Genomic DNA, 115343 nt, shown 5'->3' on the forward strand with positions numbered 1-115343 from the left:
TGGCGCTTCAAGATAGCTAATCGGCTGTTCTAACAGCGCAAGATCCTCCGTAGCGGTGATGTAGTGGCAGAGTGCAAAGGGCAGCCAGAGATAATCATCTGAGCAGCGGGTGCGCACGCCGCGTCCGGTGGGCGGATGCCACCAATGCTGCACATCGCCTTCAGGGAACTGGCGGGAAGCGCACAGCACCAGCTGATCGCGCAGTAAGTTGGGCGCGGCGTGGGTGAGCGACAACGTATCCTGCAGTTGATCGCGGAAGCCAAACGCGCCACCGGACTGATAATAACCGCTGCGCGCCAGCAAACGACTGGCCAGCGTTTGGTACAGCAGCCAGTTATTCGCCAGCAGATTCACCGCTGTATCGGGCGTCTGCACCTCGACTTTGTTTAACAGATTGCGCCATTGCTGCTGCACTTTCGCCAGTTCGGCTTCCGCCTGTTCGCTGGGAAGAAATTGCTGCATCAGCGTCAACGCCGCTGCGGTATCTTCCGCCGCGCCTAACACGAACACCAGCGTGCGCGTATCGCCGTCAATCAAGGTGGTCAGCGTTTGCAGAGTGGCGCAGGGATCGAGTCCCGCGCCGGTGTTACCCGACAAGCCTCGCGCTTGCATTATCGCTGGCTTGCGCGTCGAACCATTGCGGCCCAGACACTCAAGGCGATTACCGCTGAAAGCAATCTGATTGCCGGATGCGGCGAAGAAGGCGGTGCGCATCGATCCGCTGCTGGTATAGGGATTTACCGCCAGAATGGCGCTGCCATCTGCCACTATCGCCGCAGAAGTTTGTACATGGCGGGCAGATTGGCTCATCAGCTCACCCAGAACCCATTCGACGTAGCCGGTGATCGACAAATGACGGGTTTTGCCAGACAGATTACTGAGCTGAATCAGGGTGATTTTCGCCGCCTGCTCGCCAGCTACGAAGGTGGTGAGCGTGCTGCTAATGCCTTGCTCCTGATGCATAAAGCGGCTGTAACCCATGCCGTGCTGCGTCAAATAATCTCCGGCGCCGCGCATCGGCAGCGGCATAGGTGACCAGACATCGCCGCTCTCCTCATCGCGCAAATAAAAGGCTTCGCCCGACGTATCGCTGACCGGATCGTTGTGCCACGGCGTCAGGCGGTATTCATGCGCATTTTCATACCATGTGTAGGCCTGACCACTTTCTGAAATCACGCTACCAAACTGTTTATTTGCCAGCACATTGCACCAGGGCGCGGGCGTCTGCTGATGTGGGGACAACAAAATGTGATATTCACTGCCATCGGCGCTGTAGCCGCCGGTGCCATTAAACAACTGCACGCTTTCCGGCGCAGCGAGGCGGGCGGGCGCGGGAAAGGCCTGTTTATGCGCCAGGAAGCGGCAAGGCGGCGCCACCGGCTGCGGTTTTAACAGCACCGTCAGCTGGTCGGCCAAACTGCCGTTGCGGCCTTCCAGCACCACGGCAGCTACGCTGAGTAGCAGCGTGACATCTTCGGGCGCAAAGTGCTCGCTTTGGCGCAGGAAGATGCCGCCAGGCTTGTCGGTCAGCATCTGCATCTCGCCTGATGAAATCATTTTGATCAGCTGATTTTGCAACAGCTGCTGATAGCCGATTTGCTCGCCGTTGAGGATCACCAAATCTACCGTCAATCCTTTCTGGCGCCAGTATTGATGCGCTTTAATCAGATTGCTCACCAGGCTGAGCTGGGTACCGTTTTCGATGCGCACCAGCACGATCGGTAAGTCGCCAGACAGCGAGTGTCGCCACAGCGACGATTGTCCCAGGCGATTCTGCTGCAGACGCTGGCTTTCGCCGCGCATTTCAGGGCTGGCAAAAATCACCGCGCTGGCGAGCTGGTTATACAAACTGGCATCTTCAGCGAGGATATTCAGCTGACGCAGCGCCACCTGGCTGTGAGAAGCCGCCATTTCAAATACCCGATTGGCGTAGACATTGTTGCGATACTTCTCAATCAAGCCAAGGCAGACATCACGCTGCGTGGTGACGCCATACACCAGATCGAGGGTGACGGATTTACCCGCTTTGATGGCGATTTTCTGGCGAATCGACAGCAATGGATCGAGCACCGCACCTGCGCTGCCGCTGAGTACGCCATCGGCTGCCATCGCCTGCGGATCGGCGGCAGTTCTGCCGCGACCAATAAACTGCGCGCGGTCGGTTTCATAATGCGTATCGCGCTCGCTGGTGCCGTGAATCAGCAGGGCGTGGAACATCCACAGCGGCTCGGTTTTCTCATCGCGCGGGCGGCGATGCGCCAAAATCGCTTCCAGTTCAGTGACGATTTCGGTTTGCACAAACAGGTTGCTGAACGCCGGATGCGCCATATCGCTGGCGGCAGAAGCCAGCACCACTTCCGCATAGCTGGTGATGTCTATTTCACGCAGCTGGCGTGAATGGTTGGTCAGGACGATGCGGCGGATTTCCACATCATCTTCTGGCGACACCACCACCTGAGTGCGGGTGCTGAGCGTTTCCATGCGCGATTCAAACTCCGCGCCGGCGTCGGTAAAGCGCGCAATGTGCTGCGGGCGCGCATCACCGCTGGGCTGGAACGTCGGGCTAATCAGCTCGCCGGATTGGCGATCGCGGATGTAGCAGAAGATACCGTGCTGATTGCTGGTGCCATCGGCGCGCCAGCGGGTTAACGCCAATCCTTTCCACTGGCTATACCCGGTGCCGGATTGCGTCACCATCACATGATAATTGGCATTCGACAGCAGCTGGATTTGCGGCAGATGCGCCGCCGAGCCGCTGAACTCGCGCAGTTCGGGCGTATCTGAACGCGGTTTGATCTCGCTGGTGTCAACGAACTGCCGACGCGGGGTATACAGCTCAATGTCATCCGGCACGCGCTCCTGCAGCAGCAAGTAGGAAGACTGGAAGCGCGCACTCGACATAAACCGCGCCACCATCGGCGCTTCATGCAGCAGGTGCGAAATCGCCAGAAAACCCATGCCCTGGTGGTGCGCCATGTAGGTTTTCACCGCGACAAATTGCTGGCCGCGCGCCAGGCGCTGCGCGGTGAAATCGAGCGCCTCGTAGAAACCGTATTTGCCGCAGGCACCCATTTTTTTCAATCGCATCAGGTTGTCGGTGGCCTGATGCGGCAGCACCATCAGCGCCAACAGCGAGGCGTAGGGCGCAACCACATGATCATCGTTGAGGCCACGCTTCAGCCCTAACTCTGGGGTACCAAAGGCTTTGTATTGATAGTTTTGGCTGTCATCGAACGCGGCGTAAGCCGACTCGGAGACGCCCCACGGAATCTGCGCGGCATCACCGGACGCGATCTGCTGCTTCACCGCCGACAGTGCCATTTTTTCCAGCAGCGTATCCGGGTAAACCGGCATCACCAGATGCGGCATCAGGTACTCAAACATCGAGCCGCTCCACGACATCACCGCCGGTTTGTTATCCAGTTGGGTGAACAAACGGCCCAGCACGAACCAGCTTTTTACCGGCAGCTGATTAGCAGAGATGGCGTAGTAGTGCGTCAGGCGCACTTCGGACGGGAAGAGATCGTAATGGCCTTTATCGAGCGCGCCGCTGTCGAGATTGTAACCCACGCTGAGCAGCGCGGTTTTTTCGACATAGAGAAAGCGGAAATCCATTTTTGCATGATCTTCCAGCCGTCCTTCCAGCTCCAGCAAGGTCGCCATGCGTTCACGTGCGGCCCACATCACAGACGCCGCGAGCTGAGAATGGAGGCCGGGGCGATGACGCTCTAACTCACTCAGCCACAGCAGAGAAGGTAAGGCGGCAGGCAGATCATCATCCGGCGTGAGCCAGCTGAAAAACAGCGTCCACTCCTGCTGCAAATCGCTGAGCTGGTGGATAAACCGTTCGAACCATTTCACCTGCAACGGCGGCAGCTGCATCTGCGCCAGCAGAATTTCACTCTGCGCGATCAGCGACGAGAGATGGTTGGCAATCGCAGCGGGCGAGGCCTGCTGTAGCGCAGTAAACTGCTCGCTTAACTCATCCCAGCGATCGTTACGCTCTGTGCCCATTTGCGCTTTCGCCAGCAACAAGGTGTCATTCAAGCCCGCCATAATCACCGGTAAAGCCAGCACCGGTAGATGCTTCCACTGCGCCAGTCCGGCTTGCAGGGTGGCGAGGTGCGCGGCGAGATTGCCGCTATCGACGGTAGAAATGTAGCGCGGATTTAACGGTTTCAGCGTGTAAGTGTCATACCAGTTGTAGAGATGTCCACGAAAATGCTCCATGCGATCGAGGCTATCCAGCGTGGCGAGCGAACGGGCTATCACCTGTTTCTGCGTAATGTAGCCAAAATCCCATGCGGTTAAATTGGCCAGCAGCGACAGCCCGATATTGGTCGGCGAGGTGCGATGCGCTACCACCGGCTGCAACACTTCTTGAAAGTTATCCGGCGGCAAGTGGTTATGTTCGGCGGTGACGAAATCTTCAAACCAAGCCCAAGTGTGACGCGCGGTGTGGCGTAAAAACTGTTGCTGCTCGGTGGAGAGCTTTTTCTGGCGCGAATGGGCCGGTTTACTCAACTGCCACAACAGCCACGGTGTGATCAGCCACAGCAGCGAGATCGGCAGCGCCACCGCAATCAATTCAGGATTAACCAGCGCGGTTAAAAGTGACAGTGCAACGCCCGCCGCTGGGTTAAACCACATCGCCTGATAAAAATGGCGCAGTGACGGCGTGGGCGATGAACTGCCCGCCGAGGCGCTTTTCCATTCATGGAGAAACTGCCCGCTCACGTTGAGTCGCCACAGCGTGACAATAATCGCCTTCAGCGACCAGTAGCTTTCATGCGGTAGTGTCGCCAGCGTCAGTCCCGCGCGGCTCAGGCGCATTAACGCATCCGAAGACAGGATAGAGAGATGATGCTGCCAGGCGCGCGTCTTGTTTTTGCGCATGCCTTCCATGCTCAACGCTAAGGCGCTGGGCAACAGCAGGAACAGCGCAATGCAGCCGAGCCAAAACGGCGGATTCGCCACCCAACTAAATGCCAGAAACATCAGCAGCAGCAAGGCGGGCGCAATCAGACTGCGACGCAGGTTGTCGAACAATTTCCAGCGCGACAGTGCACTGAGCGGATTGGCCTGATAGCCGCCATCCTCCAGTCGCACGCGTAGTTTCAGCCAGTTCAGCAGCTGCCAGTCACCGCGTACCCAGCGGAAACGCCGCGCGACATCGCTGAGATAGTTATCCGGATAGTGTTCGTACAGCACCACATTGCTGACCACACCGGAGCGCGCATAACAGCCTTCCAGCAAATCATGGCTGAGCACCAGATTTTCCGGGCAGGTATTACGCGTCGCGCGGGTAAAGGCCGCCACATCGTAAATGCCTTTGCCGACAAACGAACCTTCGCCAAACAGATCCTGATAGATATCGGAAGACATCGATGAATACGCATCGTTGCCCGGCACGCTGCTGGAGAGACGCGCGTAGCGGCCCTGGCCAAAGGGCGGAATCTCCTCCGCCAGACGGGGCTGCAGAATGGCATAACCTTCCACCACGCGATTCAGGCTGTCATCAAACACCGGCGCATTGAGCGGATGCGCCATAATGCCAATCAGCTTGTGCGCGGTTTCTCGCGGCAGAATGGTGTCGCTATCGAGGGTAATGACGTATTTCACCGTGCGCATTTGCGCCTGGCTGGCGCCGACGATGACGTTAAACATCTCCGCTTCGCCCTGCAGCCAGCGATTGAGCGCATGCAGTTTGCCGCGCTTACGCTCATAACCCATCCACACGCCCTGCGAAGGGTTGTGCACGCGGTTGCGATGCAGCAGAGAAAACAGCACATCACTGTGCGACTTGCTGCTGTAACGGCGGTTGAGCGCCTGAATTTTCAGCACCGCGTAACCGATGATTTCGGCATCATCGTCATCGTGTTCGGCCGCGCTGTCGGTGAAATCGGCCAGCAGCATAAAGCTGATGTTGTCGAGCGCGTTACCGAGATAGCTGGTTTCAATCGACCGCAACAGCGCATCGGTGCCATGTTTGCTGCTGATTAAACAGGGGATCACCACCAGCGTGCGATCGCCATCCGGTACCGCCCGCTCGTAATCAAGTCGCGGAAGCGGTACCGGATGGCGGGTGCGGGTTGTCACTTCGCTGAGCAGCTGCAGGGCGAGCTGGCTGCTGATTAAAATTACCGCCGGCACCAGTAACAGCCACAGCACCACCGACATCGCGGATTGATGAGTGAAAAACAGCGCTTCGGCGCTGAAAGCGGTGGTCAATAACGTCAGGCTGCCCAGCCAGGAGAGCAGCGGCGTTTGGCTGAGATGATGGCGCGCCTGATTCAGCCAGGAACGGCGCGGCTTTAGCTGTTGCTCAAGCTGCGCACGCCCTTTATCCAGTAGGAAGTAACCAATATGCTGTTGGCGCGCTGGCAATGCAGCCTGACGACTCAGCGCCAAAACCTGATTAGCAACGTTTAGCTCGTCGAATTCGCTCTGGCGAGCCAGCTCTTCAACCACATGCCGATATTGATCGCGGCTGTCAAAATGCATCTGGGGATAAATCCCGGCGGGATCCTGCGCCAGCACTTGCTCGACCAGGCTCAGCGACTCCACCAAATCCTGCCAGTTGATTTCGCCAAGCTGGCGCAATCCGGCAATGCTGTTGCTGACCGAGAGCTGACTTAGTGCCAGCTGGCGGTTGAATTGTTCAATCACATCCGCAGTATTACGCCCGGTGTTCAGCAGGTGTTGCTCCACCCAGGTCAACGCCAGCGAGTGATTCTGCCCATTCAGTTTGCGCGCCAGTTCGGCGACAAACGCTCCGGAAAGCTGATCGTTTTTGTGCGCCATATCGGCGATCACCTGAATCACGCGAGTGGCGTCCCTGGCGGAGTGATGAACGATCTCATTAATCCACGCTTCGGCCTGGCTGCGCTCCTGATGAATCTCAGCAACGCCTTGCGCAATACGTGCGAGGTTATCGAGCAGCGCAAAGCGCAGCATGGCGGGAAGCGCCCAGAGTTCACCCATCAGCAGCGGCGTCACGCGTTGATAAGCATGAATAAAGGTCGCCAACACTGCTGACTCTAAGCGGCCATCACTGTGGCTGATCATCTCATCCGCGATCGCCTGAATGCGCAAAGAGTGCGCGGGGTCTTTCAGCGCAGGTAAACCCTGACCAAATTGGGTGGGCAACAGATGGCGCACCATCCGAATTTGCTCTTCAATAATATAAAAATTATCCAGCAACCATTCGCCAGCCGGTGTCAAATTACGCTTCTCACCGGTACTTAATATTTCAGCGCTTTTTATCAGCGCCTGTTCGTTTTCCGTCAGCCGCTGCAATAATTTATAGCTTTTTTTGGCGTCGGAAAGATGATGCGTTTTTGCCAGACGCTCGCCATATATTTCCATTTGCCGCTCGGAAAAAACATCTGGCCGGTTCGCCTGGTAAACACCGCTGTGATGTAAAAACTCAAAACTACTGCGTGCCGTTGCCGGAAGCGCACTACTGCTAATGAATGACCCGGTGGGAAGTTTATTTTTCATAATGGCGTCGCAAAAAATCCAATGGATTATAAAAGTCAGCACTATCAACAGGAAAGTCGACGGTATAAGAGAGGGCGAGGGAAAATATTTGTCTTATTTGAGTATAGTGCCAAATCGATCTTACGGTTGGTTTATAAAATAAAAGTTAATTTAAAACATTTAACTGAACGTAATGATGGGGTTGAGGATCTTTAACGTTGCTGTCAAGTGTGAGTGGCAATGAAAAAAATCAGGTGTGTTAGAATCAGTTAACGGAAAAAGGAAATAAATTATGAGCTGGTTAAATCAATTTTTAGAAAGCTTATCACGCCGGGAAGTCAAAACTCAGTGTCCAGTCTGTAAAAAGTTTTGCCCACAATCTTCCTTAAAGCAAGCGCGCGGACAGGCTATGTTGTGCCCGCACTGTAAATCACTGTTTATTGCCGAGGAGTAAGCGAATGCGCCATATTCTTGAATGGATTGATGTAAATGAACAAGCGCCCGGCTACAAGCAGGAGTGCATCGTGCAATTTGAAAATGGTGAGGTGCAGGGCGGATGGCTTTACGGCGGGCAATCGCGCAGCGGCGAGCATATTTTCCTTGAAGCGCATGCGGAATATGAAACCAGCATGGAGGTGAATTTCTGGATGTCATTGCCGCCAGCGCAACCGGACCAACTCGCTGCGTTTCACTCGCCGATATGAAAGAGCACAAGATAATATTATCTCTCATATTCGATAAATGACCGTTGCGCTTCAGCCTGATCGACAAACTGAAAAGCGTAAGGATGTATCAGTTGTTCATCACAATACCAGCAGTCATTAACACGTTTAAAAACGGCACCCTGATGAAAGGGTTGAGTTTTATCCAAACGCATAACGGCATATTTGCCATTGTTGAAGGTAACTTCATACAGAGAAATTAATCCGAGCGGCATTAATCTGCGTTCGTGAATAATTTCGCCGTTGAGCTCTGGCGGGTCTGGCTTTTTCATTATGTTCTCTCCGATTGACCTGGTTTAAGTCTGGCAATGATTTAAACAATTCGATGAGTTTATTTTCAGGCTTCGCTTGTGAATTATTTATTGTCCGCCAGGATTAAGTCAGGCTTATGTGCCGGCGTAATTCCTTATTCACTCTCGCCCACGTTTTTACCTACCTGATATTCTATTTTACTAAAAGGCCATATTATGACGATTAAAACACTGCAAGATCTGTTTGTGCATGATCTTTCTGATATTTACAGCGCAGAAAAACAGATCACCAAAGCGTTACCAAAAATGATTCGCGCCGCCTCTGATCCTAATCTGGTTGCGGCTTTTAAACAGCACCTCGAAGAAACACGCGGACAAATTGAACGTATTGATCAACTGGTTGAGCTCACGGAAGGCGTGCAGATCAAACGAATGAAATGCCATGCGCTGGAAGGTCTGGCCGAAGAGGCGCAGGAAATTATCGATGAAGTAGAAAAAGGGCCGGTTTGCGATGCTGGACTGATCGGTGCCGCACAGAAAGTTGAGCACTATGAGATCGCCACCTACGGCACCTTGCGCGCCTTAGCTCTGAAGCTGGATTATCAGGATGCCGCCAGGTTACTGGGTGAAACGCTGGAAGAAGAAAAAGCCACTGATGAAAAACTGACGCTGATTGCTGAAGAGCAGGATTAATTCCTCGTAGAGGAGGTTGATGCATCGGCTAAAAATGCCCAACCTCTTCGATCCTGAAAAATCCGCTTGCGAATTCCTGGGTTAAAAATCACTTCATTCTCAGTATGCTAATCCCTATTTTTTCAAACTAACGTTTGAACACTGTTCTGAATACAGAGGGATTTGCATGTCTGCTCATCATCACTCCGCAGAGCCCAAAACGATTTTACGTGCTGGGCGCTTCTTATTGATGCAGAAACTGTTACGCCGCGACAAAACGCCGATCGCACTATTACTGCTGGCTGCGCTGGTCGGTGTGCTAACCGGTTTGGTTGGCGTAGCCTTTGATAAAGCGGTGAATTTTGCGGTGCAGACGCGATTGAGCTGGCTCGCGGATGCCGGTGACAATCTGCTGGTGAAAATAATCGGTGCGTTTTTCCTTTCGGCATTATTAGGCGCTATTGGCTATTTCCTGGTGCGACGTTACGCGCCAGAAGCGGGCGGATCGGGTATTCCTGAAATCGAAGGCGCGCTAGAGGAGCTCCGACCGGTGCGCTGGTGGCGCGTACTACCGGTGAAATTCATTGGTGGTATGGGCGCATTAGGTTCAGGCATGGTGTTGGGTCGCGAAGGGCCAACCGTGCAGTTGGGTGGCAATATCGGCGGCATGTGTGTCGATCTGTTCCGCGTTAAATCTTCTGAATCTCGCCACACGTTGCTGGCAACCGGCGCTGCCGCGGGTTTATCGGCCGCCTTCAATGCGCCGCTGGCGGGCATCCTGTTTATTATTGAAGAGATGCGTCCGCAATTTCGCTACAGCCTGATTTCCATCAAAGCGGTGTTTGTCGGCGTTATCGTCTCCAGCATTGTTTTCCGCGTGTGTAATGGTAATGAGGCGATCATCAATATTGGTCAGTTGCAGGATGCGCCAACTAATACGCTGTGGCTTTATCTGGTATTAGGTGTGTTATTCGGTGGCTGCGGCGTGGCATTTAATCGCTTCATTTTCCTCGCGCAGGATCAGTTTCAGCGCTTGCACCAAGGTCGCGTGGCACCTTGGGTGATGTGGGGAAGCTTACTGGCTGGCGCGTGCGGCGTGATTGGCCTGGTGCTGCCACAAGCCATCAACGGCGGGATTGCCCTGATCCCCGATTTCTCCAGCGGTAGCTATAGCGCGCTGGCCTTGTTTCTGCTCTTCGCACTGCGCACGCTCATCACTGTCTGCTGTTTCTCCTCCGGCGCGCCAGGCGGTATTTTCGCCCCGATGCTGACGCTAGGCACGCTGCTCGGCACCTGCTTCGGCCAGCTCTGCATGCAGTGGCTGCCGGGTTTACATTTGGAGCCGGCAACCTTTGCCGTGGCCGGAATGGGCGCGCTGTTTGCGGCGTCGGTGCGCGCGCCGCTGACCGGCATTGTGCTGGTGCTGGAGATGACCAACAATTATCAGCTGATTTTGCCGATGATCATTACCTGTCTCGGCGCAACGCTGGCCGCGCAATTCTTCGGCGGCAAACCGCTGTACTCCGCGCTTCTTGCGCGCACGCTGGCGAAGGCGAAACAAACTGCGTAATGCTTTCCCTGCGGGCGCTGACGCGTCTGGCAAAAGTGACCTCGGGCTGCGCATTGTGCTACGAAGCATACGTCCGCGTCCCGGGCAGAAATGCACTCATCAACCAACCCGAAAACGCCGTCATCGCTGCGCTTTCTGGCCGCGATTGCAAACGCGTTAACCAGTAGCCGCCGAGATCGATTTCAGCGGCGAAAGGGCGCACCAGCTTCTCACTTTGCAGCAGGTGATTGAAAATCCTCACCGGTGCCAGCGCAATCCCCGCACCTAACAACGCCGCTTCAATCATCGTCAGCGACGAGTCAAAAATCATCACCGGATGCGCAGGCGATGGCGCATGTTCGTTAATGCTTTGCAGCCATTGGCTCCACTCATCACGGCGGAATGAGCGCAGCAGGGTAAATTTGTGCACGTCTGCAGGCTGTTGCAACTGCCGGGCAATGTCCGGAATACACAGCGGTGATAACGGCGCAGGACAAATAAACTGCGCCTCGGTGCCGTGCCAGGCGCCGCTACCAAAGCGAATGGTGTAATCGTGGCCTTCAGCAGCCGGATCGACGCGATTGTTGTGGGTGGAGAGCTGCAGCTCAATGTGCGGATAACGGCGGTTAAAATCCTCTAATCGCGGCAACAGCAAGCCGGTGGCAAAGCTTCCCACCACGCCAACTTTCAATTTTTCACGCATTTGACCGGACGAGAAACGATCCAGCGTATCAGCAATCCGATCGAAAGAGTCATTGAGCACTGGCAACAGGCTTTCGCCTTCTGTGGTTAGCATCAATCCGCGCGACACCCGCACAAACAGCTGGCAACCGAGCTGCTGCTCCAGCGATTTTACCTGCTGGCTCACGGCTGCATGGGTTACGTGCAGCTCAATCGCCGCATTAGTAAAACTTAGATGACGTGCAGCGGCTTCAAAGGCTCTGAGCGCGTTTAGGGGAATATAGGGTCGTGTCATGCGCCAACCTGTAAGATTTTCTATTGTCTGACGCTAAAATTAACAGTTTGTTGCACCCTGTCAAATTGGTCAAACTGCCTGCGGAACAACAACCCGGAAGGTTAACTACAGTGAAATTGATTTCTCAAACATTGATAGCAACAGCGCTGACCTCGGCGTGCTCCATGGCGTTCGCCGCGAAGGCGGATGTGCAGGCAACCGTTGATCAGGCGATCAAACCGCTAATGCAGCAGCAATCGATTCCCGGCATGGCGGTGGCGGTGGTGGTTAAAGGCCAGCCTCACTATTTCACCTGGGGCATGGCGGATGTCAAACAGCAGCGCCCGGTCACCCAAGACACGCTGTTTGAGCTGGGTTCGGTGAGTAAAACCTTCACCGGCGTGCTGAGTGGCGTTGCGGTGAATAAAGGAGAGATCGCGCTGAGCGATGCTGCCAGCAAATATTGGCCGGCACTGAACACGCCGCAGTGGCGCGACATCACGCTGCTGCAGCTGGCGACTTACACCGCTGGCGGCTTGCCGCTGCAGGTGCCCGATGCCGTGACCGAAGAAAAGGCGCTGGCGAACTTCTATCAACAGTGGCAACCGCAGTGGGCGCCGGGCAACACGCGTCAATATGCCAACAGCAGCATCGGCTTATTTGGCTGGCTGGCGACGAAACCCAGCGGGCTGACTTTTGAACAGGCAATGCAGCAGCGCGTATTCACGCCATTGCAGCTCAAGCACACCTTTATAACCGTGCCTGACGCCGCGAAAAATGCTTACGCATGGGGCTACCGCGAAGGCAAACCGGTGCGCGTGTCGCCGGGCATGCTGGATGCTGAAGCCTATGGCGTGAAGTCGTCGATTAAAGATATGGCGCGCTGGATGCAGGCCAATATGGATCCGCAGCAGGTTAACGATAAGCCGCTGCAGCAGGCGCTGGATTTCGCGCAAACGCGTTTCTATCGCACCGATGCGCTCTATCAAGGTTTGGGGTGGGAGATGCTGGATTGGCCCGCTCAGGCGGAGATGGCGGTGAAGGGCGCGGATAACAAGGTGGCGCTTGGGCCGCAGCCGGTGCGGGATGCCGAATCACATCCGCGTGTCAGCGCGTCGTGGGTGCATAAGACCGGCGCAACCGGTGGGTTCGGTGCTTATGTCGCCTTCATCCCGGAGAAGCAGGTCGGCATTGTGATATTGGCGAACAAAAATTATCCCAATACCGAGCGGGTTAAAGTCGCGATGCAGATTCTGAAAGCGTTGCAGTAAGCGTATGGGGCGAACGCCTCGCCCCATCAACTACACTTAATGGGTGATCAACAAAGGAGCTTCAGATGAGCAATCACCCTAAAGATAAACGCGACGTGAATGATGAAAAGCATCCCGCCAAGGACAATCCCAGCGAACACGGTGAGATCCCCAGAACGCGCGATGACAGTGAAGACGACAAAAAAGATCCGTTTAACGACGAATAACAAACATCATTAGCAACGGCAGCGCGGCAAACAGCGTTAATGCGGTTGGCGCGCCTGCCAGCATAAAGAGTTGTCCAAACAGCAGTGATCCCATCACCTGACCCGCCGCCAACATAACGAACAAGATGCCTACGCCAACGGCGGGGGCATTGTTGGTTGCTTCTGCGCCCCACACCAGCAACACGCCCGAGAGCGTAACATACGCCGCGCCACCCAGCGCCACGGCGGGAAACAGCCAGGCTGAATAGTGATGGCTGAACGCCAGTAGCAATAAGGGCACGGCAAGGCAGCATTGCGACAGCCAATAAACCCGCTTCATCCCCATCCATTTCGCCATCGGGCCGGTGAGCGCGCCGATAATGCCTGCTGCGCCAGCGATGAGCCACAACAGGCTAACCATGCGGTCGCTGACGTGAATGTGATGCAGCAGATCCGGGCCGAAGCTCCACCAAGCCGCGCTGGCGACGCCGCTGAACAGTGCAATGAAGATAAGGCGCTGCAGCGAACGCTGCCGCAGGTGGCTTAACCAGGATTCACGTTGAGCGTTTTCACTGTGATTGGGTAGCAGGCGCCAAATCGGCACCAGGCAGATCATCGCCAGCGCGGCAAAAACCGCACAGGCGATGCGCCAGCCGCCGGGCAGCCAGTACAAAATTGGCACTGACAACATAATGCCCATGCTGGTTCCGGCATTGATAACCGTGTTCATCTGCGGCTGTTGCTCAGCCTCAATACGCTGGCTGACGGCGCTCGCTAACGCAGGCGAGGCGAGACCGGCGCTCATACCGGCGATAAACAATCCCACGCCCAGCATCCACGGCGATACCGCGCTCGCGATGATCAACAAACCCAACGCGGCACACAGCGCGGCAATCGCAGCTGGAAATCGCGGCCCGGCGCGGGCGGTCATCATCGGCGCGATCAACACCGCCACACAGTAAGCGGCAAAGCTACAGGCCGAAAGCACGCCAGAAACGCGCCGGGTAAAGGGGATGTCGTGCATCACCTCGGGCATCATCAAGCCCCAGGCGAAACGCGCCATACCGTAGGTCACCGCGATAAGTGCAAATCCGGTGATGCCGAGCGCCGTACCCTTCATGTCTGTTCACTGAACGCGATAAGCTGCAGCGCGGCGTTTTTACCGGCTTCGCACGCCTGCGCCGCGCCGATGATCAGCGCGGAAGTCAGCACACCTTCAAACAGCAGCCAAACCGCATCCGCTAGCGCGACATGCTGCTTGCCGAGCGCCTGTTGAATGGCGCGTGCAATGTAATCGCGCATCTTGTGGCGGTAAGCCAGCGCCTGTTCAGCTAGCGCGGCATCTTCTCCGGCGTATTCGCCCCATGCCTTGAGAAACAAGCAGCCATTATTGCCATATTGCTGCATCCAGTCGGCCATCGCATCGAACATGTGGCTGACCGCTTGTGGATGGTCCGGCGATTGCAACGCGGCGAAGAAACGATCTTGTCGCGCCTCCAGCACCGCGGCCGTTAGCGCTTCACGCGAGGGGAAATAGCGATACAAGGTGCGCGTCGAGACATTCGCCTCGCTGCAAATGCGATCGGTGCTGATGGCGTGAAAGCCGTTGAGATAGAACAGCCGCTCAGCGGCATTGATGATATCGAGTTTCTTTTTCATCCTTAAAAAGTAAACCGATCGTTTTACTTTTGCAAATTTGGCTTGTCATCCATTTCGCCCATTTTGTAGGACATTTCCCCGGAATTGGGAATATCGCACCGCTTATCTGATTGTTTTATTGGTAAGTTATTTTAAACTACATGGAACAACTCCTGTCGTCGTAGAAGAGGTGAAGATGGCGAGTATTTTGATAATTGATGATCATCCAGTCGCACGTCTTGCGGTTCGTTTTTTACTGGAAAAAGATGGGCATACGGTGGTAGCCGAAGCGGAAGAGGGCCACCAGGCGTTGAAAATGATCAACGAACATCATCCCGATCTCATCGTGCTTGACCTCGATATTCCTGGACTAAGCGGCATTGAGCTGATCGTGAAATTGCGCGCAGCGGAATATCGCGGTGGCATTCTGGTGTTAACCGCTCGCGATGATGACCACTATTTGAGTCGCTGTATGAGCACCGGGGCCGATGGTTTTGTCGGTAAGCGTAATAATCTGGAAGAGCTGGGTGATGCGGTGCGCGCCGTGATGCGCGGTTACGGCTACTTCCCACTGAAGCGCCGCGATAATAAGGGCACCAATAAAATGCCCGAAGCGGAAGTGGATGCGATTAAAAATCTCTCAAGCCGCGAATTTCAGGTTCTGCAGCATCTGGCGCGCGGTATGAAAGTGATCGATATCTCTGAGATCATGCACATCAGCAATAAAACTGTCAGTACTTACAAAACCCGCATCCTGACCAAACTGGCGCTGAATTCTACACTCGAATTAATCGATTTCGCGCGTCGTCATCATCTCGATTAGTGTGCTGCGTTGCACAGAAAGAGGCTCTCTTGGCTAAATCTGCAAAATCCTTAGATTCACTACTTAGCCTGGAGCGCCTGCGCACGTTAACTGGCCACGATGAATCCCTGCTTTACGCCATGCTTGCCATGACACTAAAAAGTAATTCCACGGATTTAAACGTAGCTGCAGCGCTTTATGCCCGCGCGGATTGGGGTGAACTCGCCAAAAGCGTGCACCGTATTGCCGGAGCCGCGCAGATCACCGGCGCTCGTCGCGCTGAACATGCCTGTCGCCAGTTAGAAACAGCCTGCCTGCAATATCTCCCTGACAACATCCTCTTAGCCAATCTGTGGTCGGAAGTCTCTTCAACAGTTGAAGAGATCAATGCCAGTATTGCTGATTACCTCGAGCAGCATTCTGCTCAATAAATCCTGACGCCCGCATCAATGCTTACATTGGACTACAGCGGCCTACAAAATGGACTACAAGAATTACAGCCTATCTTGACAAATGTAGGCCTCCGCTCTGATACCTGACATCCCCTGTAAACCGTAATCTTTACGCCATCAGACGGACACCTTCCCTTAAGCAACACCAGGTCTTCTTAAGGGTACTCAGTCTGAGGACCGGAGCGATTAGCCTCCACGTAAAAACGACAAACAGGGAATCATTCTCGTGAGCAAAACTACTCAATCTATTTTCGCTGCTTCCGCTTTGGCTCTGCTGGTGATGAGCGCGTCGTCTCAGGCATCAGACGGTACCATCACCTTTAATGGTGAACTGACTGCCAGTACCTGTGACGTTATCGTTGACGGCCAGGGGGCAGATGCCACTATCCAGCTGCCAATAGTATCAACTGCCGACCTGAAAGCCGCGTCTAAGGTTGCGGGTCGTACCGGCTTCAACATGGCGCTGAATAACTGTAGCGGCACGTTGAAAACGGCATCAGCCTTCTTCGAAGCGGGTGCAACAGTGGACACCGTAACCGGTCGTCTGAAAAATACGGTCACGGCCCCCAACGGTGGTGCAACCAACGTTAGCCTGCAGTTGCTGGATGGGGACAACTCGAACGTGATTCAGGCGGGCAACCAGAATCAAATCACAAACAATTCCTTCGTCGACGTAGCCTCCGGAAGTGGAACGCTGAGCTATGCCGTGCAGTATTACGCCGAAAATGCCACCACCCCGGGTTTGGTATCAAGCAACGTCGTTTACTCAATTATGTATAAGTAGTCATCGTCAGGTGGGAGAAATCCCACCTTTCTTTCTCAGGATTTCAACATGAACATCTCCCGTAACAAAACCCTGCCTTTTTTTGCTTTGCTTTGGGCAACTTTAATGAGTGGCCAGGCATTAGCCAGCATCGTCATTACCGGTACGCGCGTTATCTATCATCAGGATGACAAAGAAGTCTCCGTGCAACTGAAAAACGTGGGAGCTTCACCCGTGTTGATCCAAAGCTGGGTTGATAACGGAGATGCCAATGCGACACCTGAGAACATTCAAACGCCTTACATCATCACGCCACCGGTGAACCGTGTTGATGCAGGGAAAGGGCAGACTTTACGTTTGTCTTTAAGCAATTCTGGTGCGTTTGCACACGATCGTGAATCAGTGTCATGGCTAAACGTGCTGGAGATTCCGGCTAAAACCAAAGACAAGGCGGAACTTAATACCTTACAGATGGCGTTCCGCACCCGTATCAAACTGTTTTATCGTCCAGCAGGACTGAAGGGCGATGCGAATGAAGCGGTGAAATCGCTGAATTGGTCTGTGAGTAATGGCCAGCTGAAAGCCAGCAATCCAACGCCTTACAACGTCTCGCTAGTGACGGTTACGGTGAATGGACGCACGATTGACGGTGAAATGGTGCCGCCACTCTCCTCGTTGACTTTCAAAATCAGCGCCAGCGCAGGTGCCAACGTAAGCGGCGACTACGTTAACGATTTCGGGGCCGTTCAGCCTTTTACCGCTGCCATTAAATAACTTCTCTCTTGAATCTCTATCTCCTATAGCCGGCATGTCAGGACGTGCCGGAAGGCACGCTTATGACTTTTACCAGAGAATCTTCAATGCCACTGCGTTACACCTTATTAGCGAGCGCGGTGTTTACCGCGTTATTAAGTGGCGCAAATCAAGCCTTTGCCGCTGAAGAGGCGGAGTTTGACGCCAGTTTTTTACAGGTCAGCAAAGGGGGAGCCATTGATCTGGCGCGCTTTAACCAGGGCGCATCGGCTACACCGGGCACCTATCGCACGTTGGTGTACGTTAATGAACACTTGATTGCCAATCAGGATATCAACTTCCGCGAGATGGCAAATAAGCAAGTTCGCGCCTGCATACCTTCATCATTGCTGAAAAAGATCCCGTTTAATGCCTCGGCGCTGCCCGCGTCGGCTGCGGATCTGCTCACGAGTGAAAAGGATTGCAGCGATTTAACGTCTGTATTGCCGGACGCCAGCGTGAGCTACGACAGCAACCAGTTGCGTCTCGACATCTCCATTCCGCAAATCTATCTGAATAAGGTGCCACAGGATTACGTTGATCCAGCGTTATGGGATGAAGGGATCCCGGCCTTCATGTTGGGATACTCGACCAATGCCTACACCAGCCGCTCGGCGGGACAGGTGTATAAATCCTTCTTTGGCGGCGTGAACGCAGGGTTGAACATCGGCGGTTGGTACCTGCGTCACAACGGCAACTACAACTGGCAGCAACAAGGCGGCAGCGGTTATCAGTCGCTTAATACCTATGTGCAGCATGATGTAGTGCCATTGCGTGGACGCCTTGTCGTCGGGCAATCAAATACCAGCGGTGTGATTTTCGATACGCTGCCGTTCAGTGGCGTTCAACTGGCCAGCGACGAGCGCATGTTGCCGGAATCTCAGCGCGGCTATGCGCCGGAAATTCGCGGTATCGCGCGCACCAACGCACGCGTAACGGTTAGTCAGCAAGGTCAGGTGATTTATGAAACCACCGTGTCGCCGGGCGAGTTCCTAATCGACGATCTTTATCCTACCGGCTACGGTGGCGATCTCGAGGTAACGGTGATTGAAGCGGATGGCAGCAAAAGCAGTTTCCGCGTGCCTTATGCAGCGGTAGCGCAATTGCTGCGCCCAGGAACATTCCGCTATGACGTGACGGCGGGTAAATTGCGTGCCAACTACATTCGTGATGACGTCGCGCTCTATCAGGGCACTTGGCAATATGGCTTAACTAACAATGTTACCGGTTACGCAGGATTGCAGGCGAGCCAGAATTATTATGCGCTGCAAGGCGGAACGGCGTTAGGTACACCTCTGGGTGCTTTTGCTTTTGATATTACGCAGGCACGCACCCATCTGCGCAATGTTGATGAGCAGCAAGATGCCAGCATGACCGGGCAAAGTTACCGTATTAGCTACAGCAAAGCGGTGCCGGAAAGCGGCAGTAATCTGTCAATCGCTGCTTACCGCTTCTCAACGTCCGGTTATATGGATTTTATGACAGCGATGCAAAGCCGTGATGTGCTACAGCGTGGCGCTAGCCTGGATTCCGTATATCGTGCCAAAAATCGTTTCTCGGTCACCGCCGGACAAACGCTGCCGGATATATGGGGAAATGTCTACCTCAGTGGCTCGATGCAGGATTACTGGAATCGTGAAGGCAACCAGAAACAGTTCCAGCTTGGCTATAACAATCGCACTGGTTCCGTGTCATGGGGCATTTCCGTCAACCGTAGCTACAGCAGCTATGGCAGCTCGCAAAACAGTTACTTGCTGAGTTTCAGTATGCCGTTGGGTAGTGATAATCAACGCCATACGCCGCTATTACGCACTGAACTTTCACATGACAATGATGGGCGTTGGGGGCAACTCGCCTCGATCGCCGGTACGGCGGGAGATGATAACCAGTTCAGCTATGGCGCAACGGCGCGTCATGCTGCGGCAGGTGATGGCAGCAGCGGCTCGCTCAATGGACAATATCGCGCCAGTGCTACTAACCTCAGCGGTTCATTGAGTACGGGTAAAGGTTACCAGAGCGGTTCTGTGGGACTTAATGGTACGATCGTGGCACACAGCGGTGGTGTAACCTTGAGCCCGTACACCGGCGATACCTATGCACTGGTGGAAGCCAAAGGTGCGCAGGGCGCGAGCGTGTCGTCCTATCCGGGCGTGTTTGTCGATAACAGCGGATATGCGCTGGTACCTTATCTCAATCCCTATCAGATGAATGAGATCGTGGTGGATCCCAAAGGCACGTCAGCGGGCGTGGAGCTTGAGAACACCTCTTCACGCGTCGCACCTTATTCAGGTGCGGTGGTGAAAGTGAAATACAAGGCGCACCGTGGTCTGCCAATACTGATTTCCGCGAACTGGCAAGGCAAACCCTTACCGTTTGGCGCCGATGTGCTGGACAGCAAAGGCAAGCAGGTGGGTTCCGTGGGTCAGGCAGGACAGGCATACGCCTTGGTAGAACAAGAGCAGGGCAAATTGACGGTGCGCTGGGGTAACGATGCCAATCAATCGTGTCAGTTACCATACAAACGTATGCCTGAAGCAAAAAACAGCAAACCTGCACTGCAATCCTTTAATGCGGTTTGTGGTCGCTAAATGTCAAGTGCCTGGTGGAGCAACTCCGCCGGGCAGTTAAACATCTCTAAAAACTTTAGTTTTACTCAATCTGGCCGATTATTAAGATGTCATTCTTGATAAGAGGCCACAACATGACTTTCCGCAACGCCATCCTGTTTGCCTTTCTCTCCAGCTTATATTCAGCCAATGTGCCAGCTTCGGGCAGCACGCTTCATTTTCAGGGTTATTTAAAAGAAGAGACGTGCGAGATAACCTTGCAGCAAAAAAACGTTAAGACCCATTGTCCCAGAACCACTCAACCGCGTATTTCAGCAATTCACTCTGATGTCCGATTCAAGGCTTTGCCTGGTCATCAAGGCAGTATGAAGTTAGTGTGGATTGATAATACAAAGCAGAAAGGAATTATTACGACGACCTATCGTTGAGTATTGCAGGTGAATGGAACGCGATTGACTGCGACCTAACCAAAACGGTTGGTTTGCGTGTTTCCTACTAACATGATGGGATTCAGATATAAAAAAGGGAATAAGGTATACAACCTTATTCCCGCTCATTTAACAATGCTTAATCAGTAATAGCTTATATTGAAAATCACTTTACCATTTGCAACACCAGGCGAAACGGTGCCGCCTGTTTTGATATAGCGCGCGGAGAAAGGCAGTAAAACCGTCCCCACCGCGTTACTGGCCATATTTTTATCGAGCGTCTGGTTGAGATTGACCGGTGCAGGTGAAACCTTTCCGTCGGCAATTTGAATACCTATACCTTGTGCGGAATCAGCACTGTTGTCCAGACTCATAATGCCCTGAGCGGCGTCAATGACCCCATTACTCGGTGTGAATCTAATCTTGATACTGTTCGTCACCCAGGTTCCTGCGGCAAATCCGCTGCCAGTATGATACGTAGGCGGTGCGCTGGGATTGGAATAATTACCCTGAAATGCTGGGCAGTTAGTCAATCGAATATCGAATGGCACCCATGAGGTGGCATTGGCTTTGCCTGTACCAAACCAGCTATTGATTTCCCATTTGCCCATGTTGACGTTGACATCGGGTGTGGTACAACTGGCGGCAATCACATTCAGACTGCCGGAGAAGTTAAGTCGATAGGGCGTATCAGGAATATTCACTACAGGCGTAACAGATCCGGTGGTTAATAAAACGGTTGGCAGCTGTGCACCATTAACTGTGCCTGCACTCATTGGGCCGGTCTTAATAAAATGAAGAGTAAATGAGTTACCATAATAAAAATGATAGGCTGTATTTCCCACCGGCGTCGTCCACTTTTTTACCGCTGAAGTGGTAATGGCTTGATTGGCGGTAGTACCGTCATTATTGACAATGGCGACACCTAGACCGGGAACACCTGTTTGAAATACTGCGCCCGCATAATTTCCAGTCCAGCCCGGAACTAATGCCGGTGCATTGGTCAGGCTAAGATACTGGTCAATACTGAACCCATTTGATGTTCCTTCAGGACGACAAACTAACCAAGGTTGTTTACCTGTACTGCCTATCACCTTAAGGGTATGCACTGTCGAGCCAACCGGAACGTCAGCGCCAACTGAAATATTCGCAACTGAAAGCGGAACAGTTAAATTTACCGGGCCAGAACCGGGATCATAATCACAGCGATCTGCCCAAGCCAATTGGCTTGTGGTATTAATCAGTAAAAATAATATAGCGACGATAATTTTCTTCATGACAAACTCGAATTCACGCGTTTAGTGGAATGTGCTAAAGGCAAAGTTAGGGATTGGACGTCATTTTAATAATTGTTTTACCGGCACTCCATCAGAGTGGAATCGCAATTATGTAAGGCATTTCGTACAAACAGCGTTAGCGAGATTTTTATCTACTTTGAAAAAATAGTGTTCTGCTCATTCACAGGTCACGCCTCTCATCCTTATGCACCGTTCTGCAACGGGCGTATCAGAAAAAAGCTATGCCACGACTCACATCCATCTTCCCGCTGGGTAAAAATTCTCTGAGTCCTACAATTTGGTAAAATGTGTTGTTAAGTTATATTGTTACAGCAGGACGAGTAGGATCGGATTGGCACAAAACTGCTGAAAAGCTCAGGGTCAGGAATAGGAAGCATAAGTAATTTCCTACAGACCATTCTGTTAAAACCGGATAGTGTAATCCGCCCTGGGAACTCATTGATAACCCGCTCAGCGTAGTCATCAGGATCTCATTTCTATGAAAAAAGTAATCATTGTTGATGACCATCCGGTTATCCGATTTGCCGTAAAAATGTTGCTGGAACGCAATGAGATGGAAGTGGTGGCCGAAACCAATAACGGTGTCGACGCTATTCAGAAAACACGGGAATGTTTGCCAGATTTAGTGCTGCTGGATATTGGGCTGCCAAAAATTGATGGTTTCCAGGTGCTGGAGCGGCTGCGCACCCTGAATTTGTCGCTAAAGATCTTAGTGCTGACATCGCAGTCCAGCAGCCATTTTGCCCAGCGCTGTAAACAAGCCGGTGCAGATGGCTTCGTCACCAAATCTGATGATATGAGCGAATTATTAGATGCCATCAAAATGGTGATGCGCGGGTACAGTTTTTTTCCGCAATCAACCTATCAATCGTATGAGCAAACTGACAGCTATCATGATGACGACGGCTTGTTAGAGCAACTTTCCGATCGTGAATTGAGCGTGTTAGTTAGCATCGGTAAGGGCATGGGTAATAAACAGATTGGCGAACAATTGCTGCTGAGTGAAAAAACGATCAGCACTTATAAACATCGTCTAAAGCAGAAGCTCAATGCGCAGTCGCTGATCGAGCTAATCGATTTTGCCCGTCGTAACAACCTGATCAAATAGCCGGTGCTATGCGTACGCTTTGCTGCATTTTCCTGATATTGCTCTGTGCCGCGCGGGTTCCTGTGCAGGCGAAAGAGTTTCATTTACTGACTCGCGCCTCATTTGAGGGGCTCAAACCGCTAGTGCTTTCGACGGAAGACCGTCATCTGCTGCAGGATAAAAAGCAGTTAGTAATGGGCATTTTTCCCAGCGAGTCACCGCCTTATGGCATGACTAACATGCGGGACGAATATGAAGGATTGAGCGCCGACTATGCTGGACTGGTAGCTAAACAGCTCGGCTTAACGCTGCACATTGAGCAATATGCGTCGCTGGAGCAAGCACTCAATGCGTTGAAAAGTGGCAAGATCGATTTGGTGCCGTCGCTCACTGCGCGGCAGGATGAGAGCCCGCTGCTTTTTTCTGATCCTTATGCCAGTGAACAACCGGTTCTCGGCATGCGCGCCAACGATAACGACCCTTTGCCCGGCGATCTCCACAATATTGATGTTGCCGTGGTGAAGACCTATCTGCCTTTAAGCCTGCTGCGTCAGGCTTATCCGCACGCTAATTTCCGCATGTATGAAAATTATCAGGATGCGCTGAGCGCCGTCTCCTTTGGAACCGCGCGTGTCTATCTGGGCAACAGTTTTTCCCTCAGCCGTAACTTTTTAAATAATTTGCGCATGGTCCGCTTTAGCCAGCTGCCGCAGAAGATGATCAGTTTTGCGTTTTCCGAGCAGGCGACAGAACTTCAAACGCTGGTGAATCGTGCAATCAGTAACGTGCCGCAGGAAGAGAAAAACGAACTGTTGCGTATTTGGCAGCCCGACATGGTGGGGATGAACCAGTCGCTGAATACCCCACCTTTCACCGCTGAGGAACGTAAATGGATGATGGCGCATCCGGTGATAAAAATGGTGATGTTCAGCCAGGACAAAGCCGCGCCCATGACCATTATCGATCAGAGTGGCGCGCTGCGTGGCATGGTGAGCGACCTCATTACGCTGGTGACATTAAAAACCGGCTTGCGCTTCAGTTTTGAAACCGTGGATACCTCCCAAGAGTTGGTAAACCGCGTCAACAGCGCCGATTTTGATATGTTCGCCTCGCTGACACCCAGCGCTCAGCGCGAACAGCAAATTCTGTTTACCCGACCTTATCTGCGCAGCACCTTTGCCCTGACCACGCGCGTGGGTAACAACGATATTCATTCGCTGCCCGATCTGCGAGGCAAGCGGCTGGCGATGGTCGCCAACACCAGCGTCGAAAATATGGTGCATGCGCGTTATCCGGAAATCGAGATTGTGCCGGTACAGAACATCACAGAAATGATGGCGAAGGTGGAAAAAGGCCAGGCCGATGCGGGCGTCGATATTCTGGTGATGGTGGATTATCAGATCAAAACTCACTTCCAGAATAAGTTAAAGATGGTCAGCGCCATTGGCAGTTCGCCCGCGTGGGTTTCGTTTGGCGTTGGACGCGCCGATCCCGAACTGCGCAGCATTCTCGATAAAGTGCTGCTGAGCATTCCGCCGGTGGAGATTGAGGAGCTGGCCAACCGCTGGCGGCCCAGCGACCTGATTGTTTACGACAGCTTCTGGCAGCGCTATCAGGCGGTGCTGATCGCCAGCATCATCTTCTTTGTATTGCTCATGTTGATGGTGATTGGCTGGGCGCTGTATCAGCGACAAATCATCCGCCGAAAAGCCGAGCTGCGGCGTGAACTGAATGTGCAGCTGGCACAGTTACAAGCGTTGGTGACCAGCATGCCGTTCCCGGTTTCACTGCGCGACAAAGATGGTCGTTTAACCTACTGTAACCAACGCTATTTAGTGGAAACCGGTGTGATTTATGAAGAGGCTTTGGGCAAAACCATGCCCGAACATCCCGGCTTACGCACGCCAGAGCAGGCGGCGTTTTATCACAATCAGCTGATTGATGTGGTAAAAACTGGCGTTCCGATCGTTGAAGATCGCCGTTATGACCTCTGGGATAACCCGGATTCTTCGATTGGCGTCACCGTTTATCAGTGGATCCAGCCGTTTAACGACAGCGATGGCAACGTGGTCGGTGTTATCGCCGGTTGGATGGACATCTCCGAGCGTGAAGCGCTGTTTGCCGAACTACGCGAGGCCAAAGAGCGGGCCGAAGATTCCAGCCGCGCTAAATCAGTTTTTCTCTCGACCATGAGCCATGAAATCCGTACGCCAATGAACGCCATTATCGGCATGCTGGATATGGCGCTGAAAAAAGGGCGCAGCGGCGAGCAGGATTTGCAGGCATTAGAAGTGGCGTACGATTCAGCGGAAAGTCTGGTGGGGCTGATTGGCGATATCCTCGACATCTCGCGCATTGAAGGCGGCCAGCTGGAATATCATCCGGAAGCGGTGCATCCCGGCAAGCTGATCGATAACCTGATGAAGGTGTTTCAGGGGCTAGCGATTGACAAAAATATCACGCTGACCAGGCACATTCCCGAAGATGGGTTGGAGCAGGTGCTCGCCGATCCGTTGCGCATCAAGCAGGTGCTGTCCAATCTGTTAAGCAACGCGATCAAATTCACCGATCAGGGCGGCGTCTCACTGACACTCACCCAACGGAAAGATGTCGCTGCCGGCCACGTGTATCTGGTGATTGAAGTGCAGGACAGCGGCATTGGTATTGATGAAAAACAGCAGGCCGCGCTGTTTAAACCCTTCAGCCAGGCCGATAACCGCCGCGCCGGAACCGGGCTTGGTCTTTATATCAGCCGTACCATTTGTGAAAAGATGGGCGGAACCTTAACGCTGAGCAGTGAAAAAGGTGTGGGAACCTGCGCCCGCGCTACGTTGATGTTGCCGATGGCGGAAAGTCAGAGCCTCGAGCTGGAAGAGAAAGCGGAAGAGGGTGAAAAACTGCCGCTCCGTTCGGTGCTGGTGGTGGATGATAACGCAGCTAACCGTATGCTGCTGGCGAAACAGTTGAGTTGGTTGGGGCAACATGCGGATTTGGCCGCTGATGGTCATGAAGCATTACAGATGTGGCAGCGTGGCAATTACGATGTGGTGATCACCGACTGCAATATGCCGGGTTTAAATGGTTATCAACTAACCGAGATTATTCGTGAATCGGAAGAAGATTTAGGGCGTGAACCGATTTGGATCATGGGCTTTACCGCGAATGCCATGCATGTGGTAATCAAACGCTGCCTGGAAGCCGGCATGAACAGCTGTCTGTTTAAACCCTGCTCGATCAGCAGCCTGGCGGCCGCACTGCGCGCGATTGGTGCAGAACAATCTCCAGCGGACGTCACCGTGCCTGCAGCGCCAGAGAGTAGCGATGTTGATCGCCAGATGGAAGCGGCCATGCGCGATTTAATGGTTGCCACGCTGGCGGAAGATTTGGCGCAGTTAGACGATTTCAACCTCGACCATCATCGTGCTGAAATTGCCGATCTGGTACATCGCATCGCGGGCAGCGTGCGTATCGCCCGCCAGCATCGGTTGGCTGATGCCTGTCTGCAACTGGAGATTGCCTGCCGCGATCCACAACAGCAAAGCGACGAATTGCAGCCACGCTTGAGTGAGCTGGTCACGCGGTTGGCAGCTTATCAGGCGCAGCTGGAGAGTGCAGCGGTTCTGAGTGATATCGCCGAAGAGGAGTAAATAGTTAAAAGCCGGCGCGCTGGGCGGAATCTGTGGTTTCCTTTGTGCGCAGACAATTCGACAGAATTTCACGTAACTCTGTTGGCGTAATCGGCTTGGTCAGGCAGCCATCAATGCCTGCGCTGCGGCAATCTTCGGCGGCATCAAAACTGCTCATCGCTGTTAAAGCGTAGATGGGTGTTGCTGCCAGCTGCTGGTTTTTCTCCTGTTGCCGAATCGCAAGGCTCATGGCAAAACCGTCCATCTGCGGCATGGTGCAGTCGGTAATGACTAATCCAATCTCATGCCGATGTTGCTGCCAAAGCGTCAGACCTTGTTGGCCATCTAACGCGCTCAGTACCTCGCAACCTGCCTTTTGCAACTGCTGGCTCAGTAACAGACGAGCGGGGGGATAATCGTCAACAATTAGCACTTTCGGGGTGGGCTGTGCCGGAGCGCGCGGTGCAGCTGGCGATGCGTTTACCGGCGCCGCAGAGAAGTGCAAGCTCACGCTGTTGCTTTCACCGGCAACGCTGTTGACTTTGAGCTGCGCACCGGCGTCCTGCGCCATACGCTGGCAGGCGGCCAGGCTAAAGCCGGTTTCCGCCCAGGCGCGCGTATCGTCAGCGCCTTGCAAGCTTTCCCAGCGCTCGGCCAGCAAGCCGTCGCTCTGATTGCTAACCGCGATCGCCAGCGGTAAATAGCCATTAGGTTCCTGCGTTTCACAGCACAGCGTCACCGTGATATCGCCTTGCTGAGTGTGTTGAATGGCATTACGTAACAGGCTGGAGGTGATCCGAATGATCAGCAGCGGATCGAACTCCACGCGCGGCGCATGGGGATCGAGTGTGACATGCAGGCGCAAACCTTTCTCCTCAGCTTGCTGCTGAAATAGCGCCACCGTACTGCTCAGTAATGAAGGCAGGTTTACCACGCGGATGCGGCTCTGTTCATCACGCGCTTCGGCGCGGAAAATATCAAACACATCGCCGGTGATGGAGAGCAGCGAGCAGGCGGATTCATACACCGTTTGCAAATTTTCATTGTGCTGATGCTGGCTGTGTAATCGCTCCAGCTCTAACTCCAGCAGGCCGGTAATGGCGTTGAGCGGGGTGCGAATTTCGTGGCCCATGCTCTTCATAAACGCGTTACGCGCCGCGAGCACCCGGTCATTTTCTGCTTTGGCTTCCTGCAGTTGACGAATCAAAGTTTGATTACTGTTGAGACGTTCACGCAGGGCCTTTAGCGACTGGCACAATCGACCAATCCACCAGCCTACCAACAGGAACAGCAGCAACCCCAGCAACAGGGTGATCGCGATTAAGGTGGGGGAAAACGCGCGTGCTGATTTCTGATCCGGCGCCAGGAGTGTGTCACGCCAGGAACTGGCCATACTCATCAGCCTATCGGGAGGCGTTTGTTGTAGCGCTTTGTTGAGAATACTGAGAGCAGGTGAGTCTGCGCGTTGGGCGGCAAAGCCCACACTGTAAGGTTTTACCGGCAGCGAAAGCGACTGGTTTAGACGGTGGAATGGGTTGCGCTTCAGCTGATACTGTACCGAGAATTGCGATCCAATCGCGCCGTGCGCCTCGCCGTTGTTGACCAGCACCAGCGCCTGCTGCAGCGTGTCGGTGACGATCAGTTGCAACGTGGGATACCAGGTTTCCAGCCACGGAATCAGCGGATTATTCTGCTGGATCGTAATTCTCTCGCCCTCCAGCTCGTGCAGTGAAGCAGGCTGAATGGTGTTGCGTTGCATCACCAGCACTGCTGGCGTCACCAGCCAGGGCTCACTTTGCGTCATCGACAGATCGGCGGCTTCCGGTTCCCCCGGTATCGTTAGGCTGCTGGCCAGCACCGCCTGCGGATATTTCACCCACAGCGCGGTCAGCTGTGCATCGTCTTCAGCTATCTGATAGTTGAACTGTAAGCCGAAGCGCTCGCTGATGTGCCGCAGCACATCGACCGCCAGTCCAGAGGGTTCACCTTGCTGGCTGATATAACTGATAGGTTCGCGACGACCATCCAGCAATACAGTGATGGCCGGATTTTGCTGGCTCCATGTCAGCTCTTCCGGCGAGAGTGATAGCGCGGGATGACCGATCACCGCTTCACGATCCATGCCCCAGCCTTGTGCAATGCGCAAACGGCTTACCAGCGGCAGATGAGTGAGCACATTATTGATGGCGCTCAGCAATTGCGGTTCGGCAGCCGGCACGCCAAAAGTGAGCCGGAACTCGCCGAGTGAAGGATGCGGCAGTAGCCACAGATTATCGAGTTGATTATTACGCTGAAGATAGCTGGCGGTAGCATGGCTAAAACCGGCGGCAGCGGATTGACCAAAGGCGATGGAATTGATCGCCTGATAGTAATCTTCAAACGCTTCCGGCGAAGGACTGATATCTGGCAGCGTTTGACTATCCAGCATAAGTAACGGCAGCTTACCGCGCGGCGCTTGCTGTCCGGCGCGCGTGACGATCACCGCTCGGTCGTTTAGCCATGGCAATGAAGCATGCACCGACATGTGCGGCGAGAGATCGGGTGTCCAGATCGCCAGCATGTCGACTTTTTTATGATTCATCGCGCGAATCGCCTCTTCACGGCTGCGATAGTGAGTCAGCTCAAAATGTACCTGTAGCGTCGATTCGAGCAGCGCCAGGTAATCTGCGTCAATGCCCGCCAACTGTCCACGCTCCATGCCCAAGCTAACCGGCGGTTGTGACGCGCCCCAGACGCCGACGCGCACCACGGGATGCGTTAGCAGCCACGCGCGAACATTCGCGGCAAAGGTCACCGGCGGCGGATTGACTTCAATGCGCGGGGCCAGCGTCAGCACGTTTCCTTGCGCATGTGGCAGCCCTGGCATAAAAACCAGCGTCAGGAGAGCAAGCAAGAGGTAAAAAAGCAGTCCGTTTTTCATCGTCAAATAATCGGTAATTTTTCTACCTTGATTTTGACGTAATACTGCCTGGAATCAGCCAGGCCAGGTCTTGGTTTTTAGTAGTAAGTGTATGAAAAATAATATAAGTATTTTCCTACGCGCGCCTAAGCATTCAGCGCTTCAGAAAAGTCCCGGTAATGCCTATGCTGGGCCAAACCGTATCAATATGAGTTTCAGGTTACCGAGGTGGCAGATGGCCGTGTTTCACGCGAACAAAATTAAGGTGGTGATGCTGGATGATCATCCCATGATGCGCTTCTCATTCGAAGTTGCTGCCACACGTGAACCCGATATCAACATGCTGGCGACATTTGGCACCAGCAAAGCGCTGTTGGCCTGGCTTGGGCAGAACAGTGCCGACGTATTGGTGCTGGATTACATTCTGGGTAACGACCAGTTAGATGGCTTATCGCTAATTAAACACATCCGGATGCATCATCCGCAGTTGAAAATTTTGCTCTCAACGTCGATGGAAAGTGTTGCGGTAATTCGTGCGGCTCTGCATCTGGGCATTAAAGGCTATATCACTAAACGTGAAGAGACCCCGGCTTACTTTGCGGCAATCCGTAATATTGCTGCTGGCAAGCGCTCGCTGCCGGATGACATCGCCAGCCTGCTAAGCCAATTGCCAGGCCGTAAGCGGGATCGTCCTATTTTGCAGGAAGATTCGAACGAGGTTTCGCGTGTTTCACAGCTGAGTAAATTGCTCACGGCGCGTGAAGCGGAAGTGATTCGCTGTTTTATTGATGGCATGCAAGTGTTCGAAATCGCTGCAAAACTCAATCGCAGCCGCAAAACCATCAGCGCTCATAAGCAGACCGGCATGAAAAAACTCGGCATCGCGTCGGATTTGGAGCTGTTTAAATATCGTGGCGATCTGTTTCAGTAACCGCTGTGCTTAAAGCGCCGCTTCCAGCCGATCCAGCGCAAACAAAATGCCGTAACGGCGCGCGTGTTGCGCTTCCGGCAGCGGCAGCCAAATATCGGCTTGATTGGCGAGATCTAATGTCTTCGCACAAAGCGCAATCACCGGCGTTTTTTGAATGTGCGCATGGTGTACTGCGCTAAGCACGTGGCTGTTAACCGTATCAGGCGCGAGAATCAGCAACAGATCGTCCGGTTGCAAACGGCTCAGCGTCATGCTCAGCAGGTTATCATCCTGAATCCACGCGCTGGCCAGTCCGGCGTTTTGCAGGCGCTGATGGACGTCCGCCACCAGCGTAGTATGCAGCCCCGATGCGCCAATCAGCAGTACGCTTCGGGCTTTACGCAACATCTCTGCGGCACGCTGCCAGGTCGCCGCTTCCGCTTGACCATATTGCTGGGTTAACGCTTGAGTAATGGCCTCAATCGGCGCAATCGCGTGAGTGGTTTGTCTCTGTGGCGCGCGCGCCAGCCGCATACGCAAATCGCGGATATCTTCGCAACCCAGCGAACGCGCAAAGCGGGTGATGGTGGCGGCGCTGACTTCTGCGCGGCCGGCAAGTTGCTCGATGGTAGCGGAAGCGGCAAAAGCAGTGTCGCTGAGAATCGCCTCGGCAACGCGTTTCTCCTGCTGACTCAGCGACGATTGCCGCTGGCGGATGACATCGATAAATTCAACATCCTGCTGCTGACCGGCTTTCCGCACCTGATGGAGAAAATCATCAAGATCCTGACAGCCCGCCGAAGTGGCAAAGCGTCGCAGCACATCCGGACTCACACCAGCCTGTGTAGCCAGACTCTCCATGGTGACGTGTACATTGGCGTTCAGGTTCGCCAGAATAAAACGCGCCAGCCTCGATTCCTGCGCATCCGCGCGCTCCGACTGCTGTCGTAATTGCCAGACAATATCCATCAGCTCATCACATCCTCAGTAGCGAAGATCCATCATGCATGAAATTATTTTTCATGTTGAGTTTTTTTTCATCTCATCGCGGGGTGTTAGCGCCGTTTGTTGGGCTTTTTACTGTTAAATTACGGTTAAGATCACACTCATGAAAAATATTTTCATGACGATTTTAATCGTATCCATCTGACTTGTATTAATAAATTATCTATCCATCAGAAAATCCTCTGCCCACAGCCACTTTACAGCGTCTCTGAGACAGGTCTTAAATGGCCGGAACAAATTACAGGAGAAGAAATTATGCGCATCGTACTTTGCTGTGCTGCAGGCATGTCAACCAGCATGCTGGTGAGCAAAATGCAGCATGCCGCTGCAGGTCGCGGTCTGGAGATTGACATTAAAGCCGTGCCGGTGGCGGAATTCGAACGCATTCTGCCAGATGCCGATGTGGTTCTGCTTGGCCCGCAGGTGCAGTTCGAAGCAGCCCGTCTTAGCGCTATTGCCGCGCCGCAAGGCAAATCTGTCGCCGTCATCGACATGATGGATTACGGCATGATGCGTGGCGAACAGGTGCTCGATAAAGCGCTGGCCTTACACGCCTCTTAAACGTCCTTTTTAACCCATCCAACTGACATTACACGGCGTTGTGCTGTGGGGGATTCTGCATGTCTGAAATCGTGGCTATCGAGTTTGAAGAGGAAATTATGCTGTTGCTGGTGCAGGCCGGCGCAGCCCGCAGCGCGGCCATCAGCGCGCTACGACTGGCGCGAGAAGGGCGCTTCAGCGAGGCGCAGCAACAGCTGGCGGCGGCAGGCGAAAGCATCAGCGCTGCGCACCAGCAGCAGACCGCGCTGATTGGTCTGGATGAAGGCAGCGGTAAGTTGCCGGTCACGCTGATTCTGGTGCACGCCCAGGATCATCTTATGAACGCCATGCTGATTCAGGATTTGGCTGGCGAAATCATTGAACTCTACCGCCGCACAGCGGCAGGAGGCATAGATGCTTAAGATCGCAATTATTGGTGGTGGCAGCAGCTATTCACCGGAGCTGGTGGAAGGGATCATCAATCGCTATGCGCAGCTGCCGGTGACGGAACTGGCGCTGGTGGATATTGAGCAAGGGCGCGAAAAGGTTAATGTCATCGCCGATCTTACTCGTCGCATGCTGCAGCAAAACGGGCTGGAGCAGGTAAAAGTGAGCGTCCATTTTGAGCTGGATGACGCGATTCGCGGTGCTCGTTTTGTTCTGACGCAGCTGCGTGTGGGATTGTTGGCCGCGCGCGCGGCGGATGAGCGCCTCGGGCTGAAATATGGTCGGCTCGGCCAGGAAACCACTGGCGTTGGCGGCTTTGCCAAAGCGTTGCGCACCATTCCGGTGATGCTCAAAGTAGCGCGCAAAGTCGAGGAGCTGGCGCCGGACGCCTTCATCATCAACTTCACTAATCCTGCAGGGATTGTGACGGAAGCGGTTTCCCGCTATAGCAAGGCGAAAATCATCGGGCTGTGCAATGTGCCGGTGAATATGCATCACATGATTGCTGACATGCTCGACGCGCCCTGGGATGACGTGCGGCTGCGCTTCGCCGGGCTCAATCATCTGGTGTGGGTGCATCAGGTGACCTGTCGCGGCGAGGATGTGACCGCGCAGGTGATCGAGCAACTGTGCGACGGCCAATCGCTCACCATGAACAACATCAAAGATATGCCGTGGTCGCCGCAGTTCCTGCGCGCGCTCAAGGCGATTCCGTGCCCGTATCACCGTTATTACTGGCAAACGCCGCAGATGCTGGCCGAAGAGCAGGAGAAAGCGCAAAACGGTCATGAAGGCACGCGCGCGGAGCAGGTGATGAAAGTGGAAGCGGAACTGTTCGCGCTGTATGCCGACCCACATCTGGCGCACAAACCTGAGCAGCTGAGTTTCCGTGGCGGCGCGTATTACTCCGAAGTGGCGGTCGAGCTGATCAGCGCAATTCACAATAACAGCGGCAAAAATCTGGTGGTGAACTGTCGCAACAACGGCGCGATTCATGGCTTGCCGGATGACGCGGTGGTGGAGGTGAACTGTCTGGTTGATGCGCAAGGCGCGCATCCGCTGGCGTTTGGTGAGTTGCCGCCGCTGATGAATGGTCTGACGCAGCAGATCAAAGCGTTTGAACGCCTGACTATCGAAGCCGCGGTGCATGGCGATCGTGAGCAAGCGCTGCTGGCGCTGCTCGGCAATCCGTTAGTCGGTGATGTCGCGACCGCCGAAGCTTTGCTTGACGAAGTACTGACCCTAAACAAGCCGTGGCTGCCGCAGTTCGCCACGCCATAATCCGTTGCGCCACTGAGCCAGAGGAATACCTATGTCTAACCGTACTTTTATAGACCGTTATGTCTTGCCCGTCGCACTGAAAATCGCCGGTCAGAAGCATGTGCTCTCCGTGCGCGATGGCATCATTCTCAACATGCCGTTTATGCTGATTGGCAGCTTCTTCCTGATCTTTGCCTATCTGCCGATTCCGGCGTGGGGCCATTTAATGGCGGATCTGTTTGGCGAGACGTGGCGCAACAAACTGCTTTATCCGGTGCGCGCTACCTACGACATCATGGCGCTGATCTCCAGCTTCGGCATCGCTTACCGCCTGGCGGAGAAGTATCGCACGCTCGATCCGCTCACCAGCGGCGCGATGGCGTTAGTGGCATTTGTGATGACCATTCCGCAGCAGACGCTGTTTGCCCCGGTGGAAGGCGCGCCGACGCAGTTGGTCACCGGCGTGTTGCCGATTTCACTGATTGGCAGCCAGGGTTTGTTCGTGGCTATCGTGGTTGCGCTGCTCTCGACCGAGATTTACCGCTTTGTGCACAACCGTAATCTGGTGATCAAGATGCCGGAGGGCGTGCCGCCTGCGGTGGCAAAATCCTTCCTCGCGCTGGTGCCCGGTTTTTGCGTGCTGGCGGTGGTGTTGGTGATTCGTCTGGCGGTGGAAGCATCGCCGTTCGGCGATATCAATAACCTGATTGCTACTGTAATTGGTTTGCCGATGCATCACGTGGGCGGCACCTTGCCTGGCATGATTTTCTCGGTGCTGCTGATTGGGATTCTCTGGACGCTTGGACTGCACGGCGATGCGATTGTGCTGGTATTCATTCAGCCGGTTTGGCTGTCGAATATGAGTGAAAACCTCGAGGCGTTTCAGCACAACCAACCGATCCCGCACATCTTTACCCAGCAGTTTTATGATTTGTGGATTGCACCGGGCGGCACCGGCGCGCTGCTGGGATTGGTGATTTTCATGCTGATTCGTTCACGCAGTCGCCAGATGAAACAGCTCGGTAAAATTGCCGCGCCGGCGGCGCTGTTTAACATCAGTGAGCCATTAGTGTTCGGCATTCCGCTGGTGATGAACCCGTATCTGTTCCTGCCCTTTATCCTGACGCCGGTGGTGCTGGTGATTGTGTCGTGGGCGGCGATGAGCACCGGTTTGGTGGCGCCTCCGGCGGGGATTGCGCTGCCGTTTACCACACCGATTTTCGTCAGCGGCTATCTGGCCACCGGCGGGCATATTTCCGGCACCGTTTTGCAGGTGGTGAATCTAACGATTTCGCTGGTGATTTACTATCCGTTCTTCCGGGTCTGGGATCGTCTGAAATTCCGCGAGGAAGAGGCCAGCCTGCAGCAAGCAAAAGTGGTGAGCGGCGAAGCGGTAACGCCTTGAACACCGGGGCAGAAGCGCATCAAAGTGCGCTTCTGCAATCTATAATCCGATAAACAACAATGCGCATTAATCACCTAACAGGACTAATTTACAATTCTCTTTGGACTCTAACTATCACTCAACTGACTGTTATCGCTGATTTTATTTCAATTGCTTAAAATAACAGCGGTTTTATTAAAAGAAAATTCTGTACTCTTATTCCGTGTTTGTATATTTTTGTGATCAAGTGGTGACATAACTTCTTTCACCCCGAAACCCACGCTACTCAATGTAAACGTCAGCAGGCTCTCTTGATAGACATTTTCTCTAAAATTAACAACATTCCCCTTTTATTAAATTCAATCAGCTTAACGGGATCATTTGCGATCTCATTTTTCAGACTATTCCATTAATTTTTTATTACTCAATAAAGTGCTGGCACTAACGTCGCCAGGGGAAACGCATGCAAAAAATGAATATCAGTACCGATTTTATCGCTTATTTCAATTGTGGTTCTGTAAAGCTGAAATCTGAGGCCGAAATATTGGGCTCAATTATCACCGCTATCATAAAAGACAAAAAAACTGTTACCAATAAGAGCATTATTGCCTATCTGCTGGCAGAGCTTGAGAGCACCAATGATTTGATTTTCCAGGATTGCCTGCGGAATACGCTGCAAATCGTGGTAGGAAAGACGCCGGATGATGACGGCTTTTTCAGTTAAGATAATCTCCCATAATTAAGAACGTGGGTTTTAAAGCGATTCAATTTTAAAAGTTCAGGATTTATCTGACAGTATCAGGCCATGAGAATGGCGTTATAATTACTGGCCCGACCAGAATAATCTGGCACACAGATAAATCCAACAATAAGTGATATTTTATGAATTACAGCAATTTTTCAGCAAAAGTGAGTTTCTGGCCCAATATGCATTTCACCGCAATTGAAATTGTACAGTGTGGCGATCTCTACGAAATATATGCGACGGACATTTCCCGTCTCGCTAAAAGTAAGCTTTTTGTCGGGCGCACCCATGATAAAAATCTGGCGGATTCCTACGCGAAACAGTTCGAAGAGTGGTTACCTAAAGTTAATCGTGAAATGAAACTGCGTGACATTGCGCCGTTAACAGGAAATATGCCGTCGCAGGCTTTTTGTGGAAAACGCGATCTTGAAATTTTGCCGAGCCAGGCTGAATTTTTGCGTAACCCTCATCAATGGTAGTCCTCAGTAAGTAGTCTTAAAATGCGAGCTTGCGATTAAGATTATTACTCTTCTAAAGGCGGTGCTGCCCATCACCGCCATCAGAAATAAACTTTTACTTATTCACCGGTTAAATCGTATACGTTTAGCCTGCTCATCGCTTTCGCATTATACAAAACTGAACCAGGCTCAACATGTCATGGTTAATTATGTATACAAGCGAGGAACGAATGGATTTTGTACAACGCACGATCGATTTAGCAATGAAAAACGTTGAAGAGGGCGGTCGCCCATTTGCAACAGTCATTGTTCGCGATGGCAAGGTAATCGCTGAGCGCGCAAACCAGGTCGCACAGACGAATGATCCCACGGCTCATGCTGAAATACTGGCCATCCGCGAAGCCTGCCGTGAATCAGGCAGCGAAAACCTCACTGACTGCGACATTTACATTCTCGCCAGCCCTTGTCCAATGTGTTTGGGTGCACTCTATTATTGCAGTCCAAAGCAGGTGATATACATCACCAAACGCGAAGAGTATTCGACGTATTACCGTGACGATCGTAAATACTTTGAACTTGACACCTTTTACGCTGAATACAGCAAGCCAATTGAACAACGTCGCTTGCCGATGAAATATCAGCCTCGACCGCAAGCGCTCGACGTTTATAAACGCTGGCAGGTTTTAAATAAATAAACGCGTGTTAGCTGCTCGCGGCTCCATCCCTCCCAGGATGATCATCACCCTTACCACGTACCCAACTGGTGCAAATCCCCTCGATTTGCACCAGCAAAATGCATAATGTCCACTTATTACTCCGCACAAAATTCATTCAATTCAGCATATTAATATTCTGGCACGCGCGTTGCTATTCGATTGGTAGAGATGTTGGACCAATTAAGGCATTGCCATGCAGATACCGGCTGAGCTTCATCCTATTTCCACGCCGCGCAGCGATACGCTGATTCTCGACGCGCTAACGCGCTATATGGCGCAGTCGGGTGCGCAGCCCGGCAGCCGCTTGCCGCCGGAACGCGTGCTGGCGGAGAAGCTTGGCGTCAGCCGCAATACGGTGCGTGAAGCACTCAAACGCTGGGAAGCGCTAGGCATTATTCTGCGTAAAAAGGGCAGCGGGACTTTTTTGCAGGCGGAAGTGGGCGTCAACGACAGCTTCTTATCGCTGCGCTTTAAAAACGACTCGGCCAACATGCTGCACGCGCTGGAAGTGCGCCGCATTATCGAGTCGGAATCTTGCGCGTTGGCGGCTCAACGTGCCTCGGCTGGCGATCTGATCGAAATCGAACAACGTCTTAATAAGATGGAAAAAGTGCATCTGGCGATCGGTTCTGCCGGTGCGGAAGACTGGGCATTTCACGCCAGTATCTATCGGGCTGCCGGAAATCCATTGCTGCTACAAATGCTCAACGGCATTTACGACTCATTTCATGCATTTTTTGAATCACCGCCGGAACAGGCGCTGTTTTCAGACTCTTTCCCGCTGCATCGTGAACTCTTTAACGCTATCCGCCAGCGCGATTGCACGGCAGCGCGCGCGATCTGCCATCAAATTCTCGATATCACCGAACGCGACATGAAGGATGTAATGAATGCCAAACGATAAGTTGATTTCGCAACAAACGCTGCTCACTCACGATCAACGCCATGAAATGGGCGCGGTCACTACGCCGATTTACCAATCTTCGCTGTTCACCTTCAGTGATTACGACAGCATGATCGCGCGCTTTCGCGGCGAGAGCGATCAGCCGCTCTATTCGCGCGTCGATAACCCGACGGTAAAAGCGCTGCAGGATAAGATGGCGGCGCTGGAGGGCGGCGAAGCCTGTCTGGCTTTTGGCAGCGGCATGGCGGCGATCAGCAATGCGATTCTCAGCGTGGTGGCGCCGGGTAAAAAAGTGGTGTGCGTTAATCACGTTTATCCCGATACCTATCGCTTTCTGCGTGGCTTCTGCCAGCGCTTTGGCATCGTCACCGAGTTTGTCGATGGCGATGACGAAGCTGCAATTGGTGCGGCCTTATCGGATGCCAGCCTGCTGTATCTGGAAAGTCCCTCAAGCTGGGTGATGAGTGAACAGAATCTGAATAAGCTCGGCGCGATGGCGCGCGAAGCGGGCGTGGTCAGCATGATCGATAACAGCTGGGCTTCACCGATTTTCCAGCAGCCGCTGCTGTGCGGCATCGATATCGTGGTGCACTCGGCGTCGAAATATATCAGCGGCCACAGCGATGTGGTGGCTGGTCTGGTGATCGCCAGCCAGCAGCACATCAACAACATTACGCGTCACATCAGTCCTTACCTCGGCGGCAAACTTTCGGCGCATGAAGCGTCACTGCTGATGCGCGGCCTGCGCACGCTGCCGCTGCGCATGAAACATCACCACCAAAGCGCGCTGACTATTGCTGAGAAACTGGCGGAGCATCCGCTGGTGACCGACGTCTGCCATCCGGGGCTGAAACCGCAGTCGTGGTCCACCTTGCGCGGCTACAGCGGTCTGTTTGCCTTTGAAGTGGCGGAGCAGGTGGATATTCCACAGCTGTGTAACTCGCTAGAGCTGTTCCACATGGGCGTGAGCTGGGGCGGATTTGAAAGTCTGGTGATGCCGGCGATTTCGGTGATCAACCAGGCCAGTGAATTTAACTCGGCGGTGGATTTCGGCGTCTCGCCACGCCTGATCCGCATCTCGGTCGGCCTTGAAGAGACCAACGATTTGTGGGCCGATTTGCAGCAAGCCCTTGCCAGCGCGAATCGCGCGTAATCACTCACTGGAGAAAAGTCATGACGCAACGTTTTGCCGTGAAAGCATTAGTGTTAGCCGTGGGTTTGAGTGCAGCGATGAGCAGCCTCGCCGCCAAGCTTACCGTAGTGGAAGTGATTACCAGCCCGCCGCGCACCGCGCTGCTGCAAAAATTGCTCGATGAGTATAAAACCCAGCATCCCGGCACGGAGATTGAACTGATTTCATTGCCGTGGGGCCAGGCGTTTGAAAAGCTCGGCACCATGCTGCAGAGCGGTCAGGTGCCGGATGTGGTGGAGATGCCGGATACCTGGCAAGGATTGTATGCCAGTAACAATATGCTGGAAGACCTCGAGCCGCGCCTGAAAAGCTGGGATGCCACGCCGCAGCTCACCGATAAAACGTTGGCCATGGCGCGCGCCGCCAACGGCAAAGCCACCATGGTGCCGTACGGCTTTTATCTGCGCGCGCTGTTCTGGAATAAAAAGCTGTTCCAGCAGGCAGGATTGAACGAACCGCCCAAAACCATGGAGGAATTCGCCAGCGATGCCCAGCGCATCAGCAAATTGGGGAATGGCATCAGCGGCTACTGCATGCGTGGTGGCGTGGGCGGCACCAACGCCTGGATGATGTTTATGGCGGCGATGAACGGTTCACCGGAGTTCTTCGATAAACAAGGTAACAGCACGCTGACCGAGCCGGGTGCGATGAAAGGCGCGCAGCTGCTGGTGGATATGTATCAAAAGGGTGGCGCCTCGAAAGACAGCGTTAACTGGGGCTTCAATGAGATCGTTTCGGGCTTCTATTCAGGTAAATGCGCAATGCTCGATCAGGATCCCGACGCGCTGATCGCGATTAAAAACAGCATGGCGGCCGATGATTTCGCTGTGGCTCCGATGCCGGTTGGCCCGTCAGGCAAAGCCTTCCCGACTATTGGCTATACCGGCTGGTCGATGTTCAAGCAGGGTAAACAGAAGGATCTCGCCTGGCCGCTGATTACCTTCCTCAGTGACAAAACCAACAACCTCGCATGGTCAAAATTCGTCGGCACGCTGCCGATTTACAAAGGCGCCGAGCAGGATCCGTTCTACCAAACGCCGCAGTTCGCCGGCTGGTTCAAAGAGCTGAACGATCCTAACTATGTGCCGCTAACCATGCCAACCCATCTCAAAGGCTGGGGCTATTTCAACTCGGTGATTGTGAAAGAGAGCAGCCAGGAAACCTTGCTGGGTGAGAACGATACCGAAAGCATGGTGAAGGATTGGGCGAACTATCTCAGCAAAGAGCAGAAAGCCTGGCTTGCCACGCAGTAACCTCTAACCACGCGGAGTGTGATTATGATGCTTGATGCTTCTCTGCCCAACAGTCCGGCGCGCCGCCGCCTCCGCTGGAGTCGGCTGGCTGAGCCGTGGTGGTATCTCTCGCCTGGCCTGTTGCTGATCGCTTTGTTCATCTTTGTGCCGATGGCGATCGGTATCTCCTATGCGTTTCAGAGCATTAACCTGCTGAATCCGCTGGAGACCGGTTGGGTCGGCTGGGATAACTTCAGCGAGATGTTTGATGACCGGCGCTTTTTCAAAGCGCTGGGCCACACTCTGAACTGGACGCTCAGCTCGCTGCTGCTGCAGTTCTTTTTCGGTTTGGCGCTGGCGCTGCTGCTCAATCGTGAATTCCGTTTTCGCCGTTGGGTGCAGGCGCTGGTGTTCTTGCCGTGGGCGGTTCCGGCGTTTCTCTCTGGCTTGACCTGGTCATGGTTGTTCAATCCGGTAGTCGGCCCGTTGCCGCAGTGGCTGAGCGATTTGGGCGTGCTGAGTGAGCCGTACAACATCCTGTCCGATCCGCAGCTGGCAATGTGGGGACCGGTGATCGCCAACGTCTGGTTTGGCATTCCATTCTTTGCCATCACGCTGCTGGCGGCGCTGCAGTCGATCCCCAAAGACCTGTACGAAGCGGCCTCGATTGATGGTGCCAGCGGCTGGCAGCAGTTTCGTCGCGTCACGCTCCCGTTTCTGGCACCGATGATCGCTATCACCGTGATGCTGCGCACCATCTGGATCGCCAATTTTGCCGATCTCATTGTGGTGATGACCGATGGCGGTCCGGCGGGATCGACCTCGATTCTCTCCAGCTACATCTTCACCACCGCCTATCGCAAGCTCGACTTTGGCTATGCCTCAGCGATGGCGGTGTTTCTGTTACTGCTGATGACCTGTTATGCGCTGGTGTTGCTGCGCATCCGTCATCAGCTGCTGAAATAGGAGGCGACGATGCGACTCTTACCGCTGATTGGCCATCGCCTGAGTATTGCGGCGTATCTGCTGTTCGCGCTGTTTCCGCTGTATTGGATCATCAAAATCTCGCTGACGCCGGACCAACTGCTGTTTAGTCAGGGCGTAAGGTTATTGCCGAGCGGCGTGACCTTTGGTCATTTCAAAAAAGTGCTGACCGACAGTGATTTCCCGACCTTTTTTACCAACAGCCTGATTGTCTCGTTTAGCACCGCGTTTCTTACCACGCTGATTGCCGCTGCGGCCGGCTATGCCTTTTCGCGCTTTCAGTTTCGCGGCAAAGTGCTAATCGCCGGACTGCTGCTGTTCACGCAGATGTTTCCGCTGGTGATGATCATCGCGCCGATTTACAAGGTGATGGCGCCGCTGGGCCTGACCAACAGCTTGCTGGGGCTGATTCTGATCTACACCGCGTTTAACGTGCCGTTTGCCACCTTCCTGATGCAATCCTTCTTTGATGCGATTCCCAAAGATTTGGAGGAGTCGGCGATGCTGGAAGGCTGCACGCGTTTTCAGGCGCTGTATCGCGTGCTGGTGCCGCTGACCTTGCCGGGCATGGCGGCCACATTGGGCTTTGTGTTTACCGCAGCGTGGAGCGAGCTGCTGTTCTCGCTGATGCTGATCAACAAAAACGAAGTGATGACGTTCCCGGTTGGACTGCTCAGCTTTGTGTCGAAATTTGCCGTTTCCTGGGGCGAGATGATGGCAGCGGTGGTGCTAGCGCTGATCCCGGCCTGTCTGTTCTTCGCCTTCATTCAACGCTATTTGGTTCAGGGACTCACCGCCGGTGCGGTTAAGGGGTAAATCATGGCTGAAATCACGCTCAAACAGATCGACAAGCGCTATGGCAACGTTGAGGTGCTGCGCGATATTAACCTCACCATCAAAGACGGCGAATTCGTGGTACTGGTGGGACCTTCCGGCTGTGGCAAATCGACGCTGCTGCGCACCATCGCCGGACTGGAGCTGGCGACCGGCGGCGATATTCGTATCGGCAACCAGCTGATGAACGATGTGGCGCCCAAAGATCGCGATATCTCGATGGTGTTTCAAAGTTACGCGCTCTATCCGCATCTAACGGTGGCGCGCAATATGGGCTTCAGCCTGGAAATTCAGAAGCGTCCGCGCGCGGAAATTGAAGAGAAGGTGAGGCGTGCGGCGGAAATTCTCAGCCTGACGCATCTGCTTGATCGCCGACCCAAAGAGTTATCCGGCGGTCAGCGGCAGCGTGTGGCCATGGGACGCGCCATCGTGCGTCAACCGCAGGTGTTTCTGTTTGATGAACCGCTGTCGAACCTGGATGCGCAGCTGCGCGGTCAGATGCGCGTCGAAATCAAGAAGCTGCATCAGCAGATGAACAACACCATTGTGTACGTGACGCACGATCAGGTTGAAGCCATGACGCTGGCGGATCGTATTGTGGTGCTGAACAACGGTGTGATTCAGCAGGTCGGTACGCCGCTCGAGCTGTATGACACACCGGCGAACAAGTTTGTCGCCAGCTTTATTGGCTCGCCATCAATGAACTTCATCAATGGCATGATGACCGCGCAGGGCGTGCGTATTGGCGATAGCGCACAGCTGCCGTTGAATCAGCATTGGTCGCAGCATCAGGCTGGGCGAGCGGTAATTTACGGTATCCGACCAGAGAATGTGGCGATTGCCGAAGCGGGCGCGATGAATGCGCTGCCGTTAGAAGTGTCGCTGGTGGAGCCGACGGGATTATCCGAGCTGATTCATGGATCGCTGTTAGGGCATGACATCATGCTATTCACCACGCAACGTTCTGGCGCACAGGCGGGGGATATTCTGCCTGTGACCATTGATGCGGATCGCGCGATGCTGTTTGATGCGGATTCGCAAAAACGTTTATAACGCGTGTTACAGCTGCCTGTTTGCACAGGCAGCTCAGGGAATTACTTAGACTGCTGCTGTTTGCTGTCCGCTTCTTTCTGCTTTTTGTTCGCCATATGGTGACCAACCGCACAACCCGCTGCTGCACCCGCAACGCCGTGATGCGCCACGTGGCCCGCCACGCCGCCGACAACCGCTCCTTTGATGCAGCCCTTCGCTTCGACCTGAGAAGTGACCGACAGCAGCACGCCCGCAGTTAATACAATCAGAGAAAATTTACGCACTGGATTTATTCCTTATAAAGTTAATAGCGTGTAAATACACGCTTCCAGTGTAGTAAGTGGAATAAATCCTACCGTTATAAACTGTAAACAAAGATATTTTAGCGAAATACCCTAAAGCGGTTTAGTGAACGCTTTTTAATCGGCTTATTTAACGTTATTAATCATTGATAAAAGTCACAGACGAATGGAATGTGCTGGCGAGTGTTCATCACGCCTGTAGAAGAAAGTGCAGCCTCCTTGCTGCCCGCATTATCGTTAACGTTTCAGTCTGGCCCAATCGACAAACTGGCCATCCTTCATCACCGCAGCTTTTTCCGGAAAATAGTGATAGAAAATAACGGTTAATCCATCGCCTTGCATAACACGCGCAGAGTCGGTGGTGGCTATCTCCGCCATCATCTTGCCGTCGCAGGTGACTTCATGATTCTTCACATTAAAAGTGAATTTTCTGAACTGATAGATTTTCAATTTCGCTGCATCCTAACCGATAACAGCAAGGCAAAGTGAGGTGAGAAAAGCAGGGGTTGCGGCTTTCATACTATTTATTTCCTGTGGTGATTATTCGCCATGAAAACGTACGCGAGGCCACTAAGACTTTTCTTATCTTTAATCAAGTTGGATGAGCTTGTTTTTATCGGGGAATGTCATCGCGCCGCGGCGATCATTTTTTATGCGGCAGGACTTGCTGATAGCGCTGCTGAATTAGATTGGATTTTACAAAACAATTGTTTTCTCTTAACCTGACTGACGCACGTTGATTTTCTCAAGATAACAACGCAATTGGTTAATAACTCTTAAGCTTGAGTAAATATGACTACACAGAGAATTAAATGACCAGCAGTTACGATGAACAGATGAAGGACCGAATGATCGGTGAGGCGCTGCTTGCTCTTTTAGAAGACCAGGTTGCGGTATCCTCTGCGGCGCTGATAGCCAAACTTGAAGAGATGGCGGAAACAGAAGAGGAAAGCTACAGGCGAGTTGCCTGCCAACGCGCACTGGCGGATGTCAGAAATCATAGCGTCAGGACCAACACGCAACGCGACGGACAAGATTTCAGTAGTGAGAAGCATGCTTATATCCCGAATCAGAAAAAGCACTGATTACGACGCTAAACACTTTTCCGCAATCTTACTCATCGCGTTGACATAATCCTGCTTGAGCTGAACGGGCGCGGCTTCTTCATGCTGCTTCAATAGCGCAGTAATGTGGTCAAGTTGCAAAGGTTGATCGGATTTAAGCAGGCATGACACGGCGTGACCAATGACAGCATGAATGTCATCCATATTTTCCGCTTTCTCGTCTGACATCACCTTCTCCTTAATTCCTTTGCTAATTAACATTTTTCAGCTTGCTCCAAAGCATTCATAGGAATGTATTATTTCGCGCCCTCAGGGCAGGGCGTTGATCAGTTTCTGGCGCAGCGTGGTAACACGTGCAGTGAGATCGGCCAGTTCTTCATAAGGCGTATCCATCACTGACACCATGTCAGCCGGAACGCCGGCCGCCGCGATCTTTAATTCTTGTCCCTGCTCAGTGACGGAGATCAACACTCTGCGCTCATCGCCACCAACATCGCGTTTTCTACTGATAATGCCAGCCTGCTCCAGTCGCTTTAAAAGCTGGCTGAGCGTGCCTGAATCCAGCTGCACGCGCGCGCCCAATTCTGAAACGGTGACATGGTCTTTTTCCCACAGCGCCAGCAGCACCAGATACTGCGGATAGGTCAAACCCAGTGGTTTCAGTCGCGACTGATAAAGTTTGGTCATCGCAAGGGACGCGGAATAGAGCGCGAAGCAGAGAAACTGGTCGACAGTCACCGGCGCTTCACTCTCAGGACCTACACAGCAAACTTCATCGTTTAACTCTTTCATATCACCACTATTTTTAAGGCAGAGTTGCAGTCATTGAGACTGAAAAACGTGAATATATTGACATAAATTAGATTGAAGTCAATCTAATTTGGATTGGCTATTTTTTGTTAATATCTATTATAAATCATATGATTAGCTATAATTTCATTAACAATCGATGGTAACGCAAGGTTTAAAACTTCTATGGATTCAGCAACGCCCGGCATTCTCATCCTCGCGGCAGGTAAAGGTTCGCGTTATATCGCCAGCGGCGGCAGCGGCAATAAGTTGCTGGCCAGCATAAACGACGATGCGCCGAAGGTAATTGAAACGGTGATTGAACAGGCAAAGCTGAGTGGCTTGCCGGTGGCGCTGGTGACGCGTCCCGACTATCTGGCGGTGCGTCAGCATGCAGTAAAGGCAGGCGTGCAGCTTGTGCTGTGTGAAAGTGGCGGCAGCGGCGAATCCATTGCGGCGGGTGTGGCGATGACCGCTCACTGGAACGGATGGATCATTACGCTGGGAGATATGCCGTGGCTAACGGTGGATCATTATCGGCACGTAAAAGAGGCGTTAGAAAAGGGCGCGGCGCAGGTGCGTCTTACTTATAAAGGCAAACCCGGCCATCCGGTCGGGTTTGCTGGATGCTACGCTGAGGCGTTACGCAATTTGCAGGGCGATGAAGGTGCCAGAGCGCTGCTGGACCCGCGCTTACTGGTCACTCTTGAAGCGGACGCTGCTGTACAGCGCGATCTCGATGTGGTGGCTAAACCACGTTGAGCCGAGCCGCCGCGACATCCGCGACAATTGATAGCGCTAGCGTGCGCGCATCGCGCGCCTGGGCAAAGATGCCTATCGGCGCTTTGATACGCGCAATCTCTTCCTCACTAAACCCTAGCGACAGCAATTTCTTAATACGCGTTGCATGCGTGCGCCGACTTCCCAATGCTCCGATATAGAAGGGCGCAGAACGCAGCGCTGCCAGAAGCACCGGGAGTTCGCGATCGAGATCGTGATACAGCAAAATCACCGCCGTAAAGGGATCAACGGCCTGCGCCTGCACATCCTCGCCAGAAAGCACCTCGTAACCAGCGGCCTGCGCAATCGACGCCGTCGCCAACGCTTCGACTGAACGTCCATATACCGCCACGCGTGTTTTTGGCAGATAGCCGGTGATAAAGGCATCCTCCTGCCAGCCGGTTATCTCAGTGCAAGCAGCGCTCGCCAGCCGCTGAAACGTCGGCAGATAGCGCAGCGCTGCGGGTTGACGCTTTGCCAGCAAATCCAGCACGTTTCTCAGCGGTTGCGCGTCACGTAGCTGATGGAAAGCCAGCGTGATGCCGCCGCCACAGGGCAGCACAATATCCAGATAAGGCGATCCTTCGCCATATCTCACAAAGCGATCTTTGCCAGTGGCGATGACTTGCAACGCTTCATAAGCCGCCGCCGCTTCCACACAGCCGCCGGAAACATAGCCGCAATAGCGGCCATCTTCCCGCACCACCATCTGCGCACCCAATGCCCGCGCCGCGCCACCGCGAATCTCAACCAGCGTGACCAGCACGGCAGCGGAATCTGCTTTCATTGCTTCAAGCGCGAAGCGCAGGATGCTTTCACTGTCATCGGTCTGCAAAGCCTGCTGCGGCTTGATCTGCGGTTGCAGATCGTCATCAATCAGTAGCTGCTGCAATGCGCTTCTCCTCAACTTTAGACAAGGGCAGGCAAGCCTTTAAGTAACTTATCCAGCGTCACCGGATAGTCGCGTACGCGTACGCCGGTGGCGTTGTAAATGGCATTGACGATTGCCGCGCTGACGCCGCACAAACCCAGTTCACCTACGCCCTTTGCTTTCATCGGTGAGGAGATGGGATCGGTGTCATCAAGGAAAATCACCTCCTGCTGCGGGATATCGGCGTGAACCGGCACTTCGTAGCCCGCCATATCGTGGTTAACGAAATAACCGAGGCGTTCATCGACGAACAGCTCCTCCATCAACGCGCCGCCAAGGCCCATCGTCATGGCACCAATCACCTGACTGCGCGCCGTTTTGGGATTGAGAATGCGCCCGGCGGCACAAACCGCCAGCATGCGCCGCACGCGCACTTCACCGGTTGCGACGTCCACGCCGACTTCAATGAAGTGTCCGGCGAAAGTGGATTGCTGATATTGCTCGTCAAGATCGCCAAACTCGATGGTGTCTTCCACGGTGATGGTGGCTTCAGCGGCGGCCTGGGCGAGCGGCGCGCTCTGGTTTCCGTCATGCACCTGACCGTCGCTGAAGGTAGCGCGTTGCGCATCAAAGCCCAGTTTGCTGGCGACCGCTTCACGCAATTTCACGCAGGCAGCGTAAACGCCGGATGTTGAGGTGTTCGCGCCCCATTGGCCGCCGGAACCGGCAGAAACCGGGAAGTCTGAATCGCCTAAACGAACCGCCACACGCTCAATCGGCACGCCCATCATCTCCGCCGCCGTTTGCGCGAGGATGGTGTAGCTGCCGGTGCCGATGTCGGTCATGTCGGTTTCAACGGTGATGATGCCTTTATTGTCGAGATGCACACGCGCACCGGAAGGCGCCACCATGTTGTTACGGAAACCGGCCGCAACCCCCATGCCGACCAGCCAGCGTCCCTCTTTGACCATTGCCGGTTTGGCGTTGCGTCGTGACCAGCCAAAGCGCTCGGCGCCGGTATTCAGGCACTCAACCAGCTGGCGGCGTGAGAAAGGGCGCTCGGGTTTGGCCGGATCGACCTGCGTATCATTGAGGATGCGGAAGGCGATCGGATCAATGCCCACTTTTTCCGCTATTTCATCGATGGCAATTTCAAGCGCCATGAGTCCAGGCGCTTCACCCGGTGCGCGCATGGCGTTACCTTCGGGCAGATCCAGCGTCGCCAGTCGTAATCCGGTAAAGCGGTTAGCACCGGCGTACAGCAGTTCCGTTTGCTGCACGGCGGTTTCAGGTGTGCCTCCCGGCAGGTTCCCCGACCAGCTTTCATGCGCGATGGCCTGAATCTTGCTGGCTTTATCGGTGCCGATGCGGATGTGCTGAATGGTGGCCGGTCGATGTGTGGTGTTATTGGCGATTAATGGCCGAGGCAGCATCACTTTGACCGGACGCTTTACCGCGCGCGCACCCAACGCCGCTAATACCGCATCGCTGCGCAGGAACAGCTTGCCGCCAAAGCCGCCGCCAATATAAGGCGACACGATGCGGATCTTCTCCATCGGCATGTTGAGCGTGGCGGCCAGATCGGTGCGGCACCAGTCGATCATCTGATTCGAGGTCCAGACGGTGAGTTTATCGCCTTGCCATGTCGCCATCGAGGCGTGCGGTTCCATCGCGGTGTGGCTTTGGTCAGGCGTGGTGTAATGCGCATCCAGCTTGACGTCAGCGGCAGCAAACGCACCGGCGAAATCACCCACGGACTTATCTGGCGTATCTTCGGGCGCGGAGGTAACGCCCGGCTTTTGCTGCGCGAGATCATAAGCGCCGCGCTCACGCTGATAATCCACCTTCACTAAACTGGCCGCAGCACGCGCCTGCTCAAACGTCTCCGCCACGACCAGTGCGACGGCCTGGTGATAGTGTTCGATGGTGTCGCCCGCCAACAGGCGAGCGGTATTTTTATCGCCTTTGCCCAGTTTTCCCGCGTTGATAGCCGTCACCACCGCTAACACGCCCGGCGCATTTTGCGCTGCCTGCACATCAATGGCGGTGATTTTTCCTTTGGCGATTGGCGCGCCGACCACATAGCCGTACGCCGCATCGGGCGCTTCGTGATGCCATTCGTAGGCGTAATGCGCCAGGCCGGAGGTTTTCAGCGGTCCGTCGATGCGATTGAGTGGCTGACCAACTACCTTGAGCTGATCAATTGGGTTATTGCCTGCGGATTTTTCGAATTTCATCAGTTATCCCCTCGCTTCGGCCAATACGGAAGCGAGCGTTCGCTGCGCCAGAATGATCTTGAACTCGTTTTCAGCGGTAGGTTGCGCCGTGGCGAACAGCCGATCGCTCACCGCCTGCGCGCCCTGAATCACCGCCTTATCCGCCTCTTCCAACCGCCACGGCTGATGTGCTACGCCACCGAGCGCCACACGACCAGATTTATCCGGCTGAATGATGGCGGCAACAGAGACCAACGCAAAAGCGTAGGACGCGCGGTCGCGCACCTTGCGGTAAATGTGTGTGCCGCCCAGCGGAGCCGGCAGTGAAACGGCCACAATCAGCTCGCCAGGAGTGAGCACGGTTTCCAGATGCGGCGTATTGCCAGGCGCACGATAAAATTCAGCAATCGGGATTTTGCGCTCACGGCCATCCGGGCTGACCGTTTCCACTACCGCATCCAGCAAACGCATCGCCACTGCCATATCGCTCGGATGGGTGGCGATACAGGCCTGGCTGGTTCCGACCACCGCATGCTGGCGACTGAAGCCATCCAGCGCCGCGCAGCCGCTGCCGGGTAAGCGCTTGTTGCACGGTTGGTTGGTGTCATAGAAGTAGGGGCAACGCGTGCGCTGCAGCAGATTCCCTGCGGTGGTTGCCTGATTACGTAGCTGGCCGGAAGCGCCAGCCACTAACGCGCGCGACAGCACGCCATAATCGCGGCGAATACGCGCATCGGCCGCCAGATCGGTGTTACGCACCAACGCGCCGATGCGTAATCCGCCATCGGCTGTGGCCTCGATTTTGTCCAGCTCAAGCCCATTCACATCAATAAGATGCGCGGGCGTCTCAATCTCCAGCTTCATCAGATCGAGCAGATTGGTGCCGCCGGCGATGAATTTGGCATTGGTATGTTGCTGGGCGCTGGTAGCGGCTTCAGCCGGGGTTTTGACCCGCTGGTAAGTGAAGGCTTTCATGATTCCAGGCCCTCCGCGTACTCTTCAATCGCCGCAAGAATGTTGGAATAGGCACCGCAGCGACAAATATTGCCACTCATACGCTCACGGATTTCATCCGCAGTCACGTTGGGCGCGGAAACCAGATCGTGTGTGACGTGGCTGGGAATGCCCGCTTTGATCTCTTCCAGCACCGCCATCGATGAACATATTTGCCCAGGCGTGCAGTAGCCGCACTGGTAACCATCATGTTTGATGAACGCCGCCTGCAAGGGATGAAGCTCATCCGGATTTCCCAAACCTTCAATGGTGGTGATTTCTGCATCCTGCTGCATTACCGCTAAGGTCAGGCACGCGTTGATGCGACGTCCGTTGACCATCACCGTACAGGCACCACATTGGCCGTGATCGCAGCCTTTTTTGGTGCCGGTCAAATGCAGATGCTCACGCAATGCATCCAGCAGCGTGGTGCGGGTATCAACGTTTAATTGCTGCTGTATACCGTTGACTTTGAAGCTGATCGGCACCATTGACGGCACAGGTGTTGTTAAGTGTTGGCTGCTCATGCCAAACCTCCAGTAAAAGGGTTAAATGTTGGGGTACAACTTATTTTTGTATGGTTTTAGAAGGGTAAGCATAGTCGGCATCTGCGAAAGCATTATCCGTAATCACTAAATGGGTTTATGAGCGGGAGTAATAAAAGCAGGTTAGGGCGCTGAATGGCCCGAGAAAACGGCGCTTTTCCGGGGCCGCAGCGGCTATCTATTTCGCCAGGTTTTTGATGTTTTCGTCAATGCGCGCCTGGAGAAAGCGCAGCGTTTCCGCAGTGATTTGCTCTGGGAACATATCGGCCGCTTTGCGGGCAAAGCCAGTTGCAACCGAACAGTAATTATCGATGATATCGCCTGCCTGCGCTGGCGTGAGTTCAGTTTCCTGTTGCCCGAGCGCTAACAGGTGAGCGCGTTTAATCTCTCCGCAACCGGGGACCTTTCAGAGGGGCGAACAGCGCTTCCAGCTCGTTAACCCGACCGAGCACCATCGCCACTTTCACCAGGTTTTCAAAGCCGACGTTACGACCCGCTTCCAGATTAGAAACCGTATTTACGCCAATTCCCGCTCTGGCCGCGACATCCGCCTGCTTCATCCGCTCAACAGCTTGACGATTTCTTCGGGTTTGCTAAGAGTTAAATCCAGCATATTGTGGCTTAACGTCCAAAAATGACTTTAACACCCAATATTATGGAGTTAATCAACGCTTTCGGCGAGCTGTTGTTCCAGAAACCCAATAAACGCTCTTACCTTTGCATTCAGCGCCGAACGCTCGTTGACGCAGGCATAAATATTCATCGGTGAAGCCACAATGTCGCTTTTCTCACCTTGATCTAAGTGGAACAAAGGTATGAGTTGGCCACTCTCGAGCAACGGCTGAGCAATAAAACTCGCCAGCCGGGCAATTCCACCGCCGTTTTCGGCAATTTTCGCGATGATATCAATATCATCGCTGATGAATTCTGGGTTGAGCTTTGCATTCACCGGCTGGCCATTGACCATAAACGTCCACGGAAGAAAGCGTCCGTCGGTTGGATAGCGGAAAACCAAACAGGCGTGCTGGCTCAGATCTTCAGGCGTTTTAGGGATGCCCGCACGCGCCAGATAAGAGGGTGCCGCGCAGAAGATAAAGGGTAATGAGGCAATTTTGCGGGCGATCAATTGAACACTCAGTTGCGCCTCAATACGAATACTGACGTCAACGCCTTCCAGGCGGTGGTCAACATTGCGATCGGTACTGATCAGTTCGATATCAATATCGGGGTAAGTTTGTTTAAAGGCAGGCATCAGTGGGGCGAGAACGTGTCTGCCAAATGCCGCCGTGGTGGCGATGCAAAGCGAACCCTGCGGTTTGGTTTCAATCGCTGCGGCCTGCGAGGCAAGGTCAATATCATGGGGAATGTGTCGGACTTTTTCGAAATAGCGTTTACCGCTTTCGGTTAACGTCATGCTTCGGGTAGTGCGTGAAAGCAGCCGCACACCCAAATGTGTCTCCAGACGCGCAACACTTTGGCTTACCGCCGCTGGACTCATTCCTTTCGCCCGCGCGGCGGCGGCAATGCTGCCGTTCTCAACTACGCGAATAAAAGTGTTGATCAACCCCAGTAAATCCATAGATCCCTCAATGCGTGATTCGTTACTTTTACTTAATAATGATTAAAGCAGAAGCGTTCTACTCGCATCCTGATTCACTTGATAGGTTAGCGGCTGTTTTGCTTAAACTTACTGAAAAGGATCACGCTATGACAATAGCAACCGAGAAAAGTAGTGCTCGTCTACGCCTGCCAAAGCACGTTTCACCTTACATCTTCGCGCTGTATATGGCGACAATCATGGCGTTTCTGATGAGCCTGGTCATTACCTTCGCCGAATTTGGCATCGGGCCGCATTATATGGAAAATGTGATGAATGCATATCAAGTTGCGATGCCCGCAGCTTTTGTTTGCATACTGGTAGTGCGCCCGATTGTGGTTCGGTTGGTGGGATTAACGGTGCATGGTCATTGAGTCGTTTGATGCTCCCTCACATCAGTTTTATTGGGGGCTTCCAACTCTGCTCTGTAAAAAATCGATGAACGCTCGTACTTTTTCAGGTACATGGCGCGTGTTGGGGTAAAGCGCATAAATTCCTTGACGGGGAAAATGATGATCTGGCAGTAGTTGGATCAAATTCCCCAGGCGCAACTCTTCCTGCACAAGCCAGGCAGGTAAGAGGGCAACGCCAGCCCCTCCAAGAGCAAAAGCCAAGAGCGAAGCAGCGTTGTCAGCCATGATCATGGCAGGACTATGTACGTTGAAAACTACGCTCTCACCTTCGGGTGTTGAAACTTGCAAACCTGAGATGTCCAATATTCTGTAATAACATATGATTTAACTTTGGCTCTATTTTATTTTTATCCTCAAAATCAGTTATGCTGACCTGCATTGAAAATGAAAAAGGAATTATCCATTGCGTACCCGTGATTCTGCGCGTTTGCTTATTATGAACTCCCTCAATCAGGTCTTATTATTCAAGTTCAGGCATGAGAAGGATGCGCTGGCAGGTAAAGTATACTGGGCAACTCCCGTTGGAGGCGTGGAATCAGAAGAGACTTTTGAGCAGGCAGCCATTCGGGAACTTAGAGAAGAAACAGGCATTTATGTTAATGATGTAGGACAGGTGTTAACGGAGAGAACCTTTGAAATGACTCTGCCCAGCGGTGAGGTGGTTCTGGCACATGAGCGATTTAATTTTATTAAAATAGGCGATGAAGATATCAGTACCAGCGGATGGACTGAAAATGAAAAATCAGTCATCAATAGTTATCATTGGTGGGATCTTAATGAACTCCGAAATACAGACGACGTTGTTTATCCCTCAAATATTCCTGATATCTGCTCAATTGCCTCATCAATCTAAGTGCGCATAATCATGATTATGTTAAATGAGGTGTCTCATCACGCACTCTAGCCACGTCTAAACCCGATATCAACCGTCACCCTTTCAAGTGACGTTTTAGGTTAAACACCCGCGTTAAGGCGGCTGGTAATAATCTCAAGGCCAATCTGTTGGCCATATGAAAGTTCAAGCGTGTTGCCATCGGGATCGGCGAAGAATGCCCAATAACCGACGGGAGCGGCTGATTGTTGCGCTGGGCGGCGTAACACACCTTCGCATTCAGCCTGAGCAACCCTGGCATCAATCTCTTCTTTACTGTCACACGCAACGCCTATATGACCAAACGGACCCAGAGGCGTATCCACTGTGGTTTGAGATTGCACCAACACCAACGCAAATGGACGCGTTAAATCAGAAAGCCATGCGACTTTTTGCGCTTCTGCAATGCCTGGTGCCCGCTCATGGATCACCTGCATCCCTGCGTAACGTTGATAGAAATCGATGCTGCGTTCTATATCTCTCACTTGCAGCGCTATGTGGCTAAAACCAATATCGTGCTCTTTCATATTCCAATCCTGTAAAATAAGAAGAATTGGAATATGACATAAAATGTTAATGGCACTTGTTCACGAATGCCTAAAGATGAAGCTCATACACCACGCAAGGCACATCGTAGTGTTGCTCAATCGCTTTGTAGGTCATGCCCAGCCGCTGCATCACCTTTTGCGAAGCGTTATTTTCAGGATCGGCCACCGCGACCAAATATTTAACGCCAACTTTTTCTACCGCAAACTTAACTATCGCCTGCGCGGCTTCGGTGGCAAAACCTTTGCCGTGATAATTGGCATTGAGACGCCAGCCAATTTCCAATGGTGCACCATCCTGATTGGCTAAATGCTGCAGACAGCAAGCACCGACGATTTCGCCAGACTCTTTTTCCCGCATCGCCCACCAGGAAAAACCATATTGCTGCCAGCGCGATTGAACGCGTTCGATACTCGTCAGGGTCTCTTCTGGCGTTTTAACTATGCCATTGCTGATGTAACGCATAATTTCCGGATCGCTTTCCATCGCTCGCAGTCCGTCAAAATGCGCGAGCTCAAAGGGTTCCAGCCGCAGTCGGGTTGTTTCTAATTTCATTATTCCTCCACTTTATCAAGAGCCTACACCAGCGTCATCGCATACGGTGACGCTTCAGAAATATCCAGCTGCTGCTCCAGTTAACTATGTCGGCTATTTTCCTCAACAGCAAATGAAAGGCGCCAGGCTGATACACCACCCGCTACCTTTCCTGGCTGTGAATCGCTTTATGTTCTTATTTTCGTTGCACATTTTTTCCAGCGGCAGGCCCGATGCAAGGCTAACGCCCAGCGCGTCCATACGTTCACCCAGCGGTTATATCTCAACAACACTGACATGCCTTTAAATATGTAATCGTGAATTTGGGAAATTTCGTACAAACCTTCCTTCCCCAGTCCGATATTCATAGCGTCGGGATCGCGCTTTAATGCCGGCATAATAAAGATGGGGATAACTATGTTGTCATTGACGCTGATAGACAATAACAAATGGATTACTGAAGGGATTTCGCGTTATTTTTCCGGGAAATTTATTCATGTAAAAAATATAGATAGTGACGATATTGACTCAGCGCTGAGTAAGATCGCAGGAACGGATTTGCTCATCAGTGAATTAACCGCTTATGGCCGCGATGTGCAATTCTTTACCGAATTATTGCTGAAAGTCCAACGGACTTCGCCAGACACGCGGATTATCGTGCTAACCGATTTGCATGAGAAAGCGGTCATAAGCTATGTGGTCAGTTTGCTGCCAGGTGTTACTTTTCTCTCTAAAAAGTGCAGTCTGAAAGCGCTTTCTGATGCTGTATTAGGTTTACCGTTGGCTACAGAATTTGAGGCGGATGTTCGCCGCACCAAGCAAACCCTTTCAGCGCGGGAGTTCGGCTTATTGCGCATGCTGGGGCAAACCAGCAATCTCACCGATATTGGCTACAAACTGCATCTCAGTTGCAAAACCATCAGCCATCATCGGCAGAGTATTATTCGCAAGCTCAACTGCGCCAACAATAAAGAGTTATTCAGCCGGTTAAGCCGGATGGGATATCACAGCAAACAGGTTTGAACAAAGGGGCATGGCATCGAATATTGTGTGATTACGGTTGCATTTCCGTCAATGATTGCTGGTTAACTGCGCACGCCGAGGCGCAGAATGGAATATATAACCATATATGAATATATATTCAATGACGCAATCATCTGAGGAGAAGGTCAAATGAGTTCCTACACGTATCCGAAATTCGGTGCCGGATTGTGGCACTTCGCCAACTATATCGATCGCTACGCCGTAGATGGTTACGGGCCAGCGCTTAGTACCCTCGATCAGATTAAACTCGCTGGCAGCGTCGAGGACCTATCCTATGTTGATGTGCCCTATCCCTTCACCGAAGGCGTAACCGTAGCGCAGGTTAAACAAGCGCTCGCCGATGCCGGATTGAAAGCCATTGGCGTGACGCCAGAAATCTATCTGCGCCGCTTTTCACGCGGTGCTTTCACCAATCCCGACGCCGCCATTCGCCAACAGGCGTTTGATTTAATGCACGAAGCCGCCACCGTAGTGCGTGAGCTGGGGGCTAACTACGTGAAAGTCTGGCCGGGTCAGGATGGCTGGGATTATCCGTTCCAGGTCGATCATAAAAACCTGTGGAAGATGGCCGTAGAGGGTATGCGCGAACTGGCGAGCGCCAATCCAGACGTCAAATTTGCTATCGAGTACAAACCGCGTGAACCACGCGTGAAAATGACCTGGGATTCAGCTGCGCGTACGCTGCTTGGCATTGAGGATATTGGACTGGATAACGTTGGCGTGCTGCTCGATTTTGGTCATGCACTGTTTGCCGGTGAATCCCCAGCGGATTCCGCTCAGCTGATTATCGATCGTGGTCGGCTATTTGGTATGGACGTCAACGACAACCTGCGCGGCTGGGATGACGATTTGGTGGTCGGTACCGTGCACATGACCGAGATTTTTGAGTTCTTCTATGTACTGAAGATCAATAACTGGGACGGCGTGTGGCAGCTTGATCAATTCCCGTTCCGTGAAGATCATGTTGAAGCCGCCAATCTGTCGATTCGCTTCCTCAAACATATCTATCGCGCGCTGGATAAGCTGGATATCGCCGCGTTGCAGGAAGCGCAGCATGAGCAAAACCCGCTAAAAGCGCAGAGGATTATTCAGAATGCGTTGCTGACCAGCATAGAACAGTGATTTTACGTCGTGGGTCGTCATTTATGGCGACCTCAAATGCGAACGCCGTACTCGCATTTCACCCCGCCGCCAATGCTCATCCGCACTCTCGCGACCATCAATCAATCGGTTTAACGCTTCGGCGATCAGCAGATCAATACGTTGGCTAAAGGTGGTGAGTTGGCAGCCTGGCGCGCTGGCTTCTTCAATATCATCGAATCCCACCACCGCAATCCTTGGCCTGGTCGGGGCGGCGCGCATCGCTTCCATCGCGCCGAGCGCCAGCACATCGTTTTCACAGAACAGCGCATCAATTGCGGGCGCATCCGGTTGATGCAGATAATCGCTCATCGCTTGCCAGCTGCGTGCACGATCGTAGCTGCCGGCTTTAAGCAGCACATCAATTTGACAGCCTGCTTGTTGCAGCGTCGCTTCAAATCCCTCTTTGCGCAGCAGATGTGACGTTGGTGTATCCGGACCTTGCATAAAACCAAACCGTTGCGCGCCCTGCGCCAGCAACAGCTCGGCGATCTGCTTGCCGGCGGCATAACCATCAATCGCCACCACATCGATGCCCTGCGCATGCGTATTGCGGCACAGCTGCACCAGCGGAATGTTGTACATATCCTCCACCAGCGTAATCAGCTGCGCCGATAACACCGTACCGAGAAACAAAATGCCGTCGATCTGCAATTGATCCGCCTGCGTCATTACCGATCGATACGGCTCGCCGTCGGTGATGTTGAGGATCATCGCCATATAGCCGCGACGTTGTAGCTGCTGCGTAGCTTCATTGAGAATCATCAGCGTATGCGGATTTTTCAGCTCGTCGATTACTACGCCAATAATATGCGTTTTCTTCTTTACCAGACTACGCGCCAGCAAATTTGGCCGATATCCCAGCTCTTTAGCGATGCGCATCACCTTCTCGCGCGCCTTCTCAGAGATTGAAGCGCCGGGCATAAACGCGCGCGATACCGTCCATTTCGATACGCCGGCAAGAAGCGCCACATCGCTGGCCGTGGCTTTTTTCACTGTTCTCGTCATCGCCTCCCTTCCGCAAATTAGCTGGCAAAAAGTGAGCATAAAGCGATTCCTCAGGTAAACAAGAGGCGACTTTGAAAAACTTTGCACCCGGTTGCATTTTTGTAATGCACTCGGGTGCAAATCGTGATGATTTTGTGATCGTGGTGATGAAATCGCTTTTTGCTGCGTTGACTAATTTTCAACCGTGCCAGAAAGTGAATGCAGCACATCGCGTTGTCCGTCTGAACATGATGTCAATCAGCGGGACTCATCCCGTTGATTTTGCACCCGGATGCAAAATAATTGAAACCTCCCCTACAGAGATAAAAAAATGAAATTATTCAAAGTACTAATGCTTATCTGCGGTTTGCTCAGTGTGTTCACTGCCCAGGCGAAAACCTACATGGTTGGCGTCGCTCTGGCTAATCTCGATCTCAATTTTGTTTCCATCTTACGAAGCCAGATGGAAAAGCAGCTTAAAGACAAAGGGCTTAACAGCCAGTTTGCCGATGCTAAAGGCGATGTATCTCTGCAAATCCAGCAGGTGGATGATTTCATCAATCAGGGCGCAGACGCGATCATCATCAACCCGGTTGATACGCAAGGCGTAATGCCGGTGATCGCCGCCGCGCAAAAAGCCAATATCCCGCTGATCTTCGTGAACCGTAAACCCGAAGTGAAACTGACCGGCAAAATGGCTTACGTCGGTTCAGATTCGGCGTTAAGCGGCAAGATGGAGATCGAAGCCTTAGCCAAACGTCTGGATAACAAAGGAAATATCGCCATTCTGATGGGCGCCCTCTCCACCGAAGAAGCACGTCAGCGCACCAAAGCGGTTGAAGATTATGTGAAGGATCATCCCGGCCTGAAAGTGATCCAGAAACAGAGCGCCAACTGGCAGCGCAACGAAGCGGTCGATAAAACCCTGTCATGGTTGCAGGATGGTAATGACATCAATGCCATTATTGCGAACAACGATGAAATGGCGATCGGGGCGATTATGGCGCTCGATCAGTTGAAGAAAAGCAATGTGTTAGTCGCCGGCATCGACGGTACGCCGGATGGTTTGCAATTTATTAAGAACGGCAAAATGGCGGTGACGATCTTCCAGGATGCGAAAGGCCAGGCGACCGGTGCAGTCGATGTGGCTTACGACATGCTGAGCGGCAAAAAGACCGAAGCCTACAACTGGGTGCCATACCAGACGGTGACCACAGAAAATTATCAGGAATTCACCAGTAAAAATCAGAAGTAACGCCGCTCTTGTTGGGTCGCCGATCATTCATGGCGACCTGCTTATGACCATTGCCTTTAAAGCAACGCTAAGTGCGAATTTTGTTGCTTCCATTGCACTATTAACCCGCTATGTTGGGGTTAAAAAATGGAGGTCAACATGCTCAAACCGTCTTCGCCCTGGTGGTGGGATCTCTCAACCCGGGAATTCAGTGAACTTGATATGGCGAATATCGTCGCCGTGCTGCCGATTGGCGCAGTTGAACAACATGGCCCGCATCTGCCGGTGCGTGTGGATGCGGCGATCAACGCCGGCATTATTCAACGCGCGGTGGAATTATTGCCCGACGATCTTCCTTTGCTGGTGCTGCCCGCGCTGCCGATGGGTAAATCGGATGAACATCTTGCCTATCCCGGCACCCTTTCGCTGCCGTATGACGTGTTAGGCAAAGTGTGGTTCGAAGTCGCAAAAAGCGCCTGGCGCGCCGGAATTCGCAAGCTGATTTTCTGGAACTCGCACGGCGGACAGCCGCAGCTGATGGAGATCGTCTGTCGCCAGCTGCGCATCGAACTGGGCATGTTTGCCGTCAGCGCCAGCTGGTTCCGTACCATTGATGCATCGGATCTCTACAGCGCGCATGAACTTAATCACGGCATTCACGGCGGTGAATCAGAAACCAGCATGATGCTGCATTTGCACCCTGAACTGGTGCAGATGCAGCACGCCGCTCATTTCGTTTCCACTTCGGTGGCGCTTGAAGCGACCGGCGGTATTTTAACGCCGGAAGGCGGCATTGGTTTTGGCTGGATGGCGCAGGATCTGCATCTGTCTGGTGCTACCGGCAACGCCGCAGCGGCGGATGCTGAGCGCGGTGCGATTGCCACCGATCGTGCTGCACATGCGCTGCTGAAGCTGGCACGCGAAGTGAACGATTTCGATATTCATTTCCTGACCGATCGCACCGCAGTCTCGTAGGGTCGCCATGTAAGGTGACCAAGTGCGCATTAATGCGCACCCTACGATTAACGCAATTCCGACATCATCCCTTTAATGGTTTCGGCGAACACGCTACCAATCGCGCTGGTACCGCGATCGTGGCCGATCAACATCAGCGTTTGCGTGTGCTGCGCCAGTTCGCGCACCGGAATATAGATTAACCGGCCGCTGCGTTGGTCAGATTCAATGTCAATCGGCGTGAGAAACGTGAGAGTTTGATCCATCATCGCCGACTGGCGCATTACCTCGATCGAATTGGTTTCAATAACCGGCTGCATATTGATCGAGGCGCGCGCGAACACTTCATTCAGGTACGGCCGAATCACCATCGATTTGTCGGCAATCACCACCGGATAAGGCAAGCAATCACTCAAACGCAAACTGGATTTCTCCGCCAGCGGGTGCCCCGCGCCCACCACCGCGCCCAATCGCACCGGCACGCTGGCAATATTGCGATGCACCGGCTGCAAGTCGAAATCAAATCCAATCCCCAAATCGGCCTCGCCACTTGCCACCGCGTTAGTGATGTTCTCGCCGGTGGTGAGTTGTTGCAGCAGCAATTTCACCCGCGGATTGGCGCGGCGAAACTCCGCTGCCACGCGCGGAATCAGGTTTGCTGCTAATCCGCTCATCATTGCTACCGTCACTTCGCCGCGCCGCAGTCCTTTCAGCTCTTCGATTTTCATCTGCGCGATTTCAATCTCTTTAAAGCTCTGACGCACATGATGAATCAGCGCTTCACCGGCGGCGGTAAGGATCATTTTGCGCGGCAAACGCTGAAACAGCGGCGTGCCAAGCTCCTCTTCAAGCGCAATCAGCTGGCGGTTAATCGCCGACGCGGAGATGTGTAGCCGTTCAGCCGCTTTGCGAATTGAACCGCTGCGCGCCACCTGATCGATATACACAAACAAACGATGTTGCAGCATATTCCCCCTGCGTTGCCTTTTAGGCATCGGTAAGTACTAAAAATGATGCTTTTAAGATAATGCTCTTCCGGTGATTAATACATCAAAACCACACCAGGAGAACACATGATGGCAGACGTATCCCGCAGAAAGTTTGCGAAGTTAGTGGCTGGCGCACTGTTGTTACCCGCGCTGGCACCGATGTTGTCGCGCAAAGCGATGGCGGCGAATAACACCATAAAAATCGCCCTGCTGTTGCCCGGCTCGGTTGCCGATGGCGGCTGGAGTTCGCTGGCGTATGCCGGATTGCAGAGCCTGCAAAAAGCCGGTTTCAGCGTGGCGCACAGCGAAAGCGTGTCGCAGGCGCAGATGTATCAAACCATACGTGGCTACGCCGATGACGGTTACACGCTGATCATTGGCCACAGCTTTGAATACGGCTCGGCGTTTGCCGAAATCGCGCCGGAATATCCTGATACCTACTTCTTCGCGTCCACCTTCAAGCCAGGCGAAAAATCACCGGACAACGTGGAATACGTCAACCTCGCCTATCTGCAAGGCGCCTATGCCGCCGGTGCGCTGGCGGCGCTGATCTCCGCAAAAGGCAAAGCGGTTGGTTTTGTGGGCGGCGGCGATAATCCCACGCAGCAGGCAATGATGCGCGCCTTTATTCAGGCCGCTGAGAAAACCCGTCCGGGCATCAAAGGCATGGGCGTGGTGACCGGCGATTACGACAACGCCGCCAAAGGCCGTGAAGCTGCCACCACCATGATTGGTAACGGCGCGGATGTGATTTGGCATGCCGCAGACGTCACCGGCCTCGGCGCGATGCAAGGCGCGGCAGCGGCGAAAGTCAAAGCTATCGGCTGCTATGTCGATCAGCGTGATGTCGCGCCCGATTATGTTGCCTGCAGCTTCCGCCAGAACCTCGACTGGATGGTGGAACAGGTTGGCGAGTCGGTGGCGAATAAAACCTTCAAAGGCGGCGACGAATGGCACCCCACCGTTGGCAAAGCCTGGTCGGTGGTCAATGGCAGCGAACACTACAACGCCAAACTGGTGAGTGCCAGCGCATGGGCGCGCTTCCAGCAGATCTGGCAGCAGCTTGATAGCGGCGCGCTGAAGCCAGTGGTTTAACCATCATGACAGCAATAGCAAATATCCGCGTCGCGCTGAAAAACATCACCAAACGCTTTGCGCGCGTGGTGGCCAATGATGACGTGTCGCTCAGCATTAAAGCCGGCGAAATCCACGCGCTGCTAGGGGAAAACGGCGCGGGAAAAAGCACGCTGATGCAAATCCTTTACGGCCTGTATCAGGCCGATGAAGGCAGCATTGAGGTGGATGGCCAGGCGCAGCGTTTTCGCGATCCCAGCGATGCTATCGCCTGCGGCATTGGCATGGTGCATCAGGAATTTATGCTGGTACAGCCGATGAGCGTGGTGGAAAACGTGGTGCTGGGATTGAAAGAAGGCGCTAGCGGCGTACTTAATCTGCGCGCGGCGGCGGCGCGTTTGCAGGCGCTGTCGGATAAACACGGGCTGGCGATCGATCCCTGGGCGAAAGTGCAGCATTTGCCGATTGGCGTGCAGCAGCGTGTGGAGATCCTCAAGCTGTTATACCGTGATGCGCAGGTGCTGATTCTCGACGAACCGACGGCGGTGCTGACGCCGCAGGAGAAAGCCGGCCTATTCGCTACCCTGAAATCACTGTGCGCAGAAGGCCGTTCGGTAGTGATTGTCACTCACAAACTGTATGAAATCATGGCGATTGCCCATCACGTTTCGGTGATGCGCGGCGGCAAAATGGTGGATTCAGTGGATATTAAAGACACTTCGGAGCGCGATCTGGCACGCCGCATGGTTGGGCGCGATGTGGTGCTGCGCGTCGAAAAAACGCCGTGCCAGCCGGGCAAAACCGTGTTGCAGGTGGATAGCATTGCGGTGCGTGATGCCAGCGGCCAGCAGAAAATCTGGCGCGTGTCGCTCAACGTCGCCGCTGGCGAAATCCTCGGCATTGCCGGTGTGGAAGGCAACGGTCAATCGGAGCTGGCGGAAGCGCTCCTTAACCTGCGTGAACTGGAAGCAGGCCGCATTCTGCTGAATGGCGAAGACATCAGCGACGATTCCCCCGCTACGCGCCGCCATAAAGGCATCAGTTTTATTCCGGCAGATCGGCGTGGCGTCGGTTCGGTGACCGATTTATCGATTACTGATAACGCCATGCTTGGCCGCCAGCGCACCTTTACCCGCGCGGGCGGCTGGCTGCTGGATCGCCAGCGCATTAGTCAGCATGCGCGCGACATCATCGCCCGCTTTGCGGTACGCACGCCGGATGCCGATTTCGAAGCCGGAAAACTCTCCGGCGGTAACCTGCAAAAGTTGATTCTCGGGCGCGAAGTCGCCAGCAATCCCTGCTTATTAGTGGTTGAACAGCCTACGCGCGGGCTGGATGTCGGCGCGATCGAGAGCGTGTGGCAAGGTTTGATGGCGGCGCGCGATCGCGGATGCGCCATTCTGATGATCTCCGCCGAGCTGGAGGAGATCATCAATCTCTCCGATCGCATCGCGGTGATGTACAGCGGCCAGATTGCCGGAGAAATGGACGCCGCCGACGCCACGCCAGAACGCCTCGGCGAACTGATGGCGGGCGCGCACCTGAAAAAAACCGGAGGCAACCATGAAGAAGCTGCTTGAGCGACGTCTGGCGCCCGCCGAATCCAGCGGCGCGCTGGTGTTAACCAGTTTTTGCGGCATCCTTGCCGCTTTCATCATTGCCGGCTTGCTGTTTATCCCGTTTGGCGGCAGTCCGCTCTCGGCTTATGGCTTCCTGTTTGATGCCGCTTTTGGCTCGCTGCGCAGCTTCGGTCTCAGCCTGGTGCAATCCACGCCGCTGATGCTGATCGCGCTGGCAACCATCGTGGTGTGGCGCGCCGGGCTCGGTTATATCGGCTTTGAAGGCTGTTTTCTGCTAGGTGCCACGGCGGCCAGCTGGATCGCGCTGTCGGGTACGCCGCAGGGCTTTCCGTGGGCGATTCCCGCACTGCTCTACTGGCCGATGGTGCTGATTGCCGCCTTCCTTGCGGGCGCGCTTTGGGCCGGTTGGGTTGGCGCGTTACGGGTAAAATTTGGCGGCAACGATGTGCTGATTTCGCTGATGGCCAACTATGTGGCGCTGTTCATGGTGCAGTATCTGGTTTCCGGCCCAATGCGCGCGCCGGGCGATCTGCCGCAGACGCCACGTTTGCCGGTGGAGAGCTGGCTGCCGTTTGTGATGAACGGCATGCGCGCACATTGGGGCATCGCCATCGCGCTAGTCGCCACGCTGTTTGTCTTCTGGCTGATGCGTGCCACGCCCGCCGGTTTCGAAATCAAAATTGCCGGGCTGAATCCGCGCGCGGCGCGCTACAGCGGCGTGGATGTCAATCGCCGCCAAATGGGCGCGGTGCTGCTCGGCGGCGGATTGGCTGCACTGGCGGGATTGTGCGCGGTATTAGGCGTGCAACATCGCCTGATGGAAGGCATTTCCGGCGGCGTCGGCTTTATCGGCGTGGTGGTGGCTTTGCTGGCACGCCTCAATCCGCTGCTGGTGATCCCGACCGCCATTCTCTACGGCGGGCTGGAAGTGGGCGGCAGCGCCATGCAGCGCCAAACCGGCTTGCCCACTTCGGTAGTGTTGATTCTGCAAAGTCTGGTGGTGTTACTGATTCTGGCGGGCGATCTGCTGCGCTATTACCGCATCAACCTGCCCGGCGGGCGTAAGTCGCGCAGCCAGCTGGCGGAGGAACACTCATGAATCTGTGGATGAATCTCGATACCGCCTTTTTCGTCAGCTGGCTAGCCGCCGCAGTGCGCCTTGCCGGTCCGGTGTTACTGGCGGCGCTCGGTGAAATCTATGCCGAACGCTCCGGCGTACTGAATATCGGTATTGAAGGCACTATTCTGCTCGGCGCGCTTTCCAGCTACATGACGGCGGTTGAGAGCGGATCGACCGCGCTGGGCTTCATCGCCGGGGGCGTCGGCGGACTGCTGGTTGGCTGCGTGCTGGCGGCGCTCTACCTGCGCGCCCATGCCAGCCAGATTGTGGTGGGCATCGTCTTCAATATATTGGCAGCGGGATTAGCCACCTGGATTTACGCGCTGGTAATGGGCAATGCATCCTCTCCCACCATCCCAATGCTCGAACCCTGGCATGTGCCGCTGCTCTCTTCGCTGCCGTTTATTGGCCCGATCCTGTTCCAGCAGCCGCTGCCGCTCTATCTCACTTTGCTGCTGGCGGTGCTGGCGCACTTGGGTCTGTTTCATACCCGCTTTGGCCTGTCACTGCGCGCGGTGGGCGAAAACCCGCGTGCGGCGCATGCCGCCGGGCTCAACGTGTTGAAGATTCGCACATGGGGCGTGCTGTCCTCCTGCGTGGGCGCTGGATTGGCGGGCAGCTATCTGGTCACCGCGCAGATCGGCCTGTTCCGCGACAACATCGTCAGCGGGCAAGGTTTTATCGCGCTGGCGATTGTCATCTTTGGTCGCTGGAGCCCGCTTAAAGCGCTGGTCGCCGCTTTTATCTTTGGCGCTGCAGATGCCCTGCAACTCTCGCTACAGCTGTTTGAAAACACGCTGCCGCCTCAGGTGCTGCTGGCGCTGCCTTACTTGCTCACCATTCTGGCGATGTCCGGCGTGGTGGGACGCACATTGCAACCCGGCGCATTAACGCAGCCTTATCGAAAGGAATAACTTATGAAATCGTTTCGTTTCAACAATCTTGCGGATGTTAAGGCGTTCCGTATCAGTCCGGACAGCAGCAACTATTTCGCCATCTTGTTCGACAAACCGTTAGACGGTATTGAGAACATTTTCGTGGTGGAGATTTTCAACGTCGGCGGTGCTACGCCACCGAATGAACACGCCACCGCGCACGAGTTCTTTTATGTACTGCACGGCGAAGGCGTGGCGCGCTGTAACGATGATGAACTTGAGATAAGGAAAGGCGATTCTCTGCTGCTGCATCCGGGCAACGATCACGCCATTCGTAATACCGGCAACAGCAAACTCTATACGCTGACGGTGATGACGCCAAATGAAGGCTTTTCCGAACTGATTCGTAGCGGTGACCCTGTCACGCTCGATGCAGAAGATATTCGCGTATTAACGGGAGCCTGATATGCCGGAGAACGTTTTAGGCAGCAGTCGACACAATCAGTGGCGCGTTTCAGCGCAAGTGGTTGATACGCGGCGTCCAGCGCAGGTGTCGCGCAGCGTGCAGCTTACATCGCGTGAACGTTCAGTGATTTTTGATCTGCAGCGCACGGCTATCCTGGTGATTGATATGCAGAACGACTTTTGTCATGCCGAAGGCTGGCTCGGGCATATCGGCGTCGATGTCACGCCCGCGCGCGCGCCAATTGCGCCGCTGCAAGCCTTGCTGCCGACGCTGCGCGCTGCACAGGTGCCGGTGATTTGGCTCAATTGGGGCAATCGCGCTGATAAACTCAATCTCAGCCCTGCGCTGCTGCACGTCTATAACCCGAATGGTGATGGCGTGGGATTAGGCGATCCGCTGCCGGTTTCCGGCGCGCCGGTGTTGCAGGCCGGCAGTTGGGCGGCGGAAGTGGTGGACGAATTGACGCCGGATGCCAATGACATTCGCGTCAACAAATACCGCATGTCCGGTTTTCAGGACAGCGAGCTCGACAGCATTCTGCGCAATCTCAACGTCACCACGCTGCTGTTTGCCGGTGTTAACGTCGATCAGTGCGTGCTTTGCACCTTACAGGATGCCAACTTTCGCGGTTACGACTGCCTGCTGCTGGAAGATTGCAGCGCCACCACCTCGCCTGCTTATTGCCGCGATGCCACGCTGTATAACGTGCAGCAATGCTTTGGTTTTGTGGTTAATGCCGCTGAATTACAGCAGCAACTGGAGAACGCCTCATGAGTTATCTGCTGGCTGACGGCTGGATGATCACCATGAATCCGCAACGCGAGATTCTGGAACAGGCCAGTTTGCTGATTGAAGATAAGACCATTCGCGCCATCGGCACGCGCGACGCTTTGCAGCAGCGCTATCCTGAAGCGGAAATTATCGACTGCCGCGAACGCATTATTATGCCGGGCATGGTGAACACGCATACGCATCTGTTTCAGACGCTGCTGAAAGGTCTCGGCGATGACATGGTGCTGAAAAAGTGGTTCACCTGCATGACCGGACCCAGCGCCGTAGCGTTGACCGAAGAGGATGTTTACGCCGCCGCGCTGCACGGCTGCATGGAATCACTGCGTTCGGGCGTCACTTCGCTGGTCGATTTTATGTACGCGCATCCGCGTCCAGGATTAACCGCCAAAGTGATCGAGGCCTTTGAAGTCAGCGGTATTCGTGGTCATGTGTGTCGCGGTTTTCTCACCAGCGGCGCTGAGCACGGCATTCCTGCTGAACTGATCGAAACGCCTGAACAGGCGCTGGCCGATGCGCGCGCGGTGATCAATCGTCATCACCAGATCGATGGCCGGGTAAAAGTCGGTCTGGCACCGAGTATGATTTGGGCGCTGGATGAGAAAGTGCTGCGCGGCACGCGCCAGCTGGCGGATGAAACCGGCGTGCTGATCACTACGCATGTGGCGGAAACCGATTTTGAGATCGAGCAGGCAAAGCTGCGTTTTCAGGCCAGCGATACCGAATTCCTCAGCGATATCGGTTTCCTCGGCCCGGACGTGCTGGCGGTGCATTGCGTGCAGTGCAATTCGCGCGACATCCGCGCACTCAAACATCATGACACGCGCGTGTCGCACAATCCCTGCAGCAATCTCTACCTCGCTTCCGGCGTGCCGCCGATTCCGGATATGCTGGCTGCCGGCCTGACCGTTGGTTTGGGTTCAGACGGCCCGGCCAGTAGCAACAATCACAACCTTTTTCAGGCGATGAAAGTGGCGGCGCTGCTGCAAAAAGGCGTGCACCGCGATCCCACCATTATGACGGCGGAAAAAGTGCTGGAGATGGCCACCATCGACGGAGCGCGGGCAATTGGACTTGAACATCTGGTGGGTTCGCTGGAAGTCGGCAAACGCGCCGATGTGGTGATCGTTGATACTTCGCATCCGGCGATGACGCCAATCCATCATCCGGTTTCATCGTTGGTCTACTCGGCGCTCGGCCACGAGGTCAGCGATGTGTTTGTTGATGGCGCTTATCTGCTGCGGAATGGTGAGTTTACCCAGCTCAATCAAAAAGAGGTGATGGCGCGTTCGCAACGTGCAGCGCATTCACTGGCGGTGCGCACCGACAATGATAACGCGCGCGGCTGGCGATCGGCGGCGTTTTAAATTGAAGTGCTAATATTTTATCTTTTATGTTCATTAAATGATAATTTATTAGCACTTTTTCGTTTTTATTTTAATCATTAAAAATGGAATGCAGATCGACAAAGTGCTAATATTTTATCCATTAACCCCATTTAAAGATAAAATAGTGACACAATGGCACAGCGAACTTCTCTGCTTCTTCCTCAAACGAGCGAAATGCTTGCCGCTTTTGCAGAGCGATTAAAACTCGCTCGTAAAAGAAGAAAACTGACGGCTAAACAGGTGGCGGAACGCGCGGGAATGACCCCGATGACGTTGCGTTCGCTTGAAGCGGGTAGCGCGGGTGTGACTATCGGAGCCTATCTGGCTGTGATGCAGGTGTTAGGACTCGAACAGGATCTCAATCTGCTGGCTGCTGAGGATACTTTGGGTCGCCAACTGCAGGATGCACGTCTTACCTCAACGACTAAATTATTTGCAGCTAAATCAGCGTATAAGGTTGATGAGGGTGAGAACAGCACGCAGGTAGCTGAGGCTAATGAGCGCGGAGTTGAGCAAAAAAACGCTCAGACAGTCACCTCTGCCGGCCTCGCCTCACTGCTAATTTCAGGGAAGAAAAAATAGGACCCGACAATGACCATGATTAGCGTCTACGCCGACTGGAACGGACTCAAGCAACCAAAACGTCTCGGTTATCTGCATATTCGCCGCAGCCGGGCGCGTGAATCTTTTGAATTTCAGTATGACCCGCAAGCGCTTCGCGATCCCGATTTGCTGTTGATCCAGTTAGATCCCGGCATCCACTTATTCGAAGGGCCACAATATCCTGCCAACAATCGTGCTGGATTTGGTGTGTTTGGCGATTCCAGCCCCGACAGATGGGGACGCTTATTGATGGAGCGTCGCCTGGAACGCGATATCCGTGGCGGATTATTGCCTTCCGGCACGCGCATGTTTGAATCCGATTTTTTACTGGGGGTTCATGACCTGTATCGCGTGGGTGCTTTGCGTTACCGGCTGGAGGATCAGGGGGAATTTCTTGATAACAGATTGGAAATTGCGACTCCCCCATTTACTGAAATCGCAGCACTTGAACGTGCAAGCCGCGCGCTGGAAAGCGATCCGGATAACCGTGCTGCTCAGGGACATGAATGGCTCAGGATGTTGATCGCTCCAGGCGGTTCTCTGGGTGGCGCACGGCCCAAAGCCAGTGTGGTTGATGAGGAAGGTCAGCTATTTATCGCCAAGTTCCCCAGCATCCGCGATGAATATGATGTGGGTGGATGGGAAATGGTCGTCAATGCTCTCGCCACGGCTTGTGAACTTGACGTTGCCGCTGCGATGGCGAAAAAATTTGCCAGCGATTATCACTGTTTCATGGTGCGCCGTTTCGATCGCACGCCCGAAGGAAAGCGTCTGCACTTTGCCTCCGCGATGACCATGACTGGCCATATTGATGGCGAAGATGCGTCCACCGGAGTGAGTTATCTCGAACTGGCAGAAGTATTGATTCGTCATGGCTCCCAAACCAATGCTGATTTACGCGAGCTGTGGTCGCGGATAGTCTTTAATATGCTGGTTTCTAACAGCGATGATCATCTGCGTAATCATGGATTTATTCTGGTTCCAGACAAGGGCTGGCGGTTATCTGCCGCCTTCGATCTCAATCCAGTGCCCTATGCTGATGGCCTAAAATTAAATGTGACGGCAGCTGATAATGCGCTTGATCTCGATTTGGCGCGGGAAGTTGCGCCCTATTTCCGGCTGAAGGCACCTGAAGCCGAAACTATCATTGAAAAATTCAGCAGCATTGTTGCGCAATGGCGCATAGTCGCCAGACATTTGGGGTTATCACAACGTGAGCAGGAAAAAATGTCTGATGCGTTTCGACTTGCGGCGGCACATTCCGCTTAACTTACTTTTTGCTACAACATTCAAACTCATAGCCCTCTGCAAAATGCGCTTTTCGCCCTAAGCTTAAAGCCATTCAGCCACTGAAGATGAGGTTTCAATGAGTTTACTGTTTAGTACAACACAACTGGGTAAGTTAACGCTCGATAATCGCATCGTCATCGCGCCGATGTGCCAATACTCTGCGGAGGATGGCAAAGCCAGCGCCTGGCACCGCATTCATCTCGGGCAACTGGCACTTTCCGGCGCCGGTTTGCTGATCATTGAGGCGACAGCAGTGGAAGCCGCCGGACGTATTTCTCCGGGCGATTTAGGCTTGTGGGATGATGCAACGGAAGCGGCTTTAGCCAGCGTTCTGCAAGATATCCGTCACTATTCTGACACTCCCATTGGTATTCAACTCGGTCACGCCGGACGCAAAGCGTCCTGCGCCGCGCCGTGGCTGGGCGGCAATCAGCTTTCGCTGGAGCAAGGTGGCTGGCAAACCGTTGCACCATCCGCGCAAGCCTTTAATCCTGAAGATCGCGCACCGATTGCGCTAACTAAACAGGACCTTGAGCGCCTGAAACTGGCCTTCGTTGACAGCGCGCAGCGTGCGGCGAAACTTGGTATCCAGTTGATTGAACTGCATGCTGCGCACGGCTATTTGCTGCATCAGTTCCTGTCGCCACTGAGTAACCAGCGTGAGGATGAGTACGGCGGCTCGCTGGAGAATCGTCTGCGTTTCCCTCTGGAAGTGTTCCATGCGGTGCGCAGCGCCGTGCCAGATTCAGTGGCGGTGGGTGTGCGCCTCTCGGCAACCGATTGGGTTGACGGCGGCTGGGATGTGGAGCAGTCGATTGTCTTCAGCCAGCAACTCGAAGCGGCGGGCAGCGATTACGTGCACGTCTCCAGCGGCGGCTTGTCACCGCAGCAGAAAATCACGGTCGGTCCCGGTTATCAATTGCCTTTTGCACGCGACATCCGCAAACAGGTAAAGATTCCGGTGATTGGCGTAGGCTTGATTACGGAACCAAAGCAGGCAGAACAAGCATTGCAGGTAGGTGACGCAGATTTGATCGCGCTGGCGCGGGCAGTACTTTACGACCCGCGCTGGCCGTGGCATGCCGCCGCTGAATTGGGTGCGCAGGCCAAAGCGCCACCGCAGTATCTGCGCTCCGAGCCGCACGGCCTGAAAGGCACGTTGGTAGCCAACAAAGAGTAATTGTTTTAATCAGGTACCGGTTAAAAGTCGAGTCGCCATTTCTGGCGACTCATCTCATCCACCAAATTCCGGTAATACCCCAAACCAGCTCAACAGCCAGGCCAATATATTCATCGCGCCAAACACCAACAGTAAAACCACCGCCAGCGAACAGCGTTGCTGAGATTTCCATGCCAGCAGCGCGGGGATGATCACCGCCCACAAGGTGGCAAACAGTCCGGCAAAACCAATCGCGGCGACAAAGCCATTTGGCCACCAAATCGAGGCGAGTAACGGCGGCAGGAAAGTCAGGCTGGCGGTTTTCAGGCGTGAGACGGGTGAATTCGCGAATCCCAGGCGATCGGCGATGAAATCAAACAGACCGGCGGTGACGCCAAGGAATGAGGCAATCACGGCGAAATGCGAGAAGATCGACATCATCAGCGCCAGCGCATTGACGTGCAGATGCGCACGCAGCGCCGCCATCAGCGCAGCGATATCGCCGCCCTGCTTCACAATCTCAGGAAACGCGTCGCGCGGTAGATTTCCCATGGTGCTGGTTAGCCAAAACAGATACAGCGCCAGCGACAGCAGCGTTCCCAACACCAAAGCCCGCGTGATGTTCTGCTTATTGCCGCCGTAATAGCTCACCAGACCGGTGATGTTGCCGTGGTAACCAAACGAAGCGAGACAAAACGGCAGCACGCCAAGTGCATAAGGCCAGTAACGTTCACCGGCAGCGGGTCCGCTTAGTAACGACGGCATGTTCACCTGTGTCAGAAGGCCGCCAAACAGCACGATTAACAGCAAAATTTTCGCCAGCACACAAAAGGTCATGAGGCGACTGACGCCGGTCGTACCGAGCCAAACGACGACGGCGACGCACAGCGTCAGCAACACCTTGGCTTCTGCAGTTGAGATCGGTAATCCCAACTGACTGATTGAGTGCTGATAGACCGGGCCGCTGGCTGAAATATACGCGTATGTCAGGATGCCAAGGACGAATAAGATGCTGAGGCCGTTTAGCGCCGCCCAGCCGCGTCCAAGCAAATCTTTGGTTAAAGTGTCGTAACCCGCGCCCGGCGGATACGTGAGGCTGACGCGCATAAACAACAAGCCGGACAGCAACATGCCGCCCCAGCTGATCAGCAGTAACATCATCGCCCAGCCAAACCACGCGCCCGCCATCACCACCGGCAGCGTAAACATCCCTGCGCCCACCACGGTGCCGCAAATAATCATCGCGCCCCACCATACGGAAGGCTGGCGGCGGGACAATGTCATCTCCGTCATCACTTATTCCCTACAAAACATCTTAAAGGCGGCGATGATACACGGGAAAACGCTGAGAAGAGAGTGTGATACGCGATAATACGCGCGCCAGTTCAACCTAACGCGCGTTTAAGGAAGGGAAAGCAACTTAGTTATAAAACGCCGGTTTCGCTGGCATAGTGACCGGTACGATGTCTTCGGATTTTTGCGCCGCAACACAGGCATCGGCAGCAACCGCCGCAGCGAAGCCATCCCAAGCAGACGGGCCGGTCATCTCACCCGACAACACGTTATTGATGAAGTCCTGCAACTCCACGTCATAGGCATCGATGAAACGCTTTTTCCAGTCGGTAAGAATGCTGGTGGAGAGTTTGGCCGCGCTGCGCGTCTGTACCGACATCGGTTCAGGCAGGCGCGCAATGCCGCTTTCGCCGACCACTTCACATTGAATATCGTAGCCGTAAGCGCAGTTAACGAAGATTTCGACGTCGATGCGCACGCCTTTGGCGGTTTCCAGCAGCACGATTTGCGGATCTTTCAGATGCGAAGCGGCTTTACTGGTTGAGCGCGGGTAGATCACCTGCGCACTGACGTAATCATCTTTCAGCAACCAGCGCAGCACATCAAGCTCATGAATCAGCGTATCGGTGATCGCCATATCAGTAGTGTAGGAATCGCCGACTTCGGGGTTGCGATGTGCGCAATGCAGCATCAGCGGTTCGCCGATGTCACCGTTATCAATCACCGCCTTCAGCGCGCGGTAGCCCGCGTCGTAAGGACGCATAAAGCCGACCTGCACTAGCTTCTTACCGGCGGCGATTTCCGCTTCCACGATGTTCATACAACCCTGCGCGGTGACCGCCAGCGGCTTTTCGCAGAACACCGCCTTGCCGGCTTTGATCGCTGCCAGCACAAACTCTTCATGGGTTGGGCCCCACGAGGTGACCAGAATCGCCTGCACCTCTGGCGCGTTAATCAGATCATGTGCGTTGTCGTAAATCTCCGCCTGAATGCCGAGATCGTGGATGATCTGCTCGCAGTTGCTGCGGTTGATGTCATTCAGCGCCACCACACGCGAATGTTGCAGCACCTGGCTGCAACGACGAATGTGTTCGCGACCGATCGCGCCCGTGCCAATTACACCGATATTGAGCGTCATGGAAGTGTTCCTTAGTTATTCAGGTAAGCAATGCTGGAGTGGATTTCACGAGCAATTTGTTCTTCGCTCCAGTTATCCATCACCGACGAAAACGGTTCGAAAGCGTAAATACCGCGATAGCCCATCTCTTCCAGACGCTGCACTTGTTGTTTCGATTTCAGCATATCGTCGGCGCTTAACATGATGCGCTCTTCGTCGGTTAACTGATGCGTTGGGCGCGCGTCGGTCACGCCGGACAAATGCACCAGCCCGATATTGTTGACGTCGATGCCGCCAGCAAAGTCTTGTTCAGCCCCTTCGTACAAATGATGGTGAAAGGTATCCAGTACGATTTTGAACGGCGCGCCGGCTTGTTTGATCAGCTGCTGTGCCAGCGCCGCTGAACGCAGCGAGCTTTGCGGGAAACCGAGCGGTTCCACCAGACCGGCAATGCCAAATTCGGCAAACAGTGGCGCCAGCGTTTTTAACGCATCGACGGTTTGCTGCTGGGAAATAACGGTGCCGTCATTCAGTGGGCAAAGGACTAACGCTTTCGCACCGGTGGCATGCGCGTCTTTTAATAAAGCGCGCGTTTTCTCCAGCACGTCATCGCTTAATTGGTTAAACGGATAAACCGCATTAATAGTTTCAATAGTAAAAGCATGCTGAGTCGCGAGATGGCGAACTTCTTCGCCTGTTAAATTATCGGTCACGCTACCACTTTTCATATCATTGCGGATTTCGACTTTATTTAACCCCAGCTTTTCAACTAGCGAGAAAAAACGCTCGAGACTAAGATTAGGCGCGATTTTACGATTAACGCAGAGTCGGTCATGGCTTATTTTGTAGGTCATGGTGTGTTCTATCCTGAAAGAGTAATATTTATTAGCTTCTGTTTTGTTATGTCGCGTCGATATCTTGCGATAGTAAGCGATGTTGTTTTGCTGCTCTGCCAGAACCTTGATTGATTTACATCAATGCAACATCATTTATACAACTCATGGAAATAGTGCTCGACCTGTTCCAGGCTGCGTCCTTTGGTTTCCGGGATGGTGCGCAACACGAACATCGATCCCCCAATACCAATCACGGCAAAGGTTAAGAAGGCACCGGCCAGACCAAATGCCGCCAACAGCAACGGGAACGCCATGGAAATGGCGAAGTTGGCCATCCACAACGCAAACACCGCGCCGCCCATGCAAATACCGCGCATCCGCGCTGGAAAGATCTCGGAAAGTAATAGCCAGGTAACCGGCGACAACGCGCCTTGCTGGAAGCACAGAAACATCAGCATGCCCGCTAGCACCAGATAGGCGCGCAGCAGATTGACGTCACCCGCCGGGTGATATTCCGGCATGAAGAAGCACACCGCGGCGATAAAAAACAGGCACGCGGTGCAACCCATCTGGCCAATCAGCACCAGCGGACGACGGCCGATTTTGCCGATCATCCAGATACCGATCAGCGTCATCAGCACTGAAATCACGCCGTTGGCAATGGTGGCGAACAGCGCGGCATCGTTGCTCAAGCCGGTTGCCGTCAGCATGGTCGGCGCGTAATACATGATGGTGTTGACGCCGGTCAGCTGCTGAATCGCCGCGATGCCGATACCAAGCAGGAACACTTTGCGCAGCCACGGCGTACGCAAATCGCGCAGGCGGCCTTTGCCCTGTTGCCGGTTCTCTTCGATGGTTTCTTCAATCTCTTCCAGCTCCCATTCAACGTCATCGGCCGCGCGGGTTTTTTCCAGTACTTTGCGTGCTTGCTGGCTATTACCGCGCATTACGTGCCAGCGCGGGCTTTCCGGCATAAAGATCATGCCCAACCACAGCAATACCGCTGGCACAGTTGAGATAGCGATCATCCAGCGCCACGTGTGTTCTCCACCCCAGATTTCATTGAAAGTGGCGTTGGACACGTACGCCAGCAGCTGACCTGAAACAATCATCAGCTCCTGCAAGGTGACCAGTTGACCGCGCTTGTTCGCCGGGGCAATTTCCGCGATATACACCGGCACCGTAGCCGCTGCGCCACCGACGGCGATTCCGAGGAATAGACGTGAAGCGATCATTGAGATGACATCCGGCGCGAAGGCCGAACCGATGGCGCCAAGGGCGAAAATAAAGGCCAGAGAAATGATGATCTTGCGGCGTCCCAGCGCGTCCGCGAAATGACCGGCGAGCAGCGCGCCAAAAGCAGCGCCAAACAGCAGTGAGCTGGTGACTAATCCGGTGGTAAAAGGCGTGAGTTGCAGATCGTCACGCATAAAGAGTAAAGCGCCCGATACCACGCCGGTATCGTAGCCGAACAGCAATCCACCCAGCGTGGCGACCAGCGCAATAATTTTAACAAATGGCTCGGTGCGCGTGGTGCTATTGGGGCCGGAAGCGGTGTTAGTGGATATATAAAGTTCTCTTTCCATAATACCTCCTGGTGAAAAAAATTAAGGAAATACGGCAGAACAAAACAGAGCACTCACGCTAGCGGTGTTTTTATTTCATGTTAATTTTTATTTGGAATTTGCTTTCCGAATTGTGAGTTCAAGCATTTTGGGATTTTTATTTTGATGGATTTACATCAGGATGATGTATTTATTTAGGGATGCCTTTGAGGGGATAAATAAAAAAGATCGCCATGAGTGGCGTAATGCCTTTCAATTAAGCGCCGTGTCACATCACTGTACCTTCCGTAGCGGCGCAATTTATTGCGCAATAAATTGCGCCGCTACGGTATGTGCATAAATAAACACCATCACCTACGGCGCGGCAGCGAAACCAGCATCAAGCCAAACACGATCAGCACCACGCCAGCAAAGCTGCTCCAGCGGAAGTTTTCGCCCAAAATCGGCAAGGAAATCGCGGCCAGCCACACCAATACATAACTCAAACTGAGCAGCGGATAGAGCCGGTTAAGCGGCAGCTGGCGCAGCGCCAGCATCCAGCACAGCATCGACAGCGCATACGCCCCGAGGCCCATCGCCAACAGCAGCAGCGGTTTCCAGTGCTGCACACTCAGCAATTCGCTTAATGGCGGGAAATCCAGCATCGCCAACCGCAGCACCAGCTGCGCCAGCGATACCAGCAACACGCTGCACAGCGCCAGCATCACGCCTTTCATAGATGACTTCCCATCAGCGCCACGCCAGCAACAATCGCCAACGTACCGATCCACTGCTGCACGCTGTAGGTTTCGCGCCAGATCAGACGCGCGGCGATCGCCACCAACACAAAGTTAAGACTCAGCATCGGATACGCCACGCTCACCGGCACCACGCGCAATACCGCCAGCCACAGCAGCATGCCGATACCGAGCAGCAGGATGCTAAGCGCCAGCCAGGAAATCCCCTTTTTGATGCCGAGATGGGCCGCCTGCTTCTGACACAGTTGAGCGGCACAGCTCAGCACGCTCACCAGTAAAATCAGCAGCAGATTCATGGTTTCGCATCGTAGCCGTAGTAAACCAGGCGGCCCTGACGATAGACATCATCCGGTTCCGGCAGGTTTTTATCCGGCGTGCTGTCGCTGGCATTCAGCATCAACACCAGCGAAACCTTGCCCAGCCGACGATGGATACGCAGCCAGTCGGCAAAGCTATCTGCATTTATATAGTGTGACTGTGCATCCGGGTAGCTCAGGCCATATTGCAACTCACCTTTGGCATCGTAGAAATTGATGTCGCTGCGCTGCAGTTCCCAGGCCACCGCTGATGCCACGCCAGGATTGTTTGCCAGCAGATAACGGCTATCCGCCAGCTGATCGTGTACCGCGCTAACAAAACTTTGTGGCTGCTTTGAATCGCGCACCTTGTCAGGAATGGCAAATCCCACCAGTAACGCCAGCGCCAGCGGACAGAGCGCGGCTAACTGCCAGCGACCCTTCTCCGGCTTGCGGCTTAGCCAGCCCATCGCGGCCCAACCTATAAAGGCGAGCGCCGCACAGAGCACGCCCATCCCTTCATCGCCGGTATAAACCGGACGATGCGCAACGCCCCAGGGGGCCAGCACCACTAAAACCACTATGGTGGTGATCAAACCGAACAGCAGATTGATCCAGCCATTTACCTTAAGCGCTTTAATCACCTGCGCCGAACCACTGTGTGCGTAATGCGCCATCAGCAGCGCCAGCGGTGCGAAACACGGCAGAATATAGGTCAGCAATTTGCCTTTGGCGATGCTGAAAAACAGCAGCGGCAGCAGCACCCAGCTCAATAAATAGATCGGCCCGGCTTGCTGGCTGCGCTGACGCCACGCGCCAATCAGCGATCCCGGCAGCAGCGCCAGCCACGGCAAAGTGCCCGCCAGCAACACCGGAATGTAGTACCAGAATGGCGCTTTGTGCTGCGCGTCCGACTCAGCGAAACGCTGAATATGCTCGACCCAGAAGAAGTAGTGCCAAAAATCCCCTTCCTGTTGATTGATCGCCAGCGCCCAAGGCGTGCTGAGCAGCGCAGCGACCAACATCGTCAGCGGCCCCCAACGCAGCAGTTCGCCAAAGCGACGTTGCCAAATGGCCCAAGGTAGAATCGCCAGTACCGGCACCGCCAGCGCGAGAAAACCTTTGGTCATAAAACCCATCGCGCAGGCCGCACCCAGCAACACATATCCGATCAATCGTTGCCGCGTGCTGCTGGCCTGCGACGCCAGCCAGTAACTGCACATCGCCGCGACCAGCCACAGCGTCAGGATCGGATCGAGCACCGCGTAGGTGCCGACGCCGTACACCAGCAACGAGGTGAGAAAAATCATGCTGCCGCTCAGCGCGATTTTACGGCTGGCGAACATCTGCGTGCCGAGCCAATACACCAATACCGCGCTCAACGTGGTGCTGAAAATCGATCCGGCGCGCACGCCAAAGTTAGTGTGACCAAACAGCAACTGGCCGAGGTTATTGACCCAATAACCGGCGATCGGTTTCTCGAAGTAGCGCAGATCGAAGAAGTGCGGCACTACCCAATTGCCGCTAAATAGCATTTCCCGGCTGATTTCGGCATAGCGGGTTTCGTCCGGCTGCCACAAGGCGCGGAACTCAATCGGGATCAGGTAAAACAGCGCGAAGAGCGCGAGGGGTAACGCGGTTTTAGTGACTGTACGCATCCGTGGTTCCTGTAAAAATTAGCGCTGGCAGCCTAGCCAGCCTTCACGTCCGGGAATATGCCCGCGTACGATATTGCCCTGTGGCAGCGTAGTGAGATCGTCGGGTAACAAGGCGCTGAGCGGACAGAACTGAATGTCTTGCTGCTCCGCACGTCTCAGCAGATCGGCGAACGCCTCAAGCCCGACAATCCCTTCCACTTCGGCATGAATGGTGTAAACCGGCGAACCGCTTGCGGTATGGATCTGCTCGAGGATGAAGTCATTAAAACCTTCCGCGCTCACCGATTGCCCAACCACTTCATCCCAGGTCGGCAAGGTCACCGGGATTTGTACCGTGCCGGGGCTGCCATCACTGAGAATCGGTATAAATGGACCGCTGCCGCGACAATCACTGTTGTAGCTGAAACCAAACTGCTGCTTGGCAGCCACCACGCGGCCATCGGCGCGCCAGCCCGCCACCGCTGAACAGGTGACATTGTCACCGATGATCGCTTCCAGCACCTGTTTACCGCGCGCAATTTGCTCAACCAGTTTCTCTTGCGGCCACACGCCCGCCCAGGTTTGCCAGGCAAAGTGATCCCACGCATGCAAACCGACTTCATGATGATCGGCGGTGGCGCTGATGATCTCCTCCAGACCGCGACCAATCTCACGTCCCGGCCAGGCGGTGCCGGCCAGCAAAATATCCCAGCCGTAGAGTGATGCGGCGCGCGACCGCAGCATTTTCCACAGGAAACGCGGTTTTAACAGGCGCCACAAGTGGCGCCCCATATTGTCCGGCCCAACACTGAAGAAAAAACTGGCCTGCAGTTGATGCAAACTGAATTGCTCCAGTAACGCCGGCACGCCAAGTTGGGTGCCGCGCCAGGTATCGACATCGACACGCAAACCGACTTTCTTCATGGTTTATCCTGTAGCTCAACGGTGCGCAGGAAGAAGTCCAGCGTGTTATCGATGGTGGTATCCATCTCTACGGTTGGCGTCCAGTCCAGCAGACGACGCGCGTTTTTGATCGACGGCTTACGGTGTTCCACGTCCTGATAACCTTTGCCGTAATAGCTGCTGCTCTCCACTTCACGGAAGCCGGCAAACGGCGGGAAGTTGCTGCGCAGCGGGTGACGTTCGAAACTCGCCAGCAGACGCTCGGCCAACTCTTTAATGCTGGCTTCGTTATCAGGGTTACCGATGTTGACGATCTGGCCGTCGCAGTTGTTCTGTTTATTTTCGATGATACGGAACAGCGCTTCGATGCCGTCGCGAATATCGGTGAAGCAGCGCTTCTGTGCGCCGCCATCAATCAGCTTAATTGGTGAGCCTTCCACCAGATTGAGGATCAGCTGCGTGATAGCACGAGAACTGCCGATACGCGCGGCATTCAGATTATCGAGGCGCGGCCCCATCCAGTTAAACGGACGGAACAGCGTAAAGCGCAGCCCTTCTTTTTCACCGTAAGCCCAAATCACGCGGTCCAGCAGCTGCTTAGACACCGAATAGATCCAGCGCTGTTTATTAATCGGCCCAACCACCAGATTGGAGTGATCCTCATCGAAATGCTGATCGGTACACATGCCGTACACTTCGGAAGTCGATGGGAAAATGATGCGCTTTTTGTACTTCACGCAGTCACGAATGATTTTGAGGTTCTCTTCAAAGTCGAGCTCAAACACGCGCAGCGGATTGCGTGTGTACTCAATCGGCGTGGCGATAGCCACCAATGGCAGCACCACGTCGCACTTCTTAATGTGATACTCGATCCATTCTGAGTGAATGCTGATGTCGCCTTCAACAAAGTGGAAGCGTGGCTGATCGAGGAAACGGCTGATGGCGTCAGAACCGATGTCTAAACCGTAGACTTCGAAGTTATCATCCTGCAGCAGACGCTCGGTAAGGTGGTTACCGATAAAACCGTTCACGCCGAGAATCAGCACGCGGGTGCGACGTTTCACCGCCGCCACCGGCTGAGAATAGAGCAAGGCGCCCTTCACCATACCGAGGTTTTGCGCCAGTTGGCTGCCGTTCATAAACACGCCGTTATCGCTTTGACCGGTCACCACTTCCAGCGCGCCTTCAGCGCAGGCGATCAGGAATGGCTCAACAGAAAGCACGGTACCCGGTTTGGCCTGATGTTCAGTGCTGTGTACGCGACTTTTCCACACCACGAATTTCACCGTTCCGGCATAGGCGAACGCGCCGGGCCACGGATAGGTCACCGCGCGCACCAGATTATTGACCGTCTGCGCCGGTTGTTCCCATTTTATGCGGCCATCTTCTGGCGTGCGGCGACCCACAACCGTGGCTTCGCGCTCATTTTGTGGTGTGGTAACGATATCGCCGCGTTTCACCGCCGGTAATGCACCTTCCAGCACCTGCGTTGCACAGGCAACCAGCTTGCGATGCAGCGTTAACGCGTTGTCCTGCTCGTCAATCGCCACGCGCTGTTGCGCCACGATGTCACCGGCATCGGCGCGCTTCACCATGCGGTGTAGCGTTACGCCGGTTTCGGTTTCGCCATTGACCAGCACCCAGTTCAGCGGCGCGCGGCCACGATATTTAGGCAGCAGCGAACCGTGCAGGTTAAAGGCACCCAAACGCGCACAGCTGAGAATGCAGTCGTTTAACAAAGCGCGGTAATAGAAGGAAAAGATGTAATCCGGTGCCATGGTTTTAATGCGATCGACCCACAGCGGATGATTGACATCCTCCGGCGCATAGACCGGAATGCCCTGCTCAGCGGCTAAACGCGCAACGGAGTCGAAAAAGTGGCTCTCAGTTCCTGTGTCTGAGTGGGTGAAAATAGCGCTGATTTCATAGCCAGCGTTCAGAAGTGCAGAAATACCCGCACAGCCCATTTCGGCGTAGGCGAAGACGACAGTTTTCATTGCTCAATTTCCTGTACAGATGAGGCGTTTTGCTGTGGGTGAATCACACGTTGGATGAAGTAGCGCGGACGGGCGCGTACGTCGTTGTAAATGCGGCCGATGTATTCGCCGAGTAATCCCATACCGATGAACTGCGCGCCGATAAAAATAAACAGCACCGCGAACAGCAGGAACACGCCATCACCGGCCCATGCCGCGCCGAGGAACAGACGCAGCACAATCAGAATCAGCGAGAAGGCAAAACCGGCCAGCGCAATCAAACTGCCGACGATGCTCAGCAAGCGCAGCGGCGTGGTGGTCAGGCAAGTGACCAGGTCATACATCAGGTTAATCAGCCGCATAAAGCTGTACTTTGAATCGCCAAATTCGCGCTCGGCGTGCGCCACCGGCAGCTCAATGGTGCGGCGCGCAAAGGTGTTGGCGAGGATGGGAATAAAGGTGCTGCGTTCGTGGCAGTTCAGCATCGCATCGACGATATGGCGGCGATAAGCGCGCAGCATGCAGCCGTAATCACCCATCGCTTTGCCGGTGACGCGCTGAATCAGGTGATTAATGGTGCGTGAGGCGCGGCGGCGGAACCAGCTGTCCTGGCGGTTTTGACGCACGGTGCCCACCACGTCATAACCCTGCTTAGCCGCTTTCACCAGGTTCGGGATCTCTTCCGGCGGGTTTTGCAGATCGGCATCCAGCGTGATGATCAGGTCGCCGCTGACGTGGCTAAAGCCCGCCATGATCGCCGAGTGCTGACCGTAATTACGGTTCAGCAACACGCCAACCACATGGCTGCCCGGCATATCGGCGGCATCGGCAATCATCTCGCCCGAGCGATCGCTGCTGCCGTCATCGACCAGCAGAATCTCGTACGCCAGATTTAATCCTGCGCAGGCTGCATCGGTACGACGCACCAGCTCCGGCAGGCTCTCCTCTTCGTTGTACACCGGGATCACCACGGAAACTTTGCGAATGGTTTTTTCTTCCAGCATGTCAAACTCCAGCGATCTGACGTAATGCGCTAATCACGCGCGTGACATCTTCATCGCGCATATCAGGGAATAACGGGATTGAGCAGATGCGATCGCTATTCCATTCGGTGTGCGGCAACGAGAGTTGCGGATAGCGTTCGCGATAATATTTGTGGGTGTGCGCGGCACGGAAATGCAGCCCGGTGCCGATATCCTGTGCCTTCAAGGTTTCCATAAGCGCATCACGACTGATGCCGCACTGCGCCTCATCAACGCGAATAATGAACAGATGCCACGCGTGTTGATGTGACCATTCTGGCTGCGCCAGCGGCAGAAACGGCGTATTCGCCAGTTCAGTGAGATAGCGCTGCGCAATCGCCGCGCGGCGCTGATTGATGGCGGGCAGCTTTTTCAGCTGCACCAAAGCAATCGCTGCGCTGATATCTTGCAGGTTGTATTTGAAACCCGGCATGATCACTTCGGCCTGCGGCTTGCGGCCGTGCGTGTGGCGATCGTACGCATCGACGCCGAGTCCGTGGAATTTCAGACTGCGCATGCGGTCGGCCAACGCCGCATCATCGGTGACAATCAAGCCACCTTCGGCGCAGGTCATGTTTTTGATGGCGTGGAAGGAGAAGATCGCCGTGCCCTGCTGACCAACGTGCTTTCCTTTGTAATAACAGCCTGCGGCGTGCGCCGCATCTTCAATCACCGGAATGCCATGGCGCTCACCAATGGCGCGAATGGCATCTATATCGGCGGGCGCGCCAGCGTAATGCACCGGAATGATGGCGCGCGTACGCGGCGTGATCGCCGCTTCAATCAGCTCCGGCGTTACCATCAAGGTGTCGCGATCGATATCGATCATCACCGGCGTCGCACCCAGCAGCGTGATGATGTTGATGGTGGAAACCCAGGTTAGCGAAGGCGTGATCACCTCATCGCCGGGCTGGATGCCCAGCGCCAGCAGCGTGACGTGCATCCCCGCCGTGGCGGAGCTGACGGCAATCGAATGCTGATTGCCGGTGAGCTGGCCAAAAGTCTCTTCCAGTTCGGCATTTTTCGGGCCGGTGGTGATCCAACCCGACTCAAACACCGATTTAACGGCGGCTAACTCTTCTTCACCCAACGAGGGCCGTGAGAATGGTAGAAAATTCATTATGTTACCTTGGAATTAAGCACTATTTAACGGCCATTTATTCCAAAATACGCGGGTTAACTTAACGCAACATTAAATGAGAAGGGTACTAAGTCGGCTTTTTCTGACACGTTGAGGATTGGTAGAGGAAGGGTCAAATTTGCCGGTTTATCATCATGAACCAGCACACTTCTTAAGGTTAAATTAAGGTTTTGACCCTATACTAAGTCAGGATATGTCTTATAACGTCTGGAGGATAATGCGATGAGTACGGCTACTGACAGACTTTCTCAGGCAGCGCTGCGCCGCCACCATATTGGGGTGAAAACCAAAGGATTGCGCTATCGCGGCGATCTATATGTGTTCCGCTATAACGCCGGCCACTACGATGTGTTCCTTAATAACGACCGCGTAATGTCATTGAATACCAGCAATGTGCAGGAAGCGATTCAGCTGTTCAAGCAGCAAGCTTAATCTTCTCCTCTCCATTTCTGGAGCCCGCTCTGCAATCCCGATGTATGCCGCTGTAACGCCCTTTTACCTCTCGCACCTATCCTCGCTTCGGCGTAAAGTCCTGGCAACGACAAGCCTGGATGGCGCGAGGTATGAGTAATGGAATACGTATATGGCTTAATTAGTGGCCTATTAGGATTGGCCGTAGGCAGCTTTCTTAACGTGGTGATCTCGCGGTTGCCATTGCAAATAGTGCACCCGAACACTCCGCTAAATGTGTGTTGTCCGCCCTCTCACTGCCACCAATGCACCACCGCGCTGCGCTGGCGCGACAACATTCCGCTCATAAGTTGGTTACTGTTACGCGGTAAATGCCGTTATTGCCATTGTAAAATCAGCGGGCGTTATCCACAGGTGGAGATAATTACCGCGCTTCTGACGCTGCTGCTTATCTGGCTGATGCCAGTCAATATGCAATTGCTGGGCGCGCTCATATTGTTCTGGGCGTTAACGGTATTAGCCTTTATTGACCTCGAACATCTGCTTTTACCGGATGTGATTACGCTGCCCTTGCTGTGGATTGCGCTGCTGTTTAAAGCGATGGGATGGCTACCCGGCTCATTACAAGAAGCGGTATGGGGATCCATAGCGGGATATTGCTTGTTGTGGGCGCTATCAATTTTATATCAATGGATTAGAGGGATTGAGGGATTAGGGATGGGCGATGCAAAACTGCTGGCGGCAATCGGCGCCTGGTTGGGCTGGTCGCTTTTACCCTGGGTGCTTTTATTGGCTTCGGGCGGCGCTATTTTATGTGTTTTGATTTCCAGAGTTAGCGGGCAGCGCGAGCTCAATTACGTCATCGCCTTTGGTCCGTGGATCGCCTTAGCGGCTATAAGTCTCTTTATTCATTCGATTATTTTTTAACCACCCCAACTGCGGTGCGAAATTAAGTGGCCAATTTCTGGCCAACGCTCTGATTCATATATGGAAAGAGTAAACAAATCTAAACAAAATTAATCATTGTGATGTAGGTCAAAAGGCTCTATATTGGCCGCGTTTTTTCACAGCTGTTACTTTTTTGTTCAATTAGTCAATTGGCGAGCCTTACGTGCCCCGGTTGAAGGAGAGATATGATGACGGATAAAGTCCGTATTGATAGTTTTGGTGCCAATGCATTCAACGGAAATAACGACGCATTCTTAGCCCGTCAGGCTGAGTTTGAATCTAACGTCAGGAGTTACCCGCGCAAACTGCCTTTAGCTATCGCTAAAGCCCATGGCGTGTGGATCACAGATGTTGAGAATAAACAATATCTTGACTGTCTGGCTGGCGCAGGGACGCTGGCACTGGGTCACAACCATCCTGATGTTCTCCAGAGCATTCAAAATGTCATTACCAGCGGCTTGCCGTTACATACTCTTGATCTGACTACTCCACTGAAAGATCAGTTCTCTGAGTCTCTGCTCTCGCTGCTGCCAGGCCAGGGTAAAGATTATTGCCTGCAGTTCACCGGCCCTTCTGGTGCCGATGCGGTTGAAGCCGCGCTGAAACTGGCGAAGAAAGCCACTGGCCGTAGCGGCGTGATCAGCTTCTCTGGCGGTTATCACGGTATGACGCACGGCGCGCTGTCCGTCACCGGTAACCTGGCACCGAAAGAAGCGGTTGATGGCATGATGCCAGAAGTGCAGTTCATGCCTTATCCGCATCAGTATCGTTGCCCGCTGGGTATCGGTGGTGAAGCTGGCGTGAAAGCGCTGACCTATTATTTCGACAACCTGATCAACGACGTGGAAAGCGGCGTGCGTAAGCCTGCAGCAGTAATCCTCGAAGCCGTTCAGGGCGAAGGCGGCGTGAACCCAGCACCCGCTGAGTGGCTGCAGCGCATCCGTAAAGTGACGCAGGAACACGGCATTCTGTTGATCCTCGACGAAGTTCAGGCTGGCTTTGCCCGTACCGGCAAATTCTTCGCCTTCGAACACGCCGGCATCGAGCCAGACATCATCGTGATGTCTAAAGCTGTTGGCGGCGGTCTGCCACTGGCTGTGCTGGGCATCAAAAAGCAGTTCGACGTTTGGTCACCTGGTCATCACACCGGCACCTTCCGTGGCAACCAGCTGGCGATGGCTACAGGCCTGACCACGCTGAAAATCCTCAAAGAGCAGGATATTGCAGGCAAAGTGGCCGCGCAGGGTGAATGGCTGAAACAGCAGCTGGCCGCAATGCAGAAACGCTTCCCGGTAATTGGTCACGTTCGTGGTCTCGGCATGATGATCGGCATTGAGATCGTTAAACCGAACGAAGCGGCCGATCACATGGGCAGCTTCCCGGCTGACGGCGAGCTCTCTGCGCTGCTGCAGAAGAAGTGCTTCGAAGCAGGTCTGATTCTGGAGCGCGGTGGCCGCCATGGCGCAGTTCTGCGTCTGCTGCCTTCACTGCTGATCACCAACGATGAGCTAGCGATTTTCCTGGATAAATTTGAGCAGGCGCTGATTGGCGCTGGCGTCAAACCTGTTTGATTGGAAGAGTAAATGTCTGAAGTAAACCCGATTCTGGCCGCCTCTGCACAGAGCATTGAGGCGTACCAGCAGGCGATTGCCCAGAGCAGCGCCGCGGTTGTGCAGTGGCTGCAACAGCCTGAGATGTATCAAGGCAAAAGCGTTGCCGAACTGCGCGAGCGTATCACGCTCGACTTCAATCCAAACGGCCTGGGTAACCAGGCCGCGATTGAACGCGCGATTGAATATTTCCTGAAAGACAGTCTTTCAGTGCATCACCCACAATGTGTAGCGCATCTGCACTGCCCGAGTCTGGTGGTAAGTCAGGCGGCAGAAGTCCTGATCAACGCCACCAATCAGAGTATGGATTCGTGGGATCAGAGCCCTTCTGCCACCATCATTGAGATCAAACTGATCGAATGGCTGCGTGCGCAAGTGGGTTACCCGGCTGGCGACGCCGGTGTGTTCACCAGCGGCGGCACCCAGAGCAACCTGATGGGTCTGATGCTGGCACGCGACGCCTTCTATCAGCGTCAGGGTCACTCGGTGCAGCAGCACGGGATCACTGGTGATCTGCGTAAGATCAAAGTGCTGTGTTCTGAAAACGCGCACTTCTCCGTACAGAAGAACATGGCGCTGCTTGGCCATGGCTACCAATCTGTGGTGCAGGTGAAGTCTGATGAGTTCGCCCGTATGGATGTGTCAGACCTGAAAGCCAAACTGGCGCAGGCCGACGCTAACGGCGAACAGATCCTGGCGATCGTGGCGACCGCCGGTACCACCGATGCCGGTGCTATCGATCCGCTGCGTGAAATTGCCGGCATTGCTGCCGAGCGCAACATTTGGGTACACGTTGATGCAGCATGGGGCGGCGCGCTGCTGCTGTCCGAGAAGTATCGCGACTACCTCGATGGCCTGGAGCGGGTGGATTCCGTCACTTTGGACTTCCATAAACAGTATTTCCAGACCATCAGCTGCGGTGCGTTCCTGCTGAAAGATGAGCGTCATTACGAGCTGATGCGTTATCAGGCGGCTTACCTGAACTCTGAGTTTGACGAAGAGGCCGGCGTACCGAATCTGGTATCCAAATCACTGCAGACCACGCGTCGTTTCGATGCGCTGAAACTGTGGATGGGCCTGGAAGCGCTGGGTCAGAAACAGTATGCGGCGATCATCGATCACGGTGTGACGCTGGCGCAGGAAGTGGCGAAATTTGTTACCTCTGAACCACGCCTCGAGCTGGTGATGCAGCCTCAGCTGGCGAGCGTACTGTTCCGCTATCGTCCAGAGCAACTGACCGATACTGCTCAGATTGCGCTGTTCAACCAGCGTATTGGCGATGCGCTGCTGGATTCAGGTCGCGCCAACGTAGGTGTGACCGAGAATCAGGGCGTAACCTGCCTGAAGCTGACCTTGCTGAACCCAACCGTGACGCTGGAAGATGTTAAACTCCTGCTGGCGCTGGTTGAGAAAACCGCGAATCAGCTGCTAAACGCATAATTACCTGTGATGCGAATAAGCCGATAACTGGCAACGGTTATCGGCTTTTTTTCGCTTCTGCACCTGAATTCAGTTCGCGCACATAATCCAGAAACGCCTGTAGCGGCGCCGGAATCAACCGGCGATCGTTGTAATAGAGCCAAAGGCCAGAGAAGCTTTGCCACCAATCCGGCAGAATCGGCTGCAGGCTGCCATCACTCAGCGCCGGTCTAATCCAATCCTCAAATAAGTAGACCACGCCGCAGCCAGCGATTGCCGCTTCTACCGTCAAGTCCATCGCCGCGCCGATACTGCAAATCAGCGGACCTTTCGGCTGCAAGCGCACGGTTTCCTCGCCGCAGGTAAATTCCCATTCAGCAATCACGCCAGTCGCATAGCGTCCGTGTAAACAGCGATGCTGCACTAAGTCGCGCGGATGCTGTGGTTTACCGAATTGCGCCAGATACGCGGGAGATGCCGCCAGGGCAAAGCGCTGGGTGCGCGGACCGATTGGCAGCGCCACCATGTCTTGCTCCAGATGATCGTCATAACGAATGCCGGCATCACAACTATCGCGGAACACATCCTGCACATTACTTTCCGCCACCACTTCCAGCTGGATATCGGGATAGCGCTTTAGAAATCCCGGCACAATCGCCGGTAACACAATGCGCGCGGCGCTCACCGGCACGTTTAAGCGCAAGGTGCCGCCCGGCGTATCGCGGAACATGTTCAACGCATCCAGCGCCGCATCCACTTCGTTCATCGCCGGAAGCAGGCGCGACATCAGCACCCTGCCAGCTTCAGTTAACGCCACAGTGCGCGTGGTGCGATTAAACAACCGCACGCCAAGTTGCTTTTCGGCACGCCGCACCGCATCGCTCAAGCGCGACGGATTACTGCCGATCATGCGCGCCGCCTCACGAAAACCGCCCGCTTTGGCCACCGCCACCACCGCGTGCAGCAAGGCGATATCCAATGCCATTGTTCGCTACCTCGTACACTGTGTCCTGATTTGTACGGATAGTTGCACAGCTTTTTGGCGATTACAATCTAACCACACACTGACGAAGGAGCTTTCCATGTCTCATCCAGCATTGACTTACACCCTTGGCGACCGCCAGGTCGCACGACTCGGTTACGGTGCCATGCAGTTAGCCGGTCCCGGCGTGTTTGGTCCGCCGAAAGATGAAGCGCGTGCTTTGCAGGTGCTGCGCGATGCGGTCGCAGCAGGCGTGAATCACATTGATACCAGCGACTTCTACGGTCCGCATATCACCAATCAGCTGATCAAAAAAGCGTTACACCCTTACGCCGACGATCTGGTTATCGTCACCAAAGTAGGCGCGCGCCGCAACGATAAAGGCGGCTGGTTACCGGCATTCACGCCGGAAGCACTGACGCAAGCGGTGGAAGATAACCTGCGCAATCTTGGGCTTGATGTGATGGAAGTGGTTAATCTGCGTTCGATGCTGGACGTGCACGGACCGAAAGAGGGTTCGCTGGAGCCGCAGGTTGAAGCGATGATCAAGCTAAAAGAGCGCGGGCTGGTTCGACACATTGGTCTGAGCAACGTGACGGCTAAACAGGTGGCCGATGCCCAGGCGATGACGCCGATCGCCTGCGTGCAAAATCTCTATAATCTGGCCAATCGTCAGGATGAGGCGCTGCTCGACCAACTGGCAGCGCAAGGCATTCCTTATGTGCCGTTTTTCCCACTCGGCGGATTTTCACCGCTGCAGTCGGATCAGCTGAGCGAGGTAGCGATTGAGCTCAATGCTACGCCGCTGCAGGTGGCGCTGGCGTGGCTGCTGCAGCGTTCGCCCAATATTCTGCTGATTCCGGGCACGTCATCGCCGGAGCACCTGAAGCAGAACCTGGCGAGTAGCGAAGTGACACTTACGCCAGAAATTGTGCAGCGGCTAAATACCATCGGCCAGCGATAGAGCACCCTTCGTAGCGGCGCCATTTATTGCGCGTGTTTTGCCCATATACATTGCGCAACAAGTTGCGCCGCTACAGATTATTCACTGTTTAAATGATTTTTGCCTCGACCAGACAACCTTTGAGAATACCAAACGCATCCTGACACTGCCGCTCATCGACGCAGGCAAAACCCAACAGCAGGCCGCGCCGCTCCTGCGGATGCATATAATATTGCGACAACGGCCGCACCTTAACGCCGCGCCGTAGCGCCAGCGCGGCGATCGCCACATCGTCGCAGCCGGTTGGCAAATTCATTACCAGGTGCAATCCCGCCTCATGATTCACTACCGGCAGAAAATCGGCGCCCACATAACGCTCAATCAGGCTCACCATAAAGCGCCGCCGCTGGCTGTAGAGCTTGCGCATGCGGCGAATGTGCGACATGTAATGCCCTTTTTGGATGAACTCTGCCAGCGCGCGCTGCACCAGCAAATGCCCGCCGCGATAGAGTTCCGCCGCCGCCACGCGCAGCGGCTGCGCCAGCGCTTTTGGCACCACCAGATAACCGAGACGCAGCGCCGGATAAAGCGTCTTGCTAAAAGTGCCCATATAAATCACCGGCGCATCCGGCTCAAAGCCTTGCAACGACGGGAACGGCTGGCCGGAGAAGCGAAACTCGCTGTCGTAATCATCTTCCACCAGCCAGGTTTTGTGTTTGCGCGCCAGATCGAGCAGCTGCTTGCGCCGCTCCAGGCTGAGATGCACGCCCAGCGGATATTGATGTGACGGTGTCACGAAAATCATCTTCGGTGCACGACTGCGCGGTGGCAAATCGGGGGTCATTCCCTGCTCATCCACTGCAATGGCGTTGATTTTCAGTCCGTTAATGCGCAGCAGATTGCGCGTCCCCCAATAACCAGGCTCTTCGATCCACACCTGATCGCCGGGATCGCATAACACGCGCGAAACCAAATCCACCGCCTGATGAATCCCTTCAGTAATGATGATTTGATCGGCATCGGCGCGTACCGAACGCGCCACGCTCAGGTACTCCGCCAGAGCAGCACGCAGCTGTGCACAGCCGCCGTTGCTGCTGTAGATCAGCCGTTCGATATCCGGTTCACGGTTCAGACGCGCCTGAATCTGGCTGAAGAGTTTATGCGGGAACTGCGTGACATCCGGCGCGCCAGGCACAAAAGCGCCCCACTGATATGGCGAGGCATTGGCATGGCCGAGCAGCGAAGCGCCGCGTTTGGAAATCGCCGCCGGTTTCGCGCTTAACGTTTCGATCGGCGCCACGTTGCGCGGCGTGTTCAGCGATCCCTCCGGCAAATTTTCTGCAATCCATGTTCCGCTGCCGGTACGCGCCGTGACGTAGCCTTGTGCCATCAAATTCTCATACACGTTCAACACCGTGTTGCGCGACACCGACAGCTCGCGCGCCAAATCGCGCGTGGCGGGCAAGCGCGTGGCGCGCGGGAAAATGCCTTCTGCGATAGCGGCTTGCATACAGCTCAGCAAACGCTGCTGCAACGTCCCTTCCGGCATAAACTGCATGCGCTCTAATACATGATCGGCGTACAAACTTCGCAATTGGCTCCCCTCTTTTCACTGAAAGTGGCTCTGGCAAGATAACTCAGCGCAGGCATAAATAAGCGTGTTTGTCGTGATTTGTAAAGACGCTTATCGCTAAGGAAAGGTTATGGAAGGTAAAAACAGCCAGTTGCAGCAACGTAAAGATGATGCCCTGCCACGCGGCACCGGCAATCTTTGTCAGTGGTATGTAGAGCACGCGGAGAACGCCACGCTGCGCGATGGTGAAGGCAACAGCTGGATCGACTTCGCTGGCGGCATCGCGGTGCTGAACACCGGGCATCGCCATCCGCGCATCGTGCAGGCGATTGCCGATCAGTTAGAGAAATTTACCCATACCGCATTCCAGGTGACGCCGTATGAGAGCTATGTGGCGCTGGCGGAACGCCTCAATCGCGTGGTGCCGATTGCCGGTAAAGCCAAGACCGCGTTCTTCTCCACCGGCGCTGAAGCGGTAGAAAACGCGGTAAAAGTAGCGCGTGCGGCTACGCGTCGCCACGGCATCATCACCTTCGGTAACGCCTTCCACGGTCGTACTTTTATGACCATGGCGATGACCGGCAAAGTGGCCCCTTACAAACGCGACTTCGGTCCGATGCCCGCGTCGGTGTGGCACGCGCGCTATCCCAACGGCGTCACCGGCATCAGCGTTGATGATGCGCTGGCCAGCTTGCAGGATATTTTCACGCAGGACATCGCGCCACAGGATGTTGCGGCCATCGTGCTGGAGCCAATTCAGGGCGAAGGCGGCTTCCACGTCGCGCCGCCTGAATTCTTCAACCGCCTGCGGTCGCTGGCCGATGAGCACGGCATTCTGCTGATTGCCGATGAAGTACAAACCGGCTTTGCCCGCACCGGCAAATTGTTCGCGATGGATCACTATACGGTGAAACCGGATCTCATCACCATGGCGAAAAGCCTCGCGGGCGGCATGCCGTTATCGGCGGTCAGCGGCCGGGCCGAGATTATGGATGCGCCGGGTCCAGGCGGCCTGGGCGGCACCTACGCTGGCAATCCGCTGGCGATTGCCTCGGCGCATGCGGTGCTGGACGTGATCGCCGACGAGAAGCTGTGCGAACGTGCGCAACAACTCGGTACTCAGTTAACCGATTTCCTGCACAGCGCACGCAGCCAGTGTTCCTCCATCACCGACATTCGCGGCCTTGGCTCGATGATTGCGGTGGAGTTCGCCAGCGCGCAAACCGCGCAAACCATCCAGCAACACGCGATGGCGCGTGGGCTGCTGCTGCTTACTTGTGGCCCGCAGGGCAATGTCATCCGCTTCCTCTATCCGCTCACCATTCCTGATGCGCAGTTCGGCCAGGCGCTGGAGATCCTCAGCAGTGTGCTGAGTCAACACGCCGATTCGTAACAATCTACCCAGCTCGCGCGGCGGGCTGGGCTTCTCACCTGTTGTAACCCGGCTGCGCGTCGCGCGGCCTGAGAGACGCTTTGGAGAAACATTGATGAGTTCACAGAATGCCGATGTACTGGCGCAAGGCCTGAAGCCGCGCCATGTACGGATGTTATCGATTGGCGGCGTAATTGGTGCCGGATTGTTTGTTGGCTCTGGCCATGCGATCGCCGAAGCCGGTCCGGCGGTACTGCTGGCCTACATCGCCGCGGGCGCGTTGGTGGTGCTGATTATGCGCATGCTGGCAGAAATGGCGGTGGCGTCACCGGATTCCGGCTCTTTCTCCACCTACGCCGACAAATCGCTGGGCCGCTGGGCCGGCTTCACCATCGGTTGGCTTTATTGGTGGTTCTGGGTGTTAGTGATCCCGCTGGAAGCCAACGCCGCTGGCACCATTCTGCATTCGTGGTTTCCGCAGGTTCCGGTGTGGGAATACACGCTGGCGATCACCACGTTCCTGACCATCAGCAACCTATTCAGCGTCAAAAACTATGGCGAGTTTGAATTCTGGTTCGCCCTGCTGAAAGTGGTGGCGATTGTGGCATTCCTCTGCGCGGGAAGTTTAGCGGTATTCGGTTTGATGCCGGGCAGCAGCACGCAGGGAATTTCACATCTCTATGACACGCAAGGCTTTATGCCTAACGGCATCGGCGCGGTGCTGGCGGCCATTCTGACCACTATGTTCTCATTTATGGGCACCGAGATTGTCACCATTGCCGCCGCCGAATCGCGCGAGCCGAAGAAACAAATCACCCAAGCCACCAACTCGGTGATCTGGCGCATCGCGCTGTTCTATCTGCTGTCGATCTTCATCGTGGTAGCGCTGGTGCCGTGGAATACGCCGTCGCTGATGAAAGCCGGTTCTTACCAGACAGCGATGCAGATGATGAACGTGCCTTACGCTAAGCAGATCGTTGATGTGGTGGTATTGATTGCGGTGTGTAGCTGTCTCAATTCTGCGCTGTATACCGCATCGCGCATGATCTATTCGCTTTCACGTCGTGAAGATGCGCCTGCCGTCGCGTCGCGCACTACACGCAGCGGCACGCCGTGGGTAGCGGTGTTGCTCTCCACGGCGGCGGCCTTCCTCGCGGTGATCGCTAACTATCTGGCGCCGAGCGCAGTATTTGAGTTCCTGCTCGCCAGTTCCGGCGCCATCGCGTTGCTGGTGTATCTGGTGATCGCCGCGTCTCATCTGGTGCTGCGTAAAAAGCGCGAAGCGCGCGGTGAAATCCTCAGCTATCGCATGTGGCTATTCCCTGGCCTGACGTGGGCGACGATGGTGTTCATCGTTGGCGTGTTGGTTGCCATGCTTTTCAACCAACAACACCGTCCAGAGATTATCGCCACCGGCCTGTTGACGCTGGGTGTCGTCGCCGCCAGCCGTATTGTGCATCGCAAACGCGTGGCGCGGAAAAACGAGGAGATGGTGGCGTTACGTTCGTAACGCATGACTTCCAGGCAAGGATGCCGCGGAACTTAGTCGTACTGCACGTCGATGCTGATGGCTTCTTCCTGCACGTTGAGGTTTATCGCGCATTTACGCCACACCGGCAGACCGTTGGTCATATTGTTATCCACGAAGTACTGCTGAAAATCTTTCAGCGCCTCCGAGAGATCGCCTATCGCGCGCGCATCGGGTTCAAACCAATCCGGTTCACCGTTTTCATCGATGTAATCGAACTGAAACTGCCCGCCATCATCGTCCGCAAACAGTTCAGCCTGAACGATCAATTCCCGCGCACCTTGCGGGCCACAGCTAAAGATGATCTGGCCGATACGGCGATAAAGGTCTTCGTATTGCATAGGTTTTGGGTTCCTCAAATAAATTTACTGCGTGCAACTCATTGCGACGCTACAAAATCCCGTACTTATCCGTAGCGGCGCGATTCATCGTGCAAACCATGACACCATTATTGACTTTAGTTCGCATGATAAGAGAATGAGGCTCTTCGAACAGAAAGTTGCAAAAAAGAGAGTTTATCATAGCCTGTTCACATCGTTTTCCCTGGGTTAACACCTATAAAAAATCCGCTGCGCTGGTCGCCATTGCTGTCGCCCTCTCACTGGCCAGTTGCTCCTCGCCGCCACCGAAATCGCTGGTCACGCCGTTGCCGACGGTCACCAAACCGCCAATGCCGACTAAACCAGCGCTGAGCAAAGAACCGGTACGCGGCGTGTGGCTCACCACCGTTTCACGCCTCGACTGGCCGCCAATCAATTCCGTGAATGCCAGCCCGGCCAACCGCATCCACCAGCAGCAACAGGCGTTGACCGATAAGCTAGATAAACTGAAAAGCCTCGGCATCAATACGGTATTTTTCCAGGTAAAGCCGGATGGCACCGCGCTGTGGCGCTCCAGCATCTTGCCGTGGTCAGATATGCTCACCGGCAGGATTGGTGAAGATCCCGGCTACGATCCGCTGAAATTTATGCTGGATGAGGCGCACAAACGCGGCATGAAGGTGCACGCGTGGTTCAACCCATATCGCGTCTCGACCAACGTCAAACCTTCCACGGTTAACGCGCTGAATAATACGCTTGCGCTGCAACCGGCCAGCGTATTTGTGCTGCATCGCGACTGGATCCGCACCGCCAGCGACCGCTTCGTGCTCGATCCCGGCATTCCCGCCGCACGCGACTGGATCACCAGCATCGTTGCGGAAGTGGTGTCGCACTATCCGATCGACGGCGTGCAGTTCGATGACTATTTCTATACTGAAACGTCCGGTTCAACCCTCAACGACAGCGCCACGTTCCGCCAGTATGGTCAGGGTTTTGCATCGAAAGCTGACTGGCGGCGCAACAATACGCTGCTGTTAATTGAGCAGGTGTCGCGCACCATCAAGCAACTGAACCCGAACGTAGAATTTGGCGTCAGCCCGGCAGGCGTGTGGCGCAATCTGTCGCATGATGCGGCGGGCTCCGACACGCGTGGCGCGGCCGCCTACGACGAAGCCTACGCCGATACGCGTCGCTGGGTGCAAATGGGACTGCTGGATTACATCGCGCCGCAGCTTTACTGGCCGTTTGCGCGCCAGGCCGCCCGTTACGACGTGTTAGCCCACTGGTGGGCGGACGTGGTGAAGCCAACGCATACGCGGCTCTATATCGGTGTGGCGCTGTACAAAATCGGCGAAGCGTCGAAAAGCGAACCTGACTGGACGGTGAATGGCGGCGTGCCGGAGTTGAAAAAACAACTCGATCTCAACGAGTCGCTACCGCAAATTAACGGCACCATTTTGTTCCGCGAAAATTACCTTAATCAGCCACAAACCCAGGATGCGGTGAATTATTTGCGCAGCCGTTGGGGCGATTAACATTATCGTAAGGTCGCCATCCATGGCGTAATGCTTGTCAGTTAAGCAAGCATTTGCTTTGAACAGGTAGCGGGCGCTGACACATCTGCTGCGTCACGCGCCTTTAGCAAATGTGTCCTTTTCAAAAACACGCACAGAAGTTTAAGCAGGCCGGGGCCACTTTTGGGCAGGCAATCCGCAGCGCTGAACGCAGCGAGGAAGCCAGGAGAGCCCGCAGGACGCGGGCGAAAGGCGGAGCCGGGACAGGACGTCCCGTCTCCGCCGGTCCGTCAGGCAGACGAGCAAAGTGAAGGTACCGCGCTAGCGGCGCGAGGACCGCCGGACCAAAAATGGTACCGGTCTGCGCACTCGTCGTCGGCTTAACTGACGAGCATTACGCCATTCATGGCGACCGATTACGCCAGCAACTCCTCACTCTGCATCAGTGCAAAAAACGACTCCAGCTCGCGCAACATCATCGAAGCGGCAATCGAAAGCTGGCGCTGCGGCGCAACACACAGCGAAAAGGTAAATGGCTTCAGCACCGTATCGATCAGCGGAATAAACTTCAGTTCACCGCGCCGATACTCATCAACGATATCCAGCCAGCACATCAGGCTTATCCCCACATCATCACGCACCAGTGAACGCAGCATATGAATGTTATTGGTGCGCGCCACTTCGTTGATCTTAATGCCCGAACTGTTGATCAGCGCTTCCAGCGGATCGGCCAGCATCAGCGGCGCGGCGGGCACGATAAATGGCCAGGATTCGCAGTGGCTGAAACGGATCGATTCCAGATTGGCCAGCGGATGTTGACTGCTCACCACAATACCCAGACGTAAATCGGCAAACGACTTCACCAGCAACTCGCGCGAACTTTGCGGATTAAGCATGATGCCGAAATCCGCATCGCCCGAGGTCAGCGCATTGGCGATGTGGATGTTGCTCATGGTGGTCAGCGTGAAGGAGATGCCGGGATAGTCACTGCGAATGCGCTGCAAAATCGATGAAAAAAAGCCGCGATTAATCGCATCAATGGTGGCGATATGTACATGGCCGTGACGTAATCCGCGCAAATCATCCAGCTGCGTGCAGACGCGGCCAAAATCCCGCTGCCAGTTTTTCGCCGCATTCAGCAGGATCTCACCCGCTGCGGTCATACGTAATCCTGATGGATGACGCTCAAACAGCGGCATATCCAGCTGTTCCTCCACGCGCAGGATCTGCCGATCAATTGAGGATGCCGAGACGTGCAGCACCTCAGAAGCCTTGCGCAGCGAACCCTGGCGGGCCACCTCAGTGAAATAGAGCAGAAATCGGGAGAAGGCGAACATAAAGGGTGCTCTCTTTTTTGCAACGCATCATGCGAATTAAACAGATGGACGCTTACACATGGGCAAAATAATAATCGCTGCCATGATAAAAACAAGGGTTTGCGCGGCCTCGCAGCTGATGACATCCCTATTCAGGCAGAAAGATGATGAAATCCACTCCTCTCGCCGTCACCGTCATCGCAAAGCAGTTCAACGGTGCAGGCAATGTGTTACTGACGCTGGCGAATCGCAGCGGGCAGCCGCTGCCTGCTTTCACGCCCGGCGCGCACATTGATGTCATTATTCCTGACGGCGGTAAACGCCAGTATTCACTCTGCTCTGCGCCAGCCGAGTATTATGAAATCTGCGTACGTCTGGATGAGTGTTCAACCGGCGGATCGCGCTGGCTGCATCAGCAGTTAACCACCGGCGATAAGCTAGAGATATCCGCGCCACGTAACCACTTTCCGCTGCCGCACGCGCCGCGCACGCTGCTGTTTGCCGCCGGCATCGGCCTGACGCCGCTGTTGGTGATGGCCGAAGCACTGGCGGCGCGTCAGGCGGATTTCACCCTGCACCTTTACCTGAAACGCGCCGACCAACTGGCTTTCAGCCAACGTCTGAGCAAACTCGGCGCGCGCGCCGTCATTCACTACAGCAGCGAAGGCGACAGCCTGCGCCAGCGCATTCCCGAAGCTCTCACCCAGCCAGACAACGCTGCGCTGGTGTTCTGCGGCCCGGCGGGTTTTATGCATCATCTGCAGCAGCTGGCGTTGCAACATGGCTGGGACGAAGCACAGCTGCACAGCGAGCGCTTCCAATCCACATCTTCGCTGATGGCTGGCGCTGCCTTCGAAGTGCAGCTCGCCTCCTCCGGCGCACGCTTTGCCGTGGGCGAGCAACAAACCATCGCTGAAGTACTTGAAGAAGCAGGGATTGAGATTGAACTCTCCTGCGAACAAGGCATGTGCGGCGCCTGCATCACCGGCGTGTTGGCGGGCGAGCCGGATCACCGTGATGATGTGCTGAGCCAGCAAGAGCGTGCGGCTAACGATTGCATCGTGCTGTGCTGTTCACGTGCGCGTTCACCTTTATTGGTACTGGATCTATGAGCGGCTATCCGGGTGCGACCGGCGCACGTTTACCCCGCTGGCTGCTGCCAGAAAACTGGCCTGAAGCCAACAATCAACCGCAGCTGGCGACCTTACATTTCCACGCCGCGGGCCTGCAATTCGAACCCGACCATGCAGCAGCACCCGCTGATTATCTGCCGCTTCACGGCGCGCTGGTGCTGCCCGCGTTTATCGAACCGCACGCGCATCTGGATAAAACCTTCACTATTCAACGCAGCCCGGCGCAACAGCCCGGTTTGCTGGCCGCGATTGCTGCCATGCATCAGGACCGCGTGCACTGGAACACAGCAGATCTGCAGCAGCGCGCTACGCAGGCGCTGCGCTGGGCGGTAGAAGCTGGCGTCGGTTTGCTGCGCACCCACATCGACTGGTTCTCCGTTGATGCACCATTAGCGTGGCAAGTGATTGGCGATCTGCACCATCCGCTGTGCAGCATCGAGCGCGTGGCCCTCGCGCCACTCACCTTCTTTGCCGACGCCAGCGATGCGCAGCATATTGCCGCGCAGGTCGCGACCAGCGGTCCGGGCGCGCTGTTGGGCGGTTTTATTCACAGCAGCAACTGGGATGCGCAGGCGTTTCAGCATCTGATGCAGGCCGCCGAACTGTGGCAGCTGGATATCGATCTGCATATTGATGAAGAACTTAACGTCGAGGCGCAGGGATTGCGCTGGCTGGCGCACTATTTGCAGCAGCATCCGTTTAGCGGCGCGATCACCTGCAGCCACAGCTGCGCGCTGTCGCAGCAGGACGATGCGCAACAGATTCTTGCCGTGCTGGCGCAACACAATGTGACATTGATTGCGCTGCCGCTCACCAATCTGCTGTTGCAGGACGCGGTGCCCGGCCGCACGCCGCGTTTGCGCGGTTTAACGCTGGTGAAAGAGGCGCAGGCGCTGGGCATTCCGCTGCTGCTCGGCGCTGACAACGTGCAGGACGCGTTCTGTCCGTTTGGCAGTTACGATCCGCTCGATACGCTGTTTAGCGGTTTGCTGAGCCTGCAACTCGGCGCGGCGTTTGATCAGGTCTCCGCGCTGATCTGCCAACGCCGCGCGCTGCTGGCCAATGATTTGGTGATTTTTCCGCATGCCGATGTGGCGAGCTGGCCGTTGCGTCAACGTCAGCGCTATCGGCTGAAAAGGGGTGTGCGTTATGGAGAAACAACAGATGGCGCTTGATGCAGGAGCGGGAAAACCGCTGGCGAAATATGCCGCGTGGCGACGCGCGGGTGACTTCATTTTCCTCTCCGGCATTATTCCGGTGAACCCACAAACTGCCACCATTGTGCGCGGCTACGACGACATTCCCGCAGCGGCGCAACAGCTGCTTGGCCGCACCGGCGAATTCTCCACCGACATTAAAGAGGGGCCGATTCTGGCGCAGAGCTGGTACGTGCTGGAGAGCATCCGCGCCACCATCGAAAGCGCCGGCGGCCAGATGAGTGATGTCTTCAAACTGGTGCAGTACTTCCGCAATCTCGACCATTTTCCCCACTACAGCCGAGTACGTAAGCAATTTTTTCCCGATGCGCCGCCGGTTTCTACCGTGGTGCAGGTGAGCGAGATGCTGCCGAGTCCGGACGTCTTAATTGAAGTTGAAGCCACGGCGTGGTTGCCGCAATAACACGAGGAGTTCAAATGTTGCATGGTTATATTCCGGCAAACCGCTTTTTGCCGTACCTGAGCTGGACCGACATCGCCACGCTGGAAAATAAAGCCAACACCGTGATCGTGTTGCCGACCGGCGCGATTGAGCAGCACGGCCCGCATTTGCCGTGCGCGGTGGATAGCGTGATCGCCTCCGGCGTGGTCGGCCATGCGCTGGCGCGCTTACCCGCGGAAATCCCGGCTTACGCCATTCCGCCGATCACCTACGGCAAATCGGATGAGCATCTGCATTTTCCCGGCACGCTAACGCTGACCGGCGAAACCCTGCTGCACACCATTCTGGAGATTGGCGAATCACTCTATCGCGCCGGTTTCCGCAAGTTCCTGATGGTTAACGGCCACGGCGGCCAGCCACAGCCGTTACAGATGGCGGCGCGCGAACTGCGTCTGCGCCACGGCGACATGATCATCATCATGCAAGACACCTTTAAAGTGCCGAACTGTGCGGAAAGCTTTATGGACGACAAAGAGCGGCAGATGGCGATGCACGCGGGACATGCCGAAACCGCGCTGATGCTGGCGCTGGCGCCCGATACCGTGCAGATGGATAAAGCAGTGGCTAATTATCCGCCGGCATTCCCCTGCCCGACGCTTTCGACCAACAAACCGATGGCGGCGTGGGCCTCCTACGATTTCGGCCCAAGCGGCGTGATTGGCGATCCTCTGCCCTCCACGCCCGAGCAAGGTGCAGCCATTCTCGATTCACTGGCAGAAAGCTGGGCGCAGGTGATTACCGAAGTGCACCAGATGACATGGGTAACCCGCGCCGAACCGGCGTGGGGCACCGGCCAGTGGCAAGGCAAAGTATTAGATCACCACGACGCAGCCGCCTTTTTACCACCTCGCTAGGGAATAATGATGAAAAAGACATTGAGCACTGTTGCCGCGCTTGCGCTGGCACTCTCGGCCCCGAGCATGGCGGCGGAGAAATTCACCTTTATGACCAACTGGTATGCGCAGGCCGAACACGGCGGCTTCTATCAGGCGCAGGCGCAGAATCTGTATCGCGATGCCGGCCTTGATGTCACCATCAAGATGGGCGGTCCGCAGGTGCATACCATGCAGCTGATGGCGGCCGGTCAGGCCGACTGCATCATCAGCGATAACATGCAGGCGCTGGAAATCTGGCAGCAAGGCGTGCAGGCGATGCCAGTTGCCACCACCTTCCAGCACTCGGCAATTGCCTTTATCACCCATCCGGATGTGAAAAACCAGGCCGATTTGCAGGGCAAAACCTTCCTGCTGGCGGCGGAAGCCTACACCTCATATTGGCCGTGGGCGCAGAGCGCGCTGAAGCTGAAAAATGCCCGCGTGCGTCCTTACACCTTCAGCATTCAGCCGTTCCTCGCCGATAAAAATCTGGTGCAGCAAGGCTATATCACCTCTGAACCGTTTGCGGTGCAAAAAGCCAATGCGCAGGCCAATGTTTACCCGATCAGCGATTGGGGTTATCCGCCGTACGGCAACAGCATCGTGTGCATGAAATCGACCATCGAGAAACGGCCGGCTGCGGTGGCGGCGTTTGTGAAAGCGTCGATGCAGGGCTGGAAAAACTATCTGCAAGATCCAAGCGCCGGTAACGTGCTGATCAAGAAAGAGAACCCGCAGATGAGCGATGAACAGATCGCTTTCGGCATTGCGCAGATGAAGAAATACCAGATGCTGACCGGCGGCGATGCGCAAACCGGCGGCATCGGCATCATGACCGAAGCGCGCCTCAAGCAAACCTGGCAGCTGCTGGTCGATACCAAGCTGATCGATGCGGCCAAAGTGCCGTTTGACGGCAGCTACACGCTGAAATTCATCCAAGACGTCAAGGTTCTGCCATGAATAGCGCCAGCCATCTAACGCTGCTGCATCCCGATGCGCAAGCGGTGCCGCGTTCTGCGGCGCCACCGGCGATTGAGGTGCTGTCAGCGGAGAAAATTTATCCCAACGGTACGCGCGCACTGCTGCCGGTCGATCTCACTATTCGTCAGGGCGAATTTGTCTCGCTGCTCGGCCCGTCCGGCTGCGGCAAAAGCACCTTGCTGAAAATGATCGCCGGGCTGATTGAGCCCACCGATGGCAAGTTAATGCTGTTTCGCCGCGATCGGCGCGAAAATCAGCGCGATCTGCCGCTGTCGTTTGTGTTTCAGGAAGCGACGCTGATGCCGTGGAGCAACGTGCACAAAAACGTGCGTCTTCCGCTCGATTTGGCAGGCGTGCCGCGTGCCGAAGCGGACACCCGCGTGCGCGAAATCCTCGAGCTGGTCGGTCTCGGCCAGTTTGGTCACGTATTGCCGCGCGAGCTTTCCGGCGGCATGCAGATGCGCGTGTCGATAGCGCGCGGCCTGGTCACGCGCCCGAAGGTGCTGCTGATGGATGAGCCGTTTGGCGCGCTGGACGAGATCACCCGTAACAAGCTGGACAGCGATCTGCTGCATTTGTGGCAGGAGCAGAAGCTGACGGTGGTGTTTGTCACCCACTCAATTCAGGAAGCGGTATTTCTGTCGCAGCGGGTGATTATGATGGCGGCGCGCCCCGGACGCGTGGTAGATGACATCCGCATTGAAACCACGTTGCCGCGCGACGATGAGTTCCGCGTCAGCCAGGATTTCACGCATTATGCGCAACAGCTGCAACGCGGCCTGCTGGCGGCGAGCAAGGAGAGTCAATGATGAAACCCTTAGCGTCCCATCGACAATTTCAGCAGTGGCTGTTCCCCGCCATCGTCGCGGTCGCCATGCTGCTGTTGTGGCAGTTTCTGGTCACCACCTTCAAGGTGCCGGTATTTCTGGTGCCCTCGCCGCTAGTGGTGGCGCAAAGTCTGGTGCAGAACTTCCCGACGCTATTTATGTCATTGCTCTACACCCTGAAAATCACCGTTATCTCTTTTGCGGTGGCGATTGTGATTGGTTCGATTGTGGCGTTTCTGCTGGTGCAAAATCGTTTTATTGAGACCGCCCTTTTTCCCTATATCGTGTTCTTGCAGGTGACGCCGATTGTCGCTATCGCACCGCTGATCATCATCTGGGTGAAAGACACCACGCTATCGCTGGTGGTGTGCGCCACCTTAATGGCGGTGTTTCCAATAATCTCCAATACCACGCAAGGTCTGCGCAGCGTGTCGCCAGGATTGCTGAGCTATTTCCGCCTTAATCATGCGTCACGCATGCAGATTCTGCTGCGCCTGCGTATTCCTTCGGCGCTGCCGTACTTCTTCGGCGCGCTGCGCATCTCCAGCGGCTTGTCGCTGATTGGCGCGGTGGTGGCAGAGTTTGTCGCTGGCACCGGCGGCACCGATACCGGGCTGGCGTACCAGATTTTGCAGGCCGGTTATCAGCTCAATATCCCGCTGATGTTTGCCGCGCTGCTGCTGATTTCACTGGCAGGCTTCCTGCTGTTCGCGCTGATGTCGTGGCTAACGCGCCGCGTGCTGGCGGCATGGCATGAGAGTGAATTGAGCCCCAGTTAAGAAACACGCATGCGCCGTAGCGGCGCAATAACCCTTTTCACACAGGAAATAAACATGTCTGATTCCGATCGCCAGTCTGCACTGGCGGCGCTGGTCGCGGCGTTGCCTGAACTCGACTGGATCAAAGAAGCGCCGAAGGTCAAACGTCTGTCGCGCGATTTCCACTGGTTCAGTCCGGTCTTGAAACCGCAGCTGGAAGCGAAGTTTGCCGAACTGGCGGTACGTCCGCGTGATGAGCAGGAGCTGGCACTGATCGTGGCAGCCTGCGCCAAACAGCGCGTGCCGCTCAATCTGCGCGGCGGCGGCACCGGTAATTACGGTCAGCTGATTCCGCTGCACGGTGGCGTGATGGTTGATATGACGCGCCTCAACGCCGTCACGGCTGTCGGCCACGGCACGGTGCGTGCGCAGGCAGGCATTCGCCTTGGCGACCTCGAAGCGCATACCCGCCCACTCGGCTGGGAGCTGCGCTGCATGCCCTCCACCTGGAAACTGGCGACGCTCGGCGGCCTGTTTGGCGGCGGATTTGGCGGCGTAGGTTCGATTAATTACGGTCCGCTGGCCGCGCCAGGCAACGTGTTGTCGGTGCGCCTGATGACCATGGAAGAGACGCCGCGCATTATCACCCTGCAAGCGCCGGATGCGCTGCTGCTGCATCACGCGTACGGCAGCAATGGCATCGTGCTGGAGATTGAACTGGCGCTGGCACCGCGCCACGACTGGATCGAACGTCTCGACACTTTCAACGACTTCCCTACGGCGATGGCCTTTGCCGATGCGCTGGCGCGTTCGCCAGGCATGGTGAAGCGCCAAATTGCGGTGTTCGCGGCGCCGGTGCTTGATTACTTCAGCGATCTGGCCGATGCCGATGTGGCGCGCAAACATGGGGTGATTTCCGTGGTGGGCAGCGAAAGCGACGGGCTGTTACCTGCGCTGCTGAGCCAGCATACGGGCCGCAATGCGCTGCATTTTGCCGCAGGGGAAAATAGCGGGCATTCGCTGATTGAATATTGCTGGAATCACACCACGCTGCAGGCGCTGAAAATCGATAAGACGCTAACTTACCTGCAAACTGCTTACGCGACGGATAATTATTTGCAGCAGGCGCTAACGCTGGAAGCACAATTATCCGATGAGGTGATGTCGCACATTGAATTCTTACGCGATATGAACGGCAGCATTACCTGTAGCGGTTTACCGCTGGTGCGTTATCAGGACGAAGATCGCCTCAACGCGATTATGGCTATTTACCGCACGAATGGCGTGAAAATTAATAATCCACATGTGATTCATATTGAAGATGGCAAACAGGGCATGGTGCGTGCTGATGTGGTGGCGATGAAACGCGCCTGTGATCCCCACAATTTATTAAATCCCGGCAAATTGCGCGGCTGGGAAGTACGCGATACGTTACCGGATGTGCATATCCCTGGCGTCAATTAACCACGTAGATTTTATTATTGTCGAGCCAGCAACCTCGATTGCTGGCTCGATAAAATTAATAGGGATCGGTAGCACTGTGCAATTCAATACTGCGCTCCGCTCCATTGACTCGAACTTTTAAGAACCGACGCGTTCTCCATGATCCATCGGGATTTTGCACGCTCTTTTCGAACACCGGACCATGCAATAACAACTCTTTGTTGTCGTTGTACCCAAAGCCAACTTGTTTATTACCAATCCAGTGCTGTTCAAAGGCAACAACTTTCTCCGCATCCAGTCTGGTGCTCTCTTCGGCGCTACAGGCCGTGAAACTTTTACGGAAAATAAAGCAATTTCCAGCCTGGTATCGGTCTTTGCCATTGGTATCGACTAGCGCAATGGAATAGGCGGTAAAGCCCGCAATTTTCACATAGAGTTTGGTTCGGGCACCATTACCCGAAATATGCACTTTGGTTACCGGACTGGAACCCTCGCCGTACCAGCTGCCAATAGAATCTGCACCATTTCTTGCCTGCAGATAGATATTTGCCACGCCTTCCGGCGTACGGCTACTAAAGTCAGTTTGGGTTGCACTTTGTGAGAGGAATTGTGCGGTGCCAATAATTCGCACATGTATTTGCGAGTTGGCATTAGAGAAGGCGAATTCCCCGACATAAAACCACTGTTCAGCCTCCTTCCCCTGATTATCCATGTGATACTGCGAGGAGATATAGTCATAGCTCAATGAACCTTGCGCAACGATTCCCCAATCCGACATCTCCAGTACGCCACGATCGCCTTCACCGATTAGCGTCCACGGCTCAATACCTTCGGTACTGTAATCGAATCCAGCACTTTGATTATGGATACTTTTTTGAATAATAGTGGCGCGGCAATAACCCAGTTTTAATGGGTTATCGGTGGATTCAATCGCTAACCCCTCAATCACCCACTGGCCATTGGAGAGATCACCGGCAAATTCGGAGTGTTCAATCCAGCCGTTGCGAATAAAAGATTGCGTACAGCGCGGTAAATCCAGCACCGGCTTTTTGGTGCCGCCCTGCAAATTAAAATTGGAGAGTTCAATTGCCGTAGAGTGATCCCAGGCGCCTTCTACCCGACCGGACCAACGAGCATAAACAATGCTGTCCTGACAACCACGGGAATAGAACTGGTCGATTTTACAATCCAGCGTATCGATAAGATCAAGCGCACGTCCGCCCAAATAGCGGAATTCCATACTGCTGACGCGCAAGAACTGGCCGCCGATAATGGTGTTGGCATAGAAACCGACATTATTGAACGCCGTGCCGCCATCACCACCGCTGTCCGAACTCTTGCCTTTCACAACCAGCCCAGAAATTTCGGCATAGCGTGCCTGCACTTTAAAGAAATGCTGACCACGAGGTTTGGTATCCCAGTTAAAAAACAACGTCGTCGTTGGGAAATAACCGAAATTGACCGCCGCACCGGTAACCTTAAAACGGTTAATTTCTTTATCTGAGATATCAAACGTCGACATACTAAATTCGCCCGCGGTAAAACGTATCCCTGCTGATGGCAATACGCGCTGCGACCAGTTAAACATACGTTTTACCGCCTCGATGCAGTCGGTTTTCCCGTCAGGCACCGCGCCAAAATCCAGCACGGTGACCGAGTTATAATCCAGTATCACCCTTTTCCAGCGTTTCTTTCCCGCTGTCACAATCACCAACCCACCATCGTCTGGCGATGTGGTATCTGTTGCGTCATAAACAAATACGCCGCCGCCGGCTTTCGTTCCGCGCTTATATTCCAGCACCGTAGCGAGTTCACCGCCGGTGGTGGGTTCGGTGGCTTTGAGCTGTTCGATATCTATGACCTGAATAACCGGTGCCGCCGCCGTGACAGTGTTTTGTGGTGTGGTATTCGTATTGCTGGACGCATTCGCCATGGTGTACCCCTTAATTATTAAGAGAAAGTAACTGCACCATCGAGTATAAGTAACTGAAAATTAATGTGTTGATGCGTACCACGCTAACTGGGGCATTTGACTTATGTGATTTTTGCATGGCCAGACAACAATATGATTAATGGAAAAAAGCGTAGCGGCAGCGAGGCGATTTACAGATTAATCGCAGACAACTTCTTTATTTACATGGCACGAAACAGGAGAGGTTACGCGGAATTACAAGGTTGATTGCTAAGCAGAGAAAGCATTTGTGATCGTTATAAATTAACAGGCCAGCAACTAACAGTTACTGGCCTGCATGCTTAGAACGTGGCGTTCACACCGACATTCCAGGTCACCTGATGGTAATCGCTATTCCCACCGACGGTTGAAACCCCGGCAAACGCATTCACCGTTTCGCCGAGCGGCACGTTGGCACCCAGCGACAAATCCAGCCAGTTTTTATCGCGCGCCTCAACGCTGCGTTCAAACGAAGTACGCGTCGATTTCAACCCGGCACGCACCGTGGAATCGGTATCGCCAAACTGATGGTTGTAGCTCACCTGTGCCCAGGGATTAACCACCCACTGTTTGCTGTCGATGCGCCAACCCACTGAGCCAATCTGTGAATGGGTGGTTTGATCGGAGTAGCGCATCGCGGTGCTGCTATCACTGTTCTCGCTGTAGCCGCCGACGCGACCGTAATCCAGCGCGTAACTGGCGACCGGCCCGGTGCTGAGATTTTCAGTAATTGGCAGCGTCCAGCCGCTTTGCACACGCATGCCGAGCAATTTACCGCTGGTGCTACCCTGCTCGGTACGTTTGGCCGGGCCGATGTGGATGTCACGCTCGATGCTGTCGAAATCGAGATCGGCATAATGCAGATCGGCGTTGATCCAGCCCTGATCGAACACCGTCAGCTGGCTATAAAGCTCCACCAGATTGCCGCGCAGTTTGTAGTCGTAGTTCGACGAAGGTTCCTGGCGCTGATTGGTGTTGGAGAACAGCACACCCGTTTGCCAGTTGTCGGTGATCTGATAGCCGATACCCAGCGTTAAGTTGGTGGTGTTGGCATTTCCGTCGCTCCAGCTGTCGCCCTGATAATCGACATGTTGCCCGGCATAGCCGCCAAATACCGTGAACTTTCCGGCGCTGGCGGGCTGTTGACGCTGCTGCTGCAAATGTCCATCCAGCGTGTTTTGCGTATCACGCGCCATCATCAGTGGCGATTGTGATAACGCCGCCACCTGCGCTGGCGCATCCAGAATCGACTGGATGTAATCGGCAATCATCGCATGCACCGCTGGGCTCGGGTGCAGACGGTCGGCAAACAGATAATCCTGCGCCGTGGAGAAGCCCGGCGTGCTGGATTGACACTCATCCGCTGAGGTGCCAATAGGACAAGCGATGCCGATGGTGTTGGTTAAGCCATATTGGGTTGGATTGGCGATCACTTCATCGAACAGCCCGGCGATATCCACGCGCACAATATTGCCATTCAAGGTCGCCAGCCCCGCTTCTTCCTGCTGGTTATAACCGTCGGAGAGCGCCGTGACCTGCTCGCTCAGCTCCTGCCATGCGTTATAAAGCTGTTGCGCCAGCGCGTCACGCACCGCTGGAACCGACGAAACTTCGCCTGCCGCTTGCGTGAAGGCATCCTGCACCGCTTGCTGTCGCGCGGCTTTATCTGGCGTGGTCACGCCATCCAGTGACTGAAACGCCGCCACCATCGCCGGCGTAGCTTCGCTTCCCAGCACGCGCAGCACGGTTTGAATCATATAGGGCGTTGAGCCGAGCTGCGGCACGGTGGGCACAATCACCGCGCCCGCGCCGGCATCCAGCAGGGTTTTAATTTGCGCAACCGATTGATTGGCGCTGTTGCTGATGGTTTCACTGGCGGTTAAGGGATTGGTGACGGCAACGGCGATGTCATTGGCACCGACCCAATGAATATACAAACCGTTGCTATCCGCGCGACCGCCGGTTGAAGCGAGATAACCCGCCAGCTGATCCTGGGTGTTTAAATCAGGATCGAGCTTGGGTACCGATACCGCGCCACCCTGCGCATAATTGCTGCCGCCTAACGTTGAGCGCTGTAAATCCTCCCCCAAATGCGCGGCAAGAATCTCATCATATAAAGGATGTTGTGCACCGTCGAAAGTAAAGCGGCCTACGTTGCCGCTATCACTCAGGCTATCGCCAAACACGGTCAGGCTGTCCCATGCCAGCGCAGGTGCGGGCGTCAACAACGCAGTGAGTGTGGCGATGGCGACGGCAGAAAGCGCAGATTTGTGGTTGTTCATCATCAACTCCGTGATGGGCCAGAGACGCAGCGTCTGACCGGCAAAAGGTAAGGTCCGCGCATCAAGCGAACCCGCAACATCGCATCAGGAATGCGTTAAGAAAATATCAAGGACGTTTAACTGTTTAGTCAGGAAGGGGGCGTTATGCCAGTTTGCAGCGGCAAATAAACTCAAGTTTATTAACAGCCCTTTTACATGCATTTAAATTAAACCTTTAAATAAGGCCGCCGATAACTAGTGTTGCGGAGTGCGAGTACGCTCTGAGCGGTACATTTTGAAAACATCAGGTAGGTTAATTACATACCCCGTGCGGCGCTGCGGCGCACAGAGACACTTAAGTGTACGGCGAAGGGGAATCTGCGGGCAGCTCAGGTGACGCATGTTGAGCGTGACCAATTTTGCATTGCACGCATTACGTTCAACAGCACAATAATCACCTGAGGCTTCCCATGTTTGGTGTGAAAAAGTCGAGTCTTTCTTTGCCGTTTTATAAAAGTGGCGATGTGGCTAAAGATATCAATGCGATCAAACAGCATGTGGCATGGATTGAATTTACGCCTAACGGCGAGATTCTCACCGCCAATCACCTCTTCCTTGCCACCACCGGCTACCAGTTGAATGAGATTCAGGGGAAGCATCACCGCCTCTTCTGCAGCCCGCAACACAGCCAATCCTCGCGCTATCTCGCCTTCTGGCAAACGCTGGCTTCTGGCGAATCGGTGACCGGCATTTTTGAGCGCTTCAATAAGCAAGGCCAGCGCTTCTATCTCAGCGCCACCTATTTCCCGGTGAGCGATGACAAAGGCCAGGTTTACAAAGTGATCAAGGTGGCATCGGATATCACAGAACGTCATCAGGAGCTGGAGCATAAAGAAGCGGTGATCACCGCGCTGGATCTCTCCATGGCGGTGATTGAGTTCACGCCGGACGGACAAATCCTCACGGCCAACAATAACTTCCTCAAGCACATGGGATATGAGCTAGCTGCGGTTGTGGGGCAGCATCATCGCATGTTCTGCTTCGATAACTTCTATAGTGAAAATCCCGACTTCTGGCGCAAGATGGCCAAAGGCCAGCACTTTGTCGGCCGCTTCGAACGCAAAACCGCCGGCGGCGAACGCATCTGGCTTGAGGCCAGCTACAACCCGGTTTATGACGCCGATGGCAAGGTGTACAAGGTGATCAAAATCGCCTCAGATATCACCGCGCGCGTGGAAGCCGCCAAGCGCGTGGCCGACATCGCGCTGACGACCTCAGAAGAAACGTCACAAATTACCGACAACGCCAACGAGGTGCTGGACGAAACCATCCGCAATTCAGGGTTGGTGGCGCTGCAGGTTAATGCAGCAACGGCGATCGGGGGCGAGCTTAACGCCTCGGCGAAAAGCATTAGTGAAGTGGTCGAGACCATCAACCTGATTGCCTCGCAAACCAATATTCTGGCGCTGAATGCGGCAATTGAGTCTGCGCGCGCCGGTGAAGCGGGACGCGGATTCAGCGTGGTGGCGGGCGAAGTACGACGTTTGGCGGCGTCCACCTCCAGCGCGACTAAGCAGATCACGCAAGTGGTGGAACACAACGCCAGCCTGATTGCGCAAATGGAGCAGCAGCTTAATGAGGTCAAGCAGTTTGTGGTGACCGAGCAGGATAAAATCAGCGTGTTGTCACGCAGCCTGCGAGAAATTAACAGCGGCGTACATGAGTTTGTGAACGTGATTCATCGGTTGGATGTGTAATGTTCGGCCGGTGTGCAACAACGCGCACCGGCCAACCCTCACATCATCTGCGGTTCACGGATCGCCTGACCTTTGGCGAACCGCGCCAGGCTGTACGGCTTCACATCAGTGAACAGCGGTTTGTTATTGACCATCTGCGCGCACAGCAAGCCTGCGCCTGGCCCAATACCAAAACCGTGGCCACTGAAGCCGGAGGCGATAAACAAGCCCGGTATGCTCGTCATCTCATCAATCACCGGCACTAAATCCGGCGTGGTATCAATCCACCCGCCCCACGCGTAATCCACCTTAATGCCGTTCAACTCCGGATAGAGCTGCACCAGCGCCTGCATCGCTTCCTGCACAATGCCGTTATCCGCTGCCGGATCGAGGGTGCGGATCTTCTCGAACGGCGACTCGCTTTGATTGGACCACGAACCGGCGGCTTCCGGGCCGTTGAAGAATGAGCCGTTGATGCGCACCTTGAGCTTCTTGGCGATCTTGCTGCGATACATCGCATAGAACCTGGTGGCGTAACGGATATTTTGCGGCGCGAGATCAATCTGCCCGCGTCCGGCGAGCGCCACGGTGTAGCTGCCATCCTGACGACGGCGAATACACAACCCGCCGGTGCTGAGACAGCCTTTGATCACTTCAGGCGCCGCCGTGGTTTTGAACGCGGTGCCCAGAATATTGGCGCTCGGCAGTTCGATGCCATATTGCTTGCAGAAGCGCGAACTCCACGCGCCGCCGCAGCAGATTACACGGTTAGCTTTCACCAGGCCGCGCTCGGTCCAGACGCCGGTGACGCGTCCGCCAGATACATCGAGGCCGCGCACCGCGCAGTTTTGCTGGATTGATGCGCCGAGATTTTTCGCGCCAGTCGCCATCGCCGGCGCTGCCAGCGACGGCTCTGCGCGACCATCGCTGGGCGACCACACGCCGCCCATCCACGGCGCATTGTTGCCGATGCGCTCGCGCGTCTCTTTTGCGGTCATCAAATGGCTGACGAAACCCAGTTGCTGCGCCTGCTTGCCCCACGCTTCCCAGCGCGCCAGATCGCTTTCACTCTGCGTGCCGTAAGTAATGCCCTGCCGCGAGAAGCCGAGATCGAGGCCAATTTCACTGCTCAACTCGTCCCAGCGCTGCAAACTGCGCATCGCCATCGGCAGTTCGTACAGGTCGCGGTTTTGCTGGCGAACCCAGCCCCAGTTGCGGCCGGATTGCTCGCCGCCGATCACGCCCTTTTCAAACAGCGCCACGGAAACGCCCTGCTTTGCCAGTTCGTAACTCACTGACGTGCCAATAATGCCACCGCCAATCACAATCACATCAACGGATTCGGGAAAGCGTTCACTGTCTGCTACTGCATTGATTTTGATGCGCATCGTCTTAAATCCTGTCCGCTTTTTGTTGATGTAACCATATTTAATGTTTTAGGGGAAATGCCGTTTAATTCCGTCTTTATGACACTTGACCCTTTCGTAAATTTTTGTCTTTACACTGGCGTTGTGAACAAAAATGACTCATATAGATAGCATCAGCTATATATTATAGCATTGGCTATATTACTCTGGAGATGATCATGTTCACTCAACGCCTTTTGCCTGCGATTGCCGTTCTGTTGTCACTCAGCGCATTTACCGCGTCAGCGGCTGAAAAACTCAAAGTGGTCACCACCTTTACGGTGATCGCCGATATGGCGAAAAACGTCGCGGGCGATGCGGCGGACGTGACGTCGATTACCAAAACCGGCGCAGAAATCCACGAATACCAACCCACGCCAGGCGATATTCGTCGCGCGCAGGGCGCTAATCTGATTTTGGTAAACGGCTTTAATCTGGAACTGTGGTTCAGCCGGTTTTACCAGCGTCTTAACGATGTACCGCAGGTCACCGTAACGCAAGGCATTGAGCCGATGGGCATTACTGAAGGTCCGTACAACGGTAAACCGAATCCGCATGCGTGGATGTCGCCGGATAACGCGCTGATCTACGTCGATAACATACGCAACGCGCTGCAGAAATACGATCCCGCCAATGCCGCAATTTATCAGGCCAACGCTGAGCGTTACAAAGCGCAGATTCAGCAAACCATCGCGCCGATGCGTGCCGCTGTCGACAAGCTTCCCGCCGATAAACGCTGGCTGGTGACCAGTGAAGGTGCCTTCTCTTATCTGGCGCGCGATTTCGGTCTGAAAGAGCTCTATTTATGGCCGATTAACGCCGATCAGCAAGGCACCCCGCAGCAGGTGCGTAAGGTGATCGATGCGGTGCGCGATCATCAAATTCCTGCCATCTTTAGTGAAAGCACCATCTCTGCCAAACCCGCTCAGCAAGTGGCGCGTGAAGCCGGCATTCATTACGGTGGCGTGTTGTACGTCGATTCGCTGAGCAACAGCGATGGCCCGGTGCCGACCTATCTGGATCTGCTGCGCGTCACCACCGAAACCGTGGTGAAAGGCATCACAGAAGGAAGTCAGAAATGAACCCAGCCGCAGGATTAATCGTCGAGAATGTGGGTGTTACCTACCGCAACGGCCACACGGCGCTGCGTAAAGCCTCTTTCAGCGTGCCCGCAGGCAGCATTACCGCGTTGATTGGCGTTAACGGCTCCGGCAAATCCACACTGTTCAAAGCGATCATGGGATTTGTGCCGCTCTCCTCGGGCGCGGTAACGCTAGCGGGTTTACCGGCCAATAAGGCCCTCAAACACAACATCGTTTCCTATGTCCCGCAGTCCGAGGAAGTGGACTGGAGCTTCCCGGTGCTGGTGGAAGATGTGGTGATGATGGGCCGTTACGGCTATATGGGCATGCTGCGTATTCCGCGTGCCGCCGATAAACTTAGCGTTGATCAAGCGCTGGAGCGCGTGGGCATGAGCGCTTATCGCCACCGGCAGATTGGCGAGCTGTCGGGGGGGCAGAAAAAACGCGTTTTTTTGGCACGCGCGCTGGCACAAAGTGGTCAGATTATCCTGCTGGATGAGCCGTTTACCGGCGTGGACGTTAAAACCGAGGCCGCGATTATCGCCCTGCTAAAAGAGCTGCGCGATGAAGGCCGCACCATGCTGGTTTCCACTCACGATCTCAACGCCATCCCTGATTTCTGCGATCGCTGCGTGCTGGTAAAAAATACCGTGCTGGCGAGCGGCCTGCTGCATGACACTTTCACCGCCGATAATCTGGCGCAGACTTTTGATGGCGCGCTGCATGAGCGTAACGCGGTGTTAATGCAGCTGATGAAAGACAAAAATCCTGACCGGGGAGCGAACCATGTCGTGGATTATTGAACCGTTTGGCTATCAATACATGCTGAATGCGATGTGGATCGCCGCGCTGGTCGGCGCGATTTGCGCCTTTCTCTCCTGCTTCCTGATGCTGAAAGGCTGGTCACTGATCGGTGATGCGCTGTCGCACTCAATTGTGCCCGGCGTGGCGGGCGCGTACATGCTCGGACTGCCCTTTTCCCTCGGCGCGTTTCTCTCCGGCGGGCTGGCGGCGGGCAGCATGCTGTTTCTCAATCAGCGCACACGCTTAAAAGAAGATGCCATTATCGGCCTGATCTTCTCGTCGTTTTTCGGCATCGGCCTGTTTCTGGTTTCACTCAATCCCACGTCGGTGAATATTCAAACCATTGTGCTGGGCAATATTTTGTCGGTCGCGCCTGCTGATATCTGGCAGCTCGGCGCGATTGGCTTTATCACCCTGACCATTCTGCTGCTGAAGTGGAAAGACCTGATGGTGACCTTCTTCGACGAGAGCCACGCGCGCTCGCTCGGTTTGAATACGCTGCGACTGAAGATCCTGTTCTTTGCCCTGCTCTCGGCGTCCACCGTCGCTGCGCTGCAAACCGTCGGCGCGTTTATGGTGATTTGTCTGGTGGTGACGCCCGGCGCCACCGCCTATCTGTTGACCGATCGTTTTCCACGCCTGTTGCTGATCGCCGTGACCATCGGCAGCGTCA

106 protein-coding genes and 2 pseudogenes (2 of these 108 only partly in view) are annotated in these 115343 nt (G+C 54.6%); 67 read left to right on the forward strand and 41 right to left on the reverse strand.

The features are described from left to right. Positions 1 to 7503, reverse strand: the 5' portion of a protein-coding gene (locus tag ACYAC5_RS21665; RefSeq protein ID WP_462063023.1) for a GH36-type glycosyl hydrolase domain-containing protein. The gene continues 1095 nt to the left of window position 1, outside the view; the window shows 7503 of its 8598 coding nt (coding positions 1-7503); the start codon lies at positions 7501 to 7503; the stop codon falls past the left edge of the window. Between the two features lie 271 nt (positions 7504 to 7774). Here ACYAC5_RS21665 and ACYAC5_RS21670 point away from each other — a divergent pair, with 271 nt between their 5' ends. Further along, entirely contained in the window at positions 7775 to 7936 is a 162-nt protein-coding gene (locus ACYAC5_RS21670; RefSeq protein ID WP_217548267.1) for a YnfU family zinc-binding protein, read from the forward strand. A 4-nt stretch (positions 7937 to 7940) separates the two neighbouring features. Continuing rightward, positions 7941 to 8186 (forward strand): hypothetical protein, encoded by a 246-nt coding sequence (locus tag ACYAC5_RS21675; protein ID WP_101761527.1) that lies wholly within the window; start codon positions 7941 to 7943, stop codon positions 8184 to 8186. A 17-nt stretch (positions 8187 to 8203) separates the two neighbouring features. Here the strand turns inward: ACYAC5_RS21675 and ACYAC5_RS21680 are convergent, their stop codons facing one another. Continuing rightward, complete coding sequence (locus ACYAC5_RS21680; protein WP_462063024.1) at positions 8204 to 8476, reverse strand: hypothetical protein; 273 nt, start codon at positions 8474 to 8476, stop codon at positions 8204 to 8206. A 195-nt stretch (positions 8477 to 8671) separates the two neighbouring features. Between ACYAC5_RS21680 and ACYAC5_RS21685 the strand changes: the two genes are divergently transcribed. Then, positions 8672 to 9148, forward strand: coding sequence for a YciE/YciF ferroxidase family protein (locus tag ACYAC5_RS21685; protein ID WP_137387363.1), 477 nt, complete (start codon positions 8672 to 8674; stop codon positions 9146 to 9148). Between the two features lie 166 nt (positions 9149 to 9314). Beyond that, positions 9315 to 10697, forward strand: coding sequence for a H(+)/Cl(-) exchange transporter ClcA (clcA, locus tag ACYAC5_RS21690; RefSeq protein WP_462063026.1), 1383 nt, complete (start codon positions 9315 to 9317; stop codon positions 10695 to 10697). A 58-nt stretch (positions 10698 to 10755) separates the two neighbouring features. On the opposite strand, the gene ampR is transcribed toward clcA, so the two are convergent. Further along, positions 10756 to 11652, reverse strand: a complete 897-nt coding sequence (ampR, locus tag ACYAC5_RS21695; protein WP_462063028.1) for a LysR family transcriptional regulator AmpR — start codon at positions 11650 to 11652, stop codon at positions 10756 to 10758. 116 nt (positions 11653 to 11768) lie between these two features. On the opposite strand from ampR, the gene blaPSZ reads away from it, so the two are divergent. Together blaPSZ and ACYAC5_RS21705 are read left to right on the forward strand one after the other, a co-directional pair. Beyond that, complete coding sequence (gene blaPSZ, locus ACYAC5_RS21700; RefSeq protein WP_309837901.1) at positions 11769 to 12902, forward strand: PSZ family class C beta-lactamase; 1134 nt, start codon at positions 11769 to 11771, stop codon at positions 12900 to 12902. Positions 12903 to 12967: 65 nt separating this feature from the next. After that, on the forward strand, positions 12968 to 13108 hold the full coding sequence (locus tag ACYAC5_RS21705) for a hypothetical protein (RefSeq protein ID WP_167391175.1): 141 nt from the start codon (positions 12968 to 12970) through the stop codon (positions 13106 to 13108). On the opposite strand, the gene ACYAC5_RS21710 is transcribed toward ACYAC5_RS21705, so the two are convergent. Next, entirely contained in the window at positions 13095 to 14207 is a 1113-nt protein-coding gene (locus tag ACYAC5_RS21710) for an MFS transporter (RefSeq protein ID WP_280173140.1), read from the reverse strand. The two genes, ACYAC5_RS21705 and ACYAC5_RS21710, sit on opposite strands and share 14 nt — an antisense overlap. Continuing rightward, positions 14204 to 14746: a TetR/AcrR family transcriptional regulator gene (locus tag ACYAC5_RS21715; RefSeq protein WP_137387367.1), complete on the reverse strand. Its 543-nt coding sequence runs from the start codon at positions 14744 to 14746 to the stop codon at positions 14204 to 14206. Before ACYAC5_RS21715 ends, ACYAC5_RS21710 begins: the two co-directional genes overlap by 4 nt. A 175-nt stretch (positions 14747 to 14921) precedes the next feature. Between ACYAC5_RS21715 and ACYAC5_RS21720 the strand changes: the two genes are divergently transcribed. The 6 genes from ACYAC5_RS21720 to ACYAC5_RS21745 all read left to right on the forward strand — a co-directional run bounded on the left by ACYAC5_RS21720 (position 14922) and on the right by ACYAC5_RS21745 (position 20529). Then, complete coding sequence (locus tag ACYAC5_RS21720) at positions 14922 to 15548, forward strand: response regulator (protein WP_192413021.1); 627 nt, start codon at positions 14922 to 14924, stop codon at positions 15546 to 15548. 29 nt (positions 15549 to 15577) lie between these two features. Further along, entirely contained in the window at positions 15578 to 15958 is a 381-nt protein-coding gene (locus ACYAC5_RS21725) for an Hpt domain-containing protein (protein ID WP_462063030.1), read from the forward strand. A 301-nt stretch (positions 15959 to 16259) separates the two neighbouring features. Continuing rightward, positions 16260 to 16763, forward strand: coding sequence for a fimbrial protein (locus ACYAC5_RS21730; protein WP_110866986.1), 504 nt, complete (start codon positions 16260 to 16262; stop codon positions 16761 to 16763). 48 nt (positions 16764 to 16811) lie between these two features. Then, entirely contained in the window at positions 16812 to 17516 is a 705-nt protein-coding gene (locus ACYAC5_RS21735; protein WP_210080349.1) for a fimbrial biogenesis chaperone, read from the forward strand. A gap of 62 nt (positions 17517 to 17578) precedes the next feature. Then, a complete protein-coding gene (locus ACYAC5_RS21740; protein WP_462063032.1) occupies positions 17579 to 20122 on the forward strand; it encodes a fimbria/pilus outer membrane usher protein in 2544 nt (847 codons plus the stop codon). Positions 20123 to 20235: 113 nt separating this feature from the next. Next, a complete protein-coding gene (locus ACYAC5_RS21745) occupies positions 20236 to 20529 on the forward strand; it encodes a hypothetical protein (protein WP_280173137.1) in 294 nt (97 codons plus the stop codon). 143 nt (positions 20530 to 20672) lie between these two features. Here ACYAC5_RS21745 and ACYAC5_RS21750 read toward each other — a convergent pair whose 3' ends face one another. Then, on the reverse strand, positions 20673 to 21806 hold the full coding sequence (locus ACYAC5_RS21750; protein ID WP_462063034.1) for a fimbrial protein: 1134 nt from the start codon (positions 21804 to 21806) through the stop codon (positions 20673 to 20675). Positions 21807 to 22305: 499 nt separating this feature from the next. Between ACYAC5_RS21750 and ACYAC5_RS21755 the strand changes: the two genes are divergently transcribed. Further along, complete coding sequence (locus ACYAC5_RS21755) at positions 22306 to 22935, forward strand: response regulator transcription factor (protein WP_280173135.1); 630 nt, start codon at positions 22306 to 22308, stop codon at positions 22933 to 22935. Positions 22936 to 23057: 122 nt separating this feature from the next. Continuing rightward, positions 23058 to 26561 (forward strand): transporter substrate-binding domain-containing protein, encoded by a 3504-nt coding sequence (locus ACYAC5_RS21760; protein WP_462063036.1) that lies wholly within the window; start codon positions 23058 to 23060, stop codon positions 26559 to 26561. Positions 26562 to 26565: 4 nt separating this feature from the next. Here the strand turns inward: ACYAC5_RS21760 and ACYAC5_RS21765 are convergent, their stop codons facing one another. Continuing rightward, a complete protein-coding gene (locus ACYAC5_RS21765) occupies positions 26566 to 29406 on the reverse strand; it encodes a response regulator (protein ID WP_192413009.1) in 2841 nt (946 codons plus the stop codon). Between the two features lie 268 nt (positions 29407 to 29674). On the opposite strand from ACYAC5_RS21765, the gene ACYAC5_RS21770 reads away from it, so the two are divergent. Then, positions 29675 to 30370, forward strand: a complete 696-nt coding sequence (locus ACYAC5_RS21770) for a response regulator (RefSeq protein WP_192413008.1) — start codon at positions 29675 to 29677, stop codon at positions 30368 to 30370. Between the two features lie 9 nt (positions 30371 to 30379). On the opposite strand, the gene ACYAC5_RS21775 is transcribed toward ACYAC5_RS21770, so the two are convergent. Beyond that, positions 30380 to 31318 carry a MurR/RpiR family transcriptional regulator gene (locus tag ACYAC5_RS21775; RefSeq protein ID WP_192413007.1) on the reverse strand — a complete coding sequence of 313 codons (939 nt, stop codon included), beginning with the start codon at positions 31316 to 31318 and terminating at the stop codon, positions 30380 to 30382. A gap of 288 nt (positions 31319 to 31606) precedes the next feature. Between ACYAC5_RS21775 and ACYAC5_RS21780 the strand changes: the two genes are divergently transcribed. From ACYAC5_RS21780 to ACYAC5_RS21840, 13 genes are all read left to right on the forward strand, one after another. Next, a complete protein-coding gene (locus ACYAC5_RS21780; protein WP_101761519.1) occupies positions 31607 to 31915 on the forward strand; it encodes a PTS sugar transporter subunit IIB in 309 nt (102 codons plus the stop codon). A 59-nt stretch (positions 31916 to 31974) separates the two neighbouring features. Further along, the gene (locus tag ACYAC5_RS21785; RefSeq protein ID WP_110866883.1) at positions 31975 to 32316 is read left to right on the forward strand and encodes a PTS lactose/cellobiose transporter subunit IIA; all 342 of its coding nucleotides are present in this window, start codon (positions 31975 to 31977) and stop codon (positions 32314 to 32316) included. Then, positions 32309 to 33622: a 6-phospho-beta-glucosidase gene (locus ACYAC5_RS21790; RefSeq protein ID WP_192413006.1), complete on the forward strand. Its 1314-nt coding sequence runs from the start codon at positions 32309 to 32311 to the stop codon at positions 33620 to 33622. Before ACYAC5_RS21785 ends, ACYAC5_RS21790 begins: the two co-directional genes overlap by 8 nt. A 31-nt stretch (positions 33623 to 33653) precedes the next feature. After that, positions 33654 to 35006 carry a PTS cellobiose transporter subunit IIC gene (celB, locus tag ACYAC5_RS21795; RefSeq protein ID WP_137387379.1) on the forward strand — a complete coding sequence of 451 codons (1353 nt, stop codon included), beginning with the start codon at positions 33654 to 33656 and terminating at the stop codon, positions 35004 to 35006. A 442-nt stretch (positions 35007 to 35448) separates the two neighbouring features. Then, positions 35449 to 35709: a biofilm/acid-resistance regulator YmgB/AriR gene (locus ACYAC5_RS21800; RefSeq protein WP_192413005.1), complete on the forward strand. Its 261-nt coding sequence runs from the start codon at positions 35449 to 35451 to the stop codon at positions 35707 to 35709. 158 nt (positions 35710 to 35867) lie between these two features. Further along, positions 35868 to 36209, forward strand: coding sequence for a hypothetical protein (locus tag ACYAC5_RS21805; protein WP_192413004.1), 342 nt, complete (start codon positions 35868 to 35870; stop codon positions 36207 to 36209). Positions 36210 to 36418: 209 nt separating this feature from the next. After that, complete coding sequence (locus tag ACYAC5_RS21810; protein ID WP_192413003.1) at positions 36419 to 36883, forward strand: nucleoside deaminase; 465 nt, start codon at positions 36419 to 36421, stop codon at positions 36881 to 36883. A 214-nt stretch (positions 36884 to 37097) separates the two neighbouring features. After that, on the forward strand, positions 37098 to 37808 hold the full coding sequence (locus tag ACYAC5_RS21815) for a FadR/GntR family transcriptional regulator (RefSeq protein WP_192413001.1): 711 nt from the start codon (positions 37098 to 37100) through the stop codon (positions 37806 to 37808). Continuing rightward, positions 37795 to 38961: a PLP-dependent transferase gene (locus ACYAC5_RS21820; RefSeq protein ID WP_137387383.1), complete on the forward strand. Its 1167-nt coding sequence runs from the start codon at positions 37795 to 37797 to the stop codon at positions 38959 to 38961. Before ACYAC5_RS21815 ends, ACYAC5_RS21820 begins: the two co-directional genes overlap by 14 nt. Positions 38962 to 39038: 77 nt before the next feature. Continuing rightward, positions 39039 to 40253 (forward strand): ABC transporter substrate-binding protein, encoded by a 1215-nt coding sequence (locus ACYAC5_RS21825; protein ID WP_462063416.1) that lies wholly within the window; start codon positions 39039 to 39041, stop codon positions 40251 to 40253. A gap of 24 nt (positions 40254 to 40277) precedes the next feature. Continuing rightward, on the forward strand, positions 40278 to 41198 hold the full coding sequence (locus tag ACYAC5_RS21830) for a carbohydrate ABC transporter permease (protein WP_192234862.1): 921 nt from the start codon (positions 40278 to 40280) through the stop codon (positions 41196 to 41198). A 9-nt stretch (positions 41199 to 41207) separates the two neighbouring features. Further along, positions 41208 to 42032, forward strand: coding sequence for a carbohydrate ABC transporter permease (locus ACYAC5_RS21835; RefSeq protein WP_101761508.1), 825 nt, complete (start codon positions 41208 to 41210; stop codon positions 42030 to 42032). A 3-nt stretch (positions 42033 to 42035) separates the two neighbouring features. Next, a complete protein-coding gene (locus tag ACYAC5_RS21840) occupies positions 42036 to 43103 on the forward strand; it encodes an ABC transporter ATP-binding protein (protein WP_110866891.1) in 1068 nt (355 codons plus the stop codon). Between the two features lie 41 nt (positions 43104 to 43144). Here ACYAC5_RS21840 and ACYAC5_RS21845 read toward each other — a convergent pair whose 3' ends face one another. Then, positions 43145 to 43366 (reverse strand): hypothetical protein, encoded by a 222-nt coding sequence (locus ACYAC5_RS21845; protein WP_101761506.1) that lies wholly within the window; start codon positions 43364 to 43366, stop codon positions 43145 to 43147. Positions 43367 to 43621: 255 nt separating this feature from the next. Next, positions 43622 to 43834, reverse strand: coding sequence for a hypothetical protein (locus ACYAC5_RS21850; RefSeq protein WP_101761505.1), 213 nt, complete (start codon positions 43832 to 43834; stop codon positions 43622 to 43624). A gap of 362 nt (positions 43835 to 44196) precedes the next feature. On the opposite strand from ACYAC5_RS21850, the gene ACYAC5_RS21855 reads away from it, so the two are divergent. After that, a complete protein-coding gene (locus tag ACYAC5_RS21855; protein WP_462063039.1) occupies positions 44197 to 44469 on the forward strand; it encodes a hypothetical protein in 273 nt (90 codons plus the stop codon). Here ACYAC5_RS21855 and ACYAC5_RS21860 read toward each other — a convergent pair whose 3' ends face one another. Both ACYAC5_RS21860 and ACYAC5_RS21865 read right to left on the reverse strand, forming a co-directional pair. Continuing rightward, on the reverse strand, positions 44470 to 44676 hold the full coding sequence (locus tag ACYAC5_RS21860; protein WP_192234868.1) for a hypothetical protein: 207 nt from the start codon (positions 44674 to 44676) through the stop codon (positions 44470 to 44472). Positions 44677 to 44757: 81 nt separating this feature from the next. After that, positions 44758 to 45240 (reverse strand): MarR family winged helix-turn-helix transcriptional regulator, encoded by a 483-nt coding sequence (locus ACYAC5_RS21865; protein ID WP_101761502.1) that lies wholly within the window; start codon positions 45238 to 45240, stop codon positions 44758 to 44760. Between the two features lie 183 nt (positions 45241 to 45423). Between ACYAC5_RS21865 and ACYAC5_RS21870 the strand changes: the two genes are divergently transcribed. Beyond that, positions 45424 to 45999, forward strand: a complete 576-nt coding sequence (locus ACYAC5_RS21870) for a nucleotidyltransferase family protein (protein ID WP_462063040.1) — start codon at positions 45424 to 45426, stop codon at positions 45997 to 45999. Here the strand turns inward: ACYAC5_RS21870 and ACYAC5_RS21875 are convergent. The 6 genes and pseudogenes from ACYAC5_RS21875 to ACYAC5_RS21900 form a co-directional block, all read right to left on the reverse strand. Continuing rightward, positions 45986 to 46909, reverse strand: a complete 924-nt coding sequence (locus ACYAC5_RS21875) for an XdhC family protein (protein WP_462063041.1) — start codon at positions 46907 to 46909, stop codon at positions 45986 to 45988. The two genes, ACYAC5_RS21870 and ACYAC5_RS21875, sit on opposite strands and share 14 nt — an antisense overlap. Before the next feature lie 17 nt (positions 46910 to 46926). Next, positions 46927 to 49125, reverse strand: a complete 2199-nt coding sequence (gene paoC / locus ACYAC5_RS21880; protein ID WP_462063042.1) for an aldehyde oxidoreductase molybdenum-binding subunit PaoC — start codon at positions 49123 to 49125, stop codon at positions 46927 to 46929. A 3-nt stretch (positions 49126 to 49128) separates the two neighbouring features. After that, the gene (locus ACYAC5_RS21885; RefSeq protein WP_309837600.1) at positions 49129 to 50079 is read right to left on the reverse strand and encodes an FAD binding domain-containing protein; all 951 of its coding nucleotides are present in this window, start codon (positions 50077 to 50079) and stop codon (positions 49129 to 49131) included. Continuing rightward, complete coding sequence (paoA, locus tag ACYAC5_RS21890; RefSeq protein ID WP_110866898.1) at positions 50076 to 50624, reverse strand: aldehyde dehydrogenase iron-sulfur subunit PaoA; 549 nt, start codon at positions 50622 to 50624, stop codon at positions 50076 to 50078. Before paoA ends, ACYAC5_RS21885 begins: the two co-directional genes overlap by 4 nt. A 428-nt stretch (positions 50625 to 51052) precedes the next feature. Further along, positions 51053 to 51255, reverse strand: a pseudogene (locus tag ACYAC5_RS21895) (helix-turn-helix domain-containing protein); the annotation flags it as partial. A 48-nt stretch (positions 51256 to 51303) separates the two neighbouring features. Beyond that, positions 51304 to 52221 (reverse strand): LysR family transcriptional regulator, encoded by a 918-nt coding sequence (locus tag ACYAC5_RS21900; RefSeq protein WP_192412985.1) that lies wholly within the window; start codon positions 52219 to 52221, stop codon positions 51304 to 51306. Positions 52222 to 52349: 128 nt separating this feature from the next. On the opposite strand from ACYAC5_RS21900, the gene ACYAC5_RS21905 reads away from it, so the two are divergent. Then, the gene (locus tag ACYAC5_RS21905; RefSeq protein ID WP_192412983.1) at positions 52350 to 52613 is read left to right on the forward strand and encodes a DUF2798 domain-containing protein; all 264 of its coding nucleotides are present in this window, start codon (positions 52350 to 52352) and stop codon (positions 52611 to 52613) included. Positions 52614 to 52640: 27 nt separating this feature from the next. Here ACYAC5_RS21905 and ACYAC5_RS21910 read toward each other — a convergent pair. Continuing rightward, a pseudogene (locus tag ACYAC5_RS21910) lies at positions 52641 to 52973 on the reverse strand (LysR substrate-binding domain-containing protein); the annotation flags it as partial. An 82-nt stretch (positions 52974 to 53055) separates the two neighbouring features. Between ACYAC5_RS21910 and ACYAC5_RS21915 the strand changes: the two are divergent. Next, positions 53056 to 53505, forward strand: a complete 450-nt coding sequence (locus ACYAC5_RS21915; RefSeq protein ID WP_192412981.1) for an NUDIX hydrolase — start codon at positions 53056 to 53058, stop codon at positions 53503 to 53505. 101 nt (positions 53506 to 53606) lie between these two features. Here ACYAC5_RS21915 and ACYAC5_RS21920 read toward each other — a convergent pair whose 3' ends face one another. Next, complete coding sequence (locus tag ACYAC5_RS21920) at positions 53607 to 54050, reverse strand: VOC family protein (RefSeq protein ID WP_101761492.1); 444 nt, start codon at positions 54048 to 54050, stop codon at positions 53607 to 53609. A 70-nt stretch (positions 54051 to 54120) separates the two neighbouring features. Continuing rightward, the gene (locus ACYAC5_RS21925) at positions 54121 to 54624 is read right to left on the reverse strand and encodes a GNAT family N-acetyltransferase (protein ID WP_192412979.1); all 504 of its coding nucleotides are present in this window, start codon (positions 54622 to 54624) and stop codon (positions 54121 to 54123) included. Between the two features lie 396 nt (positions 54625 to 55020). Between ACYAC5_RS21925 and ACYAC5_RS21930 the strand changes: the two genes are divergently transcribed. Together ACYAC5_RS21930 and ACYAC5_RS21935 are read left to right on the forward strand one after the other, a co-directional pair. Continuing rightward, a complete protein-coding gene (locus ACYAC5_RS21930; RefSeq protein ID WP_192412977.1) occupies positions 55021 to 55626 on the forward strand; it encodes a helix-turn-helix transcriptional regulator in 606 nt (201 codons plus the stop codon). Positions 55627 to 55776: 150 nt separating this feature from the next. Beyond that, positions 55777 to 56769: a sugar phosphate isomerase/epimerase family protein gene (locus ACYAC5_RS21935; RefSeq protein ID WP_222233945.1), complete on the forward strand. Its 993-nt coding sequence runs from the start codon at positions 55777 to 55779 to the stop codon at positions 56767 to 56769. A gap of 21 nt (positions 56770 to 56790) precedes the next feature. Here the strand turns inward: ACYAC5_RS21935 and ACYAC5_RS21940 are convergent, their stop codons facing one another. Continuing rightward, complete coding sequence (locus ACYAC5_RS21940) at positions 56791 to 57795, reverse strand: LacI family DNA-binding transcriptional regulator (RefSeq protein ID WP_137387400.1); 1005 nt, start codon at positions 57793 to 57795, stop codon at positions 56791 to 56793. Positions 57796 to 57866: 71 nt separating this feature from the next. On the opposite strand from ACYAC5_RS21940, the gene ACYAC5_RS21945 reads away from it, so the two are divergent. The 3 genes from ACYAC5_RS21945 (at position 57867) to ACYAC5_RS21955 (ending at position 59983) form a co-directional block, all read left to right on the forward strand. Next, positions 57867 to 58109: a hypothetical protein gene (locus ACYAC5_RS21945; protein ID WP_462063044.1), complete on the forward strand. Its 243-nt coding sequence runs from the start codon at positions 57867 to 57869 to the stop codon at positions 58107 to 58109. After that, complete coding sequence (locus ACYAC5_RS21950) at positions 58106 to 59029, forward strand: substrate-binding domain-containing protein (protein ID WP_280173116.1); 924 nt, start codon at positions 58106 to 58108, stop codon at positions 59027 to 59029. The genes ACYAC5_RS21945 and ACYAC5_RS21950 overlap by 4 nt, the downstream gene beginning before the upstream one ends. A gap of 138 nt (positions 59030 to 59167) precedes the next feature. Further along, entirely contained in the window at positions 59168 to 59983 is an 816-nt protein-coding gene (locus tag ACYAC5_RS21955; RefSeq protein ID WP_462063045.1) for a creatininase family protein, read from the forward strand. Positions 59984 to 60030: 47 nt separating this feature from the next. Here the strand turns inward: ACYAC5_RS21955 and ACYAC5_RS21960 are convergent, their stop codons facing one another. Next, on the reverse strand, positions 60031 to 60930 hold the full coding sequence (locus ACYAC5_RS21960; RefSeq protein WP_101761485.1) for a LysR family transcriptional regulator: 900 nt from the start codon (positions 60928 to 60930) through the stop codon (positions 60031 to 60033). A 105-nt stretch (positions 60931 to 61035) separates the two neighbouring features. On the opposite strand from ACYAC5_RS21960, the gene ACYAC5_RS21965 reads away from it, so the two are divergent. The 10 genes from ACYAC5_RS21965 to ACYAC5_RS22010 all read left to right on the forward strand — a co-directional run bounded on the left by ACYAC5_RS21965 (position 61036) and on the right by ACYAC5_RS22010 (position 71316). Continuing rightward, the gene (locus ACYAC5_RS21965) at positions 61036 to 62046 is read left to right on the forward strand and encodes a BMP family protein (protein WP_312462633.1); all 1011 of its coding nucleotides are present in this window, start codon (positions 61036 to 61038) and stop codon (positions 62044 to 62046) included. Positions 62047 to 62051: 5 nt separating this feature from the next. Beyond that, positions 62052 to 63605 carry an ABC transporter ATP-binding protein gene (locus tag ACYAC5_RS21970; protein ID WP_462063047.1) on the forward strand — a complete coding sequence of 518 codons (1554 nt, stop codon included), beginning with the start codon at positions 62052 to 62054 and terminating at the stop codon, positions 63603 to 63605. Continuing rightward, positions 63589 to 64704, forward strand: a complete 1116-nt coding sequence (locus ACYAC5_RS21975) for an ABC transporter permease (RefSeq protein ID WP_462063049.1) — start codon at positions 63589 to 63591, stop codon at positions 64702 to 64704. Before ACYAC5_RS21970 ends, ACYAC5_RS21975 begins: the two co-directional genes overlap by 17 nt. Beyond that, positions 64701 to 65639, forward strand: coding sequence for an ABC transporter permease (locus ACYAC5_RS21980; protein ID WP_462063051.1), 939 nt, complete (start codon positions 64701 to 64703; stop codon positions 65637 to 65639). Before ACYAC5_RS21975 ends, ACYAC5_RS21980 begins: the two co-directional genes overlap by 4 nt. Before the next feature lie 3 nt (positions 65640 to 65642). Then, the gene (locus tag ACYAC5_RS21985; RefSeq protein ID WP_192412963.1) at positions 65643 to 66065 is read left to right on the forward strand and encodes a cupin domain-containing protein; all 423 of its coding nucleotides are present in this window, start codon (positions 65643 to 65645) and stop codon (positions 66063 to 66065) included. 1 nt (position 66066) lies between these two features. Beyond that, positions 66067 to 66840 carry a cysteine hydrolase family protein gene (locus ACYAC5_RS21990; RefSeq protein ID WP_110866915.1) on the forward strand — a complete coding sequence of 258 codons (774 nt, stop codon included), beginning with the start codon at positions 66067 to 66069 and terminating at the stop codon, positions 66838 to 66840. After that, positions 66837 to 68222 (forward strand): amidohydrolase family protein, encoded by a 1386-nt coding sequence (locus ACYAC5_RS21995; RefSeq protein WP_462063053.1) that lies wholly within the window; start codon positions 66837 to 66839, stop codon positions 68220 to 68222. The genes ACYAC5_RS21990 and ACYAC5_RS21995 overlap by 4 nt, the downstream gene beginning before the upstream one ends. A 153-nt stretch (positions 68223 to 68375) precedes the next feature. Further along, on the forward strand, positions 68376 to 68825 hold the full coding sequence (locus ACYAC5_RS22000) for a helix-turn-helix domain-containing protein (RefSeq protein WP_280173108.1): 450 nt from the start codon (positions 68376 to 68378) through the stop codon (positions 68823 to 68825). Between the two features lie 9 nt (positions 68826 to 68834). Continuing rightward, positions 68835 to 70115: a type II toxin-antitoxin system HipA family toxin gene (locus ACYAC5_RS22005; RefSeq protein ID WP_462063054.1), complete on the forward strand. Its 1281-nt coding sequence runs from the start codon at positions 68835 to 68837 to the stop codon at positions 70113 to 70115. Positions 70116 to 70212: 97 nt separating this feature from the next. Beyond that, positions 70213 to 71316, forward strand: coding sequence for an NADH:flavin oxidoreductase/NADH oxidase (locus tag ACYAC5_RS22010; protein WP_462063056.1), 1104 nt, complete (start codon positions 70213 to 70215; stop codon positions 71314 to 71316). Positions 71317 to 71370: 54 nt separating this feature from the next. On the opposite strand, the gene ACYAC5_RS22015 is transcribed toward ACYAC5_RS22010, so the two are convergent. The 11 genes from ACYAC5_RS22015 to arnB all read right to left on the reverse strand — a co-directional run bounded on the left by ACYAC5_RS22015 (position 71371) and on the right by arnB (position 83797). After that, on the reverse strand, positions 71371 to 72588 hold the full coding sequence (locus tag ACYAC5_RS22015) for an aromatic amino acid transporter (protein WP_462063057.1): 1218 nt from the start codon (positions 72586 to 72588) through the stop codon (positions 71371 to 71373). Between the two features lie 127 nt (positions 72589 to 72715). Continuing rightward, complete coding sequence (gene iolG / locus ACYAC5_RS22020) at positions 72716 to 73726, reverse strand: bifunctional inositol 2-dehydrogenase/D-chiro-inositol 1-dehydrogenase (RefSeq protein WP_462063058.1); 1011 nt, start codon at positions 73724 to 73726, stop codon at positions 72716 to 72718. Between the two features lie 11 nt (positions 73727 to 73737). After that, positions 73738 to 74559, reverse strand: a complete 822-nt coding sequence (locus tag ACYAC5_RS22025; protein WP_462063059.1) for a TIM barrel protein — start codon at positions 74557 to 74559, stop codon at positions 73738 to 73740. A gap of 131 nt (positions 74560 to 74690) precedes the next feature. Further along, positions 74691 to 76127, reverse strand: coding sequence for a sugar porter family MFS transporter (locus ACYAC5_RS22030; protein WP_280173104.1), 1437 nt, complete (start codon positions 76125 to 76127; stop codon positions 74691 to 74693). Positions 76128 to 76456: 329 nt separating this feature from the next. Next, positions 76457 to 76822 carry a 4-amino-4-deoxy-L-arabinose-phosphoundecaprenol flippase subunit ArnF gene (gene arnF, locus ACYAC5_RS22035; protein WP_462063061.1) on the reverse strand — a complete coding sequence of 122 codons (366 nt, stop codon included), beginning with the start codon at positions 76820 to 76822 and terminating at the stop codon, positions 76457 to 76459. After that, entirely contained in the window at positions 76819 to 77139 is a 321-nt protein-coding gene (gene arnE, locus ACYAC5_RS22040; RefSeq protein WP_101761459.1) for a 4-amino-4-deoxy-L-arabinose-phosphoundecaprenol flippase subunit ArnE, read from the reverse strand. The genes arnF and arnE overlap by 4 nt, the downstream gene beginning before the upstream one ends. Then, positions 77136 to 78797, reverse strand: a complete 1662-nt coding sequence (arnT, locus tag ACYAC5_RS22045) for a lipid IV(A) 4-amino-4-deoxy-L-arabinosyltransferase (RefSeq protein WP_192234923.1) — start codon at positions 78795 to 78797, stop codon at positions 77136 to 77138. Before arnT ends, arnE begins: the two co-directional genes overlap by 4 nt. 18 nt (positions 78798 to 78815) lie before the next feature. Further along, positions 78816 to 79700 (reverse strand): 4-deoxy-4-formamido-L-arabinose-phosphoundecaprenol deformylase, encoded by an 885-nt coding sequence (arnD, locus tag ACYAC5_RS22050; protein WP_280173101.1) that lies wholly within the window; start codon positions 79698 to 79700, stop codon positions 78816 to 78818. Then, a complete protein-coding gene (gene arnA, locus ACYAC5_RS22055) occupies positions 79697 to 81676 on the reverse strand; it encodes a bifunctional UDP-4-amino-4-deoxy-L-arabinose formyltransferase/UDP-glucuronic acid oxidase ArnA (RefSeq protein WP_462063063.1) in 1980 nt (659 codons plus the stop codon). The genes arnD and arnA overlap by 4 nt, the downstream gene beginning before the upstream one ends. Next, a complete protein-coding gene (arnC, locus tag ACYAC5_RS22060) occupies positions 81673 to 82659 on the reverse strand; it encodes an undecaprenyl-phosphate 4-deoxy-4-formamido-L-arabinose transferase (RefSeq protein ID WP_271460398.1) in 987 nt (328 codons plus the stop codon). The genes arnA and arnC overlap by 4 nt, the downstream gene beginning before the upstream one ends. 1 nt (position 82660) lies before the next feature. Next, entirely contained in the window at positions 82661 to 83797 is a 1137-nt protein-coding gene (gene arnB, locus ACYAC5_RS22065) for a UDP-4-amino-4-deoxy-L-arabinose aminotransferase (RefSeq protein ID WP_277974958.1), read from the reverse strand. A gap of 243 nt (positions 83798 to 84040) precedes the next feature. Between arnB and ACYAC5_RS22070 the strand changes: the two genes are divergently transcribed. The 4 genes from ACYAC5_RS22070 (at position 84041) to ACYAC5_RS22085 (ending at position 88227) form a co-directional block, all read left to right on the forward strand. Further along, positions 84041 to 84250: a hypothetical protein gene (locus tag ACYAC5_RS22070; RefSeq protein WP_101761453.1), complete on the forward strand. Its 210-nt coding sequence runs from the start codon at positions 84041 to 84043 to the stop codon at positions 84248 to 84250. 138 nt (positions 84251 to 84388) lie between these two features. After that, positions 84389 to 85156: a prepilin peptidase gene (locus ACYAC5_RS22075; RefSeq protein WP_192412936.1), complete on the forward strand. Its 768-nt coding sequence runs from the start codon at positions 84389 to 84391 to the stop codon at positions 85154 to 85156. 206 nt (positions 85157 to 85362) lie between these two features. Beyond that, positions 85363 to 86748, forward strand: a complete 1386-nt coding sequence (locus ACYAC5_RS22080) for a diaminobutyrate--2-oxoglutarate transaminase (protein WP_110866938.1) — start codon at positions 85363 to 85365, stop codon at positions 86746 to 86748. Positions 86749 to 86760: 12 nt separating this feature from the next. Next, positions 86761 to 88227 carry a pyridoxal phosphate-dependent decarboxylase family protein gene (locus ACYAC5_RS22085; protein WP_110866939.1) on the forward strand — a complete coding sequence of 489 codons (1467 nt, stop codon included), beginning with the start codon at positions 86761 to 86763 and terminating at the stop codon, positions 88225 to 88227. Between the two features lie 37 nt (positions 88228 to 88264). Here the strand turns inward: ACYAC5_RS22085 and ACYAC5_RS22090 are convergent, their stop codons facing one another. Continuing rightward, positions 88265 to 89191, reverse strand: a complete 927-nt coding sequence (locus tag ACYAC5_RS22090; RefSeq protein WP_280173098.1) for a LysR family transcriptional regulator — start codon at positions 89189 to 89191, stop codon at positions 88265 to 88267. A 97-nt stretch (positions 89192 to 89288) separates the two neighbouring features. Between ACYAC5_RS22090 and ACYAC5_RS22095 the strand changes: the two genes are divergently transcribed. After that, positions 89289 to 90152 (forward strand): aldo/keto reductase family oxidoreductase, encoded by an 864-nt coding sequence (locus tag ACYAC5_RS22095; protein ID WP_192412930.1) that lies wholly within the window; start codon positions 89289 to 89291, stop codon positions 90150 to 90152. A gap of 88 nt (positions 90153 to 90240) precedes the next feature. Here ACYAC5_RS22095 and pdxR read toward each other — a convergent pair whose 3' ends face one another. Next, the gene (gene pdxR / locus ACYAC5_RS22100) at positions 90241 to 91725 is read right to left on the reverse strand and encodes a MocR-like pyridoxine biosynthesis transcription factor PdxR (protein WP_280173097.1); all 1485 of its coding nucleotides are present in this window, start codon (positions 91723 to 91725) and stop codon (positions 90241 to 90243) included. 109 nt (positions 91726 to 91834) lie between these two features. Here pdxR and gabT point away from each other — a divergent pair, with 109 nt between their 5' ends. Continuing rightward, positions 91835 to 93097 carry a 4-aminobutyrate--2-oxoglutarate transaminase gene (gabT, locus tag ACYAC5_RS22105; protein ID WP_309837639.1) on the forward strand — a complete coding sequence of 421 codons (1263 nt, stop codon included), beginning with the start codon at positions 91835 to 91837 and terminating at the stop codon, positions 93095 to 93097. 94 nt (positions 93098 to 93191) lie between these two features. Continuing rightward, a complete protein-coding gene (gene gabP, locus ACYAC5_RS22110) occupies positions 93192 to 94586 on the forward strand; it encodes a GABA permease (RefSeq protein ID WP_101761447.1) in 1395 nt (464 codons plus the stop codon). A gap of 32 nt (positions 94587 to 94618) precedes the next feature. Here gabP and ACYAC5_RS22115 read toward each other — a convergent pair whose 3' ends face one another. Then, entirely contained in the window at positions 94619 to 94945 is a 327-nt protein-coding gene (locus ACYAC5_RS22115; protein WP_101761446.1) for a hypothetical protein, read from the reverse strand. A 176-nt stretch (positions 94946 to 95121) separates the two neighbouring features. On the opposite strand from ACYAC5_RS22115, the gene ACYAC5_RS22120 reads away from it, so the two are divergent. Next, entirely contained in the window at positions 95122 to 96459 is a 1338-nt protein-coding gene (locus ACYAC5_RS22120) for a glycoside hydrolase family 10 protein (protein ID WP_462063417.1), read from the forward strand. A 395-nt stretch (positions 96460 to 96854) separates the two neighbouring features. Here the strand turns inward: ACYAC5_RS22120 and ACYAC5_RS22125 are convergent, their stop codons facing one another. Beyond that, complete coding sequence (locus ACYAC5_RS22125) at positions 96855 to 97775, reverse strand: LysR family transcriptional regulator (RefSeq protein WP_462063067.1); 921 nt, start codon at positions 97773 to 97775, stop codon at positions 96855 to 96857. A 143-nt stretch (positions 97776 to 97918) separates the two neighbouring features. Here ACYAC5_RS22125 and ACYAC5_RS22130 point away from each other — a divergent pair, with 143 nt between their 5' ends. Genes ACYAC5_RS22130 through ACYAC5_RS22165 form a run of 8 tightly spaced genes read left to right on the forward strand, consistent with a single transcriptional unit; the run spans position 97919 to position 105451 of the window. Beyond that, entirely contained in the window at positions 97919 to 98866 is a 948-nt protein-coding gene (locus tag ACYAC5_RS22130; RefSeq protein WP_462063069.1) for a PDR/VanB family oxidoreductase, read from the forward strand. After that, positions 98863 to 100062: an amidohydrolase family protein gene (locus ACYAC5_RS22135; RefSeq protein WP_280173094.1), complete on the forward strand. Its 1200-nt coding sequence runs from the start codon at positions 98863 to 98865 to the stop codon at positions 100060 to 100062. Before ACYAC5_RS22130 ends, ACYAC5_RS22135 begins: the two co-directional genes overlap by 4 nt. Further along, the gene (locus ACYAC5_RS22140; protein WP_192235591.1) at positions 100052 to 100507 is read left to right on the forward strand and encodes a RidA family protein; all 456 of its coding nucleotides are present in this window, start codon (positions 100052 to 100054) and stop codon (positions 100505 to 100507) included. Before ACYAC5_RS22135 ends, ACYAC5_RS22140 begins: the two co-directional genes overlap by 11 nt. Positions 100508 to 100521: 14 nt before the next feature. Further along, complete coding sequence (locus ACYAC5_RS22145; RefSeq protein ID WP_354466558.1) at positions 100522 to 101400, forward strand: creatininase family protein; 879 nt, start codon at positions 100522 to 100524, stop codon at positions 101398 to 101400. Between the two features lie 9 nt (positions 101401 to 101409). Continuing rightward, positions 101410 to 102381, forward strand: a complete 972-nt coding sequence (locus ACYAC5_RS22150) for an ABC transporter substrate-binding protein (RefSeq protein WP_462063071.1) — start codon at positions 101410 to 101412, stop codon at positions 102379 to 102381. After that, a complete protein-coding gene (locus tag ACYAC5_RS22155; protein WP_462063072.1) occupies positions 102378 to 103211 on the forward strand; it encodes an ABC transporter ATP-binding protein in 834 nt (277 codons plus the stop codon). Before ACYAC5_RS22150 ends, ACYAC5_RS22155 begins: the two co-directional genes overlap by 4 nt. Continuing rightward, the gene (locus tag ACYAC5_RS22160; protein WP_101761439.1) at positions 103208 to 104008 is read left to right on the forward strand and encodes an ABC transporter permease; all 801 of its coding nucleotides are present in this window, start codon (positions 103208 to 103210) and stop codon (positions 104006 to 104008) included. The genes ACYAC5_RS22155 and ACYAC5_RS22160 overlap by 4 nt, the downstream gene beginning before the upstream one ends. A 54-nt stretch (positions 104009 to 104062) precedes the next feature. Then, positions 104063 to 105451 carry an FAD-binding oxidoreductase gene (locus ACYAC5_RS22165; RefSeq protein WP_462063073.1) on the forward strand — a complete coding sequence of 463 codons (1389 nt, stop codon included), beginning with the start codon at positions 104063 to 104065 and terminating at the stop codon, positions 105449 to 105451. 55 nt (positions 105452 to 105506) lie between these two features. Here the strand turns inward: ACYAC5_RS22165 and ACYAC5_RS22170 are convergent, their stop codons facing one another. Together ACYAC5_RS22170 and ACYAC5_RS22175 are read right to left on the reverse strand one after the other, a co-directional pair. Continuing rightward, positions 105507 to 107363, reverse strand: coding sequence for a hypothetical protein (locus tag ACYAC5_RS22170; protein ID WP_462063074.1), 1857 nt, complete (start codon positions 107361 to 107363; stop codon positions 105507 to 105509). A 320-nt stretch (positions 107364 to 107683) separates the two neighbouring features. Continuing rightward, positions 107684 to 109663 carry an autotransporter outer membrane beta-barrel domain-containing protein gene (locus ACYAC5_RS22175; protein WP_462063418.1) on the reverse strand — a complete coding sequence of 660 codons (1980 nt, stop codon included), beginning with the start codon at positions 109661 to 109663 and terminating at the stop codon, positions 107684 to 107686. A 449-nt stretch (positions 109664 to 110112) separates the two neighbouring features. Between ACYAC5_RS22175 and ACYAC5_RS22180 the strand changes: the two genes are divergently transcribed. Then, entirely contained in the window at positions 110113 to 111399 is a 1287-nt protein-coding gene (locus ACYAC5_RS22180) for a methyl-accepting chemotaxis protein (RefSeq protein WP_222183188.1), read from the forward strand. A gap of 38 nt (positions 111400 to 111437) precedes the next feature. Here ACYAC5_RS22180 and ACYAC5_RS22185 read toward each other — a convergent pair whose 3' ends face one another. Further along, positions 111438 to 112766, reverse strand: a complete 1329-nt coding sequence (locus ACYAC5_RS22185) for an NAD(P)/FAD-dependent oxidoreductase (protein WP_462063075.1) — start codon at positions 112764 to 112766, stop codon at positions 111438 to 111440. A 197-nt stretch (positions 112767 to 112963) separates the two neighbouring features. Here ACYAC5_RS22185 and ACYAC5_RS22190 point away from each other — a divergent pair, with 197 nt between their 5' ends. The 3 genes in view from ACYAC5_RS22190 to sitC are tightly spaced (each overlapping or abutting the next) and all read left to right on the forward strand, a layout consistent with a single transcriptional unit that may run on beyond the window. Then, on the forward strand, positions 112964 to 113866 hold the full coding sequence (locus ACYAC5_RS22190; RefSeq protein ID WP_101761433.1) for a metal ABC transporter substrate-binding protein: 903 nt from the start codon (positions 112964 to 112966) through the stop codon (positions 113864 to 113866). Beyond that, positions 113863 to 114669, forward strand: a complete 807-nt coding sequence (locus tag ACYAC5_RS22195; protein WP_192234966.1) for a manganese/iron ABC transporter ATP-binding protein — start codon at positions 113863 to 113865, stop codon at positions 114667 to 114669. Before ACYAC5_RS22190 ends, ACYAC5_RS22195 begins: the two co-directional genes overlap by 4 nt. Next, positions 114653 to 115343 carry the 5' portion of an iron/manganese ABC transporter permease subunit SitC gene (gene sitC, locus ACYAC5_RS22200; protein WP_101761431.1) on the forward strand. 173 nt of this gene lie beyond the right edge of the window, so the window shows 691 of its 864 coding nt (coding positions 1-691); it begins with the start codon at positions 114653 to 114655; the stop codon falls past the right edge of the window. The genes ACYAC5_RS22195 and sitC overlap by 17 nt, the downstream gene beginning before the upstream one ends.

This window comes from Pantoea sp. y20 (assembly GCF_054903455.1).

Bases quoted from the DNA above. Each gene is read 5' to 3' on its own strand.
- ACYAC5_RS21670 (WP_217548267.1), top strand. From the start codon at position 7,775: ATGAGCTGGTTAAATCAATTTTTAGAAAGCTTATCACGCCGGGAAGTC.
- ACYAC5_RS21675 (WP_101761527.1), top strand. From the start codon at position 7,941: ATGCGCCATATTCTTGAATGGATTGATGTAAATGAACAAGCGCCCGGC.
- ACYAC5_RS21680 (WP_462063024.1), bottom strand. From the start codon at position 8,476: ATGAAAAAGCCAGACCCGCCAGAGCTCAACGGCGAAATTATTCACGAA.
- ACYAC5_RS21685 (WP_137387363.1), top strand. From the start codon at position 8,672: ATGACGATTAAAACACTGCAAGATCTGTTTGTGCATGATCTTTCTGAT.
- clcA (WP_462063026.1), top strand. From the start codon at position 9,315: ATGTCTGCTCATCATCACTCCGCAGAGCCCAAAACGATTTTACGTGCT.
- ampR (WP_462063028.1), bottom strand. From the start codon at position 11,652: ATGACACGACCCTATATTCCCCTAAACGCGCTCAGAGCCTTTGAAGCC.
- ACYAC5_RS21705 (WP_167391175.1), top strand. From the start codon at position 12,968: ATGAGCAATCACCCTAAAGATAAACGCGACGTGAATGATGAAAAGCAT.
- ACYAC5_RS21710 (WP_280173140.1), bottom strand. From the start codon at position 14,207: ATGAAGGGTACGGCGCTCGGCATCACCGGATTTGCACTTATCGCGGTG.
- ACYAC5_RS21715 (WP_137387367.1), bottom strand. From the start codon at position 14,746: ATGAAAAAGAAACTCGATATCATCAATGCCGCTGAGCGGCTGTTCTAT.
- ACYAC5_RS21720 (WP_192413021.1), top strand. From the start codon at position 14,922: ATGGCGAGTATTTTGATAATTGATGATCATCCAGTCGCACGTCTTGCG.
- ACYAC5_RS21730 (WP_110866986.1), top strand. From the start codon at position 16,260: ATGAGCGCGTCGTCTCAGGCATCAGACGGTACCATCACCTTTAATGGT.
- ACYAC5_RS21735 (WP_210080349.1), top strand. From the start codon at position 16,812: ATGAACATCTCCCGTAACAAAACCCTGCCTTTTTTTGCTTTGCTTTGG.
- ACYAC5_RS21740 (WP_462063032.1), top strand. From the start codon at position 17,579: ATGACTTTTACCAGAGAATCTTCAATGCCACTGCGTTACACCTTATTA.
- ACYAC5_RS21745 (WP_280173137.1), top strand. From the start codon at position 20,236: ATGACTTTCCGCAACGCCATCCTGTTTGCCTTTCTCTCCAGCTTATAT.
- ACYAC5_RS21750 (WP_462063034.1), bottom strand. From the start codon at position 21,806: ATGAAGAAAATTATCGTCGCTATATTATTTTTACTGATTAATACCACA.
- ACYAC5_RS21755 (WP_280173135.1), top strand. From the start codon at position 22,306: ATGAAAAAAGTAATCATTGTTGATGACCATCCGGTTATCCGATTTGCC.
- ACYAC5_RS21765 (WP_192413009.1), bottom strand. From the start codon at position 29,406: ATGCCAGGGCTGCCACATGCGCAAGGAAACGTGCTGACGCTGGCCCCG.
- ACYAC5_RS21770 (WP_192413008.1), top strand. From the start codon at position 29,675: ATGGCCGTGTTTCACGCGAACAAAATTAAGGTGGTGATGCTGGATGAT.
- ACYAC5_RS21775 (WP_192413007.1), bottom strand. From the start codon at position 31,318: ATGGATATTGTCTGGCAATTACGACAGCAGTCGGAGCGCGCGGATGCG.
- ACYAC5_RS21785 (WP_110866883.1), top strand. From the start codon at position 31,975: ATGTCTGAAATCGTGGCTATCGAGTTTGAAGAGGAAATTATGCTGTTG.
- ACYAC5_RS21790 (WP_192413006.1), top strand. From the start codon at position 32,309: ATGCTTAAGATCGCAATTATTGGTGGTGGCAGCAGCTATTCACCGGAG.
- celB (WP_137387379.1), top strand. From the start codon at position 33,654: ATGTCTAACCGTACTTTTATAGACCGTTATGTCTTGCCCGTCGCACTG.
- ACYAC5_RS21800 (WP_192413005.1), top strand. From the start codon at position 35,449: ATGCAAAAAATGAATATCAGTACCGATTTTATCGCTTATTTCAATTGT.
- ACYAC5_RS21805 (WP_192413004.1), top strand. From the start codon at position 35,868: ATGAATTACAGCAATTTTTCAGCAAAAGTGAGTTTCTGGCCCAATATG.
- ACYAC5_RS21810 (WP_192413003.1), top strand. From the start codon at position 36,419: ATGGATTTTGTACAACGCACGATCGATTTAGCAATGAAAAACGTTGAA.
- ACYAC5_RS21815 (WP_192413001.1), top strand. From the start codon at position 37,098: ATGCAGATACCGGCTGAGCTTCATCCTATTTCCACGCCGCGCAGCGAT.
- ACYAC5_RS21820 (WP_137387383.1), top strand. From the start codon at position 37,795: ATGCCAAACGATAAGTTGATTTCGCAACAAACGCTGCTCACTCACGAT.
- ACYAC5_RS21825 (WP_462063416.1), top strand. From the start codon at position 39,039: ATGAGCAGCCTCGCCGCCAAGCTTACCGTAGTGGAAGTGATTACCAGC.
- ACYAC5_RS21830 (WP_192234862.1), top strand. From the start codon at position 40,278: ATGATGCTTGATGCTTCTCTGCCCAACAGTCCGGCGCGCCGCCGCCTC.
- ACYAC5_RS21835 (WP_101761508.1), top strand. From the start codon at position 41,208: ATGCGACTCTTACCGCTGATTGGCCATCGCCTGAGTATTGCGGCGTAT.
- ACYAC5_RS21840 (WP_110866891.1), top strand. From the start codon at position 42,036: ATGGCTGAAATCACGCTCAAACAGATCGACAAGCGCTATGGCAACGTT.
- ACYAC5_RS21855 (WP_462063039.1), top strand. From the start codon at position 44,197: ATGACCAGCAGTTACGATGAACAGATGAAGGACCGAATGATCGGTGAG.
- ACYAC5_RS21860 (WP_192234868.1), bottom strand. From the start codon at position 44,676: ATGTCAGACGAGAAAGCGGAAAATATGGATGACATTCATGCTGTCATT.
- ACYAC5_RS21865 (WP_101761502.1), bottom strand. From the start codon at position 45,240: ATGAAAGAGTTAAACGATGAAGTTTGCTGTGTAGGTCCTGAGAGTGAA.
- ACYAC5_RS21870 (WP_462063040.1), top strand. From the start codon at position 45,424: ATGGATTCAGCAACGCCCGGCATTCTCATCCTCGCGGCAGGTAAAGGT.
- paoC (WP_462063042.1), bottom strand. From the start codon at position 49,125: ATGAAATTCGAAAAATCCGCAGGCAATAACCCAATTGATCAGCTCAAG.
- ACYAC5_RS21885 (WP_309837600.1), bottom strand. From the start codon at position 50,079: ATGAAAGCCTTCACTTACCAGCGGGTCAAAACCCCGGCTGAAGCCGCT.
- paoA (WP_110866898.1), bottom strand. From the start codon at position 50,624: ATGAGCAGCCAACACTTAACAACACCTGTGCCGTCAATGGTGCCGATC.
- ACYAC5_RS21900 (WP_192412985.1), bottom strand. From the start codon at position 52,221: ATGGATTTACTGGGGTTGATCAACACTTTTATTCGCGTAGTTGAGAAC.
- ACYAC5_RS21905 (WP_192412983.1), top strand. From the start codon at position 52,350: ATGACAATAGCAACCGAGAAAAGTAGTGCTCGTCTACGCCTGCCAAAG.
- ACYAC5_RS21920 (WP_101761492.1), bottom strand. From the start codon at position 54,050: ATGAAAGAGCACGATATTGGTTTTAGCCACATAGCGCTGCAAGTGAGA.
- ACYAC5_RS21925 (WP_192412979.1), bottom strand. From the start codon at position 54,624: ATGAAATTAGAAACAACCCGACTGCGGCTGGAACCCTTTGAGCTCGCG.
- ACYAC5_RS21930 (WP_192412977.1), top strand. From the start codon at position 55,021: ATGTTGTCATTGACGCTGATAGACAATAACAAATGGATTACTGAAGGG.
- ACYAC5_RS21935 (WP_222233945.1), top strand. From the start codon at position 55,777: ATGAGTTCCTACACGTATCCGAAATTCGGTGCCGGATTGTGGCACTTC.
- ACYAC5_RS21940 (WP_137387400.1), bottom strand. From the start codon at position 57,795: ATGACGAGAACAGTGAAAAAAGCCACGGCCAGCGATGTGGCGCTTCTT.
- ACYAC5_RS21950 (WP_280173116.1), top strand. From the start codon at position 58,106: ATGAAATTATTCAAAGTACTAATGCTTATCTGCGGTTTGCTCAGTGTG.
- ACYAC5_RS21955 (WP_462063045.1), top strand. From the start codon at position 59,168: ATGCTCAAACCGTCTTCGCCCTGGTGGTGGGATCTCTCAACCCGGGAA.
- ACYAC5_RS21960 (WP_101761485.1), bottom strand. From the start codon at position 60,930: ATGCTGCAACATCGTTTGTTTGTGTATATCGATCAGGTGGCGCGCAGC.
- ACYAC5_RS21965 (WP_312462633.1), top strand. From the start codon at position 61,036: ATGATGGCAGACGTATCCCGCAGAAAGTTTGCGAAGTTAGTGGCTGGC.
- ACYAC5_RS21970 (WP_462063047.1), top strand. From the start codon at position 62,052: ATGACAGCAATAGCAAATATCCGCGTCGCGCTGAAAAACATCACCAAA.
- ACYAC5_RS21975 (WP_462063049.1), top strand. From the start codon at position 63,589: ATGAAGAAGCTGCTTGAGCGACGTCTGGCGCCCGCCGAATCCAGCGGC.
- ACYAC5_RS21980 (WP_462063051.1), top strand. From the start codon at position 64,701: ATGAATCTGTGGATGAATCTCGATACCGCCTTTTTCGTCAGCTGGCTA.
- ACYAC5_RS21985 (WP_192412963.1), top strand. From the start codon at position 65,643: ATGAAATCGTTTCGTTTCAACAATCTTGCGGATGTTAAGGCGTTCCGT.
- ACYAC5_RS21990 (WP_110866915.1), top strand. From the start codon at position 66,067: ATGCCGGAGAACGTTTTAGGCAGCAGTCGACACAATCAGTGGCGCGTT.
- ACYAC5_RS21995 (WP_462063053.1), top strand. From the start codon at position 66,837: ATGAGTTATCTGCTGGCTGACGGCTGGATGATCACCATGAATCCGCAA.
- ACYAC5_RS22000 (WP_280173108.1), top strand. From the start codon at position 68,376: ATGGCACAGCGAACTTCTCTGCTTCTTCCTCAAACGAGCGAAATGCTT.
- ACYAC5_RS22005 (WP_462063054.1), top strand. From the start codon at position 68,835: ATGACCATGATTAGCGTCTACGCCGACTGGAACGGACTCAAGCAACCA.
- ACYAC5_RS22010 (WP_462063056.1), top strand. From the start codon at position 70,213: ATGAGTTTACTGTTTAGTACAACACAACTGGGTAAGTTAACGCTCGAT.
- ACYAC5_RS22015 (WP_462063057.1), bottom strand. From the start codon at position 72,588: ATGACGGAGATGACATTGTCCCGCCGCCAGCCTTCCGTATGGTGGGGC.
- iolG (WP_462063058.1), bottom strand. From the start codon at position 73,726: ATGACGCTCAATATCGGTGTAATTGGCACGGGCGCGATCGGTCGCGAA.
- ACYAC5_RS22025 (WP_462063059.1), bottom strand. From the start codon at position 74,559: ATGACCTACAAAATAAGCCATGACCGACTCTGCGTTAATCGTAAAATC.
- ACYAC5_RS22030 (WP_280173104.1), bottom strand. From the start codon at position 76,127: ATGGAAAGAGAACTTTATATATCCACTAACACCGCTTCCGGCCCCAAT.
- arnF (WP_462063061.1), bottom strand. From the start codon at position 76,822: ATGAAAGGCGTGATGCTGGCGCTGTGCAGCGTGTTGCTGGTATCGCTG.
- arnE (WP_101761459.1), bottom strand. From the start codon at position 77,139: ATGAATCTGCTGCTGATTTTACTGGTGAGCGTGCTGAGCTGTGCCGCT.
- arnT (WP_192234923.1), bottom strand. From the start codon at position 78,797: ATGCGTACAGTCACTAAAACCGCGTTACCCCTCGCGCTCTTCGCGCTG.
- arnD (WP_280173101.1), bottom strand. From the start codon at position 79,700: ATGAAGAAAGTCGGTTTGCGTGTCGATGTCGATACCTGGCGCGGCACC.
- arnA (WP_462063063.1), bottom strand. From the start codon at position 81,676: ATGAAAACTGTCGTCTTCGCCTACGCCGAAATGGGCTGTGCGGGTATT.
- arnC (WP_271460398.1), bottom strand. From the start codon at position 82,659: ATGCTGGAAGAAAAAACCATTCGCAAAGTTTCCGTGGTGATCCCGGTG.
- arnB (WP_277974958.1), bottom strand. From the start codon at position 83,797: ATGAATTTTCTACCATTCTCACGGCCCTCGTTGGGTGAAGAAGAGTTA.
- ACYAC5_RS22070 (WP_101761453.1), top strand. From the start codon at position 84,041: ATGAGTACGGCTACTGACAGACTTTCTCAGGCAGCGCTGCGCCGCCAC.
- ACYAC5_RS22075 (WP_192412936.1), top strand. From the start codon at position 84,389: ATGGAATACGTATATGGCTTAATTAGTGGCCTATTAGGATTGGCCGTA.
- ACYAC5_RS22080 (WP_110866938.1), top strand. From the start codon at position 85,363: ATGATGACGGATAAAGTCCGTATTGATAGTTTTGGTGCCAATGCATTC.
- ACYAC5_RS22085 (WP_110866939.1), top strand. From the start codon at position 86,761: ATGTCTGAAGTAAACCCGATTCTGGCCGCCTCTGCACAGAGCATTGAG.
- ACYAC5_RS22090 (WP_280173098.1), bottom strand. From the start codon at position 89,191: ATGGCATTGGATATCGCCTTGCTGCACGCGGTGGTGGCGGTGGCCAAA.
- ACYAC5_RS22095 (WP_192412930.1), top strand. From the start codon at position 89,289: ATGTCTCATCCAGCATTGACTTACACCCTTGGCGACCGCCAGGTCGCA.
- gabT (WP_309837639.1), top strand. From the start codon at position 91,835: ATGGAAGGTAAAAACAGCCAGTTGCAGCAACGTAAAGATGATGCCCTG.
- gabP (WP_101761447.1), top strand. From the start codon at position 93,192: ATGAGTTCACAGAATGCCGATGTACTGGCGCAAGGCCTGAAGCCGCGC.
- ACYAC5_RS22115 (WP_101761446.1), bottom strand. From the start codon at position 94,945: ATGCAATACGAAGACCTTTATCGCCGTATCGGCCAGATCATCTTTAGC.
- ACYAC5_RS22125 (WP_462063067.1), bottom strand. From the start codon at position 97,775: ATGTTCGCCTTCTCCCGATTTCTGCTCTATTTCACTGAGGTGGCCCGC.
- ACYAC5_RS22130 (WP_462063069.1), top strand. From the start codon at position 97,919: ATGATGAAATCCACTCCTCTCGCCGTCACCGTCATCGCAAAGCAGTTC.
- ACYAC5_RS22135 (WP_280173094.1), top strand. From the start codon at position 98,863: ATGAGCGGCTATCCGGGTGCGACCGGCGCACGTTTACCCCGCTGGCTG.
- ACYAC5_RS22140 (WP_192235591.1), top strand. From the start codon at position 100,052: ATGGCGCTTGATGCAGGAGCGGGAAAACCGCTGGCGAAATATGCCGCG.
- ACYAC5_RS22145 (WP_354466558.1), top strand. From the start codon at position 100,522: ATGTTGCATGGTTATATTCCGGCAAACCGCTTTTTGCCGTACCTGAGC.
- ACYAC5_RS22150 (WP_462063071.1), top strand. From the start codon at position 101,410: ATGAAAAAGACATTGAGCACTGTTGCCGCGCTTGCGCTGGCACTCTCG.
- ACYAC5_RS22155 (WP_462063072.1), top strand. From the start codon at position 102,378: ATGAATAGCGCCAGCCATCTAACGCTGCTGCATCCCGATGCGCAAGCG.
- ACYAC5_RS22160 (WP_101761439.1), top strand. From the start codon at position 103,208: ATGATGAAACCCTTAGCGTCCCATCGACAATTTCAGCAGTGGCTGTTC.
- ACYAC5_RS22165 (WP_462063073.1), top strand. From the start codon at position 104,063: ATGTCTGATTCCGATCGCCAGTCTGCACTGGCGGCGCTGGTCGCGGCG.
- ACYAC5_RS22170 (WP_462063074.1), bottom strand. From the start codon at position 107,363: ATGGCGAATGCGTCCAGCAATACGAATACCACACCACAAAACACTGTC.
- ACYAC5_RS22175 (WP_462063418.1), bottom strand. From the start codon at position 109,663: ATGAACAACCACAAATCTGCGCTTTCTGCCGTCGCCATCGCCACACTC.
- ACYAC5_RS22180 (WP_222183188.1), top strand. From the start codon at position 110,113: ATGTTTGGTGTGAAAAAGTCGAGTCTTTCTTTGCCGTTTTATAAAAGT.
- ACYAC5_RS22185 (WP_462063075.1), bottom strand. From the start codon at position 112,766: ATGCGCATCAAAATCAATGCAGTAGCAGACAGTGAACGCTTTCCCGAA.
- ACYAC5_RS22190 (WP_101761433.1), top strand. From the start codon at position 112,964: ATGTTCACTCAACGCCTTTTGCCTGCGATTGCCGTTCTGTTGTCACTC.
- ACYAC5_RS22195 (WP_192234966.1), top strand. From the start codon at position 113,863: ATGAACCCAGCCGCAGGATTAATCGTCGAGAATGTGGGTGTTACCTAC.